92 protein-coding genes, 2 tRNA genes and 1 other annotated feature (1 of these 95 cut by a window edge) are annotated in these 92,393 nt (G+C 42.4%); of the genes, 88 read left to right on the plus strand and 6 right to left on the minus strand.

The annotated features are described in order from the left end of the window. Positions 1-1,096, plus strand: partial view of a phage tail tip lysozyme gene (locus D3P96_RS02050; RefSeq protein ID WP_124942731.1) — the final stretch only. The gene continues 1,583 nt to the left of window position 1, outside the view; 1,096 of the gene's 2,679 nt are visible here — the last part of the coding sequence; the start codon falls outside the window, past its left edge; it ends in the stop codon at positions 1,094-1,096. Between the two features lie 29 nt (positions 1,097-1,125). Here the strand turns inward: D3P96_RS02050 and D3P96_RS02055 are convergent, their stop codons facing one another. Both D3P96_RS02055 and D3P96_RS02060 read right to left on the minus strand, forming a co-directional pair. Next, positions 1,126-1,563: a threonine/serine exporter family protein gene (locus tag D3P96_RS02055; protein ID WP_124942732.1), complete on the minus strand. Its 438-nt coding sequence runs from the start codon at positions 1,561-1,563 to the stop codon at positions 1,126-1,128. Then, entirely contained in the window at positions 1,563-2,306 is a 744-nt protein-coding gene (locus tag D3P96_RS02060) for a threonine/serine ThrE exporter family protein (protein WP_124942733.1), read from the minus strand. Before D3P96_RS02060 ends, D3P96_RS02055 begins: the two co-directional genes overlap by 1 nt. 144 nt (positions 2,307-2,450) lie before the next feature. Between D3P96_RS02060 and D3P96_RS02065 the strand changes: the two genes are divergently transcribed. The 10 genes from D3P96_RS02065 to D3P96_RS02110 all read left to right on the plus strand — a co-directional run bounded on the left by D3P96_RS02065 (position 2,451) and on the right by D3P96_RS02110 (position 11,794). Beyond that, on the plus strand, positions 2,451-2,966 hold the full coding sequence (locus tag D3P96_RS02065; RefSeq protein ID WP_124942734.1) for a DUF1836 domain-containing protein: 516 nt from the start codon (positions 2,451-2,453) through the stop codon (positions 2,964-2,966). A gap of 117 nt (positions 2,967-3,083) precedes the next feature. Beyond that, on the plus strand, positions 3,084-3,884 hold the full coding sequence (locus tag D3P96_RS02070; protein ID WP_185696057.1) for a LicD family protein: 801 nt from the start codon (positions 3,084-3,086) through the stop codon (positions 3,882-3,884). Continuing rightward, entirely contained in the window at positions 3,884-4,591 is a 708-nt protein-coding gene (locus D3P96_RS02075) for an IspD/TarI family cytidylyltransferase (protein WP_124942736.1), read from the plus strand. The genes D3P96_RS02070 and D3P96_RS02075 overlap by 1 nt, the downstream gene beginning before the upstream one ends. Further along, positions 4,584-5,609, plus strand: a complete 1,026-nt coding sequence (locus D3P96_RS02080) for an alcohol dehydrogenase catalytic domain-containing protein (protein ID WP_124942737.1) — start codon at positions 4,584-4,586, stop codon at positions 5,607-5,609. The genes D3P96_RS02075 and D3P96_RS02080 overlap by 8 nt, the downstream gene beginning before the upstream one ends. Before the next feature lie 137 nt (positions 5,610-5,746). Continuing rightward, entirely contained in the window at positions 5,747-6,157 is a 411-nt protein-coding gene (locus tag D3P96_RS02085) for a DUF805 domain-containing protein (protein WP_124942738.1), read from the plus strand. A gap of 3 nt (positions 6,158-6,160) precedes the next feature. Then, on the plus strand, positions 6,161-6,553 hold the full coding sequence (locus D3P96_RS02090) for a DUF805 domain-containing protein (RefSeq protein ID WP_124942739.1): 393 nt from the start codon (positions 6,161-6,163) through the stop codon (positions 6,551-6,553). Beyond that, a complete protein-coding gene (locus D3P96_RS02095; protein ID WP_124942740.1) occupies positions 6,546-7,292 on the plus strand; it encodes a hypothetical protein in 747 nt (248 codons plus the stop codon). Before D3P96_RS02090 ends, D3P96_RS02095 begins: the two co-directional genes overlap by 8 nt. Before the next feature lie 66 nt (positions 7,293-7,358). After that, positions 7,359-8,231: a GNAT family N-acetyltransferase gene (locus tag D3P96_RS02100; RefSeq protein ID WP_124942741.1), complete on the plus strand. Its 873-nt coding sequence runs from the start codon at positions 7,359-7,361 to the stop codon at positions 8,229-8,231. A gap of 317 nt (positions 8,232-8,548) precedes the next feature. Next, positions 8,549-9,886 (plus strand): dihydrolipoyl dehydrogenase family protein, encoded by a 1,338-nt coding sequence (locus D3P96_RS02105; protein ID WP_124942742.1) that lies wholly within the window; start codon positions 8,549-8,551, stop codon positions 9,884-9,886. Positions 9,887-10,177: 291 nt separating this feature from the next. After that, positions 10,178-11,794, plus strand: coding sequence for an Nramp family divalent metal transporter (locus D3P96_RS02110; RefSeq protein WP_124942743.1), 1,617 nt, complete (start codon positions 10,178-10,180; stop codon positions 11,792-11,794). A 99-nt stretch (positions 11,795-11,893) separates the two neighbouring features. Here the strand turns inward: D3P96_RS02110 and D3P96_RS02115 are convergent, their stop codons facing one another. Further along, positions 11,894-13,750: a KxYKxGKxW signal peptide domain-containing protein gene (locus D3P96_RS02115; RefSeq protein ID WP_124942744.1), complete on the minus strand. Its 1,857-nt coding sequence runs from the start codon at positions 13,748-13,750 to the stop codon at positions 11,894-11,896. A 277-nt stretch (positions 13,751-14,027) separates the two neighbouring features. On the opposite strand from D3P96_RS02115, the gene D3P96_RS02120 reads away from it, so the two are divergent. The 4 genes from D3P96_RS02120 (at position 14,028) to D3P96_RS02135 (ending at position 19,683) form a co-directional block, all read left to right on the plus strand. After that, positions 14,028-14,786, plus strand: coding sequence for a hypothetical protein (locus D3P96_RS02120; protein WP_124942745.1), 759 nt, complete (start codon positions 14,028-14,030; stop codon positions 14,784-14,786). Beyond that, entirely contained in the window at positions 14,783-15,538 is a 756-nt protein-coding gene (locus D3P96_RS02125; protein WP_124942746.1) for a tyrosine-protein phosphatase, read from the plus strand. Before D3P96_RS02120 ends, D3P96_RS02125 begins: the two co-directional genes overlap by 4 nt. A 149-nt stretch (positions 15,539-15,687) precedes the next feature. After that, positions 15,688-18,549, plus strand: coding sequence for a YfhO family protein (locus tag D3P96_RS02130; protein WP_124942747.1), 2,862 nt, complete (start codon positions 15,688-15,690; stop codon positions 18,547-18,549). A gap of 252 nt (positions 18,550-18,801) precedes the next feature. Beyond that, positions 18,802-19,683: a phosphate ABC transporter substrate-binding protein gene (locus tag D3P96_RS02135; RefSeq protein ID WP_124942748.1), complete on the plus strand. Its 882-nt coding sequence runs from the start codon at positions 18,802-18,804 to the stop codon at positions 19,681-19,683. A 37-nt stretch (positions 19,684-19,720) separates the two neighbouring features. Here the strand turns inward: D3P96_RS02135 and D3P96_RS02140 are convergent, their stop codons facing one another. Then, positions 19,721-20,317: a TetR/AcrR family transcriptional regulator gene (locus tag D3P96_RS02140; protein WP_124942749.1), complete on the minus strand. Its 597-nt coding sequence runs from the start codon at positions 20,315-20,317 to the stop codon at positions 19,721-19,723. Positions 20,318-20,437: 120 nt separating this feature from the next. On the opposite strand from D3P96_RS02140, the gene D3P96_RS02145 reads away from it, so the two are divergent. The 3 genes from D3P96_RS02145 to D3P96_RS02155 all read left to right on the plus strand — a co-directional run bounded on the left by D3P96_RS02145 (position 20,438) and on the right by D3P96_RS02155 (position 24,586). Then, positions 20,438-21,580 (plus strand): YhgE/Pip domain-containing protein, encoded by a 1,143-nt coding sequence (locus D3P96_RS02145; RefSeq protein ID WP_185696058.1) that lies wholly within the window; start codon positions 20,438-20,440, stop codon positions 21,578-21,580. Between the two features lie 114 nt (positions 21,581-21,694). Then, complete coding sequence (locus tag D3P96_RS02150) at positions 21,695-23,101, plus strand: C69 family dipeptidase (protein WP_124942751.1); 1,407 nt, start codon at positions 21,695-21,697, stop codon at positions 23,099-23,101. A gap of 183 nt (positions 23,102-23,284) precedes the next feature. Further along, positions 23,285-24,586, plus strand: coding sequence for a 2-hydroxycarboxylate transporter family protein (locus tag D3P96_RS02155; RefSeq protein WP_244919046.1), 1,302 nt, complete (start codon positions 23,285-23,287; stop codon positions 24,584-24,586). A gap of 307 nt (positions 24,587-24,893) precedes the next feature. Here D3P96_RS02155 and D3P96_RS02160 read toward each other — a convergent pair whose 3' ends face one another. Beyond that, positions 24,894-26,099, minus strand: a complete 1,206-nt coding sequence (locus D3P96_RS02160; RefSeq protein WP_124942752.1) for an ammonium transporter — start codon at positions 26,097-26,099, stop codon at positions 24,894-24,896. A gap of 142 nt (positions 26,100-26,241) precedes the next feature. Between D3P96_RS02160 and D3P96_RS02165 the strand changes: the two genes are divergently transcribed. The 3 genes from D3P96_RS02165 to ndk all read left to right on the plus strand — a co-directional run bounded on the left by D3P96_RS02165 (position 26,242) and on the right by ndk (position 28,300). Continuing rightward, complete coding sequence (locus D3P96_RS02165) at positions 26,242-26,790, plus strand: RBBP9/YdeN family alpha/beta hydrolase (RefSeq protein ID WP_185696059.1); 549 nt, start codon at positions 26,242-26,244, stop codon at positions 26,788-26,790. After that, on the plus strand, positions 26,775-27,779 hold the full coding sequence (locus tag D3P96_RS02170; RefSeq protein WP_124942754.1) for a YdcF family protein: 1,005 nt from the start codon (positions 26,775-26,777) through the stop codon (positions 27,777-27,779). The genes D3P96_RS02165 and D3P96_RS02170 overlap by 16 nt, the downstream gene beginning before the upstream one ends. A 95-nt stretch (positions 27,780-27,874) precedes the next feature. Then, on the plus strand, positions 27,875-28,300 hold the full coding sequence (gene ndk / locus D3P96_RS02175) for a nucleoside-diphosphate kinase (protein ID WP_124942755.1): 426 nt from the start codon (positions 27,875-27,877) through the stop codon (positions 28,298-28,300). Between the two features lie 57 nt (positions 28,301-28,357). Here the strand turns inward: ndk and D3P96_RS02180 are convergent, their stop codons facing one another. Beyond that, positions 28,358-28,765, minus strand: coding sequence for an Hsp20/alpha crystallin family protein (locus D3P96_RS02180; RefSeq protein ID WP_124942756.1), 408 nt, complete (start codon positions 28,763-28,765; stop codon positions 28,358-28,360). A gap of 225 nt (positions 28,766-28,990) precedes the next feature. Between D3P96_RS02180 and D3P96_RS02185 the strand changes: the two genes are divergently transcribed. The 67 genes from D3P96_RS02185 to D3P96_RS02515 all read left to right on the plus strand — a co-directional run bounded on the left by D3P96_RS02185 (position 28,991) and on the right by D3P96_RS02515 (position 91,977). Next, positions 28,991-30,226: a DUF2075 domain-containing protein gene (locus D3P96_RS02185; protein WP_124942757.1), complete on the plus strand. Its 1,236-nt coding sequence runs from the start codon at positions 28,991-28,993 to the stop codon at positions 30,224-30,226. Next, a complete protein-coding gene (locus tag D3P96_RS02190; protein ID WP_124942758.1) occupies positions 30,207-31,343 on the plus strand; it encodes an isochorismate synthase in 1,137 nt (378 codons plus the stop codon). The genes D3P96_RS02185 and D3P96_RS02190 overlap by 20 nt, the downstream gene beginning before the upstream one ends. After that, a complete protein-coding gene (gene menD / locus D3P96_RS02195) occupies positions 31,333-33,012 on the plus strand; it encodes a 2-succinyl-5-enolpyruvyl-6-hydroxy-3-cyclohexene-1-carboxylic-acid synthase (protein ID WP_124942759.1) in 1,680 nt (559 codons plus the stop codon). Before D3P96_RS02190 ends, menD begins: the two co-directional genes overlap by 11 nt. After that, the gene (menH, locus tag D3P96_RS02200) at positions 32,999-33,793 is read left to right on the plus strand and encodes a 2-succinyl-6-hydroxy-2,4-cyclohexadiene-1-carboxylate synthase (RefSeq protein ID WP_124942760.1); all 795 of its coding nucleotides are present in this window, start codon (positions 32,999-33,001) and stop codon (positions 33,791-33,793) included. Before menD ends, menH begins: the two co-directional genes overlap by 14 nt. A gap of 67 nt (positions 33,794-33,860) precedes the next feature. Beyond that, a tRNA-Lys gene (locus D3P96_RS02205) sits at positions 33,861-33,933 on the plus strand. Between the two features lie 35 nt (positions 33,934-33,968). Continuing rightward, positions 33,969-34,042 (plus strand) — tRNA-Ile (locus D3P96_RS02210). Positions 34,043-34,178: 136 nt separating this feature from the next. After that, entirely contained in the window at positions 34,179-34,391 is a 213-nt protein-coding gene (locus tag D3P96_RS02215; protein ID WP_124942761.1) for a hypothetical protein, read from the plus strand. A gap of 53 nt (positions 34,392-34,444) precedes the next feature. Then, a complete protein-coding gene (locus D3P96_RS02220) occupies positions 34,445-35,560 on the plus strand; it encodes an enolase C-terminal domain-like protein (protein WP_124942762.1) in 1,116 nt (371 codons plus the stop codon). A 60-nt stretch (positions 35,561-35,620) separates the two neighbouring features. Beyond that, a complete protein-coding gene (locus tag D3P96_RS02225; protein WP_124942763.1) occupies positions 35,621-36,709 on the plus strand; it encodes a M24 family metallopeptidase in 1,089 nt (362 codons plus the stop codon). Position 36,710: 1 nt separating this feature from the next. Next, the gene (locus tag D3P96_RS02230) at positions 36,711-37,163 is read left to right on the plus strand and encodes a phosphoesterase (protein ID WP_124942764.1); all 453 of its coding nucleotides are present in this window, start codon (positions 36,711-36,713) and stop codon (positions 37,161-37,163) included. A gap of 73 nt (positions 37,164-37,236) precedes the next feature. Then, complete coding sequence (locus D3P96_RS02235; RefSeq protein ID WP_124942765.1) at positions 37,237-38,631, plus strand: bifunctional metallophosphatase/5'-nucleotidase; 1,395 nt, start codon at positions 37,237-37,239, stop codon at positions 38,629-38,631. Continuing rightward, the gene (locus D3P96_RS02240) at positions 38,628-39,233 is read left to right on the plus strand and encodes a YutD family protein (RefSeq protein WP_124942766.1); all 606 of its coding nucleotides are present in this window, start codon (positions 38,628-38,630) and stop codon (positions 39,231-39,233) included. The genes D3P96_RS02235 and D3P96_RS02240 overlap by 4 nt, the downstream gene beginning before the upstream one ends. After that, entirely contained in the window at positions 39,233-40,006 is a 774-nt protein-coding gene (locus D3P96_RS02245; RefSeq protein ID WP_124942767.1) for a TIGR01457 family HAD-type hydrolase, read from the plus strand. Before D3P96_RS02240 ends, D3P96_RS02245 begins: the two co-directional genes overlap by 1 nt. A gap of 29 nt (positions 40,007-40,035) precedes the next feature. Next, positions 40,036-40,563 carry a GNAT family N-acetyltransferase gene (locus tag D3P96_RS02250; protein ID WP_124942768.1) on the plus strand — a complete coding sequence of 176 codons (528 nt, stop codon included), beginning with the start codon at positions 40,036-40,038 and terminating at the stop codon, positions 40,561-40,563. Between the two features lie 250 nt (positions 40,564-40,813). After that, positions 40,814-41,686, plus strand: a complete 873-nt coding sequence (locus tag D3P96_RS02255; protein ID WP_124942769.1) for a phosphate ABC transporter substrate-binding protein PstS family protein — start codon at positions 40,814-40,816, stop codon at positions 41,684-41,686. Between the two features lie 17 nt (positions 41,687-41,703). Further along, a complete protein-coding gene (pstC, locus tag D3P96_RS02260; RefSeq protein WP_072152616.1) occupies positions 41,704-42,621 on the plus strand; it encodes a phosphate ABC transporter permease subunit PstC in 918 nt (305 codons plus the stop codon). Positions 42,622-42,623: 2 nt separating this feature from the next. Beyond that, on the plus strand, positions 42,624-43,514 hold the full coding sequence (gene pstA / locus D3P96_RS02265; protein ID WP_124942770.1) for a phosphate ABC transporter permease PstA: 891 nt from the start codon (positions 42,624-42,626) through the stop codon (positions 43,512-43,514). Between the two features lie 14 nt (positions 43,515-43,528). Beyond that, positions 43,529-44,356, plus strand: a complete 828-nt coding sequence (pstB, locus tag D3P96_RS02270; protein ID WP_124942771.1) for a phosphate ABC transporter ATP-binding protein PstB — start codon at positions 43,529-43,531, stop codon at positions 44,354-44,356. A gap of 11 nt (positions 44,357-44,367) precedes the next feature. Further along, positions 44,368-45,126 carry a phosphate ABC transporter ATP-binding protein PstB gene (gene pstB, locus D3P96_RS02275; protein ID WP_124942772.1) on the plus strand — a complete coding sequence of 253 codons (759 nt, stop codon included), beginning with the start codon at positions 44,368-44,370 and terminating at the stop codon, positions 45,124-45,126. 56 nt (positions 45,127-45,182) lie between these two features. Further along, the gene (gene phoU / locus D3P96_RS02280; protein WP_124942773.1) at positions 45,183-45,857 is read left to right on the plus strand and encodes a phosphate signaling complex protein PhoU; all 675 of its coding nucleotides are present in this window, start codon (positions 45,183-45,185) and stop codon (positions 45,855-45,857) included. 62 nt (positions 45,858-45,919) lie between these two features. After that, positions 45,920-46,732, plus strand: a complete 813-nt coding sequence (locus D3P96_RS02285) for a RecX family transcriptional regulator (protein ID WP_124942774.1) — start codon at positions 45,920-45,922, stop codon at positions 46,730-46,732. Positions 46,733-46,808: 76 nt separating this feature from the next. Then, complete coding sequence (ntdP, locus tag D3P96_RS02290) at positions 46,809-47,354, plus strand: nucleoside tri-diphosphate phosphatase (protein ID WP_057745788.1); 546 nt, start codon at positions 46,809-46,811, stop codon at positions 47,352-47,354. A gap of 110 nt (positions 47,355-47,464) precedes the next feature. Beyond that, positions 47,465-48,052, plus strand: coding sequence for a hypothetical protein (locus D3P96_RS02295; RefSeq protein ID WP_124942775.1), 588 nt, complete (start codon positions 47,465-47,467; stop codon positions 48,050-48,052). Positions 48,053-48,172: 120 nt separating this feature from the next. Beyond that, the gene (locus D3P96_RS02300; RefSeq protein WP_124942776.1) at positions 48,173-49,744 is read left to right on the plus strand and encodes a peptide chain release factor 3; all 1,572 of its coding nucleotides are present in this window, start codon (positions 48,173-48,175) and stop codon (positions 49,742-49,744) included. Further along, positions 49,744-49,935, plus strand: coding sequence for a hypothetical protein (locus tag D3P96_RS02305; RefSeq protein WP_124942777.1), 192 nt, complete (start codon positions 49,744-49,746; stop codon positions 49,933-49,935). The genes D3P96_RS02300 and D3P96_RS02305 overlap by 1 nt, the downstream gene beginning before the upstream one ends. Positions 49,936-50,019: 84 nt before the next feature. Further along, entirely contained in the window at positions 50,020-50,460 is a 441-nt protein-coding gene (locus D3P96_RS02310; protein ID WP_185696060.1) for a YueI family protein, read from the plus strand. 24 nt (positions 50,461-50,484) lie between these two features. Then, positions 50,485-51,771 (plus strand): replication-associated recombination protein A, encoded by a 1,287-nt coding sequence (locus D3P96_RS02315; RefSeq protein ID WP_124942779.1) that lies wholly within the window; start codon positions 50,485-50,487, stop codon positions 51,769-51,771. Positions 51,772-52,067: 296 nt separating this feature from the next. Then, a complete protein-coding gene (locus D3P96_RS02320; RefSeq protein WP_124942780.1) occupies positions 52,068-52,346 on the plus strand; it encodes a hypothetical protein in 279 nt (92 codons plus the stop codon). A 70-nt stretch (positions 52,347-52,416) separates the two neighbouring features. Continuing rightward, positions 52,417-52,875 carry a universal stress protein gene (locus D3P96_RS02325; protein ID WP_124942781.1) on the plus strand — a complete coding sequence of 153 codons (459 nt, stop codon included), beginning with the start codon at positions 52,417-52,419 and terminating at the stop codon, positions 52,873-52,875. A gap of 109 nt (positions 52,876-52,984) precedes the next feature. Next, entirely contained in the window at positions 52,985-53,839 is an 855-nt protein-coding gene (locus tag D3P96_RS02330) for a hypothetical protein (protein WP_124942782.1), read from the plus strand. Positions 53,840-53,922: 83 nt separating this feature from the next. Beyond that, positions 53,923-54,540 (plus strand): LysE/ArgO family amino acid transporter, encoded by a 618-nt coding sequence (locus D3P96_RS02335; protein WP_124942783.1) that lies wholly within the window; start codon positions 53,923-53,925, stop codon positions 54,538-54,540. A gap of 36 nt (positions 54,541-54,576) precedes the next feature. Next, positions 54,577-54,786: a binding site (T-box leader), on the plus strand. Positions 54,787-54,853: 67 nt separating this feature from the next. Further along, the gene (locus D3P96_RS02340) at positions 54,854-57,529 is read left to right on the plus strand and encodes a valine--tRNA ligase (RefSeq protein WP_124942834.1); all 2,676 of its coding nucleotides are present in this window, start codon (positions 54,854-54,856) and stop codon (positions 57,527-57,529) included. Between the two features lie 120 nt (positions 57,530-57,649). Further along, entirely contained in the window at positions 57,650-58,987 is a 1,338-nt protein-coding gene (locus D3P96_RS02345) for a bifunctional folylpolyglutamate synthase/dihydrofolate synthase (protein WP_124942784.1), read from the plus strand. After that, on the plus strand, positions 58,965-60,908 hold the full coding sequence (locus tag D3P96_RS02350) for an ABC-F family ATP-binding cassette domain-containing protein (protein WP_124942785.1): 1,944 nt from the start codon (positions 58,965-58,967) through the stop codon (positions 60,906-60,908). The genes D3P96_RS02345 and D3P96_RS02350 overlap by 23 nt, the downstream gene beginning before the upstream one ends. Before the next feature lie 154 nt (positions 60,909-61,062). Further along, on the plus strand, positions 61,063-61,338 hold the full coding sequence (locus D3P96_RS02355) for a co-chaperone GroES (RefSeq protein ID WP_124942786.1): 276 nt from the start codon (positions 61,063-61,065) through the stop codon (positions 61,336-61,338). A 57-nt stretch (positions 61,339-61,395) separates the two neighbouring features. Next, positions 61,396-63,018 carry a chaperonin GroEL gene (groL, locus tag D3P96_RS02360; RefSeq protein ID WP_124942787.1) on the plus strand — a complete coding sequence of 541 codons (1,623 nt, stop codon included), beginning with the start codon at positions 61,396-61,398 and terminating at the stop codon, positions 63,016-63,018. Between the two features lie 154 nt (positions 63,019-63,172). Beyond that, positions 63,173-65,005: an APC family permease gene (locus tag D3P96_RS02365; protein ID WP_124942788.1), complete on the plus strand. Its 1,833-nt coding sequence runs from the start codon at positions 63,173-63,175 to the stop codon at positions 65,003-65,005. 80 nt (positions 65,006-65,085) lie between these two features. Then, positions 65,086-66,060, plus strand: a complete 975-nt coding sequence (locus D3P96_RS02370) for a DUF2785 domain-containing protein (RefSeq protein WP_124942789.1) — start codon at positions 65,086-65,088, stop codon at positions 66,058-66,060. Positions 66,061-66,148: 88 nt separating this feature from the next. Then, positions 66,149-67,297, plus strand: coding sequence for a D-alanine--D-alanine ligase family protein (locus D3P96_RS02375; RefSeq protein WP_124942790.1), 1,149 nt, complete (start codon positions 66,149-66,151; stop codon positions 67,295-67,297). Positions 67,298-67,418: 121 nt separating this feature from the next. Beyond that, positions 67,419-67,946, plus strand: a complete 528-nt coding sequence (locus tag D3P96_RS02380; RefSeq protein WP_124942791.1) for a YqeG family HAD IIIA-type phosphatase — start codon at positions 67,419-67,421, stop codon at positions 67,944-67,946. Further along, positions 67,939-69,081 carry a ribosome biogenesis GTPase YqeH gene (gene yqeH / locus D3P96_RS02385; protein WP_124942792.1) on the plus strand — a complete coding sequence of 381 codons (1,143 nt, stop codon included), beginning with the start codon at positions 67,939-67,941 and terminating at the stop codon, positions 69,079-69,081. The genes D3P96_RS02380 and yqeH overlap by 8 nt, the downstream gene beginning before the upstream one ends. A 2-nt stretch (positions 69,082-69,083) precedes the next feature. Next, on the plus strand, positions 69,084-69,398 hold the full coding sequence (locus tag D3P96_RS02390) for a YhbY family RNA-binding protein (RefSeq protein ID WP_124942793.1): 315 nt from the start codon (positions 69,084-69,086) through the stop codon (positions 69,396-69,398). A gap of 26 nt (positions 69,399-69,424) precedes the next feature. Next, the gene (locus D3P96_RS02395; protein WP_124942794.1) at positions 69,425-70,051 is read left to right on the plus strand and encodes a nicotinate-nucleotide adenylyltransferase; all 627 of its coding nucleotides are present in this window, start codon (positions 69,425-69,427) and stop codon (positions 70,049-70,051) included. Beyond that, positions 70,044-70,649, plus strand: a complete 606-nt coding sequence (gene yqeK / locus D3P96_RS02400) for a bis(5'-nucleosyl)-tetraphosphatase (symmetrical) YqeK (RefSeq protein ID WP_124942795.1) — start codon at positions 70,044-70,046, stop codon at positions 70,647-70,649. Before D3P96_RS02395 ends, yqeK begins: the two co-directional genes overlap by 8 nt. Position 70,650: 1 nt before the next feature. Continuing rightward, positions 70,651-71,016, plus strand: a complete 366-nt coding sequence (gene rsfS, locus D3P96_RS02405) for a ribosome silencing factor (protein WP_124942796.1) — start codon at positions 70,651-70,653, stop codon at positions 71,014-71,016. After that, positions 71,016-71,762 (plus strand): class I SAM-dependent DNA methyltransferase, encoded by a 747-nt coding sequence (locus D3P96_RS02410; RefSeq protein ID WP_124942797.1) that lies wholly within the window; start codon positions 71,016-71,018, stop codon positions 71,760-71,762. The genes rsfS and D3P96_RS02410 overlap by 1 nt, the downstream gene beginning before the upstream one ends. 6 nt (positions 71,763-71,768) lie before the next feature. Then, the gene (locus D3P96_RS02415) at positions 71,769-72,953 is read left to right on the plus strand and encodes a nucleotidyltransferase (protein WP_124942798.1); all 1,185 of its coding nucleotides are present in this window, start codon (positions 71,769-71,771) and stop codon (positions 72,951-72,953) included. Positions 72,954-72,958: 5 nt separating this feature from the next. Next, positions 72,959-73,504, plus strand: coding sequence for a YceD family protein (locus D3P96_RS02420; protein ID WP_124942799.1), 546 nt, complete (start codon positions 72,959-72,961; stop codon positions 73,502-73,504). Positions 73,505-73,581: 77 nt separating this feature from the next. Further along, positions 73,582-76,221: a DNA mismatch repair protein MutS gene (gene mutS, locus D3P96_RS02425; RefSeq protein WP_124942800.1), complete on the plus strand. Its 2,640-nt coding sequence runs from the start codon at positions 73,582-73,584 to the stop codon at positions 76,219-76,221. An 18-nt stretch (positions 76,222-76,239) separates the two neighbouring features. Continuing rightward, a complete protein-coding gene (gene mutL, locus D3P96_RS02430; RefSeq protein ID WP_124942801.1) occupies positions 76,240-78,255 on the plus strand; it encodes a DNA mismatch repair endonuclease MutL in 2,016 nt (671 codons plus the stop codon). Positions 78,256-78,274: 19 nt separating this feature from the next. Next, a complete protein-coding gene (locus D3P96_RS02435) occupies positions 78,275-78,730 on the plus strand; it encodes a flavodoxin domain-containing protein (protein ID WP_124942802.1) in 456 nt (151 codons plus the stop codon). 338 nt (positions 78,731-79,068) lie between these two features. Continuing rightward, positions 79,069-81,042, plus strand: a complete 1,974-nt coding sequence (thrS, locus tag D3P96_RS02440) for a threonine--tRNA ligase (protein WP_124942803.1) — start codon at positions 79,069-79,071, stop codon at positions 81,040-81,042. 109 nt (positions 81,043-81,151) lie between these two features. Further along, positions 81,152-81,895 carry a glucosamine-6-phosphate deaminase gene (locus tag D3P96_RS02445; protein WP_124942804.1) on the plus strand — a complete coding sequence of 248 codons (744 nt, stop codon included), beginning with the start codon at positions 81,152-81,154 and terminating at the stop codon, positions 81,893-81,895. 121 nt (positions 81,896-82,016) lie between these two features. Next, on the plus strand, positions 82,017-82,514 hold the full coding sequence (locus D3P96_RS02450) for a hypothetical protein (RefSeq protein ID WP_124942805.1): 498 nt from the start codon (positions 82,017-82,019) through the stop codon (positions 82,512-82,514). Between the two features lie 3 nt (positions 82,515-82,517). Further along, positions 82,518-83,042, plus strand: a complete 525-nt coding sequence (locus D3P96_RS02455) for an ECF-type riboflavin transporter substrate-binding protein (RefSeq protein ID WP_124942806.1) — start codon at positions 82,518-82,520, stop codon at positions 83,040-83,042. Between the two features lie 111 nt (positions 83,043-83,153). After that, positions 83,154-84,044 carry a bifunctional 5,10-methylenetetrahydrofolate dehydrogenase/5,10-methenyltetrahydrofolate cyclohydrolase gene (locus D3P96_RS02460; RefSeq protein WP_124942807.1) on the plus strand — a complete coding sequence of 297 codons (891 nt, stop codon included), beginning with the start codon at positions 83,154-83,156 and terminating at the stop codon, positions 84,042-84,044. Further along, entirely contained in the window at positions 84,029-85,366 is a 1,338-nt protein-coding gene (xseA, locus tag D3P96_RS02465; RefSeq protein WP_124942808.1) for an exodeoxyribonuclease VII large subunit, read from the plus strand. The genes D3P96_RS02460 and xseA overlap by 16 nt, the downstream gene beginning before the upstream one ends. After that, a complete protein-coding gene (locus D3P96_RS02470) occupies positions 85,356-85,577 on the plus strand; it encodes an exodeoxyribonuclease VII small subunit (RefSeq protein WP_112468499.1) in 222 nt (73 codons plus the stop codon). Before xseA ends, D3P96_RS02470 begins: the two co-directional genes overlap by 11 nt. A 3-nt stretch (positions 85,578-85,580) precedes the next feature. Then, positions 85,581-86,450 (plus strand): polyprenyl synthetase family protein, encoded by an 870-nt coding sequence (locus D3P96_RS02475; RefSeq protein WP_124942809.1) that lies wholly within the window; start codon positions 85,581-85,583, stop codon positions 86,448-86,450. Next, on the plus strand, positions 86,444-87,274 hold the full coding sequence (locus D3P96_RS02480; protein WP_124942810.1) for a TlyA family RNA methyltransferase: 831 nt from the start codon (positions 86,444-86,446) through the stop codon (positions 87,272-87,274). Before D3P96_RS02475 ends, D3P96_RS02480 begins: the two co-directional genes overlap by 7 nt. A gap of 3 nt (positions 87,275-87,277) precedes the next feature. Continuing rightward, positions 87,278-87,715, plus strand: coding sequence for an arginine repressor (locus tag D3P96_RS02485; protein WP_124942811.1), 438 nt, complete (start codon positions 87,278-87,280; stop codon positions 87,713-87,715). 36 nt (positions 87,716-87,751) lie between these two features. Beyond that, positions 87,752-89,440, plus strand: coding sequence for a DNA repair protein RecN (gene recN / locus D3P96_RS02490; protein ID WP_124942812.1), 1,689 nt, complete (start codon positions 87,752-87,754; stop codon positions 89,438-89,440). Between the two features lie 71 nt (positions 89,441-89,511). After that, positions 89,512-90,132, plus strand: a complete 621-nt coding sequence (gene gmk, locus D3P96_RS02495; RefSeq protein ID WP_124942813.1) for a guanylate kinase — start codon at positions 89,512-89,514, stop codon at positions 90,130-90,132. Beyond that, entirely contained in the window at positions 90,129-90,344 is a 216-nt protein-coding gene (rpoZ, locus tag D3P96_RS02500) for a DNA-directed RNA polymerase subunit omega (RefSeq protein WP_057745911.1), read from the plus strand. Before gmk ends, rpoZ begins: the two co-directional genes overlap by 4 nt. A gap of 186 nt (positions 90,345-90,530) precedes the next feature. Continuing rightward, a complete protein-coding gene (locus D3P96_RS02505) occupies positions 90,531-91,115 on the plus strand; it encodes a peptidylprolyl isomerase (RefSeq protein ID WP_124942814.1) in 585 nt (194 codons plus the stop codon). Between the two features lie 57 nt (positions 91,116-91,172). Continuing rightward, the gene (locus D3P96_RS02510) at positions 91,173-91,568 is read left to right on the plus strand and encodes a CvfD/Ygs/GSP13 family RNA-binding post-transcriptional regulator (protein ID WP_124942815.1); all 396 of its coding nucleotides are present in this window, start codon (positions 91,173-91,175) and stop codon (positions 91,566-91,568) included. A gap of 19 nt (positions 91,569-91,587) precedes the next feature. After that, positions 91,588-91,977, plus strand: coding sequence for a hypothetical protein (locus D3P96_RS02515; RefSeq protein ID WP_124942816.1), 390 nt, complete (start codon positions 91,588-91,590; stop codon positions 91,975-91,977). Positions 91,978-92,393 lie beyond the last annotated feature (416 nt).

Below are 92,393 nucleotides of genomic sequence, written 5' to 3' on the forward strand. Positions count from 1 at the left end.
AAACACCTACGTGCAAACAGGTCAAACATATTACTACATGGATGGTAATGGACAAGCAATTTCTGGATTACGTCGTTACAGTAAGTCTGGGTTGGAATACTATAACCCAACAACTCGTTTACAAACGCGCAATAACTATGCCAAGGTAGGCAACAACTTCTATTACTTCAATGGTGAAGGAGATGCCGTTAATGGTTTCCGTAAATATGGTAAGAATGGTTTGGAGTATTACAATCCAACAACACAAATTCAAACCCGTAATAATTATGTCCAATCAGGTAAAAATGTTTATTACTTTAATGGTGAAGGGGATGCCGTAAGTGGTTTCCGTAAATATGGTAAGAACGGTTTGGAATACTACAATCCAACGACCCATATCCAACAACGTAATAATTATGTGCAATCGGGCAAGAATTTTTATTACTTTAACGGTGAAGGAGATGCCGTAAGTGGTTTCCGTAAATATGGTAAGAACGGTTTGGAATACTACAATCCAACAACCCATATCCAACAACGTAATAATTATGTGCAATCTGGTAAGAATTTGTACTACTTTAATGCTAATGGAGATGCTGTCACGGGTCTTCGTAAGTATGGTAAGAATAAGTTAGAGTATTACGATCCTAAAACACACATTCAAGCGCGGAATAAGGCAATTACCATTGGTAAGCAAAGCTATTACTTTGGTGGTAATGGGGATGCCGTTTCAGGAACGGTTAATCGAAATGGTAAAATTGAATTTTACAACCCATCAAACTATACCCGTCGTACGACACCTGGCTATGTTAAGCAAGGAAACACGTATGTATTCCTCGATAACAAGGGTTATGGTGTGACTGGCCTACGTCGTTATGGTAAGAATGGCTTAGAATATTACTCACCAAAGACTGGCCTACAAGTACGTAATGGGTATGTCAATGTAAAGGGTGTTGTCTATTACTTTAATCGTGAAGGGGATGCCATTAATGGTGTTCGGAACTTAGGTAAGGGTTATATTGAATACTATGTTAATCATGCACGTGTTCAAAACAAAACCTTAAAGGTTAACGGTGTTATGTATCGTTTCGATGCTAACGGTCGTGGTAAGCGTATCTAAAAAAGGCCTCGTCTTTTGACGAGGCTTTTTTAGTGCTTTGGGAATGTTAATTTGAATAGTATTTCGCCAACAATGAAACCAACGGCTAAGGCGGTGGCTACGAGCAAGACAGAGATGATTTCTGATCCTGCTTGTTGATTGCCTAATGTGAGATTTTTCATACCCATGGCTGCCATGCCTCCTGGCACGAGTGAAACGAGACTGGGGATATAAATCATGGTTACCGGTGTTTGATACTTTTGTGCAAATACGTTGCCTAAGTAACCAATGACAATTGTGGCAATTAGATTCTGCCACACAATATGTTGGGAATATAACCCAAAGATACAATAAGCCATCCAAGAGACAGCCCCAGTGATGCCGGCAGGTAATAATGCACGACGCGGGATGTTGGTTAATAAACCAAACCCAAACGAAGAAATGAAACCAAATCCAGTTTCAACGACTAGTTTAATGAGTGCTTGCATTAGTGACATACCTCGATTGCTAAAATCACACCAAAGGCAATGGCGCCAGCGACGAAAAACGCGTATGTCATCCGCACGATTCCAGAAATAATTTCTTTAGCAATAATTTCACGGATGGCATTGGTAATAGCAACACCGGGAACAAGGGGCATCAGGGAACTAATAATAATGTTATACAGATTATCACCCAGATTAAATTTCACCAGGAGACTCGCAAGCAGTCCAATGGTAAAGCCACCAATGACTTCAGAAATATACGGGAAATCATAGTAGCTTGTAATTTTTTTACTGAAAATAAATGCCGTGAGTCCCACGAAGAAACTCAAAAAGAGATCCGTCCAAGTTGCCTTAAAAACAAGCATGGGTGCCATTGAAACGAGGCCAGCTCCGAATACTTGTAATGTAAAGGGCGTCTGTGTGACGGTCTGATCTAGATTTTTGATGGCCTGGTTAAATTGATTGAAATTAATCTTTTGTTGGGTGAAATCCCGGGAAAGTTGATTGATGGCATCAACTTTTTTTAAATCATAACCACCCATTTTAGGTTTAATGAATAGGGTGTCGGTTGATTCATTAATTGTGATGAAAATAGCGGTAAGGGTGGAATAACAGACAATCGGTGTCTGAGCAGCTTTCCCAATATGTTCAATGGTATTTTCGATGCGAAACGTTTCGGCGCCACTATTTAGTAGAAGGTTACCGACCTGACTACATGTGGCTAAGAGTTCTTTTTCAGTTGGCATAATTGATATCCATTTCTATGAGGAGTTAGCAATTAACAATAAGTGTATTATAACCTGATTTAAGCGGTGTTCGTTAAAAAATTGAGTTTCCAACGTCAATCAGGTAATATCTAGTTATGAAGACTAGCTAACGAAAGGGATTATATGACAAATACACAGTTAAAGAATTGGGATGATTTTCAATTGCCCCGATGGGAGATGTTGCCTGGCATTGATTTATATTTAGATCAAGTGATTGAACTCATTAATGGCTACTTAGCCCCAATCACCCCAGCTGATGAAAAGAAAATTTTGACGGCATCGATGCTGAACAACTATGTTAAACAGGATTTGATGCCAGCACCTGTAAAAAAGAAATATTCACGTCAACATCTTGTGTTTTTAATTGTGATTACATTGATGAAGCAAACGTTTACCTTGAGTGAAATTAAAAGTGTTTTGAACGAAGCGTTAGCGCATCAATCGATTAAGGCATTTTATGATGACTTTTGTGAAAAGCAAGAGAAAGCCCTACACTTTGTCGAACATTTCCAACCAGGAGCTGGAGAAATGGTCGAACCAACCCCAGATGCGCAATTAGAAGAATTGGTTACAATGGCGATTTCAACGAGTTTGTATAGTAAACAATTAATTGCAAATTTGATTGGTACCGAAGATTAGAGACCAGGCAGTCGGTAAGCCCACACGTTTTATTTGGAAGGGGTTCAAGCAACTGGTATAATAAGGAGACGGGTTGCTAAAGCAACAGTCAGACAAATGACTAAGGAGCCAAGAACCATGGTAGAACGCTTAACAACAGAAACTGTCCATGACGTGATGCGCGCAATGCTAAACGATGTGGCGACTTTCGCAAACACCCATGATCTAAAGCTGTTTTTATTAGGTGGCACGTTACTGGGAAGTGTTCGAGATGGTGCATTGATTCCATGGGATGATGATGTCGACGTTGGCTTTGCTCGTAAAGACTATGATCGCTTTATGGCAACTTATCAGCCAAGTAACCCACGATTTGAGTTACTGACAGAGACTAATCCGCAAAATCTAGTGCCTTATTTACGGGTTGTTGATCGACAAACGCAAGCTGAATCGGATTATTATGAGCAGACTCATGGTATTTTTATTGATATTTTTCCGATTGATGCCTTTAATAAGAAGCCATGGCAATTAAAATGTTTTTTTGTTAAGCAAAAGGGACTAAACATTTTACGAAACGTGGGTCGTTCAACAGGTCGATATCCAGCTGATGCAAAACTTGTCGGTTTGAAACGCTGTTTGAAAGCGGTATTCCCGCATTTATCAGCACATCGTGTCGCTCGATTACAAAGTAAAATGGCACGCAAGTTTGCGCAAGGTACCCAACATCCAACCCAAGCAGGTGTTCTGAATGGAATGTATGGACCTAAAGAAATCTTTCCAGTTTCGATGTGGCAAAATGCCCATCAAGTCACTTTTGAAGGGATGCCAGTCTGGCAACCAAATGCTGCTGATCAGTATTTGACGCAATTCTTTGGTAATTGGCGTCAACCAGTAAAGAATATCGATAAACATGGAAGCTTTTATCTAAAGGAGAAGAATTAATGATATATGCACAAGTAATGGCTGGTGGTATTGGAAGTCGTATGGGACACACAGAGCGTCCAAAGCAATTTTTAACGTTAGTTGACCGCCCAATTATCATCCACACCTTGGAAAAGTTCATCTTGATTTCTGAATTTGACAAGATTATCGTGTCAATTCACCCACAATGGGTTCAATATGCCAAGGATTTGATTGCTAAGTATATTGATGATGACCGCATTGTCGTCATTGAAGGTGGATCTGAGCGTAATGATACGGTCATGAATGCTATTAACTATATTCAAGAAAACTTTGGTAAGCATGATGATGATGTATTAGTCATGCACGATGCTGTCCGTCCGTTTGTGACACGTCGCATTATTATGGATAATATTCGTTTGTCTGAAAAGTACAAAGCTGTCGATACAGCCATTGGTGCGACTGATACAATCGTACGTGTCGTTGATGGTGAGGTGGTAGAAATTCCAGTACGTTCATATATGTATCAAGGACAAACACCACAAACGATTAATGTGAATGCATTCCAAGAACAATATTTACAAATGTCAGAAGAAGAGCAACGTGAATTGAGTGATTCAGCTAAGGTTATGCTTTTGGCTGGTTATCAAGTGGGTGTTGCCGACGGTGAAGAAAGCAACATGAAGATTACACGTCCATACGATTTGCGAATTGCAAATGCTATTGCGAAAGAGGATAGTGATGTTTAATAATGTCTATCGCTTAACTGGTGTGCGCCAGATTGAGCAGGTAACAACCACCGTGGATTCAGCGGATCCACAAAGTGTGATTGTCCGTCCGACCTTAATGTCAATTTGTCGAGCCGACGAACGCTACTACACGGGAACCCGTGATAAAAAAGTTTTAGCAGAACGTTTACCAATGGCGCTGATTCATGAAGCGGTTGGCGTGGTCGTCCGCGATAATACGGGGACTTTTGCCTCAGGAACCCATGTGGCAATGGTCCCAACCAATCCTCATGGTTACGACGAATTAGTTTCAGAAAATTACCTTAAATCTTCAACGTTTAGTTCATCAACGACTGACGGTTTCATGCGTGAATATGTTTTTATCAAACCTGAAAATTTGGTTGAAATTCCACAAGGCGCGCAAGGGGACATGGACGCTTTTATCGAAGTCATTACCGTGGCCATTCAAGCTGTGCGCCGTTTGAAGGAATCAATGATTCCGCGTGATCGTCGCATTGGTATCTGGGGGGATGGCAACGTGGCCTACATTACGGCTGTGGTTGCGAAGGAAGAATTCCCTGATGCTGAAATTGTGGTTTTGGGAAAGCATTCTGAAAAACTGGACTACATCAGTTTTGCTGAAACGATGTTAATTGATGAAGTGCCAGAAGACTATATGTTTGACCAAGCGATTGAAGCTGTCGGTGGTATGGGTTCTGAATCCGCCATTGATCAAATTATTGCACATTTAAATCCACGTGGAGCCCTTGTCCTTTCAGGAGTTTCAGAAGACAAGGTGGCGATTAACACGCGCATGGTCCTTGAAAAGGGCTTAGACCTTGTGGGGACCACCCGTTCAACGCGTTCGGATTTTGAACATGCCATTCATTTGTTGACTGACAATGAAGCCGTTCAAGATCGACTTGGTTTGCTTGTTCAAAATATTAAGCCAATAAATAAAATTACGGATATTACTGAAGCTTTTGACGAAGATCTCAACATGAGTTGGGGAAAAACGGTCATGAAGTGGAATATGTAATCAAAAGCCCACATGCGCGCATGTGGGCTTTTAAGGTTCAGCTGATATTGAAAGTATACAGTGGGGATGAAATGTTATGGTAAAAAGGCTATAATGAAAAGCAACTATAAATTTTTGAATAGAGGAAGACTTAATATATGGAATATTTACTCGCGTACTTAAATGAAAGTAATGGTTTTAAATTTGGGAAGTTATTCCAATTTAAAGGCACACTTGATCGTAAAAGTTTCTTTATCGGTGGACTAGCTTGGATCGTTTTGGTGTCATTGATTATGACGCCACTCTTTTACCTAGGTTTGTTCCTGGTTTCAATTAGCGGTATGGCAATGCAATCAGTCTTTGCGATTGTTGCCGTAATCTTTTTGATTATCTTTATCGGATTGTTTATCCAAGCATTGGCTGCGATGGCTCGTCGTCTTGGATCTGCCGGTGTATCAAAGTACTTCCTATTTTTCATTTTGATTCCATTCATTGGACCAATGATTTTGCTATGGGAATTCATTAAAGAGGACCAATTCACGGTTGTCACAGATACAACGGAGGATTAACTCATGGAGTATTTAAAACAGTATTTAAACCAAACTGATGGTCTATATGCCTTCAGTGGTCGGCTTAGCCGAAGCGGTTTCTTTATCGGACAATTGTTATTGATGGTTTTCATTTCAATGGTGACGATTCCGATTGCGTATTTCTTGGCAATTTATGCGCCACAACTTGTCGTTGATGCGGGTAAGTCACTACCAATTTGGGTCGGCATTATTGTTGCCATTTATGTGTTTGTTTACTTGAATGTTTTAGTCATCAACATTGCAGCCATGACGCGTCGTTTCCGTGATGCCCACGTTTCATTCTACAATTTCTTTTGGATGCTTTTGCCATTTATCGGTACCGCCGTGCTATTTTGCCAATTGATCCGTCGTCCAGTGGAGGTACAAAATGACTAAAAAGATGCGTATTAGTTTAGTTGTCTTAATCTCCCTCATTTTGGCGGCTGGTGCTGGTTTCATGGCATCAACGCAAACGAAGGCGATTGAAAGTTTCTTGCAAGTAGAGCCCGTAAATGTGGCCTCAACTAAGCAAATTACTGATACATTGGCACCAGGAGTCCGTAAGGCTGGCCAGAATGAAGCTGCTGAGATTCAAAAGCTAGGTAAGCAATCAAAGACTTGGGTTGGTAATAACAAGGGTGGATACTTCCAAGTAACTGATTTTGGCAAGCGTTCAGATGTTGTTGCTGGTCAGGTGAATAATGGTTTGGCACAAACGGGTCAATTTACGCAGACTTATGCGTTGAAGGGACCTCAAATCTTTATCGCTGATACCAAGTATGCGGCCAATTCACAAAACGTCCAAATGGTTGGACATGATGTTGGTACCTTTGCGGGTCAAATGTTGCAACAATTGCCTCAGCTTTCAAATATGACTGCTAAGCAAATCAACAAGGACTTCGTTGTTGTTGCTGGTTACAGTGATTCAGCAGATGCTAAGAAGGGTCAAGTGAAGGAATATATCTCATTTGTCTTCACCCGTGACCAATATGGTAATCTGCACATGATTTCAGTTGAGAGTCGTCAAGACAAGGCGAGCGTTGCCAAGAATATTGCTACATTAAGCAATATTGGACATACGTATACTGGAAGCAAGCCTGACAATGTTTCATTTGCCAAGCATGTTGAAAAATAGTTTGATGAAAAGACTGCCACTGGTGGTCTTTTTTGTTATACTCATCAAAAAGCGAGGAAATGCAAGATGTGGATGACAACTCAGAATAAACTCACTGCACATGAAGTGAAACAAGTGCATGCGTTGATGCATCAAGTACATCACGTTGATCGTACGTTTAAAGAGCCGTATCTTAGTAATCAATATAATTATTTTCCTGGAATGCCAACCTTTATCTTGGTTTATGATAGTGCGTCGCAGTTAGCAGGTTTTACGATGATTTATGCCGATGAAGCCCCACAAGGCGGTGAGGTCGACTTAATTGTGAATGTATCGCCCGCACAACGTAACCAAGGGATTGGACGCATGATGCTCAATCGGGCCCGGGCGATTTTAGATGATTTTGGATACAAATCGATTAATTACATTACGGAGCAAGTCTTTTTAGATGCCAATCCAACTTTTGTCACAAAGTGGCAGATGCAAGTAACAGATGTTGAATATCAGATGCATCTGGCAAAATTAACACCGATGACAAAGCCCGAAACGGCAATGGTGCGGTCCATGCAAACCGCTGACGTTCCAGCATTGGTCCCAAGCTATAATGAAGCTTTCGGTGAGGCATCATCTGAAAGCGCCCAGCGCTATCTCATGGAGAGCTTGCGTGATCCGACGATTGCTAGTTATGTGTTAGAAGTATCAGGAGTACCGGTGGGATATTGTGCAATTGATATTGATCAGTTTGCGTATATCTTTGGTGTATTTGTTGATGCGGCGTACCGCAATCGGGGCTATGGCCAATTTTTGATAACTGAGGCTATTGCTCAGGTACAGGCCCAGGGGTGGCAGCGTGTGGTGACTGGTGTAGAAGGAGATAATCAAGCCGCGCATCGTTTGTATGAACGGGTTGGTTTTCAAGATGAGACGCAAATCGTGACGTTAAAATCGAAAAATTTTTAAATTTAAGGTTCGTTTCTGGTCTATTTAACTTTCTTTTATAACTCTAACGGCATAATAAGGTCATAGGGTTAGCAATGACCCTATCAATAAACTAAATTGTCTTGATCACACTCATGACAGTTTTAAACTATTGTGTACGAAGGGCTTACATACGAAAACTAACTTATTCATAAACTACTCCTACTCCTAAAAATAAATGTATGTAAGTCTATGACGTCTAGTACTCCCAATACTAGGCGTCTTTCTTTTGATCAAATTTTGACTTATGTGACGGAAACGTTTAGGCTAAGAGCAAGTAAAAAAATGGAGGTTGACGTATGCAATATGACTATGACGTGGTGATCATCGGTGGCGGTCCAGCAGGGCAACAAGTTGCCTATGGTTTAGCCAATGACAAACGTATTTTAATTGTTGAAAACGATTTATGGGGTGGTACTTGTCCCAACCGTGGTTGTGATCCTAAAAAGATGTTGTACGGTGTCGTTGAAGCGAAGCGTCAAGCTGATTTATATCAGAAGGTTGGCTTGCCTCAATCTCCGTCAATCGATTGGACAGCGATGCTGGGATTTGCTAAAAGTTACACCGATGGTGTTCCAGCAGGAACTGAAGCTGGCCTCCGCGCTGCGAATATTCATCATAATCGCGCAACTGTTAAGTTTTTAGGTGCGCACGCCTTAGACTTGGATGGTGAAGAAATTTCCGCCGATAAGATTGTCATTGCAACTGGCGCCAAAGCAGCGCGTCCGGACGTGCCTGGTCAAGATTTGATGGAAACCAGTGATGATTTCTTTCATCAAATGACGCAACCAAAGAAAATTGCATTGATTGGGGCTGGTTTCGTTGCCGTTGAATTAGCGAATATTGCGGTCACTGCTGGGGTTGAAGTGCATATTTTCCAACACAACGATCATATGTTGAGCGGGTTCCCTCGTGCCTATAGCGATATTGTGGCGGATAACTTGCAAAAAAAGGGGGTAGTCTTCCATTGGAACGCCGAAGTTCAAGCAGTTGACGAAGCCGAACAGTTGCGTGTGACCACCGCAGATGAACAAGTGGCAGGATTTGACCATGTCTATAGTGCAATGGGACGTCCGGCGAATGTGGCTGACTTAGACTTACCGGAGGCTGGCATTGAAATGGCAGTACATGGTGGTATTCAAGTGAATGACCATCTGCAAACGACGGCGGAGAATATCTATGCCGTTGGGGATGTTTCGGCGAGTCCTGCACCGAAGCTAACACCAATTGCGGGATTTGAAGGACAATATGTCGTTGATGTGCTGACTGGTAAAACCACAGACAGCATTGTATATCCGCCGACACCACACACAGTCTTTGCGGGGCCAGAATTATCTCAAGTCGGGGTTAGTCTCGAACAGGCAAAAGCTGCGCCTGACCAATATAAGGTCGTGACGCAAACGTTGGGGAGTTGGTACACGTACAACCGGATTCAAGATAAGACGGCACAAGTATCGGTGATTACTAACCAAGCCGATGGTGTTATTGTGGGTGCGGTTGTTCTGGCAACTGATGCTGAAGAACTCATTAACTACTTCACTGAAATGATTGCGCAAAAGCATACGACGGACGATCTCAAAAAGTGGATTCCAGTGTATCCAAGTGTCGCCAGTGATTTATCATACTTATATGAATAAAATGACCACAGAGCCTTGGCTCTGTTTTTTATTTCAGCCCAAAGTAAGTTCATGCTGGTTAAAGAATATCGACACACGGTGATGAACATAAATTTTGCGTAATTTTTTTATTGAATATGTAAAAATATATTTGTGGATAAAATAAATACTATTTTGGTCAAATGATAATATTAATGTTTGCAATCTTCAAAGTAGGGGCGTAGAATGTACTTTGGCTAAAGGAATCCTTAAGGTACATACCGACAGGTTCCTTGCACTCATACAACTAAATATGCGGAAAGGTGGATTTTTATGAGTGAAGAAGTAAACAACGGCACGGAAGAGCCAAAGAAGTTCAAATTGATTCAATATGCGAACGGGAAGTCGCTTGAGGAATTGAACGGTTCAATTCCAGTGCCAAAGGAATCAGATGCTGGTTTCTTTAAGACCCTACTCCGTTATTCTGGTCCGGGAGCCCTCGTTTCAGTGGGTTACATGGATCCAGGTAACTGGTCAACGTCAATTACCGGTGGTCAAAACTTCGGTTATCTATTGATGTCTGTTATCTTACTATCAAGTTTAATTGCGATGCTTTTGCAATACATGGCAGCTAAACTGGGTATTGTGACACAGATGGATTTGGCGCAAGCGATTCGCGCCCGGACAAGTAAAACCTTAGGGGTTATCCTCTGGATCTTGACCGAGTTAGCCATTATGGCCACAGATATTGCCGAAGTTATTGGAGCGGCGATTGCCCTGTATCTTTTGTTTGGAATTCCATTAATTGTCGCGGTATTCATTACCGTTTTGGATGTATTCGTTTTGCTATTATTAACAAAAGTCGGATTCCGAAAGATTGAAGCAATTGTTGTCGCCTTGATTTTGGTGATCTTGTTCGTCTTCATTTATGAAGTCGCATTGTCAGACCCTAATTGGGGAGCCGTGATTGGTGGTTTGGTACCATCAACTGAAGCTTTCTCAACGAAGGAAGTTAACGGTATGACAGCCTTGAGTGGTTCATTGGGAATCATCGGAGCCACAGTGATGCCCCACAACTTGTACTTGCACTCAGCCATCTCACAAACACGTAAGATTGACCACAATGATGAAGAATCAGTTGCACAAACAGTGCGTTTTAGCACTTGGGACTCAAACATCTCATTGACAGCAGCTTTCTTCGTTAACGCCCTTTTGCTTATCATGGGTGTGGCTGTGTTCAAGAGTGGTGCGGTTCAAGATCCATCATTCTTCGGTTTGTACCACGCTTTGTCAGATAGCTCAATGTTAAGTAACCCAGTTTTGATTAGCGTTGCCAAATCCGGTGCGCTGTCAGTATTGTTCGCCGTGGCTTTGTTGGCTTCTGGTCAGAACTCTACCATTACTGGTACATTGACAGGACAAGTTATCATGGAGGGATTCATCCACATGCGCATGCCAATGTGGGCACGTCGTCTAATCACGCGTTTGCTTGCGGTTGTGCCGGTTGTGATGTGTGTCTTGATGACTGCGAACCAACCTGAACTACAACAACACGAAGCGTTGAACACGTTGATGAATAACTCACAAGTGTTCTTGGCCTTCGCCTTGCCATTCTCAATGTTGCCATTGTTGATGATGACAGACAGTAGCGTTGAAATGGGAGATCGTTTCAAGAATACGATTATTATTCGTATCTTAGGTTGGATTTCAGTTTTGGCCCTAACAATCTTGAACTTGTACGGATTGTTCGGTAAAGCTGGTTCAATTGCCGCCTTCTTCGGTGACAACCTAACTGGTAACCAAATCACTGATGCCAACATCATTGCTGCGGTTGCAACCATCTTAGTTTTGGCATTGCTTGCTTGGACGATTTACGAATTGTATCGTGGAAACCGTCGTTACGCAGCACAACTTGCTGAAGCTAATGCAGCTGAATCAACACAAAAGTAATTTATGAATTAACGCGCACTTAACGGTGCGTGTTTTTTTATGAAAAAAAGCACATAAAAAAAGAACCAGCATAGGCTGATTCCTTTTTTAGCCGTCAGATTAGTGACGCTTCTTTAAGATACCACCAAGACCAAGGGTTCCGATAAGAACACCAAGACCAGTAAGGGCAGCTTCTTGATCACTACCTGTATTTGGCAATGTCTTTGCTGCTGGTGTGTTTTGCTCTGCTTGTGTAGAAACAACCGGTGTTGCTGTTGGCATGCTTGTCGCAGCTTCTGAGACGCTGTTATTAACATTTGCTTCAGGGGCAACAGGTGTTTGTTCAGTCATGCTACCACTTTGTTCTGAAACTGAAGGAGCTTGTGATCCTGATTCAGGTTGCGTTGGTTGCGCTGGCTTAGCATCGCTTTCAGGATTTTGGGCTTGTCCGCTTTGTGATGCTTCTTGAGATTGTGATCCAGCTGATTGTGAGTCTTGAGATTGGGAACCTTGTGACTGTGAATCAGGTGTTTGAGATTCTGGTGCCTTTACTCGAGGCAAGTCAGCGGTGTTAAATTCAACATCGAATGATTGAGGCATCTTTGTTGTCCCGAACACAATAAGGACTTTTCCGGCTAGCGTACGAGAAAGATCACTTGTTGGAATGTTAAATGTCCAAGATTTTCCATCACTATTGAGTGTACCTTCAACTCCGCCGATTGAAAATTCCTTAATTAATGAGGCAGACATTTCATCAGTGGCAGATATAATTACTTGAGATTGATTACCATTTACCGTGATTTTTACACCAGTCAGAAGGTTACTGTTCATACCAGGTGAAAGAATGTGGGTACCTGGCTTGTAATAATTAGCTGTTGTGTCATATGAGCCATTGGCGATAGGACCCTTTTTTGCTTCGTCAGTTTGACGTTGAGAGGCTGAAGCTGAAATTGAGGCCGAATCAGCAACTGACATTGATGCACGAACTGAATCAGCAATTGATTGAGAAGCTGCAGCAGATTGAGAAGCTGCCATCGATTGTGAATTTGCAATTGAGTCTGCAATTGATTGAGAAGCTGCAGTTGATTGAGAAGCTGCAATAGAATCTGCTTGTGATTGTGAGATTGAAGCAGATTGAGAATTAGATAGTGATTGTTGCGGTGTGAGGACGCTACTCATATCGAGTAAGATATCAACATCTGGAGTTTCAGTTATGGTTTTCGTTCCAATCGTGTAAGTAATTGAAAGATGACCATTAAGTACATTATCCAGTTGGTCAGTTGTTAAGTTAAATACAAAATTATCACCTTGACGCGTCCCAGTAACACCATTAATTGTAAATGAGTTAATCATGTCAGCATCTTCAGGACTTGCGGCAGATAGGGTCAGAATAGCTTGGTTACCCTTAATGGTTACAGAGCTCTTATCGCCCATGTAATTTTGCATTGTAGATGGTTCAGTGGTTCCCTTCTTCTTATATGAATTTGAGGTATCAAGTGGGTATGTACCATCTGCGTACTTATCAGTTGAAGCAGCAGTACTGGTTGCTAGTACCTTAACTTGACCGCTTACTAGTGACGTCGCTGTGCTTGTTGAAGTAGCTGCGCTAGTTGAAACCGCAGTGGTTGATGCTGAGGTGGTACTTTGTGAAGCAGCGGCAGAAGCACTAACTGATTGAGAAGCAGAAGCACTTGTTGCATCTGTTGTTGATGCTGACGTAGCAACTGAAGTGCTTGCTGAAACTGGTGCAGTTGCATCTGTTGTTGATCCAGCTGAAAGGGTAACCGTATTATTGGTTGTTGTGGTTGAACCTTGTTGGACTGTTCCTTGGGCAGGCGCAGTCGTGTCCACGTCATCGGCGTGGGCGTTGGTTGCGTTAGCACCAACTAAGGCTGTTGAAAAAAGTGTTCCAACCAATGCTGAAACCCAAAGCTTTCCAGACTTAAACATCTTAACGTGTTCTTTTGACTCGTTCATTATAATTCCCTCCAAATGAAAAATAGACACAATTCAATATATGTCATTTATTTTAACAAAAAAATTGGTATAAGTCTCTACTTTTTGGGACTTAATTTAGATTCACTCTAGCTTAAACAAAGCTTAAAGTGCGACGCTATCCGTGCTGTCACATTTAACAATGTATTTAAATCATCAATATTAATGGAAGGTTTCACCAAATCGCTGACGTTTTATGGTCAATTTAACCCAAAATCACGTATGATATAGGTAATAAATTTGTTTATGGGAGGCACAAATGCCAAAAGATAAATATACATTAGCGAACCGAACAATTGATGGGTTGATTAAGTTGCCCATGGTCCGTGTGAATCGCAAAAACTTTTTGAAAACACAATTCAAGGATGATGAAAACTTAAAGGGGATTCTAAAAAATGGTCCACAGGCATACTACTCTGCAAATGAGTTGCGAGATAGGGCGGATCTTTTAATTAAAGATAATGTGACCAAAGCTGCTTCTGCTTCTGTCTTGGCCGGTCTGCCTAGTAATCCACTGATTATGCTCGGCACTGGGGCCGCTGATATTGCGCAGTACTTTGGATTAGCCTTACGCATGGCACAACAATTAGCGTACCTTTTTGGTGAAGATGATCTATTTAACCCGAAAAGTCATTTAAGTGAGGTCGAACGTGGTCGATTGCTTGGCCTCTTAGGTGCGATGTTTGGTGTTTCGGGTGCGACATCACTGATTTACTTAGGATCACAAAAAATGGCGGAGCCAATTGGAAATAAAATTGCCGGTAAAGCGGTTTTAGAAGGTGTTAAACATCCGATGATGAAAAAAGTCGGGAGTACGGTAGGGCATAAAATCAGCCACCAAACCCTAGGGCAAACCATGACCAAAGCTGTGCCGCTTGTTGGTGGCGTGACATCCGGGGTGATTACGTATGTTACTTTTAAACCAATGGGGCAACGATTGGCGAATCTCTTAGCGGATAATCTTGCAGCGCAACAAGCACAAACGGAAACGGGCAAGCAATCGGAGAAACCAAAATGAACGCAGATACGTTAGACATTGTTAACTTTCGTGATATTGGGGGCAAAACTGGTGAGGCTGGAACCTTAAAGCCGGGGATTTTTTATCGCAGTGCCCAACTAGATCGACTTGACCAAACGCAAATTAAGGCGTTGCAACAAGATAAGCATATTCAGCATATCTATGATTTTAGAAGTGATGCTGAAATTGCCGCCAATCCAGATGTCACCATTCCGGGGGCAGAGTATCAACACATCGATATTTTAGGTGCTGGTAGTGGCGTGCCAAGTTTTGACATGATGCTAAAAAACGCTAAAAATAGCTTTAATTTTATGATGGAAACCTATTCAGATTTGGTCCTGGATTCGGAGGCGCAAGCACGATACCATGAATTTTTCATGGCTATTTTAAATGATGATACCCCGCTGATTTTCCATTGTTTTGCTGGAAAAGATCGAACTGGCTTTGCCGCTGCAGTTATTTTGAAAATGGCGGGAATTGACCATCAACAAATTATGGATGATTATTTACGCACGAATGAAATGCGTAAACAAGCAAATCAAGAGACGATGGAAGCGATTAAGTCACATCTAAACGTAGCTGAGCAGGATCTCGCTGGGCTGCAGACACTACTTGAAGTCGATGCACGTTACCTTGAACATGCTGTAGCAGTTATGCGTACAAAGTTTGGAAGTTTTGACAACTATTTAACGCAAGGATTACATTTACCTGAAGACTATGTACAACACTTTCAAAGAAGGTTTGTTGTTTAGTTACATACGCGAATTTGCTTAATTGAAGTGAATTTTGCATGACGTTTTGAAAGAAATTGTAAAGAAGACAGGCTACTAGGGGATTTACCTAAGAGGCTGGGCGCATTAATGATATAATGAGATAAATTTTACAATAATTAGGAGTCGGTATGTTTAAAGGTAAAAATTGGTGGAGTCGCAACTTACTTGTGTACTTGGCCGTATTCTTAGTCGTCTTAGGCTTGCTTTTTGGACCATATTTCTTAACTGGAACGAGTTTTGTTTGGCAAGCTGATAGTATTTCGCAACACGTGCCAGCTTTGGTTCACTGGCAAAATGATTTAAAGCACTTATTAGCTACTGGTCAATGGCCGGCCCAATGGAATTTTCAGTTGGGAATAGGTGCAGACTACTATCAAACGTTTGCTTACTATACACTAGGTGATATTTTCACATATGGTGTCGCCTTCGTGAGCCAAGCGCATTTAATGGCTTACTACAATATCATGATTGTTGTGCGGATTTTCTTAGCAGGGATTGCTTTTTTAGTTGCACTACATCATTTTACAGATTCACGGAATCCTTGGATTAATGTCACGGGAGCACTTGCCTATGTCTTTACGGGATATATGGCTTTGTCGGCTTTCTCACATCCTTATTTTGTAAACCCATTAATTATTTTCCCACTATTGATTGTCGCCATTGACAATCTTTTGAATCCGGAAAAACCTAAGTCAAAGTATCTATACTTTATTATTATGGTTGCTTGGACGCTTTGGAATAATTACTACTTTGCATTTATCATGGCTTTGGGAGCGTTGATTTTCTTTGTTGTTAAAACAACGGTTGATAAGCAATGGTTGAAGTTAACATATTGGTTGAAGATTATTCTTCCAACGATTATTGCACTTTTGATTCCAATGGCACTCTTCTTGCCAGGATTAATGGGGCTCTTTACCTCAGCCAGAACCAATCCGGTTTTTGCAAACGGATTATTCTTGTACCCATTGAGCTATTACCTTGAGCTACCCGCCACATTCATTACGAATGTACCCGGATCTAGTTTTTGGTTAACGGGTGGGTTTTCGGTCTTGTGTAGTATGGGTGCCATTTACACGTTACGCCGGTTTAAGACATATCCAGTTCTAAACAGTGTGCTTGTGATTAGCATGATTATGCTCCTTTCACCAGTTTTTGCTGCTGTAATGAATGGGGCATCATCACCTTCAAACCGATGGACCTTTATGTTTACGCTACCAATGGCGTTAACGGTACCTATTCTATTGAATAACCTAAAACAAATGACGAACCGCGACTTCTATTGGATAATTGGATTCTTTGGCGTTGCGTTCCTATCATTGTTTTACACGTTTAATTTCAATTTTGGTTCAAAGTATGCAACGGTGCTGTTCATTGGCTTTGCAATGCTTGTCTTAGTTTACGTTACACGCCGTCATCCAGCTGGGTTGTATGCCATCGTTTTGTTAGCGATGTTTAATGCACTCACAGTGATGCAACAAAATCGAACGATTGATCTTGATCCTACCCAATCTAATTTGCTCCCAACCAAAAAGGTTGAGAAGTTAATTGGCAACCAATCAAAGTACTTTGATGAAAATAAGGGCGAGACCGTTCGCACGGATGACGGGTCAACACTGGATACAGCGGATTCACTTCAAAAAAATGCTTCATTGAATCGCTCATATATTCAGTCACCACTTGGAAATATTTCTGGGATGATTTCGCCAGCTGCTAACTTAGCCATGAATGGTTCAGCACATAGCATCGAAACATACTGGTCATATGAAAATGGGGCGCCAGCTAAGTTATTTAATAATATTCAATTACTTGGAAACAGTAATAACGATATTACCGGGAACTTTGATCGTCGCGCCGTCATTTCTAATGTCATGGGCATTAAGTATTGGTTTGTCAATAATGGTGGAGCAAATCCACCGGCAACATATAAGCCAATTAGTGACAAAAAGATTAATAATCAGACGGTTACAAAGAGTGACGATGTGTATCCACTTGCTTATACGACGGATCAAGTTGTTTCAACAAAGACTTTTAATCAAGCTTCCCCTACAAAGAAGGAAGCCTATGTTGCACAAGGCGCGGTCACAAATGCCTTGCCTGAAAGCACAACAGCAAATCAATTTGCGAATCAAGTTAAGTCGGTAAAGATTAAAAAGTCGGCTGATGGCAAGGCGACGCAAACTGTCCACTATCGTTTTACCTCAAGGAATGGTGCTGAGCCAACCGGAATTTATTTGCCAGCAAATGCTGATTTAGCCGGTAACGAAGTTCATCTTGAAGTTAAGAACCTGAAGTTCAAGCCGTTCTCGCTTTATCAAAAAGCAACATACGCCACGAACGCTTATAAGGGTAAGACAAGACAAGCGGCGGAAGCTGATGGCAAGACGGATTATACAACGAATACCAAAGCGTTTAAGTTTAATTGGCTTAGAAATCATGCGAATAGCATTGGTAAGTTCGTTGATGGTTATCGTGTGACGGCTAAGTATGGTCGAACAGAACGTATTTTTGGTCAACGCGGCCAAAATAACTTGTCTTACTATTCGCCAGCTAAAGACGCAACCTTAAATATGGGGCCAGCTAAGGGAACATCACAACAACAATTTATTCCGTTTAGCTTTGATACCCTTGGTACCTATAGCTTTGACGTTAATGTTAAGACGATTCCAGTTGATCAACGCTTTGACGCCGTTGCGCATCAAGCACAAGCGAATGCCGTTCCGTTAGATATCAAGCGTGATGCCATCACGGGTACGGTTAACGTGAAAAAACCACAAATCTTAGTTACGTCAATTCCGTATTCAACGGGTTGGCAATCAGATCACAATGACATTATCAATGTGAATGATGGTTTTGTGGGGATTAAATTGAAGACAGGTACAAATCACTTGAATCTGAAGTATCAAACACCAGGACTCCACTTGGGACTTATTCTAAGTGTTGTTGGGATTGTTTTGTTACTCATTTTCTCAATTGTTCTTTTCTTTATTTAATAGAAATGATTACTAAATAAAACCACTAAGTTGAACGCTAGCTTAGTGGTTTTTATTTTTGTAAATGATTTGTTTACGTGTTATTTACACAAAACCCACGAAACTTACGGTGCTTGTACATTGGTTCGCTATACTAGGTTTTGTTGAAAGGGATTGAAACTTCTAATACATGCTACTACTACTACTACTACTATGAACAATTCTTTATGACTTCAATCGCTTTCAACATTAATTTTAAAAGGAGATACTTTCATGAAAAGTACATTAATTAAAACAACCCTTGGTGTGAGCGTTTTGGCTGCAGCAACACTACTTGGTGGTGCTACAGTGGCAAATGCTGATAGTAAAGTGATGGCAGTTGGTTCAACTGCTTTGCAACCATTAGCCCAAGAGGCTGGTGAAAAGTTTGGCGAAAAGAACAGTGGTGTCAGCGTCAACGTGCAAGGTGGTGGTTCAGGTGCTGGTCTTAGCCAAGTTGGTAAGGGATCAATTGATGTCGGAAATTCTGATATCTTTGCTTCACAAAAGAAGGGTGTTGATGCGTCAAAGCTTCAAGATCACCAAGTTGCAGCAGTTGGGATTGCACCAGTTGTCAACAAGGATGTTTCAGTTAAGAACTTGTCATCAAAGCAATTAAAAGAAATCTTCACTGGTAAAATTACAAACTGGAAGGAGGTTGGCGGTAAGGACGAAAAGATTGTCCTTGTCAACCGTGCCCAAGGTTCTGGAACACGGTTTACCTTCGAACAAAATGTCTTGGACGGTAAGTCAGCGAAGACTTCACAAGAACAAGATGATAATGGTGCCGTACAAAAGATTGTCGGACAAACACCAGGGGCAATTTCATACTTAGCCTTCTCATATACGCAAGGGAATGCCGCAAGTAAAATTAAGACGATTAGTGTCGATAAGGTTAAGCCAACCGACAAAAACGTCGCTGATAATAAGTGGAAGATCTGGGCTTACGAGCACATGTACACCACTAAGAACCCAAGCAAGGATACAAAGAAGTATATCGACTTTGTTAAGTCAGATGATATGAAGAAGACAACCAAGAAGCTTGGTTACATTCCAATGTCAGATATGAAGGTTCAAAAAGACGATAAGAATAAGGTTACAAAGTTAGATAAGTAAAACAAAAAAGCTCAGGCGCACTGCGACCTGAGCTTTTTTATGGGGTTAATTCATTAAGGGTTGAAGCAATACCTTTGATTGTTAATTCATCCAGTAGTTGTGCTAATTCATTTGGCGTACTAGTCGGTTTTTTTAGCCATTGTCGGACGACACCAAAGGCAGCTGAAGCCGCATAGTGGCCGATGAATTCAGCTTTGGGCGCCTCGGATTGTGGGAGATTGTAAAGTGTTTGGAACCCAAGTTGCGTTAATTGGTAGATGCGATCATACAGTTTGTTTTCGAATGTTAAGTCTCCATTTGTGCCAAGCATTGCGTTGATAAAAGGGGCATGTTTCATGAATATTTTGAGTAGCGCCAAGCGATAGTCGGCGAAACTGGTCGTATCAATTTTAAGATTTGGTTCATCGGAAATGTATTGCTTGAAAGCTGTTGCCATTTCGTCAAATATCTCATTTTCAGCCTGGTTGAGTAAATCATATTTATCTTCAAAATGTCGATAGAAGGTAGCGCGGTGAACTTGCGCCTGTTCTACGATATCAGTGACGCTGATTTGATTGAGATCTTGTTGCGCCAACAATTGAATACAAGCATCAAGTAAATTTTGGCGTGTTTTTTTAACTTTTTGACTTGGCATGGGTGCTCCCTCTTGAAATGCGACACATCGTCGTGTTTTGTATCTCGTTTTTTGTTCAACCACATTATACAATAAATGAGGTTAATAAAGCGACAGAGTGTCGAAAAAAGGAGTGGACGCATGTTTAAAAATAAATTTTATATCTTCTCATTAATTGTTGGATTGGTCCTTGCCCTTATTTTGGTAGTGGCACAATTTCCAACAGCCCGACCAGTGGCTAAGAACATTCCAATTGTCATGGTCAATGAAGATCAAGGTCCAATGGGGCAAAAGGTGGCAGATAAATTAACGGACATTACAAAAATAGGTACAGGGAGTCAAGCGACGACGCTTAAATGGACTCATAAGCCAACTGAAAAAGCTGTTAAACAGGCCATGAATCAAGAAAAGTATTATGGAGCAATTGTCATTCCAAAAGACTTCACGCAAAAAATGCGGGGTGTTTCTAAAACGGGTGAACCTGTTCAAGTTGAGGTGCTCATCAATCAAGCCAAGAATGCCACTTTAGCAAACAATGTCCAAGTGATGCTAACGGGGATGGTGACAAAAATGAGTGCTGGAATGGGGCTGACCATGTTACAACAGCTACAACAAAATCAGGTGCCGCTTCAGATGGTAAATACAGAAGCACTTACAAATCCTATTGTCCCAAAGGTTAGCGTTCAGCATAGCGTCAAAGAAAAGAATTCAGCAAGTAGTGCTTATTTCCAACCACTTTGGATGGCCAGTTTATTTGCAACGTTCCTAGTCTTTACGGCTGGTAAAGCGGTCAAAATCAAGCAGCAGCGTCAGCTCTGGCAATTACGTCTGGGACAAATTGGTTTTCTAACTGTTACGGCAGCCATTGTGGGGGTGGCAACAACAGGGCTTGTAACGCACATTTTAAATTATACCTACGATGATTTTGGGAAAATCGCAATATTTAGCATGATTGCAGCAGGTGCGTTCATGTTTATCATGTTTGGTTTAGAAATGTGGCTTGGATTTGCTGCGCTACCAATTATCGCATTGCTCATGCTTTTCTCAGCACCATTGATGCAACTTGCTCCTGAGATGATTCCGGCTGTATATCATGATTGGTTATTGCCTTGGCTCCCAATTCGTTTTTTGCTGGACGGCGCAAAAAGTATTGTATATTATCAAGCTAACCTATTTAATACAAACACATTTAAATTAGTTGTGGTAGGTGCAGTTGGTTTAGGTTTGATTTTCCTATCAATCAGTAAAGATTGGTGGTTAACTAAGCGTCGTAGCACGAAATAAAATCGAGAGAGACGATTGAGAGTCTAACTGACTTTTAATCGTTTTTTGTTGGTTGGAGCTTTGCTAAAAAAGGACTATACTTGAATTAATCAAAACAAAAGGATGGTAAGGAAGATGACAGATAGAATTCATGGTTCATGTACAACGGTATTAGTTGGAAAAAATGCCTCAATCGATGGATCAACCTTGATTGCACGAAATGATGATGGGCACGAGGCCTTAGATCCACAACAATTTACCGTTGTGAACCCAGACCAACAACCGCGCCACTATACGTCGGTATTGAGCCAAGTATCTGTTGATTTACCGGATAATCCAATGCGTTATACGTCAATGCCCAATGCAGTGTTGACTGACGGCATCTGGCCAGCGGCTGGAATTAATGCTGAAAATGTTGCGATGACAGCAACTGAAACGATTACGACTAATCCACGAATTCAAGCCATTGATCCATTTGTCGATGGTGGTATTGGCGAAGAAGATATCGTGACATTGGTTTTGCCATACATTCACTCTGCACGTGAAGGGGTTGAACGCTTAGGGCAATTGCTTGAGACATATGGCACATATGAACCAAACGGAATTGCTTTCTCAGATGGGCAAGAAGTTTGGTGGTTAGAGACCATTGGTGGTCATCACTGGGCTGCGGTTCGGATTCCGGATGATGCGTACGTGGTTGCAGCAAACCGAATGAGTATTGATGACTTTGATTTTAACGCCAGTGATACCTTGGCTTCTGCTGATTTGAAGACGCTCATTGACGATAATGATTTAAATCCTGATTTTGAGGGCTACAATTTACGTCACGTTTTCGGATCAGCATCAATTAAGGATACAGTCTACAACAACCCACGTGTTTGGTATGGTCAACGTTATTTCACACCATCAGAAGAACGTGAACCACAAGACCAAGATTTGCCTTTCATCATGCATGCCGACCGTAAGATTAGTGTTGAAGATGTGAAGTTTGTCTTGAGTGCCCATTACGAAAACACAAAATATGATCCATATGGTAATGGTAGTGAGAGTGACCGCAAACTGTTCCGTTCAATTGGGTTGAATCGTAATCACAACGTTCATATCTTGCAAATTCGGAATGGTGTGCCTGATGCGATTGCTGGTGTTCACTGGCTAGCCTTTGGAGCTAATACCTTTAATACGGTAGTGCCATTCTATGCAAATGTCACCGACACACCAGCCGCCTTCCGTGATGCAAGTGCGACCTTCGATTTGAACAACATGTATTGGTTAAGCTGTACGACGGCGCTGTTGGGTGATACCAACTATGACCTCTACGTTGATTTACGCAATACGTATGAATTAGAAGCGATGTCTGCTTACCGCAGTATCCAACGTCAGGCTGATGCAGCTGTCACAGCAGGCGGGGATGTTGCTGAAATCTTGACTAAGGCGAACCAAGACCTTGCTGATGAAGCTTTGAAACGTCAAACAAAGTTACTTGGTGAAATGGTTAATCTAGGGTCAGCTAATATGACGCTACGTTACAATTTAAATGATTAAACGCGAAAGCTAGTGTTGGAACCCTCCAACCTAGCTTTTTTTTGAACGTACTTTCAAAAATTTAAAAAAAGAACTGAAATCAGGATTTTTTTGAAAAAATACAAAAATTCACTTGTAATTTGTGAAATAAATCCTATACTTAGAGATGTTAAGAAATTATTTATTAGGAAAGGGTATCAGATCATGAATAACGTTAAATCTGTTATGTCTAAACTAGATAACATCAAAATTGATGGAATTGGTTTAGTTGCATATGCGATTATGGCGATCTTGTTAGTGATTATCATTAACATGGGCGTCTTGCCTGACAATATGTTAGGTGCCATTTTTGTCCTCGTCTTGATGGGGGATATTTTCTATTACTTAGGAGCTAACCTACCAGTCTTTAAGACTTACTTAGGTGGTGGAGCCGTATTCACGATGTTTGCCGCTGCCATCCTTGCAACGACGGGTATCGTTCCAGCTAGTGTTGTTAAGACTGCTGGAAACTTTACAAGTAATATGGGATTCATTGATTTCTTCATTGTTTCACTTATTACCAGTTCAATTTTGGCGATGGATCGTAAGATGTTGCTAAAAGCAGCCGTACGTTTCATCCCAGTTGCTTTCCTATCAATGGCCGTTTGTTGGTTTGTTGTTGGATTTGCCGGAATGCTAATGGGAAATGGATTCGTACATTCAGTTATGTACGTTGCCTTCCCAATCATGGCTGGTGGTGTTGGGGCTGGAATCGTCCCATTGTCAAGTATCTATGCCCACGGGCTAGGTGGTTCAGCCGGAACTTACCTATCACAATTGTTCCCAGCCACTGTGCTTGGTAACGTTGTTGCGATTATCGCTGCTGGTGTTGTCTCAAAGACAATGGTTAACAGTAAGTGGAATGGTCACGGTAAGATGATGCGTGATGAAAATGACGCACAAGCTGGTGAGAAGAAAAAGTTGGACTTCAGCAACATGAAGCAACTTGGTGTTGGGTTAATCATGGCGATGTCATTCTACATGATTGGAACTGGTTTGAATGCAGTCTTCCCAAAGATTAACACATACGCTTTCATTATCTTGACGGTTATTGCTGTTAAGGCCCTTGGTATTCTTCCAGAATACTATGAAAACTCAGCCGTATTGTTCGGACAAACCGTCACAACCAATATGACCCACGCTCTATTGGCTGGTGTTGGTTTGTCACTATTGAACTTAAGCGTGCTTGCACACTCATTGAACCTTACATTCGTATTGCTTGTTTTGATTAGTGTTGCCACAATTGGTTTGGCTGCCGGAATCATTGGATACTGGTTCGGATTGTACCCAATTGAATCTGCCATTACTGCTGGATTCTGTAACAACAGTATGGGTGGTGCCGGAAACGTTGCCGTCCTTGCCGCTTCAGATCGTATGAACTTGATTGGTTTCGCACAAATGGGAAATCGTCTTGGTGGAGCCATTATGTTGGTTATCGCTGGATTCTATATTTCATTCTTCCACTAATCATATTCAAAAAAACATTAAACCTATGCGTTATGACATTAACGCATAGGTTTTTTTGTGCTTTGCATGGGGGCTAGGCAGATAAAAGGGTGCGGGGCGATTAATGCGGCCTCATCTAAACAACGTCATCAATCCGGTGTGGGTATTTGTTTTGTAAGATAAGACAGCTACGGTGAACCCCGCGCAGTGGCACAGACGGCCTAATATGCCGAATGATGGTGGGCGGATACAAATACTTATGCCAGAACAATTTTGAGGTACAAAAAAAGTAACTACATGATGCTGCAGTTACTTTTTAAAGATGTGATTAGTGTTCAAAATCAAAACTGGGTTCAGCGTGTTCCAACATATCACGTGACTCTGAATCATCAGGATCAAGGCGGAGCTTCATGAAGTGACCAATGATTTTAATAATAATGAAAGTACCAACCGCGGCCCAAACGATAGCAATGGCAATTCCGGCAAGTTGGGTCCCCATAATCGCTAGGTTACCGTGAATCAAACCGTTTACACCAGACAAGCCTTTATCAGCAAATACTCCGGTAAAGAGTCCACCCAGGATACCACCAAGTCCGTGAGCACCAAAGGCATCAAGGGCATCATCGTAGCCGAAGCGACGCTTAAGTCCGCTAATGGCAAAGAATAAGATTGGGGTTCCAATTAAGATAGTTAGGAAAGTAGCGTTACTTTTAATGAGACCAGCCCCAGGGGTGATTAATACTAGCCCAGTTAAGGCGCCAGTAAAACTACCTGAAAGCGAGATCGTTTTATTCTTGAAATAATCAAGTAAGTTCCAAAGGGTAAAGCCAAGGGCGCCGGCCAAAATGGTATTTAATAGCGCCTGGATGGCTGCTTCGTTAATTGCAAGAGCAGAACCAGCATTGAATCCAAACCAGCCTAGCCAAAGCAAAGCCCCTCCGGCAACGACAGCGGGGACGTTCTTAACAGTGGGCGGCAACATTTCCTTACGGTGACCAATCACGATGGCTAAGACCAAAGCTGAGACACCTGATGAAATGTGGACGACGTCACCACCGGCGAAGTCGAGCACACCGAGCTTTTGAATCAAGCCGCCACCCCAGACCATGTGAGCCAAAGGAACGTAGACGACAAGCATCCAAATCACTGTAAAAATACCAAATGCTTTAAAGTTAATGCGATCAACCACGGCACCGGCGATAATACCGATGGTGATTAATGGAAACATTCCTTGGAAAATAGCAAAGACAGCATCAGGAATCGTTAATCCATGTGTACTGTGGGTAAGTGAAACATTAGCAAAAGCGAAGTCTTTCAGATTACCAATGAAAGCGCCATTACCATTGAAGGCTAAACTATAACCGAAGAGGTACCAGATACCGGTCCCGAAACCAAGCGGTAAGATAACCATCATCATTGTGTTTAACATACTTTTCGATCGCGTCAGCCCACCGTAAAAGAGTGACAAACCAGCTGTCATAATCCATACTAGGAGGGCGGAGAAAAGCACAAAGACTGTGTCTGCAGTGTTCATGTAACGATTCCTTCTTTCTTTTTTTAACTATACCAATTAGTATAGGCGTAAAATGTGAGAAGTGAAAAAATATGTTAGAAAAACTCACATGAACGATTTTTATTGATTAAAACAATATATAAAGCATGGAATGAGGTGCGATATGAATTACTATATAGTTCCTGGTTATGGTGCAAACGCTAATGCGGATTGGTTTGAGTGGCTGGACCAATACATTGTGGCGCACCGACAAGGGTCGGTGCAACGGCTAGCGTTACCAGAGGATGATGATTTGGATCTGTCAGCGTGGACGACATATTTAACTAAAACCATTGATGCGACACAAGCGAATTGTTTAATTGGCCATAGCCTAGGCGTGCTAAGAATTTTGTCGTATCTGATGGCAACAAATGGGCAACCGGTTTCGGTGTTGTTGGTCGGTGGTTTTAATCAATCATTGCCAGCTTTTCCTGAGCTAGATAGGCTATTACCACAGACGTTGGACGAAGAACAACTTCGGAAGCGAATTGCGCGAGGTGTGATGGTGACCGCTCAAGATGATCCCGTGGTCCCTTGGCAACTTTCGTTTGATTTAGCGTCGACACTAGGTATTGACTGTTTTGTTCGGCCAACTGGTGGGCACTTCTTGGGGCGTCGGGCGCCCGTCATTGGAGAAATAGTAGCGGGGATGCAAAAATGGCCACTAGCATAATTATTATTTTAGGGCTTGCCTGTAGTTTAGGGCTTAGCCTAATCCATCATCGTGTGCGTTTAATGAATGGCGTTTTGGCCATGTTATTGCTCATGATGGTGATGGTAAGTATCACTGCATTCAGTCAGAGGTATTTTTGGATTAACCGATTCTGGTTACTTGGCTTAACGCTTGCAGGGTGCTTATTGGTACTCGTGAGTCTTTGGATTGGGGTCCAGCTACTTCAAACGGCATGGATGACTCGGCATAATCATCGTTATCGATTAGTAAATGGGACGATTGCAGCAATGTTTATAAGTATACTTGTACTGATTGGTTTGGTCGCACTTGTGATTATTAAGCCGATGTGGTGGCTACAAGTTATAGTTGTTGGCCTTAGCTTTGTGACGAGTTACTTTGTCTTTTGGTGGTTGGCGTATGGGATTGGCTTTCTCATTTATAAACATCAAAACCAAGTTGTTGTAACACAACAATATATACTGGTGCTTGGTGCTGGATTGAATTATGGTAATCAGGTTTCATTGAGCTTAAAGGCGCGATTGGATAAAGCGCTCGCTGTTGCCGATAAATTAGATCACCCTTGGTTGATTTTGTCGGGTGGACAGGGGAATGACGAGACGCTTACTGAAGCTGAAGCGATGGCGGCATACTGTGAGCGGAAAGGCTATCCGCAACAGAACCTAGTTTTGGAGGCTGCTTCGACAAGTACAGCTGAAAATATGGCGTTCACCAAAGCTTGGTTGGTTGAACAAGGAATAACGCCAACTGAGGGGGTCTTTGTGACCAGCGACTATCACACCTATCGGGCTGCATTATTAGCACAAAAAGTGGGGGTAACAACGCGCAGTGCGGGGGCTAAAACAGAAGCCAAGGCCTTCTGGCATGCTTATTTTCGTGAGTATTGTGCGATCATGTTTCGGTATCGGTGGTGGCACATGTTGGCGATACTATTGGGGATGATTCTGACGGGGCTCATTTTTGTTAATTAAATCACAATTTAACGTGTACACCCTCGCTCAGACGGGTATAATATGAAGCGAAGTAAAATTCGATTAGCGAGATATAGAGAAAGTAGGTGCACAAGATGGAAACGCAACAAACTTTGATTTTAGTTAAGCCTGATGGCGTTAGCCAAGGTCACATTGGTGAGATTATTTCACGGATTGAACACAAAGGTTACCGCATCGATGCTTTGAAGGTCACACATGCAACGGATGAATTGTTGGCGGAACATTATGCCGATAAAGTCGACAAGCCATACTATCCTGATATGAAGTCTTATATGCAAGAAGGACCGATTGTTGCCATTGTCGCTAGCGGAGTTGAAATCATCTCAGTTTTCCGCCGCATGGCTGGAGCAACCAATCCGTCTGACGCTGCATTCGGAACGATTCGTGGTGATTTTGGGCGCGAATATGCTGATGATAAGCTTCGTAATGTTGTGCACAGTTCTGATAGTCCAGAAGCAGCACAACGAGAAATGCACATCTGGTTTGGTGATGATATTTAATCGTTATGAATCCACAAAAAAAGCAGTACGCTTAGCGTACTGCTTTTTTTAGTTCAATTAGTTAATTGAAATCTTGTGATCTTCTTCTTGTACCTTTGGTAGGGTAATGTTCAAAACACCATCTTCAGTACTTGCTTGGATTTGTGACTCGTCAACGCCTGGTAGGTTAAAGCTACGGTGAGCAGTTCCTTCTTGACGTTCGCTCAACAAAACGTGATTGTCGTCGTCACTGTGATCCTCAAAGTGATCATACTTTGCATCAACATTCAAAACACCGTCACGGTAGTTCAAGCTGATATCATCTTTGTTAACACCAGGTACATTTACATGAACAGTGTACTTGTCATCAGATTCAGTCACATCAGCGCTTAATACAGATGGAGTTGATGCCTCGTTGAACAATCCACGTGAAACCTGATCGATAAAGTGATTCAAATCGTTATATGTGCGTACTTCGTTAGCCATGGTAAAATACCTCTCTTTATAATTTATTTTTATTTTTTGGTTGTTGTAAGTTTGGCTTTGTCTTGCCAACCCCTTGCTTACATTTACTATAATAGCACCTTCAAAAATAAATACAAGGGTTTTTGCGAAAAAATTAGCACTTTCTTTGGTAGAGTGCTAATTCGGAAATTGCTTCCATTTTGAAAGTGGGATTCTATCAACGTTCCCACGGTGTATAATGAATTTATGGAAAATTCAACAATCAAAAAATTTAATGTCAAAAAATTAACTGATGATCAAGAAAAGCAATTAACGGGAATTGAACGTTTTATCCAAACGCAATTACACGCTCATGATGGGCAACCGGCTGTAGCGGTCATTAATGGAAAAGCCGGAACAGGGAAGAGTGTCGTCTTGACCGAGCTTTTTAAACGATTACAAAATAGTGCTCGTCAAAATGAAGGGCCTTACCAGGGGACGCACAACATTTTTACAGTGAATCATCCTGAGTTATTGAAGGTCTATCAAGAATTAGCAAGTACAGAACCAAACTTACGTAAGAAAGACTACCAACGTCCTACAAGTATTATTAATGCAGCGCATAAAAACGGTACGCAATACGATGTCATTTTAGTTGATGAAGGTCATTTGCTTCTATCTAAAAGCGAGCCTTACATTAAGTTTTATCAAGATAATCAGCTAACCGAGTTAATGAAGATTGCCAAAGTGGTCGTGATTGTCTTTGATTTTGAACAGGTCATGCAATCAAAAGCCTATTGGAGTCACGCGCTCTTAGATGAAGTGACCGCCCATGCGAAACGCAAGGATTTTGATCTAGATTTGCAGTATCGCGTGCAAGCTAACTCGGCGATTTTGCAGTGGTTAGATGCTTTTGGTAAGGGTAGCTTGTTGCCGCTACCAGATGATCTGGGGGATTATGATTTACGTATCTTTGATCGGGCTGCCGATATGTTTGAGGTGATTAAGCAACGGAATGCGGAAGTTGGTTTATCACGGATGGTCGCAACCAGTGGTTTCAAACGTTTACCGAATGGTCAGCATGATGTTTATATGGATGACTTTGATTTACCGTGGGACGAATATGATGCGCAAAAGACGCCTTGGGCGGAACGGCCAGAATCAATTAATCAAGTGGGTTCCATTTATACGATTCAAGGGTTTGATTTGAATTATGCTGGTGTGATTCTGGGACCACCATTTGAATATGATGCACAAACCAAGCGGATGGTCGTCAATACGGCTGATGTCACGCATCGTGAAATTTATAAAAAGACACCCAGATTGACGGATCCGGCTGAAATTGCGCAGATGCAAGCCGATGTGATGTACCACGCTGCCAGTATTTTAGTGACGCGTGGCGTGAGAGGCTTATATCTCACAGCAGCGGATGCAGACTTGCGGCAAGCATTATTAACCTTACAAACAGAGCGGGAGCAACGAAATGCAAAAATGGATGACTGAGTTTAGTCAAAATGAAAATGCCGTTTATTTTGCAACGGCAGACAAAACAACACAGTTAGTTGGGTTGGGTATATCAGATGAAATCAGTGGCTGGACCGATGAAACTATTTTAAATCAATGGGTGCAACACCAAAATTCTGCCGTGTTTGGTGGATTTAATTTTGATGCTGACCAAGCGCTAACTGGATTAATGGGTGGCTACTTTTTCGCCCCTGAACAGCTCATTGATTTAAACGCTAATTCAGAATGGACGGCATCGGTGCCGCAGGTGACCCATTCATCTTTGCACTTAGTCGATGAGATGGATGAAACAGATTGGACAACCCGAATGCAGCCAGTCTTGACGCAAATGCAAATAGATCCGACAAAACAAAAAGTCGTACTAGGCATGCAAGCAACGTTAACTTTTGATGGTCCAATTCAAGTCGCCAATTTATTAGAAAGTCTAGTGGCCCAACAACCGGAGAGCTATCACTTTGTCTTAAAGCGTGGCACTGATGTCTTTGTTTCGGCAACGCCCGAACGGATTGTGAAATTATCAGGAAATCAATTTGAGACGGCCGCGGTGGCGGGGTCGATTCGACGTGGTGAAGATACCGAAACGGATACGGCATTAGCAGATGCATTATGGCATGACCAAAAAAATCGGGAAGAACATCAGATTGTTGTGGATATGTTGGTGAACCAACTAGCGGATGTAAGTACGCTAACCTATGCGTCGACGCCACAAATGCTTCAGACGCCACAGATTCAGCATTTGTATACGCCGATTCAAGGACAATTAAATAGTGAAACGGCATTGTTAGCTTTGGTTGAACGACTTCATCCGACGCCAGCGCTAGGTGGTTGGCCCAGAGATTGGGCAAAAAGTATCATTGAAGACTATGAACTGGCCCCACGCGGGCTGTTTGCAGCGCCATTAGGATATTATTTACCAAATGGTACGGGAGAATTTATTGTTGGCATTCGGTCAATGTTGGTACAAGCAGACCAAGCGCGCTTGTTTGCGGGTGCCGGAATTTTAGCTGAGTCTGATTTAGCACAAGAAGCACAAGAAATTCAATTAAAGATGACGCCAATGCGTCAGTTATTAGAGGATCAAACAGATGCAAAGTGATTTAACAATCAATCTAAAACATTTTATACAAAGTTTATATGCACAAGGGGTTCGGCATGTAGTGATTTCACCAGGGTCGCGCACAACCCCCGTGGCTTTATTGTGGGCAGAGTTTGCCGCAACGGTGCAACCTGATATGCAATTACACATTGCGGTTGATGAACGGGACGCTGGTTTTTTAGGGCTTGGTCTGGCTAAGACGCAACAGATGCCGGTAGCGTTGTTGGCAACTTCTGGAACAGCGACGGTGAACTATGCGCCCGCGATTGCGGAAGCAGCAGTTTCCCATGTGCCACTGATTGCCGTGACGACCGATCGACCTGAAGAATTACAAGGGATAGGGGCGCCGCAAACGCTTGATCAACAAGCGTTGTTTGGCACGCATGTCAAAAAAGCCCTTGCGGTGACGATGCAATCAACGACCCCGGACACCACAGAATATATTGATTATGCGATTCAGGATGCGGTGCATGTGGCAACGCAACAACCGGCCGGACCCATTCAATTGAATTTACCCTTACGAAAACCTTTGATGCCAGACCTCAATCAATCCTGGCCGGTGGTTGAACCAATTATTTATGCGGATTCGACAACACAACTCGAATTGCCAGCAACCTTGCTAGCCCAATTGGCTGAAAAGGTGATGTTTCTGGCCGGACCAGCTGAAACAGTTGATTACCAACAACAGCTTCAAGCAGTAGCGGAACGTCATGCGATTCCGGTGTTAGCTGATGTGTTAGGCCAAATTCGCCCAGGTGCGAATGATATTGGTGGGATTGATGCGTTGATTGAAAGTGATGCGATTGCAACCTTGCCCAAACCGCGCGCAATCGTTCGTTTTGGTGGGACGCCCGTATCAGCGAAAGTGTTACAATGGCTAAAAGCGGAGCAAATTCCAGTCGTACAAGTGGGTGAAAACTTTGTCGGACGTGACCATAGTCGTGTCACCCGTTATCAATTAGATGTTGGAGAAACGCCCTTTTTGAATGCTTTTGATCAGACGATTGCGCCACAACCAGCAGCATTCTTGCAAGAATGGCAATCCAGTCAAGGTGTGATTAAACAGGCGATTGATAACCAACCATTGAGTGACATTGGTGTTGTGAAGACGATGGCTGCTTTGCCAGCTGAGACGCAGTTATTCATTGCAAACTCAATGGCAATTCGCGACTATGACAATTATTGGTTACCTGAGCGTCCGGTTACAGCTTGGGCGAACCGTGGCGCCAACGGAATTGATGGGACAATCGCTACCGCAGTTGGGATGGCACAAGGTCATGCCAATAACTGGTTGGCGATTGGCGACTTAGCCTTGTTCCATGATATGAACGGCTTGATGTTAGCGAAGCAAGCCCAAGTTAACCTGAATGTCTTAGTGATTAATAATGATGGTGGTGGCATCTTCTCGTTTTTGCCACAAGCAAAGGCTGAAGATTATTTTGAAACCCTCTTTGGGACACCACAAGCACTGTCTGTTGAAAAGATTGCAGCACTATACGATGCACCGTATACGCGAATCACGGATCTAGCTGATCTAGCTGAATTGGTCGCAACGCCCGCTGATGGGTTACGCTTGATTGAAGTTGTCACGGATCGCGCCGAGAATGTCGCGCAACACCAGGCGGTGCTGGCTGACTTAGTGGGAGGCTCATCTGATGCCGACGATTGAAGTTAATGGTTATCCGTATGCCTACACGTGCGAGGGAGCTGGAGCGCCAACATGGGTCTTTTTGCACGGCTTTCTTGGGAGTCAGGCGGACTTCGCTTCAATTAAGCCGCAGGGCACACGAATCTACTTAGATTTGCTTGGCTTGGGTGTCGACAAACCAACCGTGTCTGATCCGCATCGGTTTGCGGCGGCAACGCAGGTTGCTGAATTACACCAGTTCCTGGCTTCCCTTAATTTAAAAGAAATCAGGTTGGTTGGGTATTCGATGGGCGCACGTTTGGCCCTGGCTTATGCTTTGATGTATCCGGAGGATTTGGCGCAGGTCATTTTGGAAAGTGGAACCCCTGGATTGGTGGAACCCCAGGACCGGCAAGATCGGCAAACGGCTGATGCAGCTAAGGCGGAACGGATTGAAACTGCAGGTATGCCCGCGTTTATTGCGGAGTGGGAACAGTTGCCAATGTTTGCTAGTCAGCAGGAATTGCCAATAGCGCAACAACAGTTTATGCATCAGCAACGGGTGCAGCAAAATCCGGCTAATGTAGCAGCCTCTTTGCGCGAATTTGGGACAGGGCAAATGCCGAATTATTGGCCTGATTTAGTGACGCTACAAGTGCCAGTTACGCTAATTAATGGGGCGTTAGATAAGAAGTTTTTAGGCATTGCGGAACGGATGCAAAAGCAACTCGAACAAAGCCAGCAATTCGTCGTACCGAGTGTCGGGCATAACGTTCATTTTGAGGCGCCGGAGCAGTATACAGCGATCTTAGCGCAGCTCTAGCACGACAACTATACAAATAAATTGAATTCATGTATAATCAAATGTGGTCTTTTTAACAGACGCATTTGTCTCCATAGCTCAGTTGGTAGAGCAAGGGACTTTTAATCCTTGGGTCCACGGTTCGAGTCCGTGTGGGGACATTGTTTAATCACACGATTAAATGTATTGCTGTTCGGTTCCTTTAGCTCAGTTGGTTAGAGCAGACGGCTCATAACCGTCCGGTCGTCGGTTCGAGTCCGACAGGGAACATCATCGGTCAAAATTTAAAACCGTTGTTTAGCTTTACGAGGCCAAACGACGGTTTTTATATGAAATAGACTGTTTAAATAAAGTATGGAAAGGCTGGTCAGTTGAGCAGGCCTCAATTGTGCCAGATAGGAGACTCATGAAACAAAAAATTGACGTCGTATTACCAATTGTCGTGTTAGTTTTGATTGTGGCTTCAATGATTTACCCAAAACCTTGGTTAATGATTCTGTCAACAGTCGCGTTGTCTGGTTACCTTTTGTATGATTGGTACCAAACACGTAATAAATGGATGCTGATTGCAGCCATCGCCTTTGTCGGCATGCTGATTTTGCGACTCTGGTTGAACTAATTGAAATGAAAGCACCTGCCGCTCAGGTGCTTTTTTGCTAGAAGGAGGTTGCTATGCAAATTGCGCAAATTCGTGCGATACCATTCGCGTTACCATTGAAACAAGCGTTTAAAACGGCCCATGATACCACGCAGTTACGAGAATTAACGTTGCTTGAGGTGACGCTAAGCAATGGGTGCGTCGGCTATGGTGAAATTCAAAGTTTCATGAACACCGCTTACGCGCCAGAAACGCAGGTGGACTCACGAGAAATGCTTGCTGAAGTGGCAAGTGGTTTGAAAAACTTCGATTGGCAACACCCCAGCGCCATTGCAACCTATTTAGCTGAACGGACGTCATTGACGTTTGTGCGTGCGGCGATAGAAATGGCATGTTGGGATGCTTATGGTAAAACGATTGGTACGTCATTAGCAGCGATGTTAGGCGCCCAGCGTCAATCCGTCCCAGTTGGTAAAGCGGTTGGCATTCAGGATGATGCAGCGGCCACGATTGCTGAAATTGAGCGGCTTGCAAAAACAGGGTATCAACGGGCAAAATTAAAATTAACGGATCCGGAGCAACTACTGGACTTAAGTGGATTACAGCAACGCTATCCACAATTGGTCTTTTCCATTGATTTTAACAATGCATTACCGGACACTGATGCGAGCTATCAGATGTTGCAGCGATTGAAAAATAGTGGGATTACATTGGTAGAAGAGCCATTGAAAGGTTCCCCTTGGCAACGCTATGCCGCAATGTTGACGTCGGGACTAGTCCCCAAAATTAGCTTAGATGAATCGATTAATGGTGTTGCAGATATCGAACTGGCGTTGCAACAGCATGTAGCAAATGCTTTTACACTCAAACAAGGTAAATTAGGTGGGATTACCGCCACGCAAACGGCAATTGAACGGATTAATCAGGCCGGACAATTACCTTGGATTGGAGGGATGCTCAGCTCAGGCTTAGGTCGCTTTGTGGATGTGAGTCTCGCTGCGACCTTATCGGATCCCATTTTTCCAGCGGATATTGCGACGACCCAAGATGGTGTCATTAAAGACATTATTAATGAACCAATTGTGTTACATGATGGCCAGGTTGAAGTGCCACAGGCGCCAGGCATCGGTGTGACGTTGAATTGGAACGCTATTCGCCAAATGCAAGTGGAACCAGAACAAATCTATTAAAACCAATTGATGGAAGTTTGGTATAATCAAAACAAACACATACGAAGATGGAGGCGGGTTATGGAAACGAGAATTGCAAATGTACGCAAGGTATTTGAACCCTTAAAAGTTGATGGGATTTTAGTAACGAATGGTTACAACATGGAATATCTGACTGGGTTTACGGGTGGCATGGGTGATGGACTCGTCCTCGTCGGAAAAGACAAGATTGCTTTGATTACCGATGATCGCTATGAAGATGAATATCGTGAAAAGTTAGCCGATACGTCAATTGAATTATTGGTCACACGTAACTACTGGGGTGTTGCCATGGCAGCAGCTAAGCGTTTCAAGATTGAACGCCTTGGCTTTGAGGACTCAATCATGTTTAGAGATTTCGATTACTTAGATGAAAACTTTGATGGCGTGGATATCGTGCCGATTCCATCATTATTTGAAACAATCCGTGAAGTTAAAGAACCCGATGAAATTATTCGAATTCGTCGTGCGGCGGAAGTGGCAGTGGCAGGATTTAATGCCTTTTTGCCCCAACTTCATGTGGGGATGACTGAGCGTGAAGTCGCCAATCTATTGGATCGTGTGATGAAAGAAAATGGGGCAGATAAGCCTTCATTTGATACGATTGTCGCTTCGGGAGCTCGAGCTGCCTTACCACATGGAACCTATACTGATAAGGTCATTGAAGCTGGTGAGTTGGTAACGATTGACTTTGGTTACTATGTCGATGGGTATACATCAGATGTCACACGAACGATTGCCTTTGGTCAACCAGATGATGAGATGGTTAAGGTCTATGAAACCGTCAAGACGGCACATGATGCGGCGATTGATGCTTTACAAATCGGACGTCCAGTCAGTGAAGTTGATCAAGCTGCTCGTTCAGTGATTGATGCAGCTGGTTATGCTGATAACTTCACGCACTCAACCGGGCATGGCATTGGGCTTGATATCCATGAAGGACCTATTTTATCGAAGCTAGCCGATGCCAGTGATACCGTACGTGATGATATGGTTTTGACGATTGAACCAGGTATCTACCTTTCAAATGTTGGGGGAGTCCGCATTGAAGATGATATTTTGATTCAAACGGTTGGTAATGAGAATTTGACGCAAGGTATTTCAACTGACTTGATTGTGATTGATAAGTAATATGGCATTAAAGTACTTTGAATATTATCGGGGAAACTTGGCAGACGGCTTTGAGACGATTGCCGGCAAGCAGAAGGGTGATCATGCTTTTATCGTGACCCGCCACAATGATGACCACCTCCCCCAATTAAATATTGCGGATGATAGTGTAGATTTTTCACGGAAACGGCAACAAATCATTCAACATGATTTCAAATTACGTCGTTTTGAAAATGATTGGCAGGATGTTGGGTTTCAATGGGCGAACATCGAACGTCGCTTAGCTGAACTTACAGCAGACTGGCAAACCGAATATCGCCAAATTAAAGCGGGCCCAACTGATGAATGGGGCTTACGCACTTATGATGATGCGACCCAAGTTGAAAAACGCTTCGTTGGAGCAAATGCATATCCAGAAAATTTTACGACATTTGTTAATTGGTTAACGGGATTTTCGCAAGGCAAAATAAGATGATAGTGTGCTTAAGCGGGGACAGTAATGACCCGCTTTTTGCGTATAAAAGATAGAACAGAGATGAGGCATCGTGATGGTCAGTGAAGAATTAATGTTGCTACACACAAATGATATCCACTCGCATTTGGAGAATTGGCCAAAAGTCCGCCATTTTATTCAAAGCCAAGAAAAACAAGCGCGTCGGCAGGGACACCAACCCTTTGTATTTGATATTGGGGATGCCGTTGATCGTCAACATGCGTTAACTGAAGCAACGTTGGGGCAAGCCAATATTAAATTAATGAATGAAATTGGATATACTGCGGCAACAGTTGGTAATAATGAAATGCTAGGTTTGGATCATGCGGCATTGAATCATTTATATGATGAGGCCAATTTTCCAGTTTTGGTATCAAATATCTTGGATGCAACGACGCATCAGCGACCAACATGGGCGGATGATTATAAAATCGTCACGACCCAGGCTGGCCAAAAGCTAGCTGTCTTTGGCCTTACGGCTCCGTTTGAACGGACCTTGCCATTATTAGGTTGGGAGCCAGTAGACATTGATGCGACAATGGAGCGTCTATTGCCAGAGCTTCAGGCACAAGCAGATACCATTATTTTGTTATCTCATTTAGGGCTGCCAACAGATCGTGATTTAGCAGATCGTTATCCAGCCCTGGACGTGATTATGGGCGCACATACGCATCATGTCCTTCCAGATGGTGAGTGGCATGGCAATACGTTGCTTGCAGCGGCAGGTCGATATGGGAGCCATGTTGGGACTGTGCAGTTAACCCTAGAAAATGGTAAAATGACCTCAGCTCAAGCAAAGGCGTGGCCAACAGAAGCGATGCCAGAATTACCTGAGGACGCAAGTGAAAAACACACTTACGAACGTTTGGGTAATCAGAAGTTAACGCAACGGGTGATTGCGGAATTACCAACTGCCTATACACGGAAGTTAACCGACAAACATCGGTTGATTGATTTGGGGCTTGCGAGTTTGCAGGAGTTTTATCATGCCGATGTTGCGATGTTATCATCAGGAATGTTTCTCACTGATCTGCCTGCTGGTCCGGTTACGCAAAAAGATTTGCATGATTGTTTACCACATGCGGTGCACCCAATGCTGATAACCCTAATGGGACACGAATTACAGCGCCTACTTTTGGAAATTCAAAAAAATCGCGCATTCTTATTAGGCTATCAAGTTAAGGGAATGGGCTTTCGCGGTCATCAGGCATTTGGTGAAATGGTCTGGTCAGGAATCACACAAGATGATGCTGGAAATTGGTGGGTGAATGAAAAGCCGCTGGATCCGTATCAAACGTACACCATAGCGGGATTAGATCATTATTTGTTTATTCCGTTCTTCCCAACAATTGAAATTGCGGGTCGTAATCAAATGAATTATGATGTTCTGTTACGCGAAGTCGTGGCAGCGACATTAACAAAAAAATTTAAATCACTGGAGACATTATGAATCGTGAACGAATGAAAGAATTGGCGGAAAGTCAATTTGCAGAGCGCCAGACGGCGACAACGATTGTCGCTGGTTCACAACCGAATACGTTAAACATTAACGGACGCGGCTATGAATTGGTAAAAAATTATCGTGAGGCCTATGACGAAGCCATGCTGGCCGCACGTTTTAGTACATTTTTAGAAAAATACGATTACTTAGTGGGGGATATTGCCTCAGGTCAATTGCGTTTACGTGGTTTTTATGAACAGGGCACACCTGGTATTGCGCGAAATCAACAAATTAATGCCCTCGAAGATTACTTATTTGAGGATATTAATTTTGGTGCCCCTTACTTCGTGTTGCATAATTTAGAGCCACACCAAGTTGAAGAAAAAGAAGATGAGCCCAAGGCCCGTAAGAGTCGTCACCGTCACCGTAATCATGGTAAGAAAGATAACGGTAAGGCAGAAATTGATGAAAAAAAGAAGCCGGTTAATAAAAAACAAGGTCCTAAGCCAAAAAACAGCGAAGTGAAGGTGAAGGGCAAGTCAAACCGCCGTCACTTTGAAGTCCGGGAACGTAAAGCTGAAAAGCCTGAATCGAAAGGAACACAAGCATAATGAAACATTATCGAACATATTTGATTGATTTAGATGGGACGATTTATCAAGGTAAAACAAAATTTCCAGCTGGAAAGCGATTTATTGACCGTTTGAAAGCTTCAAATAGCGATTATATGTTTGTGACGAATAATTCTACGAAAAATCCGGCCGAGGTTGCGGCGAACTTGACGGAAAACCACGACATTGCCACAACTACTGAGCAAGTTTATACCAGTGCCATGGCTACGGCCGATTACCTCGCTGAAAAGCAGTTCAAGCAAGTATTGGTTATTGGCGAAGCCGGACTAAAAGAAGCCATTCAAGCGCAAGGGATTGAAATTGTTGACCAACATCCCGCTGAGGCAGTCGTGGTTGGCTTGGATCGGGGCATTAATTACGACAAGTTAACTGAAGCAACATTGGCGATTCAAGGTGGTGCGACATTCATTGCAACGAATGTTGATACGAATTTACCAAATGAACGCGGGATGTTACCTGGTGCGGGAACCGTTGTTGCAGCGGTGCAAACAGCCACGCAAACAGAGCCCATTGTGATCGGAAAGCCATCTGTTATTATTATGCAACAAGCTTTAAAGCGCGCTGGTCGTCATGCCGATGAAGTTGTGATGGTGGGAGATAACTACAATACCGATATCTTGGCTGGCATTCATGCTGATATTGATACACTGTTGGTTTACAGTGGTGTTTCAAAACCTGATGATGTCCATGCGGAAGTGGTCCAACCAACCCATGAAGTGATGAGCTTAGACGATTGGTCAATTGACGATTAGGGTAGACAGACGTTTAATGGAGGCGCCAGATGAAAAATATCATTGTACGCCCGATTGAAGAGTCGGATTTACCAGCTATGTGGGACATCGCGTTTGGACCTGCTGCTGATTTAAAGTGGATGGATTTAAATGGGCCTTATTTTCACGATCCAGTGTGGACTTGGCCAGAATTTGAAAAACGGTTTATTGAAAAATTTGTCGAGGTGCCAACGGCAGCGGTTATTTGTTTTGAAGAACGACCAATCGGCATGTTGAGTGGATACTTTGAGGACGGCAAGTTAGCCAAGTGGCTTGAAGCCGGGATCGTCATCTACGACGCGACGCTCTGGGGGCAAGGTGTCGGAACACAAGTGTTTCGACCATGGCTAGAACATTTATTAACCGTCTTTCCTGAGTTACCGCATGTTGGATTTACAACCTGGTCTGGAAATACCGGAATGATGCGATTAGGTGAACGAAGTGGGATGCAATTAGAAGGACGCATTCGCCAGGTTCGCTATTGGCAGGGGCAGTACTATGATTCAGTCAAATATGGGCTTTTACGTACTGAACTATAAATGAAAAAAAGCAGTTAACAGTAATTGTTGACTGCTTTTTTTAAATGTTAAAATTATGCAATTTCTCAAAATTCCGTGGACGTAAAAATAGTGAAACAGGTATAATGGCAGGTGCTGTGTAAACGGCTTAACCGAAGGATGGTTTAAAAAAGACAATTGTAACGTTATTCTTTACATTACTGAGATGATTCTTTTACATCCGTTCGTGATAATACTAGTAGTAGCATTAGAATATTAGGAGGCGTTCGTTATGAAACGCAGTTGGATTGTTGGAACGGCCCTTGTTGCCGTGGCCGCAGGTCTTTTGTCGTGGGGTTATGCAACCCGAGAACAAAATAGTGGTGTGAACATCAATGCAGTTGGTTCCACTGCTCTGCAGCCATTAGTTGAAGCCGCCGGTGAAGATTATGCAAATAACCATAAGGGTGTGTTTGTGAATGTTCAAGGTGGTGGTACGGGAACTGGGCTAGCTCAGGTTCAAACCGGAGCCGTTGATTTAGGAAACTCTGATATGTTCGCTGAAGAAAAAAGCGGCATTGATGCCAAAAAGCTGGTTGACCATAAGGTAGCCGTTGTTGGGATTGCCCCAATGATTAATAAGCAGGCTGGTGTGGATAAATTAACAAAAGCACAATTAACAGGGATTTTTACAGGTAAGATTAAAAACTGGCAAGAGGTTGGTGGAAAGAATCTACCAATCGTGATTGTCAACCGTGTTGAAGGATCAGGAACACGTGCAACTTTTGAAAAGTGGGGGCTTGATGGCGCTACTTCAGTGGATGCACAAGAACAAGATTCATCAGGAATGGCCCGCTCAGTGGTCTCATCAACACCCGGAGCTGTATCATATGCAGCATTTGCATATTTAGATAAAACAGTGACGGTGCCAACCTTGGACGGGGTTAAGGCTGACAAGACGAATGTGCAAGATGGTAGTTGGCCAATCTGGTCATACGAACACATCTACACAAAGGGTCAACCAAAGCCATATGTGCAAGACTTCCTGGATTCAATTATGACAAAGCATATTCAAAAAACTTTGGTACCACAACTTGGGTACATCTCAATTCATGATATGAAAATTCAACGTGATATGAATGGTCATATTACGCCAGCTAAGTAAAAAAGGAGCACAGAAACATGGATGAAATCCGTGAGTCATTACTAAAGAAATCAAAGGCATCACGAAAAGATCAATTTGGGCGTGTTATTTCATTTTCAGCGCTAGCATTGATTGTCGTAGTCGTGATTTCAATTTTCTATTTTGTGGCATCAAAGGGGTTAGCAACATTCTTTACAGATCATGTTAACCTATGGAGCTTTTTGACCGGTTCAGAATGGTCACCAAGTCAAGTTGATGCGCACGGTAAGCCAATGGTTGGGGCGGCCCCAATGATTGTCGGATCATTTTTGGTCACACTTTTGGCAGCTTTGATTGCCACACCATTTGCGATTGGAACAGCTGTCTTCATGACGGAAATTTCACCTAAGCGTGGTGCTAAGATTTTGGGCCCCGTTACAGAATTATTGGTGGGAATCCCATCTGTTGTGTATGGATTTATCGGACTATCAGTGATTGTGCCATTTATGCGTGCGGTCTTTGGTGGATCAGGATTTGGAATCTTATCAGGGGCCATGGTGCTCTTTGTGATGATTTTGCCAACAGTGACCTCAATGACAGTTGATACTTTGCGTGCTGTGCCACGTCACTACCGTGAATCAGCATTGGCCCTTGGGGCAACCCGCTGGCAAATGATCTACAAGGTGATTTTGCGTGGGGCAACACCTGGAATTTTGACGGCGTCAGTCTTTGGGATGGCCCGGGCCTTCGGTGAAGCGCTTGCCGTACAAATGGTGATCGGAAATGCGGCTTTGATGCCTCATAACCTAACATCACCTGCTTCAACCTTAACGTCAGTTTTGACACAAGGAATTGGAAACACAGTGATGGGATCACTTGAAAATAATGCGCTTTGGAGTTTGGCGTTGATTCTATTGTTGATGTCACTTGTCTTTAATTTGGCAATTCGTGCAATTGCTAAGAAGGGAGCCATGTAATTATGAATGCTAAAACCGTTGATAAGATTGCAACGGCTATCCTTTATGCGATCGCCGGAATTGTGATTTTGATCCTTGCCGCTTTGCTTGGCTACATCTTAATTCAAGGTGTGCCACACTTGTCATGGCATTTTCTAACTGCACCCGCTTCAGCGTTTACTGCGGGTGGGGGAATTGGAATTCAATTATTTAATTCACTTTACCTACTATTGATTACGATGTTACTTTCATTTCCTATTGCCCTTGGTGCGGGAACTTATTTGAATGAGTATGCTAATCCTAAGAGTAAGATTACTGGGATTGTGCGTATGACCATTGAAATTTTGTCATCATTGCCATCAGTTGTGGTTGGTTTGTTTGGTTTCTTGTTGTTCGTTGTGCAATTCAAACTTGGTTTTTCAATTTTGTCTGGGGCGATTGCGTTGACATTCTTTAACTTGCCACTTTTGACCCGTTCAATTGAAGATGCGTTGGCAACTGTCCCTAATTTGCAACGTGAGGCTGGGGCTGCCCTTGGTCTTTCACGCTGGGAAACAGTGGGGCACATTATTTTGCCCGCTGCATTGCCTTCAATCGTGACCGGGGTTGTGTTGTCAGCTGGACGAGTGTTCGGTGAAGCTGCGGCTTTGATCTACACCGCTGGACAATCTGCACCAGCGCTTAACTTTGGTGATTGGAACCCATTCAACGTTTCAAGTCCATTGAACATTATGCGCCCTGCCGAAACATTGGCTGTCCACATTTGGAAAATCAATTCTGAAGGAATCATGCCGGATGCGGCTGCCGTATCTGCAGGTGCCTCAGCTGTTTTGATTATCGTGGTCTTACTCTTTAACTTCTTGGCACGTTACTTGAGTAGCTATTTGTACAAGCGCTTGACGTCAACGAAATAAGGAAGGAACCCATCATGACAGAGAATAATGTGTCAGGTTTAAATTTGGATGCCGAGCAACCAACTCGGAATATTTATAAAATGGGCGACAATCAAGAAATTGCCCTTTCAACTGAAGATTTAAAAGTTTATTACGGTGATAAGTTAGCGTTGCAAGATGCTGATTTACAATTTGAACGGTTTAAGATTACGTCACTTATCGGTGCTTCAGGTTCAGGTAAGTCAACATTCTTGCGTTCATTGAACCGCATGAATGATGGTGTTGCCAATGTTGAAGGTAACATTATGTATCGTGGTCTTGATATCAATTCAAAAGAAATTGACGTTTATGAAATGCGTAAACACATTGGGATGGTTTTCCAACGACCAAATCCATTTGCGAAGTCAGTGCGTGAGAATATTACTTTTGCTCTGAAGCAACATGGTATTCGCGATAAGGCTGTTTTGGATGAACGTGTTGAAACATCATTGCGCCAAGCTGCCTTGTGGGATGAAGTTAAAGATGATCTTGATAAGTCAGCCTTAGCTTTGTCTGGTGGACAAGCCCAACGTCTAGTGATTGCCCGTGCGATTGCAATGCAACCAGACATCTTATTGTTAGATGAACCTGCATCAGCCTTGGATCCTATCTCTTCTGCCAAAGTCGAAGATACTTTGCTGGAGCTAAAGGATAAGTACACAATCATTATTGTGACGCACAACATGCAACAAGCGGCACGTATTTCAGATTACACAGCGTTCTTCCATTTAGGAAAAGTTGTTGAATATGATGAAACACGTAAAATCTTTACACGTCCTAAAGTGCAGTTAACGATTGATTACGTTAACGGTAACTTTGGCTAGGAGTAATAAACATGACAGATAAGATTTTAACTACAGAAAATGTTCATCTCTATTACGGTGAAAAAGAAGCGTTACACGGCATTAACTTGGATTATGACCAATACGGTATCACAGCGTTGATTGGGCCTTCAGGTTCAGGTAAGTCAACATACTTACGTGCGCTAAACCGTATGCATGATTTGCAAGATAATGTCACAGTTAATGGAACGTTTATGTTTAAAGGACATGATATTTACGCGCCAGATACTGATACAGTGGCTTTGCGAAAAGAAATCGGCATGGTTTTCCAACAACCAAATCCATTCCCATTCTCAATTTATGATAACGTGGCTTTCGGGCTCCGTATTTCAGGTGAAAAAAACAAGGCTGTGATTGATGAAAAGGTCGAAACGTCATTAAAGCAAGCGGCCGTTTGGGACGAAGTGAAAGACACGTTGCATAAGTCTGCATTGTCACTTTCTGGTGGTCAACAACAACGTGTTTCAATTGCCCGTGCTTTGGCAACAGAACCTGAAATTTTGTTGTTGGACGAACCAACCGCAGCTTTGGATCCAGTTTCATCACACAAGGTTGAAGATACGTTGATGACTTTGCGTGACCAATATACAATGATTATTGTGACGCACTCAATGTCACAAGCATCACGTATTTCAGATCGAACAGCGTTCTTTATGAGTGGTGATTTGATTGAAGTTGGTTCAACTAAGCAAATGTTCTTGAACCCTGCCGAAGAAAAGACGCAGGATTACATTTCAGGACGCTTTGGATAATCTCAGCGTAAACTGTTGTATAATAGATTTAGTAAACCAGAAAGAGGTGATGTGGAATGCGTCGAATGTTTGATGAAGAACTTGCTGATTTAGATACGTCATTTAAAGAAATGGGACTTTTGGTCTCAGAAACACTAGAAAAGTCTGTTAAGGCCTTTTTGAACCATGATCGTGAAGCTGCACAAGAAATCATTGATGGTGATAAAGCAATCAATGAACGCGAAATTGCGATTGAAAAGAAGAGCTTTGAAATGATTGCCTTGTACCAACCGGTAACAACTGATTTGCGTGAAATTGTAACGATTTTGAAGGCTGTTTCAGTTTTGGAACGTATTGGTGACAATGCACGTAACATCGCGATTTCAACGATTCACATGAAGGGAAGCAAGCGTGTCCCAGCCATTGAAGAATTAATTGGACGTGAAGGGACGGAAGTTGCCAAGATGGTACGTGAAGTTTTGGATTACTACGTTAACAACGATGTGAGCGGAACGGAGAACATCTCAGCTGAAGCCCAACAAGTAAGTAAGGATACTAACGAAATCCGTACGCAATCAATCAAGGCCATGGAAGACGATTCTGAAATTGTTGAGACGGCGACTGATTACATTGTGGTGGGTGGATACTTAAAGCGTACTGCTGACTACGTGAGTGATATTGCCGAATGGATTATCTACAAGCGTACTGGTAAGATTGTTGAATTAAACCCAGGTACGTCTTCATATCTATAATGTTATAATAAAAACACTTAGCACTCGGCTAAGTGTTTTTTATTTGCGAAGGGAGGCAGATGATGGCAGTTGTTACAAAAGTGACGCAACAAAAACGACCCGGCCGATATAATATTTATTTGGACGATACATTTGCGATTGCGATTGACGAGAACATTCTCATTCGCTTTAATTTGTTTAAAGGCACTGAAGTTTCCGATGAAATGTTGGCGGAAGTACAAGCCGCTGAATATGAACAAAAAGCTTATGCATCAGGATTGTTATATGCAACCGGACAGTTACGGTCGCGCTACCAAGTCTATTTAAAATTAAGGGAAAAGGACTTTCCAATTGATGTCATTAATCATGCCCTAGACCGATTAGAAAACGCGCATGTGTTGGATGATCGTCAGTTCGCCAGTACTTATTTAACCAGCGTGAGCCACAGTGGCAAGTTGGGTCGAAAAGGAGCTCTCCAGAAGTTAAAGGAATGGGGGATTTCCGCTGATATTATTCAGGATGTTGCCAATGATTATGATGATAGTGAAGAGATGGCCCATCTGGATGAGCTTGTAGCAAAGTTGATGCAAAAAAATCACCGGCAATCTCATCGCATGGCAGAGCAAAAAGTGATGCAAAATCTGTTACAAAAAGGTTTTGCGAGTCATAATATTCAACAAGCATTGCAACACTACGCTACAACCATGGCTGATGAAGATGCTGATACTGATCAAGAGTGGGAAAATCTTACGCGTGATGGTGAAAAAGCGTTTAGTCGCTATCATCAATATACGGGGTGGGAGTTGGAACGACGCGTGAAAGCCTCCTTGGCCCGACGTGGGTACAGCTTTGATTTAATCAATCGATTTGTTGATGAGACACAAAAAAATATTTAAGGAATTTCGCTAATCTCGCGGTCGACCGTGGTACAATATAATAGGAATTAGGTGAGAGACTGTGAGGGCTTGAAGCATGAAAGATGGTCGGTTGCCTCGTGAAGGGGAATTCATAACGATCAAAAGTTACAAGCATGATGGCAGCTTACACCGAACTTGGCGTGACACGATGGTGTTAAAAACAAGTGAAAATGAATTGATTGGTTTAAATGATCACACCGTTGTGATTGAAGATGACGGGCGCCGGTGGGTGACCCGCGAACCAGCAATTGTGTATTTTCACAAGAAATATTGGTTTAATATTGTCGCGATGTTACGCGAAAACGGTGTGTCCTATTATTGCAATTTGGCATCGCCATTTGTTTTAGATAAAGAAGCATTGAAGTATATTGATTACGACCTCGATGTCAAAGTCTTTCCAGACGGTGAACGCCGTCTGTTAGATACAGATGAATATGAACAGCACCGTGCAAAATGGCATTATTCGGCAGAAACGGATTTTGTATTAAAGGAGCATGTCAAAGTGTTAGTTGATTGGATTCAAAATGAACGAGGACCCTTTTCAAGAGCCTATGTGGACTTATGGTATCGACGCTATTTGGAAATAAGACGGCGTAACTAATCGTTATGAAAAATGTGGCTAATTGGCCACATTTTTTATTTTGCTATCTTGCAAAGGGTATGGTTAACTATTTATAGAGTGATGTTGTTTAAAAACAGGAGGACCTGGGTATGCGAAAATTCATCTTTGCGGTAATTGCCATCATTGCTATGGTGGGCGTTGGTTTCTTTAGTTATCAATATGTCCAAAATAAAAACTATGACACGACAATTAAATCTGCCGAAGCGGCGGTTACGGCACAGGATTGGCAGAAAGCAGATGCTGACTATAAGCAAGCGCAGTCAATTAAAATGACGCCAGAAACACGAACTGCAGAAACGCAATTGGATCATGCGATTAAGGCGAAAGACGCTACTGAAGATGAAAATTGGCATCTTGCGCAGTCGCAATATCATGCCGCTTTAGATGTTGATGGCGGGTTAGATAATATTAATACCGCTGTTCAAAAAGCGCTAGATGAAGTAAATCATAAAAATGCAATGGCTGAACAAGCTAGCAAAACTTCGGCTGAACAAGCTTCGGCGGCATCAGCTGCTTCTGAAAGTGCCGCACGTGCCAGTTTTGCCGCACAAGATCGTGCCGAGTCGATGTCTAAAAAACAGGCTAGCGAGGCTGCAGCAAAGGCAAAATCACATGCTAAGCCTCAGTCTGATACAAAAAGTAGTCATACTAGTACAACCAGTCATTCAAGTCATTAATTTAAACAAAATATAAGCGATTAAAGCCGAGGTTATTGAACCAAGGCTTTTTTTTAGGTATACTGAATTATTAAGTTATTTAAGAAATTATAAATAAGGTAAAGATTAAGGGTAAAAACTATGGCATCTTTTGAAGAAGAATTAAAAAATCGCCGGACCTTTGCCATCATTTCTCACCCGGACGCAGGTAAAACAACTATTACTGAGCAAATGCTTTTGCTTGGTGGTGTTGTTCGTGAAGCGGGAACGGTCAAAGGCCGTAAGGGAAATTTTGCTAAGTCTGACTGGATGGAAATTGAACAAAAACGTGGTATTTCGGTGACATCATCGGTATTGCAATTTGATTTTCAGGGTAAGCGCATCAACATTCTGGACACGCCAGGACACGAAGATTTCTCAGAAGATACTTATCGAACATTGATGGCGGTTGACTCAGTTATCATGGTAATCGACTCTGCCAAAGGAATTGAGCCGCAGACTAAGAAGTTGTTCGAAATTGTTAAAGAACGTCATATTCCAATTTTCACATTCTTCAATAAGTTAGATCGTGATGGACGACCACCACTTGATTTGGTTGATGAATTGGAATCAACTTTGGGGATTGATTCATATCCAATGAACTGGCCAATTGGGTCAGGGCAAATCCTTTCTGGATTATTCGATATGTATCATAACCGCGTCGAAGTCTATCATCCAGAAGAAGGCGAAGATCGTTTCCTACCGCTTAACGCTGAGGGAACTGATTTAGCCACTGAAAATAAAATTCAACTTGCGCCAGCTTGGGATGAAACCCAAGAAGAAGTTGAAATGTTGAAGGATGCCGGAAATACATTTGATGAAAACAAGGTATTGAAGGGTGAACTGACACCGGTCTTCTTTGGTTCAGCCTTGACGAACTTTGGGGTTGAAACCTTCTTGGAAACGTATATGCAATATGCACCAGCGCCTTCAAGTAAGAAAACGGTTGATGATAAAGAAGTTGAACCTGATGATCCACAATTCTCAGGCTTTGTCTTCAAGATTCAAGCGAATATGAATCCAAATCACCGTGACCGGATTGCCTTTGTGCGTTGTGTTTCAGGTGAATTCCAACGTGGGATGGATGTGACACTGGCACGAACTGGGAAAAAGTTACGACTATCAAATGTGACAGAATTCATGGCAGACTCACGTGAAAATGTAGATACGGCCGTACCTGGGGACATCATTGGGTTGTACGATACGGGAAATTTCCAAATTGGCGATACCATTTACGCCGGTAAGAAGAAGGTGGAATTTGAAGAATTGCCAACTTTCACCCCTGAACTCTTTATGCATGTGCATGCCAAAAACGTCTTGAAGCAAAAGTCATTCCATAAGGGTGTGACGCAATTGGTTCAAGAAGGAACGATTCAAATGTATACGGCTTGGGATTCAGGTGATTACATCTTGGGTGCCGTTGGGTCATTGCAATTTGAAGTATTCCAATTCCGAATGGAAAACGAATACAACACTGAAGTTGTTTTGGAACCAATGGGATCAAAGATTGCCCGTTGGATTAATCCAGATCAACTAGATCCAAAGATGGCCTCTTCAAGAAATCTTTTGGTACGTGATCGTAATGAACAACCAGTTTTCCTTTTTGAAAATCAATTTGCTGAACGCTGGTTTAAGGACAAGTATCCAGATGTAGAATTGGAGGCGAAGCTCTAATGATTTCGCCAGCAGTTCTCACGGCAGTGGAAGTTTTTGCTGCCATCATGATCTTACCAACCGTAATTTATTTTTTGGGTCATCATCTGATGCGCCCTTTTCCAAAAGCCTTTAATGCCCTACACCTCATGTTTGGTGGTTACATGGCATCAGTCTTCACCGCTGCGCTTGTGGTTTTGGTGATTAGCTAAAAATCGGGAGCAAGCTTGCTTGCCCCGTTTTTTTGTTTGCAAATCAATGTTAGAATAAGGCACACAACCTAAAAGGAGATGATTATGACCGAACTAGATCCGCATTTACAAAATGCGATGTATGGGACACCTGAAGTGAACCCAGATGAACAACACCATTACTTAGGCACATTTAAAGAACGTGTGTATAAAACACAACAGATGGCAACGGTGGGGGATTCAAAATATCTCACAGTGTGGGATGAAACGTTTCAAAAGCATCCCGATGGTGTCCTATTATTAAATGGACGCCTGGATGCCGATGCGACTATGCCCTATATGCAATTGGCTAAAAAGGATAATGTTGATTTTAGACTCGTGAGTGATCCGATGATGACAGCAACTGACTTAGGGGTTGTTTTTACAGCAGATCACGCCGTGCATAGCAAGCAGTTGGCAATTGAAGATGCAGATTTAAATGAACCTGCGCCAACACCTAAAAAAGAACCAGAAAAGCAGAGCTGGTTTAAAAAATTATTCTCTTAAAATCGGTTAAGGAGGCGAAACGTGATGCAAAAACCATTAGCATATCGTATGCGTCCGAAGAATATTGATGAAGTGGTTGGCCAAGAAGACTTATTGGGACCAGGTAAAATCATTCGGCGCATGGTCGATGCTAAAATGTTGTCGTCGATGATTTTGTATGGTCCTCCTGGGACAGGAAAAACCAGTATTGCCAGTGCGATTGCTGGTTCAACGCAATACGCCTTTCGGACGTTAAATGCCGCTACGGATTCAAAAAAAGATTTACAACAAGTGGTTGATGAAGCCAAGATGAGTGGGACCGTGGTCCTTTTACTTGATGAAATCCATCGTTTGGATAAAACCAAACAGGATTTTTTGTTACCACATTTGGAAAGTGGTGAGATTGTTCTAATTGGTGCCACGACTGAGAATCCTTATCTATCTATCAATCCAGCCATTCGTTCGCGAACACAAATATTCGAGGTGAAACCATTAGACCCAGCGGATATTCGGACGGCTTTGGAAAGAGCGCTGGTTGATAAACAAAATGGGTTGGGGAATTTTAATGCGCACGTTTCAGAAGAGGCTATGACGCATCTCATGCATGTGACGAATGGAGATTTACGTGCAGCGTTAAATGCACTGGAATTGGCCGTTAAATCAACTCAACCGAATGCTGAAGACGTTGTGGAGATTGATTTAGACGTCATTCAAGAAACTGCACAGCAAGGTAGTCTGGTTGCTGATAAGGATGGAGATGCCCATTATGATGTGATTTCTGCTTTGCAAAAATCAATTCGTGGTAGTGATACCGATGCAGCCCTCCATTATTTGGGCCGTTTAATTTTAGCAGGTGATTTACCAAGCATTGTCCGGCGTCTCCAAGTGATTGCATATGAGGATATCGGATTAGCCAATCCAGCTGTGGTAGAACGTGCCGTGACGGCGATTCATGCAGCTGAAAAGCTTGGTTTTCCAGAAGCGCGGATTCCTTTGGCGAATGCAGTCATCGAGTTAGCTCTTTCGCCAAAATCAAATTCTGCCATGACGGCAATTGATGCGGCGATGCAAGATATTCAATCCGGTCGGACTGGTGATGTGCCCAAGCATCTTAAAGATGCCCATTATAAAGGTGCTAAAGAGCTGGGTAATGGGGTTGAGTACCTTTATCCGCATAATTATCAAAATGATTGGGTCGCGCAACAATATTTACCTGATCCAATTCAAAACAAAGAATATTTCACGGCTGACGGCAATTCAAATGTTGAACAAGCGTACGTGACGCAGTATCAAAAGTTAAAGTCTGCGCAAAAAGCAGGATTAAAAAAATAAGCACGTGAAATTTTAAATAGACGGGCGTATAATAAGAACTATCGTAAATTCCTTGAACATACGCGTGATTCAATTATCTAAAGTTGCTTTACAAATTTTCGAATGGGGATGTCGGGAAGCCAGCGGGGCAAGCCAACCGAATGTGTTGGAAGTCGTTAACGCTGACTTATTCACCCACCTTTGCCATCGAAGCCATCTTAGACGAATCATCTAACGGTGTTATACAAGTGTTTACGCTCCGCTGTACCATTAATTTGTGCAGTGGAGTTTTTTTATAAAATGAAAAGAGTAGGATTATGGCGATTATTATTTTGTATGTGATGTTTTTGATGATTTTAGGATTTATTGCGGCATACCTTTGGTTGAATCGAAATAATGTTTTTGGCCTAACTTTAGCCCAGTCACATCGCTTAACGAATTGGGCGGTGCCATTTTTAGTTGTTGATATTATTTTTACGGCAATTGCTCTCTGGCTCAAAGGACCGGATGACTTCATGCCAATTATTGGTTTGATTGTTGGTGGCTTAGTCTTGCCAGTGATTGGGTTAATCATTGTGCAAGAGACTTTCGATTGATTGTAAAGCGCTTACATCTGGTGTATACTATGAGATATAGAAGCAGTTAACAATCACGGAGGATGAGCAGATGAATGAAACATATGAGAGTATTTTAGTTCCAATTGATGGGTCGGAAGAATCTGAAGCCGCTCTAGATCGCGGTATCGCAATTGCTTTGCAAAATGGCGAGAAGACACGTTTGCACATCTTACACGTCATTGATACGCGCTCATTTCAAAATATTAGTGATTTTCAATCAACCATGTATGATCAAGTTGCTGAAACAGCGCGCAAGACACTTGATGAGTATCTTGAAAAAGCCAAGAAGGCTGGCGTGAAGTCGGTTGATTATAGCATTGAATACGGTGCTGCTAAGACGGTGATTGCTGATACTGCACCAAAGAAATTTGGCGCTGATTTGATTGTCATCGGAGCGACAGGGCTAAATGCAGTTGAACGTCTGTTAATTGGCTCAGTAACCGAATACGTCGTACGTGCTGCTAAAATCGATACATTGATTGCCCGTGTCTCAACACCAAAAGCTTAATCGATATTAAATGAAAAAAGGTGTGGTCGTAGACCAGCCTTTTTTTTTACGGATTGGGCGGAAAACGTGTATAATGGGAATATATATTAAGATGCAATGGAGTCCAATGATGAGCAGAAATGAAACAAATGCGAATTTAATCGCGTCAACATTAACCAATAGTTTGGGAACTACGGTAATTGGGCATGTCAATGAACCAGGTATCATGATTCAAGTGACGCTACCGACTAGCAAAGTTGAAAACATCAGTGCAGATGCCAATGGTGATTTCATTCTTAAAGTTAAAGATGCTAATGATGGTGATGACATTTTAGTGCAAGCGCTTGATGCTGAAACGAATGTTGTCATTGCTGAAGTGATGGTCGCCGTTGATACGCCTGCACCAGTTGTGACTGGGGTCATCGCGACACGAGATGGACAACGCACACTCGAAGGCCGGGTGAATCAGCCTAATACAACTGTGAAAATGCAATTGATGGGTGAAGATGTTGAAGTGGTCGTTGATGATAATCAGGAATTTGAAATGCCACTCCCTGCTGAGGTGTTGTCAGAGCAAATTCAATTAAGCTGTTACAATGAACTGACACATAAAGGTAGTCAGAGTACGGTGAGCTTGGGGGTTACTTCTAAGACTCAACCAGTACCAATTTTGACAGATGCTATGATTGATGAATATCGTGCCAATCAACAACAAACGGTAACAGCGGTTAAATCACAGGTTGCTGAGGATGATGCCGATGACGTTGCTGAAATGGATGAATTTACACCGATTGTACGTGAGACAGGTGATATTGACTTTGAAGATTTAGATGATACAGGAAGTGCAACGGATGCCCCACTAATCGATCAATCCTTTATGGATCAGGTTGATCAAAGTGCGGATGAACCACTGGCATCACGGACAAATCAACCTGCAAAACGGGGTATATTTGGACGATTATTTGGGAAATTATTTGGTCACTAATATGAATATAATGGCAATTTTTAACAAGTTCTTGCTAAAAATTGTTTTTTTTATGATTTGAAGGAAAGCGTAGGATTTTTGAAATGTCAGCATTACTAAGTGGTATGCTTTTGGGGTTTGCGTTTATTGCGCCCATTGGTATGCAGAATTTATATGTATTTAATAACGCAGTCAACAACACTTTACAACGCGCAATGTTATACGTGCTTTTTGTTTGGCTAGCCGACTCATCATTTTCATTGGTGGCGTACTTTGGAATGGGTGCGATTATCAATTCCAATGACTTATTGAAATTGATTGTGATGATTTTAGGTGGAGCATTAGTGATTTACATTGGATGGACGATTTTACGTTCGGCTAATCAAGTCGACTTGGATGCAAGTGGTAATAAATTATCAATGGGTAAAGCCTTTGCTACAGCGTTCATTGTAACGTGGGCAAACCCACAAGCCTTGGTTGATGGTAGTTTAATGTTGGGAGCAACCCGAGCTAAGTTACCTGACGCAGATGTTTGGCCCTTTATCATTGGGGTTTTGATTGCGACAGCCCTTTGGTTCACCATTGTGACGGTTGTTGTTAATCGCTTAAAGAGTCGTTTATCAAAGCGTGCCTTTGTGATCGTGAATGTTGTTTCTGGGTTGATTATGCTTGGTTACGGACTTTACTTCCTTTACGGCGCTGTACAAATGATTATGGGTTAAGGCTTGCTTTCAATTCGTAAAACCAGTAAAATAAGCAAAAGAGCAATGCACTAGAGAGTAAGATACAGGTCGTTATAAAGCGAGTGTGAGATGGTGAAAGCACACAAACGGTATTTATCTGAAGGTAACTATGTGGGCTTTGAGGCTGAAATACAGTAGGTTTCAACGTGAAAAACGCGTTAAGTTTATAATGAGATAGGGGCAACCCTAAATCAGGTGGTACCGCGAATGCAACTCGTCCTGATCACATCGTTATGATGTGGTTGGGGCTTTTTTATTGCTTAAAAATAAAATGTACAAAAAGGAGTATATGATGCGAGATATTGATATGCCGGGTAAATACGACTCAGATGCAGTCGAAGCTGGTCGTTACGATAAGTGGCGTGAAGAAGGCCGGTTTGAACCTTCTGGAAATGAAAAGGCGCGTCCTTATTCAATCGTGATTCCACCTCCCAATGTCACTGGTAAGCTACACTTGGGACACTCTTGGGACGTGACTTTGCAAGATATTTTGATTCGTCAAAAGCGCATGCAAGGTTATGACACCGTTTGGGTGCCAGGAATGGACCACGCTGGAATTGCTACGCAAGCCAAGGTTGAACAACGCTTGGCGGAAGAAGGGATTTCTAAGTACGACTTGGGTCGTGAAAAGTTCGTGGAACAAGTTTGGGACTGGAAAAATGAATATGCTGAAACCATCCATGAACAATGGAAGAAGATGGGGATTTCAGTTGATTACAGCCGCGAACGCTTTACATTAGATGATGGTCTATCTGAAGCTGTGCGTAAAGTGTTCGTTGACCTTTATAATAAGGACTTGATTTATCGTGGTGAATACATCATCAATTGGGATCCTAAGGCCCGAACGGCTTTGTCTGATATTGAAGTGATTCATGAAGACGACGAAGGTGCATTCTATCACGTCAAGTATCCATTCGTGGATAAAAATGATCGTTTTGATGGTAAGGATTACATTGAAATCGCGACAACACGTCCGGAAACTATGTTTGGGGACGTTGCAGTTGCCGTACACCCAAGTGATGAACGTTATAAGGAATTAGTTGGTAAGAAGGTACGCGTGCCACTTGTGGATCGCGAAATTCCAATTATCGCTGATGAATACGTTGATCCTGAATTTGGTTCTGGAATGGTGAAAATTACACCAGCCCATGATCCTAATGACTTTGCTGTTGGTAATCGTCACAATTTGGAACGCATCAACACAATGAATGAAGATGCTTCGATGAACGAAAATGCTGGAAAGTATAACGGTATGGATCGCTTTGAAGCCCGTGAAGCCATGGTTAATGACCTCCGTGCTGGTGACTACATGCTAAAGATTGAACCAATCGTGCACGCGGTTGGTCACTCTGAACGTACAGGTGTACAAGTTGAATCACGTCTTTCAACGCAATGGTTCGTAAAGATGGAGCCTTTGGCTAAGCAAGCCTTAGCTATGCAAGATGACCCAGAAGACAAGGTTACTTTCAATCCATCACGTTTTGAAGGAACCTATGAACGTTGGATGGAAAACATTCACGATTGGGTCATTTCACGTCAATTGTGGTGGGGACACCAAATTCCGGCTTGGTACAATAAGCAAACTGGTGAAATCTATGTTGGCATGGAAGCGCCTGAAGATGCTGAAAATTGGGAGCAAGATACTGATGTCTTAGATACTTGGTTTTCATCTGCTTTGTGGCCATTTTCAACGATGGGTTGGCCTGATACAAATGCACATGACTACAAGCGTTATTTCCCAACTGATACACTTGTAACGGGATATGACATTATTCCATTCTGGGTATCACGCATGATTTTCCAATCAAAGGAATTCACGGGTAAGCGTCCATTCAAGAACGTTTTGATTCACGGTTTGATTCGTGATGAAGAAGGTCGCAAGATGTCAAAGTCATTGGGTAACGGAATTGATCCAATGGATGTGATTGACAAGTATGGTGTAGATGCTTTGCGTTGGTTCTTGGCAACTGGTTCAACGCCTGGTCAAGATATGCGTTTCTCATACACAAAGATGGATGCTGCCTGGAACTTCATTAACAAAATTTGGAATGCATCTCGTTATGTCATTATGAATTTAGATGAAGATACCAAGCCAGCATTGCCTGATGACTTATCAACGTTGTCATTAGCTGATCGTTGGATCTTGTCTCGTTTGAACAAGACTGTTGATTCAGTGCTCAAGAACTTTGACAAGTTTGAATTCGGTGAAGCTGGTCGTGCGCTCTACAACTTCATCTGGGATGATTTTGCTGACTGGTATATTGAAATGACCAAGGAAACCTTGAACGGTTCTGATGAAGCAGCTAAGCAAACGGTTCAATCCGTTTTGGCATATGTTTTGGATCAAGTACTGCGCTTGCTACACCCAATCATGCCATTCGTAACGGAAGAAATTTACTTAGATATGCCAGTTCATGAATTTGACACGATTATGGTCGCTGATTTCCCTGAAGTACATGCTGATTTGAATGATGCACAAGCAGAAACGGATTTCCAAAGCTTGGTTGATTTGATTACCGCTGTGCGTGCAATCCGAACGGAAGCAAATGCACCAATGTCAACGGCGGTCGATGTGTTGATTAAGACGGATGATGCTAATCTACAACGTATTTTCCAAGAAAATGCGGATTACATTAACCGTTTCGTTAAGCCAAAGGATCTAACCATTGGGGCCGATGTTGATGCACCAACTTTGGCGATGACTAAGGCAATTTCTGGGGCGCAAGTCTTTGTACCTTTGGAAGAATTAATCAATATCGATGATGAAATTGCTCGTCTAAAAGACGATGCAAAGAAGTACGCTGGTGAAGTTAAGCGTAGTTCAGGTAAGTTATCAAACGATAAGTTTGTCAACTCAGCGCCTGAGAACGTGGTTAATGCGGAACGTGAAAAGCTTGCTGACTGGGAAGATAAGTTAGCTTCAACAAATGCACGTTTGGCCGAACTCGAAGCTGCTAAAAATGCTTAAACTTAAAAACTAATTGGACTTCGGTCTGATTAGTTTTTTTGTCGTGGTGGGAGTGTAGGCGCAAGGGCGTTTTCATGGTACGATAAGAGTAATTAAAATGGTTAGGATGGGACATGGCACATGGTTAAAATTGAAAACGTAGATGATGCAATTGCATATATTCATAGTCGCCATAAGTGGCAGAAGACGCCCTCATTTGAGCGGATTAATCGTTTACTTGCGGCATTGGACCATCCTGAAAAAGCGAACCGTTATATTCACGTTACGGGAACAAATGGTAAAGGATCAACGAGCAAAATGATTACACAAATCTTGCGAACAGCTGGGTTGCAAGTGGGGATGTTTTCATCACCGTTTATTGAACGTTTTAACGAACGCATCCAAGATAACGATGGCTTGATTAGTGATGCAGCGCTCACGGCGGCGGTTCAAAAAGTTGCGCCAATTACAGAACAACTTGATCAAGCATTACCAGGTGGGCCAACTGAATTTGAAACATTGACGGCAGTGATGTTTGTCTATTTTGCGCAACATCCCATGGATGTCGTGGTCTTAGAAGTTGGTGTTGGGGGTATGTGGGACACAACGGAGGTTATTCCGGATAAACTGGCAGCAGTTATTACCAACGTTGGTTTAGATCACATGAAGGTCTTGGGAAATACCCTTGGTGAAATTGCTGAACAAAAGGCTGGGATTATTGCACCCCATCGTCCAGTTATTCTTGGGCCCTTAGTGGATAGCGCTCGCGGGGTTATTGAAGCAAAAGCGCATGCTTTAGGGGCACCGATTCTTGCTTATGGTGATGCATTCACAACCGTGTCGGAAACGGGTAAACAACAGTTTGGTGAAACCTTTGATTTTATCGAGGCACGTTCAATGAAACATCTTGAATTAGCGCTAACAGGTGATTATCAACAAGTGAATGCCAGCTTGGCGATTGAAACAGTTTTGACGGTTGCGCCTGATTTAGGGATTAAAGTTCCAGATAGCGTGATTCGAACAGCACTCAAGCAAGTGACGTGGCCGGCACGTTTTGAAAAGATTGCTGATCATCCGCTAACCATCATCGATGGGGCACATAATCCGCAAGGAATTGCAGCATTAAAGCAAACCTTGGCTGAACGTTTTCCAACTGAGCCGATTAATTTAATCGTCGGTATTTTAGCGGATAAACGCTTCGATGAAATGTTGGGGATGCTAGCCGAGTTACCAAATGTAACCATTTATGTGGCGCACTTTGATGCGCCGCACCAACGTCAAGATATTGATGCCAGTGCCATCGAGGTACCTGGAGCTACGATCAGCTATGTAACGGATTGGTATGCGTTATATCAGCAACTGGCGCCAATTGGAGCACCGATTATCTTTACGGGATCTTTGTACTTTGTGTCAGAGGTTCGAGCAAAAATTAAGTCAAATGAATTAGGTGAAACAGATGATAATTTTACAAGCAAGTGATGTGGCACGCCGCTTTAGCGGTGTCACATTTTTTGAACATATTTCAATGCAAGTTGGTGACAAAGCCCGAATTGGTTTAGTTGGTCGCAATGGGGCTGGAAAATCAACGCTATTGAAAATGCTGATTGGCGAAACGCAACCTGATGAAGGTGAAGTTTCGATGAAGAAGGGTATTAAGCTAGCTTATTTAGCACAGAATTCAGGATTGGATTCTGATCTGTCTGTGTATAATGAAATGCTAACCGCTTTTGATGATGTGATTAAGCTAGAAGAGCGTATGCGTCAAATGGAAGCTGAAATGGCAGCAACGGATGACTATGAAAGTGATGCCTATCAAAAATTATTGGCTGAATATGATCAAGCCCAACATGATTTTGATCAAAAAAATGGCTATGCCTATGATGCAACTATTCGTGGAGTCTTACATGGTTTTGGCTTTGATGAGTCTTTCTATGACCGTAAAGTGTCGACCTTGTCTGGTGGACAGCGTACGCGTTTGGCCATTGCAAAGCAATTGTTAGAAACACCTGATTTGTTGATTTTAGATGAGCCAACTAATCATTTGGACATGGAGACATTAGCCTGGTTGGAACAGTATTTGCAAAATTATCGAGGTGCCTTGTTAATTGTTTCGCACGATCGATATTTCTTGGATCGCGTTGTAAACGAGATCTATGATATGCATTCAGGGGTCTTAGATCACTATAAGGGAAATTACAGCCAATTTATGAAGGAAAAAGAGGCTAAGATTTTATCTGAAGAAAAGGCATATGAGAAACAACAAGGTGAGATTGCCAAACTGGAAGATTTCGTAGCTCGAAACATTGTGCGTGCTTCAACCACTAAGCGTGCGCAGTCACGTCGTAAGCAATTGGACCGCATGCAAAAAATTGAACCCCCTAAGAATGAATCGGGTGTAGCCCACATTACATTCGAAGCCAAGGAAGAATCAGGAAATGAAGTGCTGCGGGTCGATGATGTTAAATTAGGGTATGATCCAACAACTATTTTAGCGGATCCAGTTAACATTGCTGTTGATAAACAACATGCAGTGGCCCTGGTCGGTCCTAATGGAGTTGGAAAATCAACGCTGATTAAGACAATTTTGGGAAAGTTACCGCTAATTAGTGGTGATATCAAGTTGGGCGCCAATGTCACCGTGGGATATTATGACCAAGAGCAACAAACCCTTGATCCAAACAAAACGGTGTTGAATACAATCTGGGATGACCATCCATTAATGGCTGAAAAAGATGTGCGATCTATCTTAGGCTCGTTTATGTTTAGTGGGGAATCGGTTGATAAAAAAGTGTCAGCACTCTCGGGAGGCGAACGTGCGCGGTTGTTGTTAACCAAGTTATCAATGGAACAAGCCAACTTCTTAATTTTGGATGAGCCGACCAACCATTTGGATATTGATTCACGAGAAGTGCTAGAAACGGCTTTGAATGAATATAATGGGACCATTTTCTTTGTTTCGCACGATCGTTACTTTATTAATGAAGTAGCTTCTGAAATCGTTGAACTCACACCAACGGGGACGAATTTCTTTGATGGTGATTATGATTATTACCTTGAAAAACGTGTTGACCCCGCAACTTTGGCTGAGGCGGAAGCTGAAGCCAAAACAGCGGCCGTTACACCGGAAACAACGCCTAAGTCGAAGGGCATGGATCATAAGGCGCATCAAAAAGAAATGCGTAAGTTACAACGAGCGCTTGATGATGTTGAAAGTCAAATGGCAGAACAAGAGGAAGCTAAAGCAGCGGTTAGTGAGCAGTTGAATGATCCGGAGATTGGAACGGATATTCCAAAATTAACGGATTTATCAAATCAAGCACAAGCCATTGAAGATAAGTTAGCTGAATTAGAAGAACGCTGGACGGATCTATCATTCCAAATTGAAGAATTAGACGCCTAAAGGCAATGCTGGAAATTCATGAACGAATTTCCAGTTTTTTTTTGAATTCGGTTGCATTTTTAGGAGAGTGTGCTAATATAGATAGTGTTGATTAGCACTTAAGCATAAAGAGTGCTAGAAAGAATATATAAATTTGTTTGGAGGTTATTAGATTATGATTAAGCCTTTAGGAGATCGTGTCGTATTGCAAGTTGAGGCAGAACCAGAACAAAGTGTTGGTGGTATCTACATTGCTTCTAATGCGCAAGAAAAGTCAGTCAAAGGAGTCGTTGTTGCTGTTTCAGAGCAATCAATCGGTGACTTAACTGCGCCCCAAGCGGTAAAAGTTGGTGATGAAGTGATTTTTGATAAGTATGCTGGATCAGAACTTTCAGTTGATGGGCAAGATTATCTCGTCCTTCATGAGAAGGACCTTGTTGCCATCGTTTAAGAGATGCAATGAATAAATAAAAATACAAAGATTAGAATTAGTAGAGGTGAATAACTTATGGCAAAAGATATTAAGTTTTCAGAAGATGCACGTTCAAAGATGCAGGCTGGGGTTGACCAACTTGCTGATACAGTAAAGACAACAATTGGACCTAAGGGCCGTAACGTTGTTATCGAAGAAGGATACGGCGCACCTACTATTACGAATGATGGTGTTACCATTGCAAAGTCAGTTGAACTAGAAGACCATTTTGAAAACATGGGTGCTAAGCTCGTTTCTGAAGTTGCTTCAAAGACAAACGATATTGCTGGTGATGGAACAACGACTGCAACAGTCCTTACGCAAGCTATCGTTAACGAAGGAATGAAGAACGTTACTGCCGGTGCTAACCCGGTTGGTGTTCGTCGCGGAATCGAAAAGGCGACGGATGCAGCTGTTTCAGCTTTGCACGACATGTCAAAGACGGTTTCAACTAAGGATGAAGTCGCTCAAATCGCTTCAATCTCTGCAGCTAATGAAGAAGTTGGAAGTTTGATTGCTGATGCCATGGACAAGGTTGGAAACGATGGTGTCATTACGATTGAAGAGTCAAAGGGAATTGAGACCACTTTGGATGTTGTTGAAGGAATGCAATTTGACCGTGGTTACATGTCACAGTACATGGTAACTGACGAAAACAAGATGGAAGCTTCATTGGACAACCCATATATCTTGATTACTGACAAGAAGATTGCCAACATCCAAGACATCTTGCCTTTGCTACAAGGTGTGGTTGAACAAGGACGTTCATTGTTGATTATCGCCGATGATATTACTGGTGAAGCTTTGCCAACCCTTGTTTTGAACAAGATGCGTGGAACATTCAATGTTGTTGCGGTTAAGGCACCTGGATTTGGTGATCGTCGTAAGGAACAACTACAAGATATTGCCATCCTAACTGGTGGAACTGTCATTACTGATGACTTAGGTTTGAACTTGAAGGATGCAACCATTGCACAACTTGGTCAAGCTGCTAAGGTTACCGTAACTAAGGATTCAACAACTATTGTTGAAGGTGCCGGATCAAAGGAAGCTTTGACTGAGCGTGTTGACTTACTTAAGAAGCAAATCGCAGAAACAACTTCTGACTTTGATCGTGAGAAGTTGCAAGAGCGTCTTGCTAAGTTAGCTGGTGGTGTTGCAGTGATTAACGTTGGTGCTGCTACAGAAACTGAATTGAAGGAACGCAAGTACCGCATTGAAGACGCTTTGAATGCGACACGTGCTGCCGTTGAAGAAGGATTCGTTGCTGGTGGTGGAACTGCTTTGGTTAATGCAATTCCTGCCGTGGCTGCACTTTCAGAAGAGGGTGATGTACAAACTGGAATTAACATCGTTAAGCGCGCTCTTGAAGAGCCGGTTCGTCAAATCGCTGAAAACGCCGGAGTTGAAGGTTCAGTTGTGGTTAACCAATTGAAGGATCAACCTCAAGGAACTGGATACAACGCCGCTACTGGTGAGTGGGTTGATATGATCAGTGCTGGAATTGTTGATCCAACTAAGGTAACGCGTTCTGCTTTGCAAAACGCTGCATCAGTTTCAGCTTTGTTGTTGACGACTGAAGCGGTTGTTGCTGAACAACCACATGATGATGCACCTGCTGCCCCAGCTGGACAACCTGGTATGGGTGGTATGATGTAATTTAAATGCCCAAGTGCATTTCAATAAAACGTTACGTAATTTTGCGTAGCGTTTTTTTTATTGAAAAATAAAAAACCAAGCATAGACAAGCGAGTTCGATAGCACTACAATAGCCAGTGTTAAGAAAATAAAGGATAGGGATAGGAAAGAGAATATGTGGCGTTTTGTGAAGCGTTTATTGATTGGAAAACCATTGAGGACTCTCGATGAGGGATCGCAACAATTAACGCGAACGAAAGCATTGGCTTTGTTGTCTTCGGATGCACTTTCATCAGTGGCATACGGGACTGAACAAATTACAACAGCATTACTCGCTGCTGGAACGGTTGCCTTATGGTGGCAACTTCCAATTGCTGGACTAGTGATCATTTTGTTGGCAGCAATTGTCCTTTCATACCGCCAAATTATTAAAGCATATCCAGGTGGTGGTGGTGCTTATGTTGTGACATCACAGAATTGGGGCCGGAAAGCTGGATTGGTGGCTGGAGGATCATTGCTGGTTGATTATATGTTGACCGTGGCTGTATCGGTGGCTTCTGGAACGGAAGCCATCACATCGGCTGTGCCGTCGATGCGACCGTACTCAGTTGTCATTGCGGTATTGATGATTCTACTGTTAATGGCCATTAATCTGCGTGGGGTTCGTGAATCGGCGGGGTTCTTGACCATTCCAGTTTACTTTTTCATCGCGATGATGGTAATTCTACTTGGATTTGGTTTCTTCAACATTGCAACTGGACATATTACGTATCATGCGACAGCAGCAGTGGGAACGAGTTTTGCAGGGGCAACTCCGCTTTTGTTCATGCTGGCTTTCTCAAGTGGTTCGTCATCATTGACTGGGGTTGAAGCTATTTCGAATGCGGTACCTAACTTTAAGAAACCTAAAGCCAAGAATGCAGCAGCTACTTTGGGAATCATGGCATTGATTTTGGGCGTATTCTTTGGTGGCATTACCTTTATGTCATATTGGTTTGGTATTATTCCAACTGCGCATGTGACAGTACTGTCGCAAATTGGTGAGATGGCCTTCGGGCATGGATTGTTGTTCTATGTTTTCCAAGTTTCCACAGCAATGATTTTGGCTGTTGCGGCAAATACCGGTTTTTCAGCCTTTCCACAATTAGCGTATAACCTTGCAAAAGATAAGTTTATGCCACACATCTATTTAGATAAGGGTGATCGCTTAAGCTATTCCAATGGGATTATGTCGCTAGCCATTGGGGCTGTCTTGCTTGTGATTATTTTCAACGGCTCAACCGAACGATTGATTCCGCTATATGCGATTGGGGTCTTTGTACCGTTTACTTTGTCACAATCTGGTATGATTAAACACTGGCTAAGTCATCGTGAAGGGCATTGGTATGGAAAGATTGCCATTAACTTTGTTGGTGCGACAATTTCTGCAATCTTAGTGGTTTCATTGATGGTGCTTCATTTTGGCTCAGTTTGGCCATATTTCATCATTATGCCAATCTTAATTAAGCTATTTTTGAAGATCAATCAACATTATCGTTTGGTGGCGAAGCAATTACGAATCATCTCTGAACAACCCGTTAAACGGCACACGTATACGGGTTCAACTGTGATTGTGATGGTTTCAAACCTAACGCGTGTTACAGCTGAGGCGATTGATTATGCGAAGTCAATCGGTGATTTAGTCATTGCAATGCACGTCTCCTTTGATTCACACCCAGAAAAAGAACATAAGTTGAGTGAAGAATTTAAAAAAGAATTCCCTGATATCCGTTATGTTGACATCCATTCATCATATCGATCGATTACGGAACCAGCCGTAAGATTTGTTGACGAAATTACAAAGGGTGCAGAGGAGCGTAACCATTCAGTGACGATTTTGATTCCAAGATTTGTGCCAAAACATTCTTGGCAAAATGCCTTGCATAATCAGAATAGTATTCGACTACATAATGCATTAGCCAATCGAAATGTGATTGTTTCAATGTATTATTATCACTTAAAAGAATAATTAAACGGGCTCGTATTTATCCTACGAGCCTTTTTATTTGTTATACTGTTACAAACGCTTTAACGGCGAGAGGAGATAACATGAGCAGCAAGTTAATCAATCAGGTGCAACGAGAGCTGCATCTGATGCGAGAAGAAATGCAGGCGGGCGAATTATATGAATCATTAGGACTGCGCGTCGGCGAGCTGCTAGATGATTTAGGGGATAAAGATCCAGCCACACCTGTCGCCCAATTGGATGATTATGAAGTTGAACTTATCGTGGAAACAGGTACGCGACTTCAACGCGGATTACTCTCCAACAAATTACAGAGTGTTACGGATGAAGACTTGGCCACATTAATTAATGGTTTAGGCCAAACAGATCCTGAAATACGCGAAGACATGTCGCTAAACGTGTTACTGCAACTGATTCAAAATCAGATTTTAACGACCGAACAACTATTAACCCTGAATGCGCACGTTTTTCGACCAGAAGTTTTATATTTTCATTTATTAGAACAAGATAATGATGGTGTTTTTCTGCGTTCGTTTAATTTGTGCCTAGTTTCAATCATGAAACTTTGGGAACATCCGTTACCTTATACGAAAATCGATTATGATCGCATGCTTGATTTATTAGGGACGTATATCGCTTTAGAAACGGATACACGTGGCTTTGTGGATCAAAAAGGTAATATTCGGGCCTTTTTACATATTGGGCACGTGCTTGATGCCTTTAACTTTGATGAACAACTCATACGTCTGGACAAAATCTTCTTGTTAACGATTTTGATGGAACGTTATAAACGGTTGAGAACGCCGTTGTTAATGGGTGAAGAACAACGCATTGCAGCGTACCTTGTTAATTTGATGGCTTTTGATCAGCTGTATATTGATTATGTGCTGTCAACTTTGAAGCAGATGCGACAAGAAATGATGGTATTAGGGGAACCGAAGAACGAGGGGGATTGGCACCGAATTAATAATCAACATCGACTGATTGATGCGTTGATGTTGAATGAAAAGACCCCCGCAAGTATTACTAATTACTTAAAAGATTTGAAATTTTTCTAGTTTCTAACCCGTAATAAAAACAAGCGTGTTATACTTGAGTTTCGGATAACACAGTTGAAGTTTAAAAAGATAGTAGGAGAACAAACACATGGCAGAAAAACTGCATATTGCATTGTTGTTTGGTGGTAACTCATCAGAGCACGATGTATCAAAGCGTTCAGCATTAAACATTTATCAAGCAATGGACAAGGATAAGTATGACGTTGACGTCTTCTTGGTCTCAAAGAATGGAACGGTGATTAACCCAACTGATTCAATGCGTGTCTTGCAAGGGGAACCTGAAGATGGTGTCGTTGAAGCAGCGGAATCAGCACTTGATCCACACAACCCATTGGCACCATTGATGGCCTTGACTGAATTAAAGGACGTTGATTTGTTCTACCCAGTTATTCACGGTAACTTGGGTGAAGACGGAACTTTGCAATCACTATTCCGTTTGTTGAAGAAGCCATATATTGGTGCTGGCCCAGCCGCCTCTGCAATGGCATTTGACAAGGACTTGACGAAGCGAATCTTGAACCAAGCGGGTATCCGCAACACAAACTATGTGTTGTTGACTGACCAAAACTACGAATCATACACATATGATGACGTGGTGAAGGAAGTTGGGACAGAAGTTTTGTTTGTTAAGGCTGCTAAGCAAGGATCTTCAGTTGGAATTCACCGTGTTACCAATGCACAAGAATTTGCTGAAGGGGTTGCTGATGCCTTCCAATATGATTACAAAGTTTTGGTTGAAGCTTCAATTGATCAACCTCGTGAAATTGAAATTTCAATTTTGGGTAACGAGCAGCCACGTGCCTCAAAGTTAGGTGCTGTCGTCGTGCCAAAGGAAGATGTTTGGTACGATTACAACAACAAGTTCGTTGACGCTTCAGGGGTTGCCTTTGATTTGCCCGTTGAGCTTGATGATGATCTTGCACAAGAAATTACAACGATGGCGCTTGATGCTTATAAGGCCTTGGGGTTGGTTGGACTTACACGTATGGATTTCTTGGTTGACAAGAATGGTGTGCCATACTTGGGTGAGCCTAACACTTTGCCTGGTTTCACAAATATTTCACTTTACCCACAAATGTGGGAAGTGTCAGGTTTGAGCTACTCACAATTAATCGATGAAATTATTGATTATGGTTTGGCTGAATTTGAACGTAATAACAAGTTGTCATATGATTTCATTGCTTTGGGTGATGAAAAGGTTGGACAAAAAAATTACAACGCTGATCGTGCAGAATAAGGCGTGAATAAAAAGACCGGTGGGATATTCCATCGGTCTTTTATCATGTTCAGGGAGCTTTATTCAGTCAACGAATTAGCGTATAATATAAACTAAGACTATAGACTAAAAAGGATTAAAAATGACTGAATCATTTACACCAACATGGATGTTAGATGCAATCTATCATCTGACACCAGAACAATTAAATGCCCAAGGGATTAAAGCGGTGTTGACGGATTTAGATAATACGTTAATTGCCTGGAATAACCCAGACGGTACACCAGAATTACATGATTGGCTCGACCAAATGCACACAGCCGGAATTACGGTCATGATTGTTTCAAACAACTCAGCTGATCGGGTTGAACGTGTGGCCAAGCCATTGGATTTGCCCTTTGTTTCACGCGCATATAAGCCAAGTACCAAGGGCCTAAAAGAAGCGCAACACGCATTGGATCTAGAACCAAACGAGTTGGTAATGGTTGGTGATCAACTGCTGACCGACGTATTGGCGTCAAATCGTGCAGGTATTCGTAGTATTTTAGTGAAGCCACTGATTGAGACGGATCAATGGAATACAAAAATTAACCGTTTTTTTGAAAAAGGCGTAAAAAAGCGGGTGATGAAAAAGCACCCCGACATGACATGGAGGACTTCAATTGATTAACGAAGCAGAAATTGCGGAATATTTAAACGATGATTTGCGTTGTATTGGATGTGGCGCAAAAATTCAAACAACCGACCCAGATGCGATTGGTTATACACCAATGTCAGCATTAAAAAAAGGTTTTGAAAACGAAGAGATTTTGTGTAAAAGATGCTTCCGTTTGCGTCATTATAACGAAATCCAACCGGTTAGTTTGACGGACGACGATTTCCGTCGTTTGTTAGATCAAATTTCACAAACGGATTCATTGGTTGTCTACGTCATGGACGTGTTCGACTTTTCAGGCTCACTGATTCCTGGTTTGCACCGTTTCGTTGGGGACAACCCAGTCATCCTTGTGGGAAATAAGATTGATATTTTGCCACGTTCACTTCGTCGTTCTAAAATAAAGGATTGGATGCGTCAACAAGCCAATATTGCAGGGTTACGTCCCGACGATATTGCCCTCACCTCAGGTAAGAATGGGGATGATGTGCCTGCTCTACTTGATATGATTGAACGCTACCGGGACGGACGCGATGTGTACGTTGTCGGGGTTACCAATGTTGGTAAGTCAACGTTGATTAATCAAATCATTAAAGAAGTGACCGGTGAACGTCAAGATGTGATCACCACATCCCGTTTCCCTGGTACCACGCTTGATCGTATTGAAATTCCATTGGATGATCATTCATCAATTATCGACACCCCAGGAATTATTCATCAAGATCAAATGGCCCATTATTTGACACCTAAGGATTTGAAGTATGTTTCTCCACAAAAGGAACTCAAGCCACGAACGTATCAATTAAACCCGGGGCAAACCATTTTTGCCGGTGCCTTGGCTCGCTTTGATTTTGTCCAAGGTGAAAAGGGTGGCTTTACGGCTTACTTTGAAAATAATTTGATGTTGCACAGAACAAAGTTGGAAAAGGCGGATGCTTTCTATGATCAACATGCTGGTGAATTATTAGCACCACCAGAAGCGGACCATTTGAAAGACTTGCCACCATTGCAACGTCATGAATTTAAAACAACACAAAAAACAGACATCGTGATTGATGGTTTAGGTTGGGTAACTGTCCCAGCTAACGCCGTTGTTGCAGCATGGGCGCCAAAGGGCGTATCTGTTTTGTCACGAAAGGCGATGATATAAACATGATTGAACTTAGAGGAAAACAAAAGCGTTACCTACGTGCATCTGCACATGATATGCGTCCATTATTTAGTATTGGAAAGCAAGGTATGACTGAAAATTGGCTGGACCAATTAGGGGATGCCATTGATAAGCGCGAGCTATTCAAGGTAAATATTTTGCCAAACTCAGACGTGACCGTGGCTGAATTAAAAGCATTTATTGAAGATAATTCAGATATTCAAGTTGTGCAATCAATTGGGCACACTTTGGTATTGTTTGGTGAATCAAACGATAAAGATCGTCGTCACTATTCAGCTGAGGTTCGTCACATTTAACGCAGAGTACGGGTTGAGGTAGCGTGATGCAAATTAAAACGAAAATTCAAGTTCAAACGGCAACTTTAGAGGAACAAGAACCTTTAAAGGTGGGCATTTTGGGTGGGACATTTAATCCACCACACTATGGACATTTAATGATTGGCGAGCAAGTGGCAGACCAATTACATTTAGATCAAATCCGCTTTATGCCGAATGCCTTGCCACCACATGTTGATGAAAAGAAAGCCATTGATGCTAAAGACCGCGTCAACATGGTACGCGCTGCCATCATGGGCAATCGTCAATTCGATATTGAATTGAGCGAAGTGATGCGTGGTGGTAAAAGTTATACGTATGACACAATGGCTGCCCTCAAGGAAGCTAATCCAAATGTAGAATATTATTTTATCATCGGTGGCGATGAGGTTGCCTATTTACCAACTTGGCATCGGATTGATGAGTTGCTTGAATTAGTTCATTTTGTAGGTGTTCACCGTAAGGGGCAACCAACTGAGACGGAATACCCCGTCGAATGGGTTGAAATGCCACAACTTGAAATCAGTTCAACTGATATTCGTCAAAGAATTGCTGAACATCGTTCTATCCGCTACATGGTTCCAGACATGGTCGCCGCTTATATTTTCAAGGAGGGATTATATTTAAATGACTGATACATTTACATTTCCAATCTATACGGACAAGTATTATCCCGGAACGCGAGAAGATTTAATTAAACATGTTGAAGCCCAAGTTTCGACATATCGCTTTGAACATATTTTGCGAGTTGAAAAAATGGCGCTCGAACTTGCTGAAAAATGGCACGTAAATCCTGAAAAGGCTTCAATTGCGGCATTAACCCATGATTATGCTAAGGAACGTTCCGATACTGATTTTTTGGCAGTTATTGACGCCAAGCATTTGGATCCTGATTTTAAAAATTGGGGCAACTACCTTTGGCATGGTGTGGTTGGTGCGGAAATGGTACATGATGAGCTTGATATTACGGATCAAGATATTCTTGATGCGATTCGACAACATACAACTGGGGCGGTCTACATGACGCCACTAAGCCAAATTATTTATATGGCAGATTATGTCGAAGCTGGACGCGATTTCCCAGGTGTGACAGAAGTACGTCAACTGGCGTTTGATGATTTGGCAGCCAGTGTTGGTTGGCAAACACGACACACCCTAGAATTTTTATTGAAAAAACAAGGGCCCATTTATCCGGGTACCATCACAACATACAACGAATGGAGTACAAAATAACATGGCAGAATCAGAAATGTTAGAAGTTGCAGTTAAAGCTGCTGATAGTAAGCGCGCCGAAGATATCGTCGCTTTGGATTTAGAGGGGATTAGCTTTATTGCTGATGAATACTTGATTATGCAAGCCCCTACGGAACGTCAAGTGTTGGCGATTGCCGATGAAATTGTCGACCAAATGGAGAAGGCCGGATTCGTTTTGACACGTCAAGAAGGTCGACGTGAAGGACAATGGGTTTTGTTAGATTATGGTGATTTGATTGTCCACATCTTTAAGAATGATGTGCGTCATTTCTATAATCTTGAAAAGTTATGGGGCGATGCACCAGAAATTGATATTTCTGATTGGGTGGAAGAGGATTCATTCTAATGAATTACGGAACTTTTGCGAGTCTTTATGATCAATTGTTCGATGAAGACGCCTATGCCGATTGGTTTGCCTACGCGCAAAAAAAGATTAAAAACCCACAAGGCCGGTTGCTTGAACTAGCAGGTGGGGCGGGTCGCCTGGCGGTTATGTTAAAGCAAGCTGGTTATCCTGAAGTCTTTAATTTTGATTTGTCACCAGAAATGCTTAGTTTGGCCATGACTCATGCGCAGGAAGCTGATGTAGAATTACCGTTAATCGAAGGTGATATGCGGGAATGGTCAGATTTGGATTTAACATTTCAAACGATTACCTGCTTTGCTGATTCGTTGAATTATTTAGCTAATCCAGCGGAAGTTAAGCAAACTTTTCAACAAGTCTATGATCATTTAGAGTCAGACGGACAATTCTTGTTTGATGTCATTACACCAGTGCAAACGGATGAGGTATATCCGGGCTACATGTACAATTGGCATGATGATGAAACAGCATTTATGTGGTCTTCATATGGTGTTGAAGGTGAAGCGCACACGGTTGAACATGAATTAACTTTCTTTGTGTATGAAGAGGAAATTGATGGTTACCGTCAATTACAAGAATTACACACTGAAAAGACATATGAGCTAAAAGTGTATCAAGAACTCTTAACTGAAGTGGGCTTTAAAAATATTGAAGTCACAGCAGACTTTGGACGATCACAAAAAGTTGATCAAGCCACACGCTGGTTCTTCAATGCAACGAAGGGGTAAGGCAGCATGCGTGCGGTTGGATTGATAACTGAATATAATCCATTTCATAATGGTCACCACTTTCATGTTCAAGAGGCGAAACGATTAACTGGTGCCGACGTTGTCGTCGCGGTTATGAGTGGTAACTTTGTCCAACGTGGGATGCCGGCTGTTATGGACAAGTGGCAACGCACACAGTTAGCACTTGAAGGTGGTTTGAACTTAGTCGTTGAATTGCCAATTGCTTTCGCCGTTCAACCGGCACATTTATTTGCACGGGGAGCGGTGGCGTTGCTGGCCGATTTACAAGTTGAGACCATTGTGTTTGGCGCGGAACATGCTGAGTTGGACTTTATAGGTCTAGCGCAGACGGCACATGCAACCTTAGCGCATTCGGAACATTTTAAACAAGATTATACGAAAACGTATGCGACTCAGTTTAATGATGTCATTCAAGCTTTGATTGGATATCGGATTGAGAGTCCTAACGATTTATTGGGCTTTGCATACGCGAATGCAGTCATTGAACTTGGATTACAGCAAAAAATAACCCTTCAGCCAATTCAACGTAAACAGGCGCAGTATCACGATCGTAAGCTTGACCAGCACGCGGCGATTGCGAGTGCGACTGCCTTACGCTTGGCAAGTGGTCATGGGATTGACGAACTACAACAGTATATGTCGGCAGCAGGGGCGGCGCTTCTGGCGCAAGGCGAGCAGACTGAGCCGGTTGATGGGGCATGGTTAACCAGTCTACTTTATAAGGTGAGAACGACACCGGTTGTTGACTTAGAACAAATTTATCAACTGAATGATGGGTTAGCCTATCGCTTAAAAACGTTAATTGAAAAAAATCAGTATCAAACGGTCTCAGAGCTTTTGGATGATTTTAAATCAAAACGTTATACGCGAGCCCGACTTAGTCGGAGCCTCCTCTACGTCTTGTTGAATATGACACAGGGCGAGGTAACAACGGCACTGCATCAACCTTATTCAAGAATTTTAGGCCAAGATCAGATTGGCCGAAAATATTTAAAGCATATTCGTGATCTGACGCAATATCCAGTGATTAACCGTGTTAGTCACCAGGATGTGACATCAATCATGGCGCTTGATTATCGGGCGGGGATGATTTATCAGCTGTTTACACGGCCTGAATTTGATCAACGACCTCAAGATACCGGGCGTATACCAATATATTTTGAGAGGTGAAAGTAATGAAATGGCATTTTGCTGAATTACAAAACTACAAAAATGAACCTTTAATGGTCGATGAAACATTAGATTTAAAATCACCAATGATGGAGAAGTTTTCGGATGTCATCTTAGATATCGAACCCATTCATGTCACTGGGTATATTCAAGCAGATCGTGATGATATTTTGGTTCATTTACATTTAGCGACAACGATTGTAACCCCTTCAAGTCGTTCATTAACACCAGTATCATTGCCTCTAGAAACGGATATGGATGAAATCTATATTCAAGAGGTAAGTCATGCTGATCGGTATGAGGATGATGAGACCATTATTTTAGTTGACCGTGATTTAATTGATTTTGATGAAGCGGTGATGGAGTCGATTGTGGTCTCAATCCCTATGCAAGTGCTTTCTGAATCAGAAAAAGCAACTGATGAAATGCCATCTGGAAAAGATTGGGAAGTGATTTCTGAAGATGCTTATGCTGCAAGAAAAGCCGAAGATCCTGAAGCAAAGCATACGCCAATGGCTGGTTTAGCTGATTTATTGAATGATGATGAATAACGAGTTGACGCTTATTGGTATCTAAAAACCGGTGAGCGTTTTTCAATACCACATGCTTGGATAGAAAGTGGGGAACTATGGCGAAGAAGACAACGACAACGCCGATGATGGCACAATACAATGAGATTAAGGCGCAATATCCAGATGCGTTTTTATTCTATCGGTTGGGTGATTTTTATGAATTATTCAACGAAGATGCCATCAAAGGGTCACAAATTTTAGAATTAACCCTAACACAGCGGAATAAAAATGCTGAAAATCCCATCCCAATGGCGGGCGTCCCACATCATGCGGCGCAAAACTATATTGATATTTTGGTCGACCAAGGCTATAAAGTCGCCGTTGTTGAGCAAATGGAGAATCCCGCTGATGCTGAAGGTATGGTTAAACGTGAGGTGGTGCAATTAGTAACGCCTGGAACACGAATGAAAGATTCAGCTGATGCCGCTAAGGAAAATAACTACTTAGTCGGTTTGATGATGGCGGATGATCAACAAGACTTTGGGTTAGCCTATGCCGACCTTTCAACTGGGGAGTTAAAAGTCACACGCGTGCAAACGGTAAGTGCCGTCTTGAATGAATTGAGTCGGTTAGAGACGAAGGAAATCGTGACAACTGGTGATTTACCGGATGATTTGAATGCGACATTAACCAATTTGGGTATTTTGAAGTCAAAACAGAGTGAAGTATTGAATAATGCTGAAGTGTCGTATTTGAATCAGGATTTAACGGACGAACTCGAAAGTAATACGACGAATCTTTTGCTTAGCTACCTTTTTAGCACGCAAAAGCGATCGCTAGATCACTTGCAGGTTGCCCAACCTTATGAAGTTGCACAATTCTTAAAGCTTGATCGAAACTCACGCGCAAATCTGGAAATTACAACCAATTTACGGACGAAAAAACGTTCGGGAACATTGCTGTGGCTGTTAGATAACACCAAAACCGCGATGGGGGGCCGCATGCTAAAGCAATGGCTAGAGCAACCATTGTTGGATCGAACAACGTTGGAACAACGCTACGATAAGGTCGGCTTGTTGATTGATGAGTACTTTACCCGGGCAGCTTTGCAAGAAAAGTTACAACAAGTGTACGACTTAGAACGGCTTGCCGGTCGAATTGCATACGGAACCGCAAACGGTCGCGATTTGTTACAACTCCGCAACTCACTGCGTGCGATGCCAGAAATTATTGGGTTATTGGAAGATCTTGATCAAACAATCTTTGGTGACTTTATTAAGCAATTAGATCCGGTTTCAGATTTGGAGACATTGATTACAGAGGCCATTGATGATGATGCACCAATTTCAGTGACAGATGGTGGTGTGATTAAGAGTGGCTTTAACCAACAACTTGATAGTTACCGGGAAGTGACAACGAATGGAAAGCAATGGCTTGCTGATTTAGAAGCCACTGAGCGTGAAGCGACTGGGATTAATTCATTAAAAATCGGGTACAATAAAGTCTTTGGCTACTACATTGAAGTCACCAAAGCGAACATTGATAAATTGGATCCAGAGCGTTATACACGTAAGCAAACACTCGTCAATGCGGAACGCTTTATCACACCTGAATTGAAAGAACATGAACAAGAAATTTTGGAAGCACAGACTGAATCAAGTGATTTGGAATATCGTTTGTTCGTTGAAGTACGTGATACGATTAAGACCAATATTGCGCGCATTCAACAACTTGCCAATGCGATTTCGACGTTGGATGTTCTGCTTTCATTGGCGACGGTCGCAGAAGACTATCATTTTGTTCGTCCAGAACTAACAGATGAAGAGACCATTGATATTAAAGATGGCCGACACCCAGTTGTTGAAAAAGTACTGGGACATCAAAGCTATGTTGCAAATGATGTCAAGATGACACCAGATGATTTGATTTTACTGATTACGGGACCAAATATGTCTGGTAAATCAACCTATATGCGTCAACTCGCCTTAACGGTTGTGATGGCACAAATCGGGTCATTTGTCCCAGCTACTTCAGCAAAGTTGCCAATTTTCGATCAGATTTTCACCCGAATTGGTGCAGCTGACGATTTGATTTCTGGAAACTCAACGTTCATGGTTGAAATGGCGGAAGCGAACACAGCCTTACAAAATGCGACAAGCCACTCATTGATTCTATTTGATGAGCTCGGCCGTGGAACGGCAACTTATGATGGTATGGCATTAGCACAAGCAATTATTGAGTATGTGCATGCCCATACACATGCGAAAACGCTCTTCTCAACTCACTATCATGAGTTGACTGAATTAGCGGATAGCTTACCACATCTACGCAATATTCATGTTGGGGCGACGGAAGAAAATGGCGAACTTGTATTTTCGCATAAGATTTTAGATGGTCCTGCTGACCAGAGTTACGGAATTAATGTTGCTAAGCTGGCCGGTCTACCGGACTCACTTATTAGTCGGGCGACGGATATTCTACATGGGCTAGAAGCACAAGGGGCGACCTTGAATGAAACCGAACAGGACGCAGATAGCTTGGCTGAACCAGTTGCTGTTTATCAAGCAGAAACCGTCACAACACCAACGCCTGAACCTGTTGAAACACCTGAAAGTCAATTAGATTTGTTCCAATTGGAAGCAGATGAACAAAGCCAAGCTGTTGCGCAAGAGGTTCAAAATTTGAACTTAGCAACATTAACGCCACTAGAAGCCATGATGAAAATTAACCAATGGCAAAACCAGTTACGCGAATAAAAGTGAAAGGAGGTCAGGATGAACCAAATTCAAGTACTATCAGAAAATTTGTCGAACCAAATTGCGGCCGGTGAAGTGATTGAACGCCCGGCCTCAGTTGTTAAGGAACTGGCTGAAAATGCGATTGATGCGCAAGCGCAGCATATCGATATTTTAATTGAAGACGCAGGCATTAAATCAATGCGTGTGATTGATGATGGGGTTGGTATTCCTGAGGCAGACGTTTTGAAAGCCTTTGAACGCCATGCCACCTCTAAAATCACATCGCGGCATGATTTGTTTCGCATTAACTCCTTAGGGTTTCGTGGTGAAGCGCTACCTTCTATCGCATCAGTGAGTGACGTTATTCTGAAAACTGCCACCGCTGACCAAGAGGCTGGGAAGCTGGTGCACATCCGCGGAGGTGAAGTTCAAGAAGAAACAGGTACCACCGCGCGAAAGGGAACTGACATCACAGTGAACGATGTGTTTTATAATACACCAGCGCGATTAAAGTATTTAAAGTCACAATCGACAGAGCTTTCTAAGATTGTGGATGTTGTGAATCGCCTAGCGTTGAGTCATCCAGATATTAGCTTCCACCTGGTACACCAAAAGAAAGAACTTTTACGAACTTCCGGAAACGGGGAATTACAGCAAGTTGTGGCCGCCGTTTATGGTATTCAACAAGCCCGTAAAATGATTGCCTTCAGCGCTGAGGATGATGACTTTAAAATTAATGGGTTAACGTCCTTACCAGAGTTAACCCGAGCCAATCGCTCGTATATCTCGCTGATTATCAATGGACGTTATATCAAGAATTATCAATTATCCAACGCGGTTGTTAAAGGTTATGGCTCAAAATTGATGGTGGGTCGTTTCCCAATTAGCGTGTTGGAGATTGAAATGGATCCATTACTCATTGACGTAAACGTGCATCCGCAAAAGCACGAAGTGCGTTTATCTAAAGAAACGGAATTAGTGGCATTAATTGAAAAAACAATTTATGACCGGATTGCGCAAGAAAATCTCATCCCCAATGCTTACCAAAATTATTTAGGTGAAGCTAAATCAACGGATGATACTGAATTCGTTAATCAATTGAATGAAACTTCAGCACCGTTTCGTAGTGAACGGGTTGCACCTGTCGATGTGGCTGAGACGCCAACGCCAACATCAGCCCCTGAACCTGTGCCAACGTCAACGGTGGAGCCAGAACCCTTGCACATACCTGAGGCAACCATTGAACCAATTACAGTCACTACGCAAGCTGATTTAACGCAAACTGAGGTGCAGTCATTTGCGGCACGCTACGCACACCCAGCTTCAGCCTTTGATGAAGTCGCGGTCGATACAGCTGTATCAGGTCCAGTTTATGCTGGTCAACAAGAGGAGTTGGATTTCCAAACCAGTGACCAAACTGACCGGACCGGCTTGCCTGAGTTGAATTATTTCGGTCAAATGCACGGGACATTTCTGTTTGCGCAGGGGCCAGAAGGTTTGTATATGATTGATCAACATGCGGCGCAGGAGCGCATTAAGTATGAGTATTATCGCGACGAAATTGCCAAAGAAGGTCTTGAAAGTCAGCGCTTGTTGGTGCCAATTGTGCTAGAGTACGCGACCGCCGATGCACTAAAAATTTCGGGACAGCTTGCTGAGCTTGCTGAATTAGGCATTCACTTGGAGCCGTTTGGGACGAATACCTTCATCATGCACGATCATCCCGCTTGGTTCCCTGTCGGGCAAGAAGAAGCGACAGTGCGTGAGATGATTGATTGGCTCTTACGAGATGGCGCATTAACGCTGGCCCAATTTAGAGAGCGGACAGCCATCATGATGGCTTGTAAACGGTCGATTAAAGCACATTGGACACTGAATGACTATGAAGCCCAAGGTCTATTGGATCAATTACGTGAAACCAAAAATCCATACAATTGTCCACACGGACGTCCGGTCATGGTGACCTTTACTATGAGCGATATGGAAAAAATGTTTAAGCGGATTCAAGATTCCCATGAATCATGGGTTGAATACGACGAGCATCCATTCTAAGGAAAGCAGGGAGAGCTAAATGCTAAAAGCACGCGTTATGTTCGCGACGATTACGGGGAATAATGAGGCCGTGGCTAACATCATTGTCAAAGCGTTCGAAGATGCTGCCGTTGATGTTACTCGCGAACAGATTGAATTAGTCGATCCACATTCGATTACGAAAGCAAATACGGATATCCTTGTCTTAGTACCGTACACGTTTGATTTAGGGTCGATTCCAGATGAGGCACTTGATTTTTATGATGATTTAGCCGAAGTGCAACTACCAGAAATCGTCTATGGGGTGGCCGGATCTGGTGATGATTATTACGGCAAAGATTACTGTACTGCAGTTGATACATTTGAAAACCGTCTCGCACAAACAGGTGCCAAGCAGGGTGCGCCGGGGGTCAAAGTCAACTTGTATCCCGATCAAGCAGATGCGGAGCGGTTGCAAGCTTTTGTGGCAACCCTTTTAGGGAACTTTGAAAATTAAGACGATTGGTCCTTTTAATTTAAAAAAATATGCGTATAATGATAATTAAATAGAACGTTGACGAAGATATGTCGTAGAAATCACAACTTGTAAAGAGAGTCCTAGTAGGTGGAAATGGACCAAGTTGCTTTTGCGGTACTCCTTCCGAGTCAGCTGGTAAACCAGTTGCGTATTCTCGCGTTAAGAGAACTAGAGTGTTAGGTTGATGTTATCAATCTAACTGAACTCGGGTGGTACCACGTAAAAAGGCGTCCCGTTATGTTGCAAAATTTGTAGCATAACGGGACTTTTTTTATGGCAACATCAGTCAACAAATATAATCTAAGGAGCATGAATAAATGGCAGAAGTAAACTTAACATTTCCAGATGGTGCAGTGAAAACGTATGCTGCTGGAACAACGCCACTAGAAATTGCAAACGGGATTGCAAAGTCACTGGCTAAGAAGGCCGTGACAGCCAAGTTAAATGGTAACTATGTTGGTATGAACGATGAAGTTTTGGAAGATGGTGACTTTGAACTTGTTACCAAGGATCAACCCGAAGCTTTGCAAATCCTTCGTCACTCAACATCACACCTTTTGGCACAAGCCTTGAAGCGCTTGTACCCAAACATGCACTTTGGTGTGGGACCAGCAATTGACAATGGTTTCTACTACGATACTGACAAGCCAGATGGTCAAATTACAGTTGACCAATTCCCTGAAATTGAAAAGGTGATGCACCAAATCGTCAAGGAAAACTTGCCAATCGTTTCACGTGAAATTACACGTGATGAAGCTTTGGATTTGTTCAAGGATGACCCATACAAGATTGAATTGATTAATGACTTGCCTGCCGATGAAAAGATTTCAATTGCTGTGCAAGGTGAGCATATTGAATTGGATAAGGGTGGTCTTGTCCCATCAACAGGTTGGATTAAGTTCTTCAAGTTAACTTCTGTTGCCGGAGCATACTGGCGTGGAAAGTCTTCAAATCCAATGTTGCAACGTATTTACGGAACGGCTTTTTGGAACCAAGCTGATTTGGACGCTGAATTGAAGCGTCGTGAAGAAGCCAAGGAACGTGATCACCGTCGTATCGGTGCTGATCAAGATTTGTTCTTTACATCAGCTGAAGTTGGTGCCGGATTGCCAGTTTGGATGCCAAATGGGGCTGCTATTCGTCGTACTTTGGAACGTTACATTGTTGACCGTGAAGTACAAGACGGATACAAGCATGTCTACACACCAGTTATTTCAAACTTGAATTTGTACAAGCAATCAGGTCACTGGGATCACTATCGTGAAGACATGTTCCCACCAATGGACATGGGTGATGGCGAATTCCTAGAACTTCGTCCGATGAACTGTCCTTCACACATCATGGTTTATAAGCACAAGCCACGTTCATACCGTGACTTGCCATTCCGTGTGGCTGAATTGGGAATGATGCACCGTTATGAAAAGTCTGGTGCCCTAACAGGACTTTCACGAGTACGTGAAATGACATTGAATGATGGACACACATTCGTGATGCCTGACCAAATCGAAGATGAATTTAAGAAGATTTTGAAGTTGATGGTTGATGTCTATAAGGACTTTGATATCACTGATTACCGTTTCCGTTTGTCATATCGTGACCCAGCTAATACTGAAAAGTACTTTGATGATGATGATATGTGGGAAAAGGCCCAAAAGATGTTGAAGGGTGCCATGGATGACATGGGCTTGGATTACTTTGAAGCCGAAGGTGAAGCAGCTTTTTACGGTCCTAAGTTGGACGTACAAATCAAGACAGCCTTGGGTGGAGAAGAAACACTTTCAACCATCCAACTGGACTTCTTGTTGCCAGAACAATTCGATCTTGCTTACGTTGGGGCTGATGGTGAACAACACCGTCCAGTGATGATCCATCGTGGTATCATTTCAACGATGGAGCGTTTCACAGCGCATCTAACTGAAATGTACAAGGGTGCGTTCCCAACATGGTTGGCACCACAACAAGTACGTATTATTCCAGTTAACCGTGAAGCTCACGGTGCCTACGCTGAAGAAATCAAGGAAACTTTGGTTAAGCAAGGTATCCGTGCTGAATACGATGATCGTAACGAAAAGATGGGTTACTTGATTCGTGATGCACAAACTTCAAAGGTGCCATACACGTTAGTTGTTGGAGATGAAGAAGTGAATAATCACTCTGTCACAGTGCGTCATTTCGGTTCAACTGATACTGAAATTGAATCATTTGATGACTTCCAAGCGCGTCTAATGGCTGATATTGCGAACCATTCACGTGGTTACTTAGAAGTCGAAGAAGCACGCGACGAAAAGTAAATAAGCAAAAGATTCCCAAATTTTGGGAATCTTTTTTTATTGCTTGCTTGGTATAGACCATTATGGTATTATTGGTCTATACCACAAGGGGATTTCAGGAGGAATTATCATGAAAATTATTCAAGTTGTTGATCAAGATATGGGTGGACAAGCTGGCTTTGGCGAGTTTCAAACTGCTTTGGAACAAGGGGCGAACACGTTTGGCTTGGCAACAGGGTCAACGCCCGTAACCATCTACGAGAAATTGACACATTCTGCACTCGATTTTAGTCAAAAGACATCAATTAACTTAGATGAGTATGTTGGTCTTTCACCTGAAAATCCACAAAGTTATCATTACTTCATGCAAAAGCATCTTTTTGATGCAAAGCCTTTCCGCGAAAGTTTTGTCCCAAATGGCTTGGCCGAAGATGGCCAAGCTGAAGTGAAGCGTTATGATGAAATTATTGATGAGCATCCAATTGACTTACAATTACTTGGTTTAGGTAAAAATGGTCATATCGGATTTAATGAACCAGGTACACCATTTGATGAGGGGACACATCGCGTCGCTTTGACGCAATCAACGATTGATGCAAATGCACGTTTCTTTGAAGATGAGGCTGATGTGCCACGCTATGCATACTCAATGGGAATTGCAAGTATCATGAAGGCCAAGCACATTGTGCTCGTTGCTTATGGTGATGCTAAGGCTGATGCCATTGCCGCAATGATCGAAGGTCCTGTCACAGAAGATGTTCCAGCGTCTGCACTTCAAAACCATGCCAATGTGACGGTGATTGTTGATGCTGCAGCTGCAAGCAAGTTAAGTGATCAAGCCCAAATTATTCCTTTTAGCGAAGTTGTTGAATAGTCAATGTGAAGCTATAAAAATTAAGTGATGTCTAAATTACTAGACGTCACTTTTTTTCTATAAAACAAATATGCTAAACTATAAGGCAGAACGAATAAATTAGGAAAAGTGGTTGATAAACATGGAATTAGAAGGGAACGCACTCATTGAACGACTTAAGCAAGACGAGGTCGTAACCAAGACGTATACTGCAGCGGATCAAAGTACGATTAATCTCGATGATCTGTTTGACTTTGTTACGGTGACGCTTGAACAAAATCAACTCGTGAGCGCTGAAATTGTCATTAGTGGTGATGACCCCATTCGCTTGCGATTAGAATCAAATCTGATTAATCTACCACTACGCTATGTGAATAACATTAGTAAAATTGTGATCAATGATCCGGCAAAAGAAGTTAACTTGTACATAATTGTTGAAAGTCCATACGTTTCACATTCAAAATTGCGTATTGATTATGCCTCAACGGTCGCAGCTTATTTGGATGACTTTGATTCAGTGGCTGGCAAGATTGCAAGTTACTTTGATGAAAAATTAGCGCTGATTAATGAAAATGGAGCTAAGGCAGCCGCCGAAGATGAAGCAGCTGAGACCACTGAGCAAAATGATGGAGAAGCTTAAGGTATGAAATATTTTTTTAAAAAATGTGGTCTTGTCTTGGTGTGGGCGTTCATCGGATTCTTTGCGTATCAGTTTTTGAGCGTATCGATTAAAGTTCCTAATACCATGTTGACGTTGGAGCCTGCTGTCTTAGGATTGTCCTCACTATTTATGGGACCAATTGGTACGATGGGGGTAGGCTTCATCAGTCACTTCCTGTATGACAGTCTAAATTATTCAACGGTTTGGTGGACTTGGATTATTGCCGAAAGTGTCGCGGGGTTGATGCTGGGCTTAGTATCACGGCGTTTGGAACTCCTGACACGACAATTAAGTGTGAAACAAATTGTGCAATTTAACTTTTGGCAAGCTCTCGTGAATTTCTTGGCGTGGGGTCTGATTGCACCTCTAGGAGATTATTTGATCTATAAGTCTAGCTTATCGTTTGTCTTCCATCAGGGACTGACCATTGCCATTATGAATACATTAGTGATTGGCATAGTTGTGAGCTTGTTTTTGTACTTTTATCATTATTTCTTTAAATCATAACCGAATCGATGCACAGCATCGGTTCTTTTTTTGTGGACTGTGAATGTCAGACCCCTGAAAAGTATGATAAAATTAGCGCATATAACTAAATAAATGACGGGGTGAAGATGAATGGCTGAACTAATTGATGGACGTTTAATTGCAAAAGAACTACGTGCGGCAGTTAAGGCACAAGTTGAGATCTTAAAGGGCTACGATGTTGTTCCGGGCTTAGCAGTAATTCTTGTTGGGGATGATCCCGCCAGTGAAATTTATGTACGCAATAAGGGCCGTGCGGCTGAAAAAGTGGGTGTAGCAGCGCAAACAATCCGTTACGATGCTGACTTGAGTGAAGCTGAAGTGATTGCAAAGATTGGCGAATTGAATGCAGATCCTGCGATTGATGCGATTTTGGTGCAGAGTCCCTTGCCTGAACATATGAATGAACAACATATTCAAGAAGCAATCTTACCGGAAAAAGATGTTGACGGATTCCACCCTGAAAATGTTGGAAAGTTATTTGCAAATCGCCATGGCTTTTTCCCGATTGCTAACACCCCACGAGGTGTGATGACGATGTTGCATCACGAAAATGTGGCGCTTTCTGGTAAAAATGCGGTCGTAGTTGGCCGTTCAGTGTTAGTTGGTACGCCTATGTTTGCCTTGCTTCAACGTGAGAATGCCACCGTCAGCCTATTACATAAATACACACCTGATGCATTACGTCACCAGCTCTTGCGTCAAGCCGACGTCATTGTTGTTGCAACCGGTGTGCCAGAATTGATTCAAGCTGAAGACGTCCAACCTGGTGCCGTTGTGATTGATGTTGGCATCAACCGGATGGCAGATGGTCACTTGGTTGGAGACGTTGACTTTGAAGCCGTCGAACCAATTGCCGGTAAGATTACGCCAGTTCCTGGTGGGGTTGGACCGATGACGATTGCCACGCTTTTGGAAACAACCGTTGAATTAGCAGCCCAACATCATGATGTAACCTTGGAGGCAGGATGGCAGAATATTTAAGCGTTTCGGTTTTAACGCAGTACCTCAAACGCAAATTTACAGCAGATCCTTATTTAAAACGTGTTTACGTCACAGGTGAAATTTCAAATTTCCGTCCACGGCGGGGACACCAATATTTTTCACTTAAAGATGAAACAGCAGTAATTAATGCCACAATGTTTAAAAACGTGTTTGACAAATTGGCCTTTCAACTCGAACCCGGAATGAAGGTCAATGTTGTGGGACACCTTGACCTATACGGGCCCAACGGCTCATATAGTCTTATCGTTGAAAAGATTGAACCCGATGGCGTTGGTGCATTATATCAAGCATATGAGCAATTGAAGCAAAAGTTACAGCAAGAAGGCTTATTCAATCAGCTGCAACGGCCTATTCCGCGTTTCCCCCAAAAGATTGCAGTGATTACATCACCTAGTGGGGCTGTGATTCGTGATATTTTAACTACCGTGCAACGTCGCTATCCAATTGCTGAAGTAGATTTATATCCCGCTGTGGTACAAGGCGAGAACGCTGTACCATCATTGATTAAACAGCTAAAAGCAGTGGCCAAACGCTCTGATATTGATGTGTTAATTATTGGTCGTGGCGGTGGCTCAATTGAAGACCTCTGGGCCTTTAATGATGAGTCACTCGCCCGTGAAATGCTGAAGATGCCAATGCCGATTATTAGTTCAGTTGGGCATGAAACGGACACGACCATTGCTGATTATATTGCAGATCAACGTGCAGCAACGCCAACAGCCGCTGCTGAAATAGCAACGCCACTTAAGCTAACGGATATTTGGCAAGGATTACAGCAGTATGATCAACGTTTGTATGCTCAGATGCAGCGCCAAATTACGCAGGCGAATGAACGTTATCAACGTGTGGCAACAAGTTATGTCTTAACGCAGCCGCAACGCTTGTATGAAGGATATCTACAACGTGTAGACCTTGCTCAAAAATCATTAGTCCAAGCAATGACACGGACATTTGAGACCAAACGCTATGAAACTAACACGGTGATTAGTCAGCTGGTCCCTGCCATGTCACAGCTAGTTGATGCAAAACGTTATGAAACGAATGCGGTGGTTAACCGGCTTACGCCAGCAATGCGCCAGACACTTGAACGGGCTGAGCAAAGCACTGCTAAAGCCGTGGCAGGTTTGCAGTTGGTGAGTCCACTGTCAATTTTGGCACGTGGTTACGGCCTAGTTGAAAAAGATGGCAGAATTATGCGCAGCGCTAATGAGTTACGTGTGGATGACATGGTTGACATTCGTTTAGCTGATGGGACTGTGCAAGCTCAGATAAAAACAATTGGAGATACAGATGACAGATAAGCCAACTTTCGAAGAAAACTTAACGAAACTCGAACAAATTGTGACGCAGCTTGAAAAAGGGGATGTTCCTTTGGAAGAGGCCTTGGCGCAATTTGAAACTGGGATTCAGTTAAGCCAAACGTTACAGAAAACACTGCAGTCAGCCGAACAAAGTTTAGCTAAAATCGTTGACGATAATGGCGAAACAACTGACTTTACCCCTGAAGGATAATATATGGACTTAATCACTTTTCAAAATAGTTGGGTTCCGAAAATTCAAACACAACTTGCAAATCAAATTGCGACAGACGTGGAGCAACCAGACTTACAGGCGGCCATGCGTTATGCAGTTTTAGCGGGTGGTAAGCGTCTGCGTCCCTTGCTGACTATCGCTGTTTTGGAAACCTTTGACGTGCCAGCAGAGCCACTTTTACAGGCGACAGATGCAATTGAATTGGTGCATAGTTATAGTTTAATTCATGATGATTTGCCGGCCATGGATGATGATCAAGAACGGCGTGGACAACCAACCACACATGTGAAGTTTGGTGAGGATCTCGCCATTTTAGCTGGGGATGCACTCCAGCCATTAGCGTTCCAATGGTTGAGTCAAACAGAACCTCTCTCAGTGGATCAACGTTTAAAACTGGTGCAACAGTTGGCACAAGCCGCTGGTGGGAATGGTATGGTTGGCGGACAAGTGCTCGATATGCAATATACCGGCGCTGATACGGTCACTTTGGCACAAGCAACCCAAGTCCACGAACTAAAAACAGGGGCCCTATTGCGGTATAGTCTGGTGGCTGGAGGAATTATGGCTGACGTCGACCAACTGACCTTAACTGCCCTTGATCAATTTGGACGTGCTTTTGGATTGGGCTTTCAAATTAAAGATGATCTTGATGATTTGGGACAGGATGATGGTGCAGATAAACAAGCCTATCCAACAATCCTCACGGTTCCTGGGGCCGTGGCAGCTTTGCAAGATCAAGTTGATGAGGCGCGTTCGGCCTTAGACCAAATCAAAGAACATTGCCAAGTCTCAACCGACTTATTGAATAGCTTTTTACAGTATTTTGACGCAACATTGGAGAAAAAATGGTAGTAGAAAAAGAACGCGTGGACGTATTAGCCGTCCAACAAGGATTATTTACCTCACGTGAACAAGCCAAACGGGCGATTATGGCGGGGGAAATTCTGGGTGAAAATGAACAACGAATGGATAAAGCTGGTGAAAAAATTCCAGTGACAGTTGATTTACACTTGAAGGGTGCCCCAATGCCTTACGTTTCGCGTGGCGGGTTTAAATTAGAAAAAGCGATTGAAGTCTTTAACTTAGATTTCACCGATAAAATTGTTTTAGATATTGGGTCATCAACAGGTGGGTTTACTGACGTTGCGTTACAAAATGGCGCCAAAAAGGTCTATGCCTTGGATGTTGGGACAAATCAATTAGTCTGGAAATTACGTTCAGATGAACGAGTTGTGGTGATGGAAAATACAAATTTCCGGTATGCCACATTGCCTGATTTTACTGAAGGTCAACCTGAAATTGCGACCATCGACGTGTCGTTCATTTCACTTAACCTAATCCTGCCGCCACTTTCTAAGATTTTAAAAGCAGGTGGTAGTGTGGCCACGTTGATTAAGCCACAATTTGAAGCTGGCCGTGAAGCTGTCGGTAAACATGGGATTGTTAAAGATGCCCAAACCCATTTAAATGTCATTAATCAAGTTGCAGCATATGCCCAAGAAAATGGCTTTAGTCTAACTGGCCTTGATTATTCACCAATTAAGGGTGGGTCAGGTAATATTGAATTTTTGGCCCACCTTGTATTAGATGGTGGTGCTAGCACGATGGATGCACAAAATCGTCAAGCTGTAGTTGACCGTGCCCATGAACAATTAAATGCACATCGTGAGGGCTAATTGATGAAGAAGAATAAAGCTGAACGTCAAGCAGCTATTCGCCAATTAGTTGAAACTGCTGACATTCGACGTCAAGAAGACCTCGTGGATGCCTTAAATGCGGAAGGTTGGCAAGTTACGCAAGCAACGATCTCGCGTGATATTGCAGAAATGCAGTTAATTAAAGTGCCGCAAAACGATGGGACCTTTCGCTATGCGGTGATGGAAAGTGATAGTTCGCTGGATCAGTTGAAAGCAATTTTAAATGAAACTGGGACGAAGGTTGCGACACAAAATAATTTGGTTTTTATTGATGTCCTTCCAGGATCCGGCCCAGCATTAAAGACGGCAATTACGGCCGTTAATTTTCAAGAAGTTTTTGGCACGATGAGTGATGATGCAAGTGTGCTAATTGTTTTAAAAACGGATGTTAAGGGTGCAGATTTCATGCAACAATTCTAAAAGACATCCCAGTTTGGGAAAGAAAGGGGGCAAATCATGTTACAAGAACTTTCAATTCAAAATTTTGCGATTATTCCAAAGCTTAATTTGAGTTTTGAACCAGGGATGACTGTTTTAACTGGTGAAACTGGGGCTGGAAAGTCCATCATTATTGATGCGGTGGGTTTGCTGACTGGTGGACGTGGGTCACAAGATTATATTCGTGAAGGTGCTGATAAAGCAGTCTTGCAGGGCTTGATTGATGTTGATAACCCAGATCGACTGGTCCCTGTCTTAGAAAAATATGGGATTGAAATGGATGATCAACAGTTGCTAATCCATCGAGAGTTACATCGCAATGGGCGCAATGTCATTCGCATTAATGGGACTCTCCTCAACGCAACCGCACTCAAAGAGGTTGGCAATCACCTTGTTGATATCCATGGTCAAAATGAACATCAAGCGTTGATGCAAGTCGATCAACATCTTAAGTTGTTAGATGAATATGCAGCTAACACATTAGCTGAACCCAAAGCGGCTTATGACAAAGCATACGCAGAGTACCAACAACTTGATAAAACGCTCCGTGATCGACGTGAAAATGAGCAAGCATGGGCTCAGCGCATGGATATGCTCACTTTTCAAAGCGAAGAGCTCAAAGCAGCTGACCTGCAATTAGGTGAAGAAAAAAAGCTGGAAGATGAATACCAAGAACTATCGAATTATCAGGACGTCCTGGAGGCCCTTGCTAAATCACACGAGGTTTTAGATGGTGATTGGGGAGGTAACGGCTTTGAGAGTATCTCAACTGCCCTGGGTGCACTAGAGAATATCGAAGAATTTGGATCACGCTATAAAAAGTTAGCTGAAAGCATGCGTGAAATCTTTTATAGTTTGCAAGACGTGTCTTCCGAGATTGAATCTGTTCATGATGGCTTGGAATTTGATGCTGAACGACTTAAATATGTCGACGAACGCTTAAATTTGATTCGGACATTGGAACAAAAGTACGGGGCCACGATTGCAGATGTATTGGCCCATCAAGAAAAAGTTGAAGCACAATTAGCGGAGATGGGTGGACCACAACAATCAACGGCTGAATTGGAAGAACAAACCAATCAAGCCTTTAATCGAGCGCAAACATTAGCAAACCAACTCCATACAATTCGACAAACAGCGGCTCTTGAACTTGCGCAACGCATTCATGAGCAGTTAAAAGACCTTTATATGGAAAAGGCGGTTTTCTCAGTCAAGCTAACACAAACAGAACAGCTAAATGCTGATGGAAACGATACTGCAGAATTTTACATTCAGACTAATCCGGGTGAGAGTGCTAAACCACTGGTTAAGATTGCCTCTGGTGGGGAACTGTCACGCATGATGTTAGCGATGAAGATGATTTTCTCTCGTGAGCAAGGTGTCACTTCAATTATTTTCGATGAGGTCGATACTGGGGTGTCGGGGCGTGTGGCACAAGCGATTGCTGAAAAGATTTCTGACATCGGTCGCCATTCACAAGTACTGACAATCACCCATTTGCCACAAGTGGCTGCTGTGGCTGATCATCATGATTTCATTGAAAAGAGTATTCATGATGGCCGGACTGAAACCACAGTCGTTAAACTTTCAGAAGATGCACGCGTTGACGAAATTGCGCGTATGCTTTCTGGGGATGAACTAACGGATGCCGCTCGTGAAAATGCACGAGACTTAATTGCACGTGAACATGCGCGTCGCAATCAATAGACTGAGTTGTCAAATCGGGGTAAACCGAGTACAATTATTAAATACTTAAGTTGAAAAGGGAGTAACAAAGCATGAAGCGTGGTGTTTTAATCGTATTATCTGGCCCATCTGGCGTTGGAAAAGGAACTGTTCGAAAAGCATTGTTTGAAGAACCAGACGTTGATTTTCAATATTCAATTTCAATGACCACTCGTCATCCACGTGATGGTGAAGTTGATGGTGAAGACTATTTTTTTGTTACTCGTGATGAATTTGAACGTAAGATTCAAGACGGTGAAATGTTGGAGTATGCTGAATACGTAGGTAATTACTATGGGACACCGAAGTCATTTATCGATGATTCATTAGCAGCTGGAAAAGACGTTTTGCTTGAGATAGAAGTGCAAGGTGCGTTGCAAGTTAAAGAAAAGATGCCAGAAGGTGCCTACATTTTCTTGACGCCACCAGATTTGCAAGCACTGAAAGATCGATTGATTATGCGTGGAACTGAGCAGCCAGAGGTTATCGAACGACGCGTTCATGCGGCAACAAAGGAAATTCAAATGATGGCTAATTATGATTATGCTGTTGTTAATGATGAAGTGCCTTTGGCGGTGCAACGCATTAAAGATATTATTAAAGTTGAACGACTACGGGTTAACCGCGTGTTGCCTGAATACAATGCAATGATTGAGGAGCTGGAAGAATCATGATTTTATATCCATCTGTTGATAAATTATTAGAACGTGTTGATTCACGTTACAAGTTGATTGCTTTGGGTGCTAAGCGTGCCCATGAATTGGAGCAAGGTGCTTTACCTACTTTGCCAGAATTTGAATCTGTAAAGCCAATTGGTAAGGCTTTTGAAGAAATCGAAGCTGGAAACGTAGTTATTGATCCAACTCCTGCAAAGTTAGACGACTAAAAAGCAAGCTGATTCTGTCAGCTTGCTTTTTTTTTTGCAAAAAGATTTAAACGTCATTAACAGAGGTAGGTTAAATGTTTTGAGATAGTAACTTTTAGTAGGCACCATGCAGTGTTCTAACGATAGTATGATATAATCTAATCAAAAGAAACGATAGAAATTTATGGATTTTTGAGGAGTACATTAATGACATTACTACAAGCACAAGCAGAGACAATTGAAGGACCAGTTGCGCAATTTGAAACAACTAAAGGTATTATCAAGTTCCGTCTATTTCCTGAACAAGCCCCCAAGACTGTTGAAAACTTTATGGGACTAATTGAGGATCATTACTATGACGGTACGATTTTCCACCGTGTTATTGCCGACTTTATGCTTCAAGGTGGTGACCCAAGTGGTACCGGAATGGGTGGGACTTCCATTTACGGTAAAAAGTTTAACGATGAGTTTTCAAGTGAGTTGTTTAACTTCCGTGGTGCGCTATCAATGGCCAATTCAGGGCCTAACACAAATGGCTCACAATTCTTTATTGTGCAAGCCACACGTGTACCCGCTAAGATGCTTCGTTCACTCAAGGGTGAAGATTCTGATGAAGTTATTGATTACTACGCTCAAAATGGTGGAACACCATGGTTAGATGGACATCACACAGTCTTCGGTCAAGTGATTGAGGGAATGGATGTTGTCGATGCCATTGCTAAGACAAAGGTTGACTACGCTGATAAGCCTAAAGAAAAAATTGAAATTATCAAGGCAACGATTGCCGACTAACTTTAAACAAACTCAGGGGGCCTCCCTGAATACATAAAAGTAACGATGGAGGAAATGATGCGATATCGAATTGGAGACATCGTTGAAGGAACAGTGACTGGCTTACAACCATATGGCGCTTTCGTTCAATTAGATCAAACTACGCAGGGACTTGTTCACATATCAGAATGCCGTTCAGCCTATATCAAACAAGTTCAAGATGAGTTGAAGGTTGGACAAAAGATTCAAGTCATGATTTTAGACATTGATGAATATGATCAAAAAATCTCTCTATCACAAAGAAGCATTCAGGATTTACAGGATATTAAAGACGCTGATTTTACTGAAAAGCATAATTTTGAATCAACTTACCATGTATACTGGACAAATCAACATCTTAATATTGGGTTTGAAACGATTAAAAAACATTTAAATCAATCACTACAAGAAGCTTTAGTGAAATTACGACAATAAAATGGGGAGATGAAGTAAAATGACATTAGTTGCAGGTACCATTATTTTTACACGTGCGGATCAATCTTTCTTTATGGTGAAAGATGAACAGCCAATTGCCAATTTTTATACGGTTAAAGCACATAAGCATGAAGAAGATACACCCTTGGGCTCATTGTTAGCGGGGATGAAAAACCAACTTGGTTTAAATCTTGATAATTTACGCTTGGATGAGTTAGCTGTTTGGCATCGCGCTCAACCTGATGGCTCAAAAGATTCGACATCTCTTTTTACTTTCGAAGTTGTCGATCCTGATAAGATTAATATGGAACGATTAGCCGCGGTTGGGATGGAATTTGTGAATGCAAAAGATGCCCTTAACCTAGTTACAAACGTAGATATGTCAGGCGTTATAAAAATGGATGAATAAATCTCAAGAAATATTCTGTTTTTTGTTGACAATCGGCGATAAAATCTGTAATATCTAAAAAGTTGTTGAGAACAACACAGCAGTTTGGTTGTTCAACTTAAAGAAAAAGTTGTTGACGACTTAACTAATAGTTGCTATAATATAAAAGTTGCGTCAGGGAGTTTTCTTGGCCACCAAGTAGATCATTGAAAACTGAATATCGTTTCGATATAAACAAATGTGTAGGGTCACCAAATTTATTTGGTGCAAACATTTGCGAAGTCAATTCGCTAGTAAATTCGTTTAACAATCTGTTAAACAACAAAAAGAAAAATTGAGTAATATCAAGCTTTTGAAACCTTTCTTCATTTATGAAGTAAGTACAAAATGAGAGTTTGATCCTGGCTCAGGATGAACGCTGGCGGCGTGCCTAATAC

It is taken from the genome of Weissella viridescens (genome assembly GCF_003862435.1).
Classification (GTDB): domain Bacteria; phylum Bacillota; class Bacilli; order Lactobacillales; family Lactobacillaceae; genus Weissella; species Weissella viridescens_A.

Excerpts from the sequence above, each read along its gene's own strand:
- D3P96_RS02475 (WP_124942809.1), top strand. The coding sequence starts at position 85,581 with ATGGACTTAATCACTTTTCAAAATAGTTGGGTTCCGAAAATTCAAACA.
- D3P96_RS02365 (WP_124942788.1), top strand. The coding sequence starts at position 63,173 with ATGTGGCGTTTTGTGAAGCGTTTATTGATTGGAAAACCATTGAGGACT.
- D3P96_RS02075 (WP_124942736.1), top strand. The coding sequence starts at position 3,884 with ATGATATATGCACAAGTAATGGCTGGTGGTATTGGAAGTCGTATGGGA.
- D3P96_RS02325 (WP_124942781.1), top strand. The coding sequence starts at position 52,417 with ATGAATGAAACATATGAGAGTATTTTAGTTCCAATTGATGGGTCGGAA.
- D3P96_RS02170 (WP_124942754.1), top strand. The coding sequence starts at position 26,775 with ATGGCCACTAGCATAATTATTATTTTAGGGCTTGCCTGTAGTTTAGGG.
- mutS (WP_124942800.1), top strand. The coding sequence starts at position 73,582 with ATGGCGAAGAAGACAACGACAACGCCGATGATGGCACAATACAATGAG.
- phoU (WP_124942773.1), top strand. The coding sequence starts at position 45,183 with ATGCGTCGAATGTTTGATGAAGAACTTGCTGATTTAGATACGTCATTT.
- D3P96_RS02340 (WP_124942834.1), top strand. The coding sequence starts at position 54,854 with ATGCGAGATATTGATATGCCGGGTAAATACGACTCAGATGCAGTCGAA.
- D3P96_RS02460 (WP_124942807.1), top strand. The coding sequence starts at position 83,154 with ATGGCTGAACTAATTGATGGACGTTTAATTGCAAAAGAACTACGTGCG.
- recN (WP_124942812.1), top strand. The coding sequence starts at position 87,752 with ATGTTACAAGAACTTTCAATTCAAAATTTTGCGATTATTCCAAAGCTT.
- D3P96_RS02145 (WP_185696058.1), top strand. The coding sequence starts at position 20,438 with ATGTTTAAAAATAAATTTTATATCTTCTCATTAATTGTTGGATTGGTC.
- D3P96_RS02375 (WP_124942790.1), top strand. The coding sequence starts at position 66,149 with ATGGCAGAAAAACTGCATATTGCATTGTTGTTTGGTGGTAACTCATCA.
- D3P96_RS02115 (WP_124942744.1), bottom strand. The coding sequence starts at position 13,750 with ATGAACGAGTCAAAAGAACACGTTAAGATGTTTAAGTCTGGAAAGCTT.
- rpoZ (WP_057745911.1), top strand. The coding sequence starts at position 90,129 with ATGATTTTATATCCATCTGTTGATAAATTATTAGAACGTGTTGATTCA.
- D3P96_RS02220 (WP_124942762.1), top strand. The coding sequence starts at position 34,445 with ATGCAAATTGCGCAAATTCGTGCGATACCATTCGCGTTACCATTGAAA.
- D3P96_RS02125 (WP_124942746.1), top strand. The coding sequence starts at position 14,783 with ATGAACGCAGATACGTTAGACATTGTTAACTTTCGTGATATTGGGGGC.
- D3P96_RS02085 (WP_124942738.1), top strand. The coding sequence starts at position 5,747 with ATGGAATATTTACTCGCGTACTTAAATGAAAGTAATGGTTTTAAATTT.
- thrS (WP_124942803.1), top strand. The coding sequence starts at position 79,069 with ATGGCAGAAGTAAACTTAACATTTCCAGATGGTGCAGTGAAAACGTAT.
- D3P96_RS02100 (WP_124942741.1), top strand. The coding sequence starts at position 7,359 with ATGTGGATGACAACTCAGAATAAACTCACTGCACATGAAGTGAAACAA.
- D3P96_RS02510 (WP_124942815.1), top strand. The coding sequence starts at position 91,173 with ATGCGATATCGAATTGGAGACATCGTTGAAGGAACAGTGACTGGCTTA.
- D3P96_RS02155 (WP_244919046.1), top strand. The coding sequence starts at position 23,285 with ATGAATAACGTTAAATCTGTTATGTCTAAACTAGATAACATCAAAATT.
- D3P96_RS02355 (WP_124942786.1), top strand. The coding sequence starts at position 61,063 with ATGATTAAGCCTTTAGGAGATCGTGTCGTATTGCAAGTTGAGGCAGAA.
- D3P96_RS02110 (WP_124942743.1), top strand. The coding sequence starts at position 10,178 with ATGAGTGAAGAAGTAAACAACGGCACGGAAGAGCCAAAGAAGTTCAAA.
- D3P96_RS02450 (WP_124942805.1), top strand. The coding sequence starts at position 82,017 with ATGGAATTAGAAGGGAACGCACTCATTGAACGACTTAAGCAAGACGAG.
- D3P96_RS02300 (WP_124942776.1), top strand. The coding sequence starts at position 48,173 with ATGGCATCTTTTGAAGAAGAATTAAAAAATCGCCGGACCTTTGCCATC.
- D3P96_RS02140 (WP_124942749.1), bottom strand. The coding sequence starts at position 20,317 with ATGCCAAGTCAAAAAGTTAAAAAAACACGCCAAAATTTACTTGATGCT.
- D3P96_RS02515 (WP_124942816.1), top strand. The coding sequence starts at position 91,588 with ATGACATTAGTTGCAGGTACCATTATTTTTACACGTGCGGATCAATCT.
- ntdP (WP_057745788.1), top strand. The coding sequence starts at position 46,809 with ATGAAAGATGGTCGGTTGCCTCGTGAAGGGGAATTCATAACGATCAAA.
- D3P96_RS02395 (WP_124942794.1), top strand. The coding sequence starts at position 69,425 with ATGCAAATTAAAACGAAAATTCAAGTTCAAACGGCAACTTTAGAGGAA.
- D3P96_RS02055 (WP_124942732.1), bottom strand. The coding sequence starts at position 1,563 with ATGCAAGCACTCATTAAACTAGTCGTTGAAACTGGATTTGGTTTCATT.
- D3P96_RS02370 (WP_124942789.1), top strand. The coding sequence starts at position 65,086 with ATGAGCAGCAAGTTAATCAATCAGGTGCAACGAGAGCTGCATCTGATG.
- rsfS (WP_124942796.1), top strand. The coding sequence starts at position 70,651 with ATGGCAGAATCAGAAATGTTAGAAGTTGCAGTTAAAGCTGCTGATAGT.
- D3P96_RS02235 (WP_124942765.1), top strand. The coding sequence starts at position 37,237 with ATGGTCAGTGAAGAATTAATGTTGCTACACACAAATGATATCCACTCG.
- mutL (WP_124942801.1), top strand. The coding sequence starts at position 76,240 with ATGAACCAAATTCAAGTACTATCAGAAAATTTGTCGAACCAAATTGCG.
- D3P96_RS02470 (WP_112468499.1), top strand. The coding sequence starts at position 85,356 with ATGACAGATAAGCCAACTTTCGAAGAAAACTTAACGAAACTCGAACAA.
- pstC (WP_072152616.1), top strand. The coding sequence starts at position 41,704 with ATGGATGAAATCCGTGAGTCATTACTAAAGAAATCAAAGGCATCACGA.
- menH (WP_124942760.1), top strand. The coding sequence starts at position 32,999 with ATGCCGACGATTGAAGTTAATGGTTATCCGTATGCCTACACGTGCGAG.
- xseA (WP_124942808.1), top strand. The coding sequence starts at position 84,029 with ATGGCAGAATATTTAAGCGTTTCGGTTTTAACGCAGTACCTCAAACGC.
- D3P96_RS02505 (WP_124942814.1), top strand. The coding sequence starts at position 90,531 with ATGACATTACTACAAGCACAAGCAGAGACAATTGAAGGACCAGTTGCG.
- D3P96_RS02255 (WP_124942769.1), top strand. The coding sequence starts at position 40,814 with ATGAAACGCAGTTGGATTGTTGGAACGGCCCTTGTTGCCGTGGCCGCA.
- D3P96_RS02095 (WP_124942740.1), top strand. The coding sequence starts at position 6,546 with ATGACTAAAAAGATGCGTATTAGTTTAGTTGTCTTAATCTCCCTCATT.
- D3P96_RS02285 (WP_124942774.1), top strand. The coding sequence starts at position 45,920 with ATGGCAGTTGTTACAAAAGTGACGCAACAAAAACGACCCGGCCGATAT.
- D3P96_RS02165 (WP_185696059.1), top strand. The coding sequence starts at position 26,242 with ATGAATTACTATATAGTTCCTGGTTATGGTGCAAACGCTAATGCGGAT.
- D3P96_RS02420 (WP_124942799.1), top strand. The coding sequence starts at position 72,959 with ATGAAATGGCATTTTGCTGAATTACAAAACTACAAAAATGAACCTTTA.
- D3P96_RS02485 (WP_124942811.1), top strand. The coding sequence starts at position 87,278 with ATGAAGAAGAATAAAGCTGAACGTCAAGCAGCTATTCGCCAATTAGTT.
- gmk (WP_124942813.1), top strand. The coding sequence starts at position 89,512 with ATGAAGCGTGGTGTTTTAATCGTATTATCTGGCCCATCTGGCGTTGGA.
- D3P96_RS02090 (WP_124942739.1), top strand. The coding sequence starts at position 6,161 with ATGGAGTATTTAAAACAGTATTTAAACCAAACTGATGGTCTATATGCC.
- D3P96_RS02230 (WP_124942764.1), top strand. The coding sequence starts at position 36,711 with ATGGCATTAAAGTACTTTGAATATTATCGGGGAAACTTGGCAGACGGC.
- D3P96_RS02445 (WP_124942804.1), top strand. The coding sequence starts at position 81,152 with ATGAAAATTATTCAAGTTGTTGATCAAGATATGGGTGGACAAGCTGGC.
- groL (WP_124942787.1), top strand. The coding sequence starts at position 61,396 with ATGGCAAAAGATATTAAGTTTTCAGAAGATGCACGTTCAAAGATGCAG.
- pstB (WP_124942771.1), top strand. The coding sequence starts at position 43,529 with ATGACAGAGAATAATGTGTCAGGTTTAAATTTGGATGCCGAGCAACCA.
- D3P96_RS02330 (WP_124942782.1), top strand. The coding sequence starts at position 52,985 with ATGAGCAGAAATGAAACAAATGCGAATTTAATCGCGTCAACATTAACC.
- D3P96_RS02225 (WP_124942763.1), top strand. The coding sequence starts at position 35,621 with ATGGAAACGAGAATTGCAAATGTACGCAAGGTATTTGAACCCTTAAAA.
- D3P96_RS02070 (WP_185696057.1), top strand. The coding sequence starts at position 3,084 with ATGGTAGAACGCTTAACAACAGAAACTGTCCATGACGTGATGCGCGCA.
- D3P96_RS02160 (WP_124942752.1), bottom strand. The coding sequence starts at position 26,099 with ATGAACACTGCAGACACAGTCTTTGTGCTTTTCTCCGCCCTCCTAGTA.
- D3P96_RS02305 (WP_124942777.1), top strand. The coding sequence starts at position 49,744 with ATGATTTCGCCAGCAGTTCTCACGGCAGTGGAAGTTTTTGCTGCCATC.
- ndk (WP_124942755.1), top strand. The coding sequence starts at position 27,875 with ATGGAAACGCAACAAACTTTGATTTTAGTTAAGCCTGATGGCGTTAGC.
- D3P96_RS02215 (WP_124942761.1), top strand. The coding sequence starts at position 34,179 with ATGAAACAAAAAATTGACGTCGTATTACCAATTGTCGTGTTAGTTTTG.
- D3P96_RS02345 (WP_124942784.1), top strand. The coding sequence starts at position 57,650 with ATGGTTAAAATTGAAAACGTAGATGATGCAATTGCATATATTCATAGT.
- D3P96_RS02065 (WP_124942734.1), top strand. The coding sequence starts at position 2,451 with ATGACAAATACACAGTTAAAGAATTGGGATGATTTTCAATTGCCCCGA.
- D3P96_RS02480 (WP_124942810.1), top strand. The coding sequence starts at position 86,444 with ATGGTAGTAGAAAAAGAACGCGTGGACGTATTAGCCGTCCAACAAGGA.
- D3P96_RS02315 (WP_124942779.1), top strand. The coding sequence starts at position 50,485 with ATGCAAAAACCATTAGCATATCGTATGCGTCCGAAGAATATTGATGAA.
- D3P96_RS02105 (WP_124942742.1), top strand. The coding sequence starts at position 8,549 with ATGCAATATGACTATGACGTGGTGATCATCGGTGGCGGTCCAGCAGGG.
- D3P96_RS02060 (WP_124942733.1), bottom strand. The coding sequence starts at position 2,306 with ATGCCAACTGAAAAAGAACTCTTAGCCACATGTAGTCAGGTCGGTAAC.
- D3P96_RS02150 (WP_124942751.1), top strand. The coding sequence starts at position 21,695 with ATGACAGATAGAATTCATGGTTCATGTACAACGGTATTAGTTGGAAAA.
- D3P96_RS02390 (WP_124942793.1), top strand. The coding sequence starts at position 69,084 with ATGATTGAACTTAGAGGAAAACAAAAGCGTTACCTACGTGCATCTGCA.
- D3P96_RS02350 (WP_124942785.1), top strand. The coding sequence starts at position 58,965 with ATGATAATTTTACAAGCAAGTGATGTGGCACGCCGCTTTAGCGGTGTC.
- D3P96_RS02410 (WP_124942797.1), top strand. The coding sequence starts at position 71,016 with ATGAATTACGGAACTTTTGCGAGTCTTTATGATCAATTGTTCGATGAA.
- D3P96_RS02455 (WP_124942806.1), top strand. The coding sequence starts at position 82,518 with ATGAAATATTTTTTTAAAAAATGTGGTCTTGTCTTGGTGTGGGCGTTC.
- D3P96_RS02130 (WP_124942747.1), top strand. The coding sequence starts at position 15,688 with ATGTTTAAAGGTAAAAATTGGTGGAGTCGCAACTTACTTGTGTACTTG.
- D3P96_RS02135 (WP_124942748.1), top strand. The coding sequence starts at position 18,802 with ATGAAAAGTACATTAATTAAAACAACCCTTGGTGTGAGCGTTTTGGCT.
- yqeK (WP_124942795.1), top strand. The coding sequence starts at position 70,044 with ATGACTGATACATTTACATTTCCAATCTATACGGACAAGTATTATCCC.
- D3P96_RS02080 (WP_124942737.1), top strand. The coding sequence starts at position 4,584 with ATGTTTAATAATGTCTATCGCTTAACTGGTGTGCGCCAGATTGAGCAG.
- D3P96_RS02245 (WP_124942767.1), top strand. The coding sequence starts at position 39,233 with ATGAAACATTATCGAACATATTTGATTGATTTAGATGGGACGATTTAT.
- D3P96_RS02120 (WP_124942745.1), top strand. The coding sequence starts at position 14,028 with ATGCCAAAAGATAAATATACATTAGCGAACCGAACAATTGATGGGTTG.
- D3P96_RS02295 (WP_124942775.1), top strand. The coding sequence starts at position 47,465 with ATGCGAAAATTCATCTTTGCGGTAATTGCCATCATTGCTATGGTGGGC.
- D3P96_RS02380 (WP_124942791.1), top strand. The coding sequence starts at position 67,419 with ATGACTGAATCATTTACACCAACATGGATGTTAGATGCAATCTATCAT.
- D3P96_RS02240 (WP_124942766.1), top strand. The coding sequence starts at position 38,628 with ATGAATCGTGAACGAATGAAAGAATTGGCGGAAAGTCAATTTGCAGAG.
- D3P96_RS02185 (WP_124942757.1), top strand. The coding sequence starts at position 28,991 with ATGGAAAATTCAACAATCAAAAAATTTAATGTCAAAAAATTAACTGAT.
- D3P96_RS02310 (WP_185696060.1), top strand. The coding sequence starts at position 50,020 with ATGACCGAACTAGATCCGCATTTACAAAATGCGATGTATGGGACACCT.
- D3P96_RS02335 (WP_124942783.1), top strand. The coding sequence starts at position 53,923 with ATGTCAGCATTACTAAGTGGTATGCTTTTGGGGTTTGCGTTTATTGCG.
- D3P96_RS02190 (WP_124942758.1), top strand. The coding sequence starts at position 30,207 with ATGCAAAAATGGATGACTGAGTTTAGTCAAAATGAAAATGCCGTTTAT.
- pstB (WP_124942772.1), top strand. The coding sequence starts at position 44,368 with ATGACAGATAAGATTTTAACTACAGAAAATGTTCATCTCTATTACGGT.
- D3P96_RS02250 (WP_124942768.1), top strand. The coding sequence starts at position 40,036 with ATGAAAAATATCATTGTACGCCCGATTGAAGAGTCGGATTTACCAGCT.
- D3P96_RS02180 (WP_124942756.1), bottom strand. The coding sequence starts at position 28,765 with ATGGCTAACGAAGTACGCACATATAACGATTTGAATCACTTTATCGAT.
- D3P96_RS02435 (WP_124942802.1), top strand. The coding sequence starts at position 78,275 with ATGCTAAAAGCACGCGTTATGTTCGCGACGATTACGGGGAATAATGAG.
- D3P96_RS02320 (WP_124942780.1), top strand. The coding sequence starts at position 52,068 with ATGGCGATTATTATTTTGTATGTGATGTTTTTGATGATTTTAGGATTT.
- menD (WP_124942759.1), top strand. The coding sequence starts at position 31,333 with ATGCAAAGTGATTTAACAATCAATCTAAAACATTTTATACAAAGTTTA.
- pstA (WP_124942770.1), top strand. The coding sequence starts at position 42,624 with ATGAATGCTAAAACCGTTGATAAGATTGCAACGGCTATCCTTTATGCG.
- D3P96_RS02415 (WP_124942798.1), top strand. The coding sequence starts at position 71,769 with ATGCGTGCGGTTGGATTGATAACTGAATATAATCCATTTCATAATGGT.